This window comes from Acinetobacter sp. CS-2, from assembly GCF_016599715.1.
Classification (GTDB): domain Bacteria; phylum Pseudomonadota; class Gammaproteobacteria; order Pseudomonadales; family Moraxellaceae; genus Acinetobacter.
Window position 1 is genome coordinate 1,374,317 of sequence record NZ_CP067019.1, and the last position, 115,343, is coordinate 1,489,659.

At 41.2% G+C, this 115,343-nt stretch carries 109 protein-coding genes, 1 other RNA gene and 3 pseudogenes (2 of these 113 running past the window's edge); 60 read left to right on the plus strand and 53 right to left on the minus strand.

What is annotated here, in order from left to right:
* From JFY49_RS06855 to JFY49_RS06900, 10 genes and pseudogenes are all read right to left on the minus strand, one after another.
* Window positions 1–47, minus strand: partial view of a methionine ABC transporter permease gene (locus JFY49_RS06855; RefSeq protein ID WP_086195118.1) — the 5' portion only. Its footprint begins 649 nt before the window's first position; the window shows 47 of its 696 coding nt (coding positions 1–47); the start codon lies at window positions 45–47; its stop codon lies beyond the left edge, outside the window.
* Window positions 44–1,069, minus strand: a complete 1,026-nt coding sequence (locus JFY49_RS06860) for a methionine ABC transporter ATP-binding protein (protein WP_180043649.1) — start codon at window positions 1,067–1,069, stop codon at window positions 44–46. Before JFY49_RS06860 ends, JFY49_RS06855 begins: the two co-directional genes overlap by 4 nt.
* Before the next feature lie 73 nt (window positions 1,070–1,142).
* Window positions 1,143–2,015, minus strand: coding sequence for a MetQ/NlpA family ABC transporter substrate-binding protein (locus JFY49_RS06865; RefSeq protein ID WP_200224602.1), 873 nt, complete (start codon window positions 2,013–2,015; stop codon window positions 1,143–1,145).
* A 750-nt stretch (window positions 2,016–2,765) separates the two neighbouring features.
* Window positions 2,766–4,049, minus strand: coding sequence for a phosphoribosylamine--glycine ligase (gene purD, locus JFY49_RS06870; RefSeq protein ID WP_200224603.1), 1,284 nt, complete (start codon window positions 4,047–4,049; stop codon window positions 2,766–2,768).
* 130 nt (window positions 4,050–4,179) lie between these two features.
* The gene (purH, locus tag JFY49_RS06875; RefSeq protein ID WP_200224604.1) at window positions 4,180–5,754 is read right to left on the minus strand and encodes a bifunctional phosphoribosylaminoimidazolecarboxamide formyltransferase/IMP cyclohydrolase; all 1,575 of its coding nucleotides are present in this window, start codon (window positions 5,752–5,754) and stop codon (window positions 4,180–4,182) included.
* Window positions 5,755–5,842: 88 nt separating this feature from the next.
* Window positions 5,843–6,112, minus strand: coding sequence for a DNA-binding transcriptional regulator Fis (gene fis, locus JFY49_RS06880; RefSeq protein ID WP_001086304.1), 270 nt, complete (start codon window positions 6,110–6,112; stop codon window positions 5,843–5,845).
* A gap of 390 nt (window positions 6,113–6,502) precedes the next feature.
* Window positions 6,503–7,378, minus strand: coding sequence for a DUF3426 domain-containing protein (locus tag JFY49_RS06885; RefSeq protein WP_200224605.1), 876 nt, complete (start codon window positions 7,376–7,378; stop codon window positions 6,503–6,505).
* Between the two features lie 3 nt (window positions 7,379–7,381).
* Window positions 7,382–8,299, minus strand: coding sequence for a 50S ribosomal protein L11 methyltransferase (prmA, locus tag JFY49_RS06890; RefSeq protein WP_200224606.1), 918 nt, complete (start codon window positions 8,297–8,299; stop codon window positions 7,382–7,384).
* A 132-nt stretch (window positions 8,300–8,431) separates the two neighbouring features.
* The gene (locus JFY49_RS06895; RefSeq protein WP_200224608.1) at window positions 8,432–9,307 is read right to left on the minus strand and encodes a bile acid:sodium symporter family protein; all 876 of its coding nucleotides are present in this window, start codon (window positions 9,305–9,307) and stop codon (window positions 8,432–8,434) included.
* Between the two features lie 257 nt (window positions 9,308–9,564).
* Window positions 9,565–9,909 (minus strand): annotated as a pseudogene (locus tag JFY49_RS06900) (hypothetical protein); the annotation flags it as partial.
* Between the two features lie 254 nt (window positions 9,910–10,163).
* Here JFY49_RS06900 and mnmG point away from each other — a divergent pair.
* From mnmG to JFY49_RS06915, 3 genes are all read left to right on the plus strand, one after another.
* Window positions 10,164–12,044, plus strand: a complete 1,881-nt coding sequence (gene mnmG / locus JFY49_RS06905; protein ID WP_200224610.1) for a tRNA uridine-5-carboxymethylaminomethyl(34) synthesis enzyme MnmG — start codon at window positions 10,164–10,166, stop codon at window positions 12,042–12,044.
* A 318-nt stretch (window positions 12,045–12,362) separates the two neighbouring features.
* The gene (gene mhpT, locus JFY49_RS06910) at window positions 12,363–13,568 is read left to right on the plus strand and encodes a 3-(3-hydroxy-phenyl)propionate transporter MhpT (RefSeq protein ID WP_200224611.1); all 1,206 of its coding nucleotides are present in this window, start codon (window positions 12,363–12,365) and stop codon (window positions 13,566–13,568) included.
* A 118-nt stretch (window positions 13,569–13,686) separates the two neighbouring features.
* A complete protein-coding gene (locus tag JFY49_RS06915) occupies window positions 13,687–14,013 on the plus strand; it encodes a hypothetical protein (protein ID WP_200224612.1) in 327 nt (108 codons plus the stop codon).
* A 67-nt stretch (window positions 14,014–14,080) separates the two neighbouring features.
* Here JFY49_RS06915 and glnG read toward each other — a convergent pair whose 3' ends face one another.
* Window positions 14,081–15,559, minus strand: a complete 1,479-nt coding sequence (glnG, locus tag JFY49_RS06920) for a nitrogen regulation protein NR(I) (RefSeq protein ID WP_086196400.1) — start codon at window positions 15,557–15,559, stop codon at window positions 14,081–14,083.
* Complete coding sequence (gene glnL, locus JFY49_RS06925) at window positions 15,546–16,655, minus strand: nitrogen regulation protein NR(II) (RefSeq protein ID WP_086196399.1); 1,110 nt, start codon at window positions 16,653–16,655, stop codon at window positions 15,546–15,548. Before glnL ends, glnG begins: the two co-directional genes overlap by 14 nt.
* A gap of 360 nt (window positions 16,656–17,015) precedes the next feature.
* Between glnL and rimO the strand changes: the two genes are divergently transcribed.
* The 12 genes from rimO to lpxA all read left to right on the plus strand — a co-directional run bounded on the left by rimO (window position 17,016) and on the right by lpxA (window position 29,351).
* Window positions 17,016–18,359: a 30S ribosomal protein S12 methylthiotransferase RimO gene (rimO, locus tag JFY49_RS06930; protein ID WP_180043566.1), complete on the plus strand. Its 1,344-nt coding sequence runs from the start codon at window positions 17,016–17,018 to the stop codon at window positions 18,357–18,359.
* A gap of 58 nt (window positions 18,360–18,417) precedes the next feature.
* Window positions 18,418–19,146, plus strand: coding sequence for a UMP kinase (gene pyrH / locus JFY49_RS06935; protein ID WP_086196397.1), 729 nt, complete (start codon window positions 18,418–18,420; stop codon window positions 19,144–19,146).
* A 78-nt stretch (window positions 19,147–19,224) separates the two neighbouring features.
* Complete coding sequence (gene frr / locus JFY49_RS06940) at window positions 19,225–19,779, plus strand: ribosome recycling factor (protein ID WP_092819386.1); 555 nt, start codon at window positions 19,225–19,227, stop codon at window positions 19,777–19,779.
* Between the two features lie 6 nt (window positions 19,780–19,785).
* On the plus strand, window positions 19,786–20,538 hold the full coding sequence (gene uppS / locus JFY49_RS06945) for a polyprenyl diphosphate synthase (RefSeq protein WP_200224614.1): 753 nt from the start codon (window positions 19,786–19,788) through the stop codon (window positions 20,536–20,538).
* Window positions 20,539–20,541: 3 nt separating this feature from the next.
* Window positions 20,542–21,366 carry a phosphatidate cytidylyltransferase gene (locus JFY49_RS06950; RefSeq protein WP_086196394.1) on the plus strand — a complete coding sequence of 275 codons (825 nt, stop codon included), beginning with the start codon at window positions 20,542–20,544 and terminating at the stop codon, window positions 21,364–21,366.
* Window positions 21,367–22,563: a 1-deoxy-D-xylulose-5-phosphate reductoisomerase gene (gene ispC, locus JFY49_RS06955; protein ID WP_180043568.1), complete on the plus strand. Its 1,197-nt coding sequence runs from the start codon at window positions 21,367–21,369 to the stop codon at window positions 22,561–22,563.
* 3 nt (window positions 22,564–22,566) lie between these two features.
* Complete coding sequence (rseP, locus tag JFY49_RS06960; RefSeq protein WP_180043570.1) at window positions 22,567–23,922, plus strand: RIP metalloprotease RseP; 1,356 nt, start codon at window positions 22,567–22,569, stop codon at window positions 23,920–23,922.
* A 41-nt stretch (window positions 23,923–23,963) separates the two neighbouring features.
* Window positions 23,964–26,471, plus strand: coding sequence for an outer membrane protein assembly factor BamA (gene bamA / locus JFY49_RS06965; RefSeq protein WP_200224615.1), 2,508 nt, complete (start codon window positions 23,964–23,966; stop codon window positions 26,469–26,471).
* A 35-nt stretch (window positions 26,472–26,506) separates the two neighbouring features.
* On the plus strand, window positions 26,507–27,004 hold the full coding sequence (locus JFY49_RS06970) for an OmpH family outer membrane protein (RefSeq protein ID WP_086196390.1): 498 nt from the start codon (window positions 26,507–26,509) through the stop codon (window positions 27,002–27,004).
* Between the two features lie 3 nt (window positions 27,005–27,007).
* Entirely contained in the window at window positions 27,008–28,075 is a 1,068-nt protein-coding gene (lpxD, locus tag JFY49_RS06975; protein ID WP_200224616.1) for a UDP-3-O-(3-hydroxymyristoyl)glucosamine N-acyltransferase, read from the plus strand.
* A gap of 5 nt (window positions 28,076–28,080) precedes the next feature.
* Window positions 28,081–28,566, plus strand: a complete 486-nt coding sequence (fabZ, locus tag JFY49_RS06980; RefSeq protein ID WP_171263214.1) for a 3-hydroxyacyl-ACP dehydratase FabZ — start codon at window positions 28,081–28,083, stop codon at window positions 28,564–28,566.
* Window positions 28,563–29,351: an acyl-ACP--UDP-N-acetylglucosamine O-acyltransferase gene (gene lpxA / locus JFY49_RS06985; RefSeq protein ID WP_086196388.1), complete on the plus strand. Its 789-nt coding sequence runs from the start codon at window positions 28,563–28,565 to the stop codon at window positions 29,349–29,351. Before fabZ ends, lpxA begins: the two co-directional genes overlap by 4 nt.
* Window positions 29,352–29,403: 52 nt before the next feature.
* Here lpxA and JFY49_RS06990 read toward each other — a convergent pair whose 3' ends face one another.
* The gene (locus JFY49_RS06990; RefSeq protein WP_200224617.1) at window positions 29,404–30,264 is read right to left on the minus strand and encodes a YbgF trimerization domain-containing protein; all 861 of its coding nucleotides are present in this window, start codon (window positions 30,262–30,264) and stop codon (window positions 29,404–29,406) included.
* A gap of 294 nt (window positions 30,265–30,558) precedes the next feature.
* Between JFY49_RS06990 and ffs the strand changes: the two genes are divergently transcribed.
* An RNA gene (ffs, locus tag JFY49_RS06995) (signal recognition particle sRNA small type) lies at window positions 30,559–30,655 on the plus strand.
* Between the two features lie 39 nt (window positions 30,656–30,694).
* On the opposite strand, the gene JFY49_RS07000 is transcribed toward ffs, so the two are convergent.
* The 4 genes from JFY49_RS07000 to JFY49_RS07015 all read right to left on the minus strand — a co-directional run bounded on the left by JFY49_RS07000 (window position 30,695) and on the right by JFY49_RS07015 (window position 33,683).
* Window positions 30,695–31,294: a regulatory protein RecX gene (locus JFY49_RS07000; protein WP_200224618.1), complete on the minus strand. Its 600-nt coding sequence runs from the start codon at window positions 31,292–31,294 to the stop codon at window positions 30,695–30,697.
* 73 nt (window positions 31,295–31,367) lie between these two features.
* The gene (gene recA / locus JFY49_RS07005) at window positions 31,368–32,411 is read right to left on the minus strand and encodes a recombinase RecA (RefSeq protein ID WP_086196385.1); all 1,044 of its coding nucleotides are present in this window, start codon (window positions 32,409–32,411) and stop codon (window positions 31,368–31,370) included.
* A 155-nt stretch (window positions 32,412–32,566) separates the two neighbouring features.
* The gene (locus tag JFY49_RS07010; RefSeq protein ID WP_180176326.1) at window positions 32,567–33,004 is read right to left on the minus strand and encodes an RNA-binding S4 domain-containing protein; all 438 of its coding nucleotides are present in this window, start codon (window positions 33,002–33,004) and stop codon (window positions 32,567–32,569) included.
* Window positions 32,997–33,683 carry an HAD-IA family hydrolase gene (locus JFY49_RS07015; RefSeq protein ID WP_180176325.1) on the minus strand — a complete coding sequence of 229 codons (687 nt, stop codon included), beginning with the start codon at window positions 33,681–33,683 and terminating at the stop codon, window positions 32,997–32,999. The genes JFY49_RS07010 and JFY49_RS07015 overlap by 8 nt, the downstream gene beginning before the upstream one ends.
* 13 nt (window positions 33,684–33,696) lie before the next feature.
* Between JFY49_RS07015 and JFY49_RS07020 the strand changes: the two genes are divergently transcribed.
* Together JFY49_RS07020 and JFY49_RS07025 are read left to right on the plus strand one after the other, a co-directional pair.
* Window positions 33,697–34,551 (plus strand): 3'(2'),5'-bisphosphate nucleotidase CysQ, encoded by an 855-nt coding sequence (locus JFY49_RS07020; protein WP_180176324.1) that lies wholly within the window; start codon window positions 33,697–33,699, stop codon window positions 34,549–34,551.
* A 58-nt stretch (window positions 34,552–34,609) separates the two neighbouring features.
* Window positions 34,610–35,353, plus strand: a complete 744-nt coding sequence (locus JFY49_RS07025; protein WP_180176323.1) for a histidine phosphatase family protein — start codon at window positions 34,610–34,612, stop codon at window positions 35,351–35,353.
* Window positions 35,354–35,532: 179 nt separating this feature from the next.
* Here JFY49_RS07025 and rpsT read toward each other — a convergent pair whose 3' ends face one another.
* Entirely contained in the window at window positions 35,533–35,799 is a 267-nt protein-coding gene (rpsT, locus tag JFY49_RS07030) for a 30S ribosomal protein S20 (RefSeq protein WP_039622003.1), read from the minus strand.
* A 214-nt stretch (window positions 35,800–36,013) separates the two neighbouring features.
* Between rpsT and JFY49_RS07035 the strand changes: the two genes are divergently transcribed.
* The 4 genes and pseudogenes from JFY49_RS07035 (at window position 36,014) to JFY49_RS07050 (ending at window position 38,998) form a co-directional block, all read left to right on the plus strand.
* A complete protein-coding gene (locus JFY49_RS07035) occupies window positions 36,014–36,688 on the plus strand; it encodes an NAD(P)H-binding protein (RefSeq protein ID WP_200224619.1) in 675 nt (224 codons plus the stop codon).
* 3 nt (window positions 36,689–36,691) lie between these two features.
* On the plus strand, window positions 36,692–37,204 hold the full coding sequence (gene rraA / locus JFY49_RS07040; RefSeq protein WP_086196380.1) for a ribonuclease E activity regulator RraA: 513 nt from the start codon (window positions 36,692–36,694) through the stop codon (window positions 37,202–37,204).
* Window positions 37,205–37,226: 22 nt separating this feature from the next.
* Complete coding sequence (locus JFY49_RS07045) at window positions 37,227–38,006, plus strand: glutathione S-transferase N-terminal domain-containing protein (RefSeq protein WP_200224621.1); 780 nt, start codon at window positions 37,227–37,229, stop codon at window positions 38,004–38,006.
* 309 nt (window positions 38,007–38,315) lie between these two features.
* Window positions 38,316–38,998: pseudogene (locus JFY49_RS07050) on the plus strand (LuxR C-terminal-related transcriptional regulator).
* 138 nt (window positions 38,999–39,136) lie between these two features.
* Here the strand turns inward: JFY49_RS07050 and JFY49_RS17510 are convergent.
* Window positions 39,137–39,292: a hypothetical protein gene (locus tag JFY49_RS17510; RefSeq protein ID WP_227609561.1), complete on the minus strand. Its 156-nt coding sequence runs from the start codon at window positions 39,290–39,292 to the stop codon at window positions 39,137–39,139.
* A gap of 26 nt (window positions 39,293–39,318) precedes the next feature.
* On the opposite strand from JFY49_RS17510, the gene JFY49_RS07055 reads away from it, so the two are divergent.
* The gene (locus JFY49_RS07055) at window positions 39,319–40,878 is read left to right on the plus strand and encodes an ATP-binding protein (RefSeq protein ID WP_227609563.1); all 1,560 of its coding nucleotides are present in this window, start codon (window positions 39,319–39,321) and stop codon (window positions 40,876–40,878) included.
* Window positions 40,879–41,053: 175 nt separating this feature from the next.
* On the opposite strand, the gene JFY49_RS07060 is transcribed toward JFY49_RS07055, so the two are convergent.
* The 3 genes from JFY49_RS07060 to JFY49_RS07070 form a co-directional block, all read right to left on the minus strand.
* Window positions 41,054–42,223 (minus strand): cupin domain-containing protein, encoded by a 1,170-nt coding sequence (locus JFY49_RS07060; protein ID WP_200224623.1) that lies wholly within the window; start codon window positions 42,221–42,223, stop codon window positions 41,054–41,056.
* A gap of 248 nt (window positions 42,224–42,471) precedes the next feature.
* Window positions 42,472–43,065, minus strand: a complete 594-nt coding sequence (locus tag JFY49_RS07065) for a Maf family protein (protein WP_180176802.1) — start codon at window positions 43,063–43,065, stop codon at window positions 42,472–42,474.
* Window positions 43,065–43,448, minus strand: coding sequence for a DUF2237 family protein (locus JFY49_RS07070; protein ID WP_086196374.1), 384 nt, complete (start codon window positions 43,446–43,448; stop codon window positions 43,065–43,067). Before JFY49_RS07070 ends, JFY49_RS07065 begins: the two co-directional genes overlap by 1 nt.
* Before the next feature lie 141 nt (window positions 43,449–43,589).
* Between JFY49_RS07070 and JFY49_RS07075 the strand changes: the two genes are divergently transcribed.
* The 4 genes from JFY49_RS07075 (at window position 43,590) to JFY49_RS07090 (ending at window position 47,318) form a co-directional block, all read left to right on the plus strand.
* A complete protein-coding gene (locus JFY49_RS07075) occupies window positions 43,590–44,777 on the plus strand; it encodes a phosphoglycerate kinase (RefSeq protein WP_200224624.1) in 1,188 nt (395 codons plus the stop codon).
* Window positions 44,778–44,924: 147 nt separating this feature from the next.
* On the plus strand, window positions 44,925–45,197 hold the full coding sequence (locus JFY49_RS07080; protein ID WP_200224625.1) for a hypothetical protein: 273 nt from the start codon (window positions 44,925–44,927) through the stop codon (window positions 45,195–45,197).
* Between the two features lie 122 nt (window positions 45,198–45,319).
* The gene (fba, locus tag JFY49_RS07085) at window positions 45,320–46,357 is read left to right on the plus strand and encodes a class II fructose-bisphosphate aldolase (protein ID WP_200224627.1); all 1,038 of its coding nucleotides are present in this window, start codon (window positions 45,320–45,322) and stop codon (window positions 46,355–46,357) included.
* 97 nt (window positions 46,358–46,454) lie between these two features.
* The gene (locus JFY49_RS07090; RefSeq protein WP_200224628.1) at window positions 46,455–47,318 is read left to right on the plus strand and encodes a DMT family transporter; all 864 of its coding nucleotides are present in this window, start codon (window positions 46,455–46,457) and stop codon (window positions 47,316–47,318) included.
* A 233-nt stretch (window positions 47,319–47,551) separates the two neighbouring features.
* Here JFY49_RS07090 and JFY49_RS07095 read toward each other — a convergent pair whose 3' ends face one another.
* Complete coding sequence (locus JFY49_RS07095) at window positions 47,552–47,722, minus strand: hypothetical protein (protein ID WP_227609565.1); 171 nt, start codon at window positions 47,720–47,722, stop codon at window positions 47,552–47,554.
* 173 nt (window positions 47,723–47,895) lie between these two features.
* A complete protein-coding gene (nfsB, locus tag JFY49_RS07100) occupies window positions 47,896–48,549 on the minus strand; it encodes an oxygen-insensitive NAD(P)H nitroreductase (RefSeq protein ID WP_200224630.1) in 654 nt (217 codons plus the stop codon).
* A 251-nt stretch (window positions 48,550–48,800) separates the two neighbouring features.
* On the opposite strand from nfsB, the gene hpaI reads away from it, so the two are divergent.
* Window positions 48,801–49,598, plus strand: coding sequence for a 4-hydroxy-2-oxoheptanedioate aldolase (hpaI, locus tag JFY49_RS07105; RefSeq protein ID WP_166168252.1), 798 nt, complete (start codon window positions 48,801–48,803; stop codon window positions 49,596–49,598).
* Between the two features lie 261 nt (window positions 49,599–49,859).
* On the opposite strand, the gene JFY49_RS07110 is transcribed toward hpaI, so the two are convergent.
* Both JFY49_RS07110 and JFY49_RS07115 read right to left on the minus strand, forming a co-directional pair.
* Window positions 49,860–50,579, minus strand: coding sequence for a UDP-2,3-diacylglucosamine diphosphatase (locus JFY49_RS07110; RefSeq protein WP_180044606.1), 720 nt, complete (start codon window positions 50,577–50,579; stop codon window positions 49,860–49,862).
* 118 nt (window positions 50,580–50,697) lie between these two features.
* A complete protein-coding gene (locus tag JFY49_RS07115; protein ID WP_166168257.1) occupies window positions 50,698–51,207 on the minus strand; it encodes a peptidylprolyl isomerase in 510 nt (169 codons plus the stop codon).
* Window positions 51,208–51,373: 166 nt separating this feature from the next.
* On the opposite strand from JFY49_RS07115, the gene JFY49_RS07120 reads away from it, so the two are divergent.
* From JFY49_RS07120 to JFY49_RS07130, 3 genes are all read left to right on the plus strand, one after another.
* Window positions 51,374–53,095: a glutamine--tRNA ligase/YqeY domain fusion protein gene (locus JFY49_RS07120; RefSeq protein ID WP_200224631.1), complete on the plus strand. Its 1,722-nt coding sequence runs from the start codon at window positions 51,374–51,376 to the stop codon at window positions 53,093–53,095.
* A gap of 130 nt (window positions 53,096–53,225) precedes the next feature.
* On the plus strand, window positions 53,226–54,137 hold the full coding sequence (locus JFY49_RS07125) for a bestrophin family protein (RefSeq protein ID WP_200224633.1): 912 nt from the start codon (window positions 53,226–53,228) through the stop codon (window positions 54,135–54,137).
* 119 nt (window positions 54,138–54,256) lie between these two features.
* Window positions 54,257–54,718, plus strand: coding sequence for an SRPBCC domain-containing protein (locus JFY49_RS07130; protein WP_200224634.1), 462 nt, complete (start codon window positions 54,257–54,259; stop codon window positions 54,716–54,718).
* Window positions 54,719–54,867: 149 nt separating this feature from the next.
* On the opposite strand, the gene JFY49_RS07135 is transcribed toward JFY49_RS07130, so the two are convergent.
* Window positions 54,868–55,401: a lecithin retinol acyltransferase family protein gene (locus JFY49_RS07135; RefSeq protein WP_200224635.1), complete on the minus strand. Its 534-nt coding sequence runs from the start codon at window positions 55,399–55,401 to the stop codon at window positions 54,868–54,870.
* A gap of 143 nt (window positions 55,402–55,544) precedes the next feature.
* On the opposite strand from JFY49_RS07135, the gene JFY49_RS07140 reads away from it, so the two are divergent.
* Window positions 55,545–56,318 (plus strand): phosphodiester glycosidase family protein, encoded by a 774-nt coding sequence (locus JFY49_RS07140; protein ID WP_227609567.1) that lies wholly within the window; start codon window positions 55,545–55,547, stop codon window positions 56,316–56,318.
* 17 nt (window positions 56,319–56,335) lie between these two features.
* Here JFY49_RS07140 and JFY49_RS07145 read toward each other — a convergent pair whose 3' ends face one another.
* The 3 genes from JFY49_RS07145 to trmA form a co-directional block, all read right to left on the minus strand.
* Entirely contained in the window at window positions 56,336–57,580 is a 1,245-nt protein-coding gene (locus JFY49_RS07145; protein WP_200224636.1) for an OmpP1/FadL family transporter, read from the minus strand.
* Window positions 57,581–57,864: 284 nt separating this feature from the next.
* Complete coding sequence (locus JFY49_RS07150) at window positions 57,865–58,095, minus strand: hypothetical protein (RefSeq protein ID WP_086196359.1); 231 nt, start codon at window positions 58,093–58,095, stop codon at window positions 57,865–57,867.
* A 251-nt stretch (window positions 58,096–58,346) separates the two neighbouring features.
* The gene (gene trmA, locus JFY49_RS07155) at window positions 58,347–59,429 is read right to left on the minus strand and encodes a tRNA (uridine(54)-C5)-methyltransferase TrmA (protein WP_166168278.1); all 1,083 of its coding nucleotides are present in this window, start codon (window positions 59,427–59,429) and stop codon (window positions 58,347–58,349) included.
* Window positions 59,430–59,544: 115 nt separating this feature from the next.
* Between trmA and JFY49_RS07160 the strand changes: the two genes are divergently transcribed.
* Window positions 59,545–59,724 carry a hypothetical protein gene (locus JFY49_RS07160; RefSeq protein ID WP_200224637.1) on the plus strand — a complete coding sequence of 60 codons (180 nt, stop codon included), beginning with the start codon at window positions 59,545–59,547 and terminating at the stop codon, window positions 59,722–59,724.
* A gap of 21 nt (window positions 59,725–59,745) precedes the next feature.
* Here the strand turns inward: JFY49_RS07160 and putA are convergent, their stop codons facing one another.
* On the minus strand, window positions 59,746–63,516 hold the full coding sequence (putA, locus tag JFY49_RS07165; protein ID WP_200224638.1) for a trifunctional transcriptional regulator/proline dehydrogenase/L-glutamate gamma-semialdehyde dehydrogenase: 3,771 nt from the start codon (window positions 63,514–63,516) through the stop codon (window positions 59,746–59,748).
* A 118-nt stretch (window positions 63,517–63,634) separates the two neighbouring features.
* Between putA and JFY49_RS07170 the strand changes: the two genes are divergently transcribed.
* A complete protein-coding gene (locus JFY49_RS07170) occupies window positions 63,635–64,120 on the plus strand; it encodes an Lrp/AsnC ligand binding domain-containing protein (RefSeq protein WP_200224640.1) in 486 nt (161 codons plus the stop codon).
* A 64-nt stretch (window positions 64,121–64,184) separates the two neighbouring features.
* On the opposite strand, the gene putP is transcribed toward JFY49_RS07170, so the two are convergent.
* Window positions 64,185–65,723 carry a sodium/proline symporter PutP gene (gene putP / locus JFY49_RS07175; RefSeq protein WP_200224641.1) on the minus strand — a complete coding sequence of 513 codons (1,539 nt, stop codon included), beginning with the start codon at window positions 65,721–65,723 and terminating at the stop codon, window positions 64,185–64,187.
* Between the two features lie 461 nt (window positions 65,724–66,184).
* Between putP and aspA the strand changes: the two genes are divergently transcribed.
* The 5 genes from aspA (at window position 66,185) to JFY49_RS07200 (ending at window position 73,931) form a co-directional block, all read left to right on the plus strand.
* On the plus strand, window positions 66,185–67,633 hold the full coding sequence (aspA, locus tag JFY49_RS07180) for an aspartate ammonia-lyase (protein ID WP_200224826.1): 1,449 nt from the start codon (window positions 66,185–66,187) through the stop codon (window positions 67,631–67,633).
* A gap of 140 nt (window positions 67,634–67,773) precedes the next feature.
* Entirely contained in the window at window positions 67,774–68,145 is a 372-nt protein-coding gene (locus JFY49_RS07185) for a hypothetical protein (RefSeq protein WP_200224642.1), read from the plus strand.
* Window positions 68,146–68,278: 133 nt separating this feature from the next.
* The gene (gene mfd / locus JFY49_RS07190) at window positions 68,279–71,737 is read left to right on the plus strand and encodes a transcription-repair coupling factor (protein ID WP_200224643.1); all 3,459 of its coding nucleotides are present in this window, start codon (window positions 68,279–68,281) and stop codon (window positions 71,735–71,737) included.
* A gap of 233 nt (window positions 71,738–71,970) precedes the next feature.
* Window positions 71,971–72,405 (plus strand): HIT domain-containing protein, encoded by a 435-nt coding sequence (locus JFY49_RS07195; RefSeq protein ID WP_200224644.1) that lies wholly within the window; start codon window positions 71,971–71,973, stop codon window positions 72,403–72,405.
* Between the two features lie 65 nt (window positions 72,406–72,470).
* Window positions 72,471–73,931: an adenylate/guanylate cyclase domain-containing protein gene (locus JFY49_RS07200; protein WP_180043345.1), complete on the plus strand. Its 1,461-nt coding sequence runs from the start codon at window positions 72,471–72,473 to the stop codon at window positions 73,929–73,931.
* Window positions 73,932–74,002: 71 nt separating this feature from the next.
* Here the strand turns inward: JFY49_RS07200 and fdx are convergent, their stop codons facing one another.
* From fdx to JFY49_RS07240, 8 genes are all read right to left on the minus strand, one after another.
* Window positions 74,003–74,341: an ISC system 2Fe-2S type ferredoxin gene (fdx, locus tag JFY49_RS07205; RefSeq protein ID WP_086174266.1), complete on the minus strand. Its 339-nt coding sequence runs from the start codon at window positions 74,339–74,341 to the stop codon at window positions 74,003–74,005.
* Window positions 74,342–74,354: 13 nt separating this feature from the next.
* Window positions 74,355–76,217 (minus strand): Fe-S protein assembly chaperone HscA, encoded by a 1,863-nt coding sequence (gene hscA / locus JFY49_RS07210; RefSeq protein WP_180043343.1) that lies wholly within the window; start codon window positions 76,215–76,217, stop codon window positions 74,355–74,357.
* Window positions 76,218–76,265: 48 nt separating this feature from the next.
* Window positions 76,266–76,781, minus strand: coding sequence for a Fe-S protein assembly co-chaperone HscB (gene hscB / locus JFY49_RS07215; RefSeq protein WP_180043342.1), 516 nt, complete (start codon window positions 76,779–76,781; stop codon window positions 76,266–76,268).
* 105 nt (window positions 76,782–76,886) lie between these two features.
* Entirely contained in the window at window positions 76,887–77,207 is a 321-nt protein-coding gene (gene iscA / locus JFY49_RS07220) for an iron-sulfur cluster assembly protein IscA (RefSeq protein WP_086196349.1), read from the minus strand.
* A 38-nt stretch (window positions 77,208–77,245) separates the two neighbouring features.
* Window positions 77,246–77,632 (minus strand): Fe-S cluster assembly scaffold IscU, encoded by a 387-nt coding sequence (iscU, locus tag JFY49_RS07225; protein ID WP_086174262.1) that lies wholly within the window; start codon window positions 77,630–77,632, stop codon window positions 77,246–77,248.
* A gap of 105 nt (window positions 77,633–77,737) precedes the next feature.
* Window positions 77,738–78,955 (minus strand): IscS subfamily cysteine desulfurase, encoded by a 1,218-nt coding sequence (locus JFY49_RS07230; RefSeq protein ID WP_086196348.1) that lies wholly within the window; start codon window positions 78,953–78,955, stop codon window positions 77,738–77,740.
* Window position 78,956: 1 nt separating this feature from the next.
* A complete protein-coding gene (locus tag JFY49_RS07235) occupies window positions 78,957–79,430 on the minus strand; it encodes an Rrf2 family transcriptional regulator (RefSeq protein ID WP_086196347.1) in 474 nt (157 codons plus the stop codon).
* A gap of 111 nt (window positions 79,431–79,541) precedes the next feature.
* Window positions 79,542–80,189 carry a hypothetical protein gene (locus JFY49_RS07240; protein WP_200224645.1) on the minus strand — a complete coding sequence of 216 codons (648 nt, stop codon included), beginning with the start codon at window positions 80,187–80,189 and terminating at the stop codon, window positions 79,542–79,544.
* A gap of 190 nt (window positions 80,190–80,379) precedes the next feature.
* On the opposite strand from JFY49_RS07240, the gene JFY49_RS07245 reads away from it, so the two are divergent.
* From JFY49_RS07245 to JFY49_RS07260, 4 genes are all read left to right on the plus strand, one after another.
* The gene (locus JFY49_RS07245) at window positions 80,380–80,847 is read left to right on the plus strand and encodes a phasin family protein (protein WP_200224646.1); all 468 of its coding nucleotides are present in this window, start codon (window positions 80,380–80,382) and stop codon (window positions 80,845–80,847) included.
* A gap of 158 nt (window positions 80,848–81,005) precedes the next feature.
* A complete protein-coding gene (locus JFY49_RS07250; protein WP_004651791.1) occupies window positions 81,006–81,278 on the plus strand; it encodes an HU family DNA-binding protein in 273 nt (90 codons plus the stop codon).
* 132 nt (window positions 81,279–81,410) lie between these two features.
* Window positions 81,411–83,279, plus strand: a complete 1,869-nt coding sequence (locus tag JFY49_RS07255; protein WP_200224647.1) for a SurA N-terminal domain-containing protein — start codon at window positions 81,411–81,413, stop codon at window positions 83,277–83,279.
* Between the two features lie 83 nt (window positions 83,280–83,362).
* Window positions 83,363–84,517 (plus strand): IS4 family transposase, encoded by a 1,155-nt coding sequence (locus JFY49_RS07260; protein ID WP_200224648.1) that lies wholly within the window; start codon window positions 83,363–83,365, stop codon window positions 84,515–84,517.
* A 55-nt stretch (window positions 84,518–84,572) separates the two neighbouring features.
* Here the strand turns inward: JFY49_RS07260 and JFY49_RS07265 are convergent, their stop codons facing one another.
* The gene (locus JFY49_RS07265; RefSeq protein ID WP_086196343.1) at window positions 84,573–85,445 is read right to left on the minus strand and encodes a DUF2797 domain-containing protein; all 873 of its coding nucleotides are present in this window, start codon (window positions 85,443–85,445) and stop codon (window positions 84,573–84,575) included.
* A 34-nt stretch (window positions 85,446–85,479) separates the two neighbouring features.
* Here JFY49_RS07265 and JFY49_RS07270 point away from each other — a divergent pair, with 34 nt between their 5' ends.
* A complete protein-coding gene (locus JFY49_RS07270) occupies window positions 85,480–85,950 on the plus strand; it encodes a DUF6231 family protein (RefSeq protein ID WP_200224649.1) in 471 nt (156 codons plus the stop codon).
* 103 nt (window positions 85,951–86,053) lie between these two features.
* Here JFY49_RS07270 and JFY49_RS07275 read toward each other — a convergent pair whose 3' ends face one another.
* Genes JFY49_RS07275 through JFY49_RS07285 form a run of 3 tightly spaced genes read right to left on the minus strand, consistent with a single transcriptional unit; the run spans window position 86,054 to window position 88,019 of the window.
* Entirely contained in the window at window positions 86,054–86,671 is a 618-nt protein-coding gene (locus JFY49_RS07275; RefSeq protein ID WP_086196458.1) for an OB-fold-containig protein, read from the minus strand.
* A 17-nt stretch (window positions 86,672–86,688) separates the two neighbouring features.
* On the minus strand, window positions 86,689–87,000 hold the full coding sequence (locus JFY49_RS07280) for a Rieske (2Fe-2S) protein (protein ID WP_200224827.1): 312 nt from the start codon (window positions 86,998–87,000) through the stop codon (window positions 86,689–86,691).
* 14 nt (window positions 87,001–87,014) lie between these two features.
* Entirely contained in the window at window positions 87,015–88,019 is a 1,005-nt protein-coding gene (locus JFY49_RS07285; protein WP_200224650.1) for an adenosine kinase, read from the minus strand.
* Window positions 88,020–88,155: 136 nt separating this feature from the next.
* Here JFY49_RS07285 and JFY49_RS07290 point away from each other — a divergent pair, with 136 nt between their 5' ends.
* From JFY49_RS07290 to JFY49_RS07300, 3 genes are all read left to right on the plus strand, one after another.
* A complete protein-coding gene (locus tag JFY49_RS07290) occupies window positions 88,156–88,605 on the plus strand; it encodes a GNAT family N-acetyltransferase (RefSeq protein ID WP_086196340.1) in 450 nt (149 codons plus the stop codon).
* 368 nt (window positions 88,606–88,973) lie between these two features.
* Complete coding sequence (locus tag JFY49_RS07295) at window positions 88,974–91,913, plus strand: insulinase family protein (RefSeq protein WP_200224651.1); 2,940 nt, start codon at window positions 88,974–88,976, stop codon at window positions 91,911–91,913.
* A gap of 24 nt (window positions 91,914–91,937) precedes the next feature.
* A complete protein-coding gene (locus JFY49_RS07300) occupies window positions 91,938–93,092 on the plus strand; it encodes a phospholipase A (protein WP_200224652.1) in 1,155 nt (384 codons plus the stop codon).
* A 61-nt stretch (window positions 93,093–93,153) separates the two neighbouring features.
* On the opposite strand, the gene JFY49_RS07305 is transcribed toward JFY49_RS07300, so the two are convergent.
* The 3 genes from JFY49_RS07305 to ilvA all read right to left on the minus strand — a co-directional run bounded on the left by JFY49_RS07305 (window position 93,154) and on the right by ilvA (window position 96,963).
* On the minus strand, window positions 93,154–94,494 hold the full coding sequence (locus JFY49_RS07305) for a TrkH family potassium uptake protein (protein WP_200224654.1): 1,341 nt from the start codon (window positions 94,492–94,494) through the stop codon (window positions 93,154–93,156).
* A 3-nt stretch (window positions 94,495–94,497) separates the two neighbouring features.
* On the minus strand, window positions 94,498–95,148 hold the full coding sequence (locus tag JFY49_RS07310; protein WP_166168343.1) for a potassium channel family protein: 651 nt from the start codon (window positions 95,146–95,148) through the stop codon (window positions 94,498–94,500).
* Between the two features lie 276 nt (window positions 95,149–95,424).
* Window positions 95,425–96,963, minus strand: coding sequence for a threonine ammonia-lyase, biosynthetic (gene ilvA, locus JFY49_RS07315; RefSeq protein ID WP_200224655.1), 1,539 nt, complete (start codon window positions 96,961–96,963; stop codon window positions 95,425–95,427).
* 107 nt (window positions 96,964–97,070) lie between these two features.
* Here ilvA and rpiA point away from each other — a divergent pair, with 107 nt between their 5' ends.
* The 7 genes from rpiA to JFY49_RS07350 all read left to right on the plus strand — a co-directional run bounded on the left by rpiA (window position 97,071) and on the right by JFY49_RS07350 (window position 104,377).
* A complete protein-coding gene (gene rpiA, locus JFY49_RS07320; protein ID WP_180176311.1) occupies window positions 97,071–97,742 on the plus strand; it encodes a ribose-5-phosphate isomerase RpiA in 672 nt (223 codons plus the stop codon).
* A gap of 159 nt (window positions 97,743–97,901) precedes the next feature.
* Window positions 97,902–98,582: a M48 family metallopeptidase gene (locus tag JFY49_RS07325; RefSeq protein ID WP_200224656.1), complete on the plus strand. Its 681-nt coding sequence runs from the start codon at window positions 97,902–97,904 to the stop codon at window positions 98,580–98,582.
* Window positions 98,583–99,274: 692 nt separating this feature from the next.
* Window positions 99,275–100,330: an N-acetyl-gamma-glutamyl-phosphate reductase gene (argC, locus tag JFY49_RS07330; RefSeq protein ID WP_200224657.1), complete on the plus strand. Its 1,056-nt coding sequence runs from the start codon at window positions 99,275–99,277 to the stop codon at window positions 100,328–100,330.
* A gap of 78 nt (window positions 100,331–100,408) precedes the next feature.
* Window positions 100,409–101,164, plus strand: coding sequence for a DUF6776 family protein (locus JFY49_RS07335; RefSeq protein WP_200224658.1), 756 nt, complete (start codon window positions 100,409–100,411; stop codon window positions 101,162–101,164).
* An 18-nt stretch (window positions 101,165–101,182) separates the two neighbouring features.
* Complete coding sequence (clpS, locus tag JFY49_RS07340) at window positions 101,183–101,605, plus strand: ATP-dependent Clp protease adapter ClpS (RefSeq protein WP_200224659.1); 423 nt, start codon at window positions 101,183–101,185, stop codon at window positions 101,603–101,605.
* A gap of 9 nt (window positions 101,606–101,614) precedes the next feature.
* Window positions 101,615–103,891, plus strand: coding sequence for an ATP-dependent Clp protease ATP-binding subunit ClpA (gene clpA, locus JFY49_RS07345; RefSeq protein ID WP_200224660.1), 2,277 nt, complete (start codon window positions 101,615–101,617; stop codon window positions 103,889–103,891).
* 132 nt (window positions 103,892–104,023) lie between these two features.
* A complete protein-coding gene (locus tag JFY49_RS07350; protein WP_166168362.1) occupies window positions 104,024–104,377 on the plus strand; it encodes a YnfA family protein in 354 nt (117 codons plus the stop codon).
* Window positions 104,378–104,402: 25 nt separating this feature from the next.
* On the opposite strand, the gene JFY49_RS07355 is transcribed toward JFY49_RS07350, so the two are convergent.
* From JFY49_RS07355 to JFY49_RS07365, 3 genes are all read right to left on the minus strand, one after another.
* On the minus strand, window positions 104,403–104,873 hold the full coding sequence (locus JFY49_RS07355) for a hypothetical protein (RefSeq protein WP_200224662.1): 471 nt from the start codon (window positions 104,871–104,873) through the stop codon (window positions 104,403–104,405).
* Window positions 104,874–104,973: 100 nt separating this feature from the next.
* Entirely contained in the window at window positions 104,974–105,894 is a 921-nt protein-coding gene (gene argF / locus JFY49_RS07360; RefSeq protein WP_200224663.1) for an ornithine carbamoyltransferase, read from the minus strand.
* Between the two features lie 114 nt (window positions 105,895–106,008).
* Window positions 106,009–106,659: a TetR/AcrR family transcriptional regulator gene (locus JFY49_RS07365; RefSeq protein ID WP_200224664.1), complete on the minus strand. Its 651-nt coding sequence runs from the start codon at window positions 106,657–106,659 to the stop codon at window positions 106,009–106,011.
* Window positions 106,660–106,994: 335 nt separating this feature from the next.
* Between JFY49_RS07365 and prpB the strand changes: the two genes are divergently transcribed.
* Complete coding sequence (prpB, locus tag JFY49_RS07370) at window positions 106,995–107,870, plus strand: methylisocitrate lyase (RefSeq protein WP_086174234.1); 876 nt, start codon at window positions 106,995–106,997, stop codon at window positions 107,868–107,870.
* A gap of 37 nt (window positions 107,871–107,907) precedes the next feature.
* On the plus strand, window positions 107,908–109,044 hold the full coding sequence (prpC, locus tag JFY49_RS07375) for a 2-methylcitrate synthase (RefSeq protein ID WP_200224665.1): 1,137 nt from the start codon (window positions 107,908–107,910) through the stop codon (window positions 109,042–109,044).
* Between the two features lie 46 nt (window positions 109,045–109,090).
* Here the strand turns inward: prpC and JFY49_RS07380 are convergent.
* The 3 genes and pseudogenes from JFY49_RS07380 to JFY49_RS07390 form a co-directional block, all read right to left on the minus strand.
* Window positions 109,091–109,702 (minus strand): annotated as a pseudogene (locus JFY49_RS07380) (aminotransferase); the annotation flags it as partial.
* A 2-nt stretch (window positions 109,703–109,704) separates the two neighbouring features.
* A complete protein-coding gene (locus JFY49_RS07385; RefSeq protein ID WP_200224666.1) occupies window positions 109,705–110,181 on the minus strand; it encodes a CinA family protein in 477 nt (158 codons plus the stop codon).
* Window positions 110,182–110,438: 257 nt separating this feature from the next.
* Complete coding sequence (locus tag JFY49_RS07390) at window positions 110,439–110,849, minus strand: internalin (RefSeq protein WP_200224667.1); 411 nt, start codon at window positions 110,847–110,849, stop codon at window positions 110,439–110,441.
* Between the two features lie 226 nt (window positions 110,850–111,075).
* On the opposite strand from JFY49_RS07390, the gene JFY49_RS07395 reads away from it, so the two are divergent.
* The 4 genes in view from JFY49_RS07395 to ftsB are tightly spaced (at most 60 nt apart) and all read left to right on the plus strand, a layout consistent with a single transcriptional unit that may run on beyond the window.
* Complete coding sequence (locus tag JFY49_RS07395; RefSeq protein WP_200224669.1) at window positions 111,076–112,716, plus strand: CTP synthase; 1,641 nt, start codon at window positions 111,076–111,078, stop codon at window positions 112,714–112,716.
* 32 nt (window positions 112,717–112,748) lie between these two features.
* Window positions 112,749–113,606, plus strand: a complete 858-nt coding sequence (kdsA, locus tag JFY49_RS07400; protein WP_086196319.1) for a 3-deoxy-8-phosphooctulonate synthase — start codon at window positions 112,749–112,751, stop codon at window positions 113,604–113,606.
* Window positions 113,607–113,666: 60 nt separating this feature from the next.
* Window positions 113,667–114,956 carry a phosphopyruvate hydratase gene (eno, locus tag JFY49_RS07405; RefSeq protein WP_200224670.1) on the plus strand — a complete coding sequence of 430 codons (1,290 nt, stop codon included), beginning with the start codon at window positions 113,667–113,669 and terminating at the stop codon, window positions 114,954–114,956.
* Window positions 114,957–114,965: 9 nt separating this feature from the next.
* A protein-coding gene (gene ftsB, locus JFY49_RS07410) for a cell division protein FtsB (protein ID WP_200224671.1) crosses the window boundary here: on the plus strand, window positions 114,966–115,343 show its 5' portion. Its footprint extends 27 nt past the window's final position; the window shows 378 of its 405 coding nt (coding positions 1–378); the start codon lies at window positions 114,966–114,968; its stop codon lies beyond the right edge, outside the window.

Sequence of the window (115,343 nt, forward strand, 5' to 3'; positions counted from 1 at the left end):
TAAGGCGCCGTGATTTCAGTCAGCCATTGAACAATTAAATCTCTCATGCGCTGACTCCAGACTGTTCAACTTTGACCCCATTTTGCTGGAAAAATGCAACAGCTTGCTCAATCACCACAGGATCACCTAGCAGCTGGACAAACATTTGTCCTATCACTGAACCGTTAATTTCAGTCATATTGGCAAACAGAATATTCAAGCTGATATCAAACTGTTTAATGGCTGCCTGTACTACGGTTTCTTGTGCAGATGTACCCAAAAATTGCAGGCTATAAATGCTGTTATGATTTTGATTTTCCAGGTTTTGTAGAATATTAAAAGGAAGTTGCTGCTGCAAAACGGTCTGAATAAAATTCTTCGTGGTTGGATGCTGTGGCTGACTGAAAATTTCCAGCGTCGAACCAGTTTCGATCACTTTACCCTGTTCCATTACCGCAACATAATCACAAACAGATTCAATCACATCCATTTCATGGGTCACCATAACAATGGTAATGCCTTGTTCTTTATTAATCTTTTTAAGCAAATCTAAAACAGATTTGGTGGTTTGCGGATCCAGTGCCGAAGTCGCTTCATCACAGAGTAAAATTTTAGGATGATTGGCGAGGGCACGGGCAATACCGACACGCTGTTTTTGACCGCCAGACAGTTCATCCGGATAAGCATCTTTCTTATGCTTAAGATCGATAAACTCGAGCAATTCCGCTAAACGTTTTTCACGCTCGGCTTTGCTCCAGCCCAACAGTTTCATTGGCATTTCAATATTGGCTGCGACAGTTTTACTCTGCAACAAATTAAAATGCTGAAAGATCATCCCGATGTTGGCACGTTCCTGACGTAATGAACGTGCATCCAATGCGGTAAAATCTTTTTGATTAATGATGACTTGACCATCATTTGGTCGTTCCAGCAAATTAATCAGGCGGATTAAGGTACTTTTACCCGCACCACTATAGCCAATAATGCCAAAAATACTGCCATCTGGAATCTGTAAATTAATTTGATCCAAGGCACGAATTGTTTGACCTTTAAGCTGATAATGTTTTGAAATATTTTTAAATTCAATCATATGGTCAAAAACTATCTATAAAAAGAAAAACAGGCAAAGAAACTTTGCCTGTTTAGATAAACCAATTATATTACTATTTCGAGTCAGTGAGATAGCTAATCGGTTTATTTACGTCAACTTTGGTACCGCCAAATTTCTGTTGCACAAATTTTTTCACGGCTTCAGAGTGGTAAAGTGCACCTACTTTTTGCAATACTGGGTCATTTTGACGACCTTCTGCAACAGCAAGAATATTGACATTCATTTTGGTGCTTTGGTCGATTGGCTCATAATAAATAGAGTCTTTCAGCACATTTAAGCCACCTTCCATTGCCAAAGTATTACCCAAAACAATGGCATCGACTTCGTCTTTTACACGTACAGCAGTTGCCATCTGAATTGGTTTGATCACAATTTTTTTGTTGTTTTCAACAACATCGGCAGGGGTGCCTTTTACGTTGTCAAAATTAGTTTTTAATTTAACCAAACCGGCAGATTGAAGTAACAATAATGCACGTGATTCATTTGCACCATCGTTAGGAATGGCAATCGTTGCACCTGTTTTGAATTCATCAAGTTTCTTCACTTTACTTGAATAAATACCCATTGGTTCCAGGTAAGTGGTAGAAAGCGGAGCAATCTTGTCTTTATTGGATTCGTTAAAAGCAACCAGGTAGGCATAAGACTGGAAGGCATTCACATCAATTTCTTTATTGGCTACTGCTGTGTTCATAGACACATAGTCAGTGAAGTTTTTCACTTCAAGCTTAATACCAGCAGTTTTGGTTTCCGGAAGTGTGGCAATATAACGCCAAACTTCTGCATCCGAACCTGTAGACGTCATAGTGACCGTTTGCAGACCATTCGCGTCTTTTGTTTGAGCTGCATTATTTGCAGGCGCTTCTTGCTTACCACAGCCAGACAAGCCAACTGAAAGACCTAAAACAAGACCAAGGAGCTTTTTCATGTATATGTCCTAGTAAATTTAATTTGGCTATAAATTTACGAATATGTCATTGGAGAGATTAAATCAAGTGTGAATCAGATCAACTGATTGATGCAGATAACTTTAAAATGTCCCATTCATCAACGCAATTGGATATCGGTAGCATCATGGAGAGATGTTTTTTGTTTGAAAAAAGCAAATTGCTGTAATCAAACAATTTTCATGATGACTTATTCCTAAAAATTGGATACATCATAACAATTTTTTTTTATGCATAATAGTGATTATAAATCTGATATTTAGCTTAATTTTGCATAAAAAAGTGAGACGTTTTTATAAATTAATTCATAAAACAATAGATTAAATTTATTGAAATGAGTAAAACTGATAATTAAAGAATTTTGTTTCTATATAAATTTTTTGAAAATACAAAGCTAAAAAATGGATATTGATAAAAATACTAATTGTTTGGTATTGATTCATTCTCTAAAAGATAAAGTTCATTAATTAGTATAAATTCGCGTATTTGCATTTTGTAGTGTTTATTGATTTCTCCGTGGGCGCATTCATTTCTATATACTGTAAAAATGTGAGTGAACAAGCATCCTATAGTATTTGATACCTCTTCATTATATTGTTTACTCGATAGAAGTAGGGCCTTTTTTATATTCTGTTGTGTTTGAAGTATAAATCCTAAGACTTCTAAACAATATTGAGTACAGCAAGTAAAGAAACCCGCACTAGGCGGGTTTCTTTACTGAATTAAATCAATCAAGCATTTTCACGTGCAATTGCACGGTAACCAATATCCTTACGGTATTGAACACCATCAAAAGTCACTTTTTCACAAAGCTCTAATGCTTTTGCTTGTGCTTCACCGATGGTATTGCCGAGAGCAGTTACGCAAAGCACACGACCACCAGCAGTCACAATTTCACCTTTTTCATTGGCTTTTGTACCTGCATGGAATACTTTTGCATCTGCCATTTCAGTGTTTAAGCCTGAAATTACATCACCATTGCTTGAAGTTTCAGGGTAGCCTTTCGATGCAAGTACGATGCCTACGGTCTTACGTTCATCCCATTCAGCGTCCGCAGGTAAGTTACCTGCAATACCCGCTTCAACCAGATCCACTAAAGATGATTTTAAACGCATCATGATAGGCTGGGTTTCAGGATCACCAAAACGACAGTTGAATTCGATCACTTTAGGTTGACCTTGTTCATCAATCATTAAGCCTGCATACAAGAAACCTGTATAGACATGACCATCAGCTTTCATGCCATCAACGGTTGGACGCATGACTTCTTTCATAACTTTGTCAAAAACGTCAGCAGTCACAACAGGAGCAGGAGAGTAGGCACCCATACCACCAGTGTTTGGACCTTGGTCACCTTCAAAGATACGTTTGTGATCTTGAGATGTTGCCATCGGCAGAATGTTGTTGCCATCAATCATACAAATGAATGACGCTTCTTCACCTGCAAGGAATTCTTCAATGACTACACGCGAGCCAGCATCACCAAATTTGTTGCCTGCAAGCATGTCGTCGATTGCAGCAAATGCTTCTTCGTTGGTCATGGCAACGATTACGCCTTTACCCGCAGCAAGACCATCGGCCTTGATCACGATTGGTGCACCATTTTTTTCAACAAATGCTTTGGCTGCATCTACTTCAGTAAATACGTCATAGAAAGCAGTAGGGATGTTGTGACGTTTTAAGAAGTGCTTGGCAAATGCTTTAGAGCCTTCAAGCTGTGCAGCAAATTGAGTTGGACCCCAGATTTTAAGATCAGCCGCACGGCAAGCATCGACTACACCGTTTACAAGCGGTGCTTCAGGACCAACCACGATCAAATCAACTGCATTGTTTTTCGCAAAGTCAATAATTGCTGCATTGTCTAAAATATTTAAGGCAACATTTTCGCATTTATTTTCTGTTGCAGTACCTGCATTACCCGGTGCTACAAATACTTTTGCGACTTTGTCATCTTGCGCGATTTTCCATGCCAAAGCATGTTCACGACCGCCATTACCCAAAACTAAAATATTCATCGGTTCATACTCCATGAATCGAAAATGACATAAAGTCCTCAACCTAAAAATAGGAGAGGACTTTATGCAAGATTAGAAATCTATTTGTCTAAATGTAGATGACTTTGTCATTACATTAATATCCAATCACTTAGTGACGGAAGTGACGCATGCCAGTGAAGACCATTGCAATACCAGCTTCGTCAGCAGCAGCAATTGTTTCTTCATCACGCATAGAACCACCCGGTTGGATAATGCATTTAATACCTGCTTTCGCAGCATTATCAATACCGTCACGGAATGGGAAGAATGCATCAGACGCCATGACAGCACCTTCAACCACTAAGCCAGCATGTTCAGCTTTGATCGCAGCAATACGAGCAGAGTTTACACGGCTCATTTGACCTGCGCCGACACCAATGGTTTGACGGTTTTTCGCATAAACAATCGCGTTAGATTTTACATATTTCGCAACTTTCCAGGCGAAGATCATGTCATCGATTTCTTGCTCAGTCGGTGCACGTTTAGTCACAACTTTAAGATCATCTTTGGTGATCATACCCAAGTCTTGATCTTGAACCAGTAAACCACCGTTTACACGTTTGTAGTCAAGCTGTGCTTTACGCTCATCAATTGCTGGCAATTCACCACATACAAGAACACGAACGTTTTTCTTCGCACCAGTGATTTCAAGTACGCCTTCAGCTACGCTTGGCGCAATGATCACTTCAACGAATTGACGGTCAACAATCGCTTGCGCAGTTGCAACGTCTAATTCACGGTTGAATGCAATGATGCCACCGAATGCAGATTCAGGGTCAGTTGCATAAGCAAGATCATAAGCAGCTTTAATACCGTCAAGCGATACTGCAACGCCACACGGGTTCGCATGTTTTACAATCACACAAGCAGGCTTCGCAAATGATTTCACACATTCAAGCGCTGCATCCGTATCTGCAATGTTGTTGTAAGAAAGTTCTTTACCTTGTAACTGTTTCGCAGTTGAAACAGAAGCTTCTGTTGCATTAGCTTCTACATAGAAAGCAGCAGCTTGATGTGGGTTTTCACCGTAACGAAGGTCTTGGGCTTTATTCAATTGAGTATTGAAAGTACGTGCAAATTTGTCAGCTTGACCTTCTTCTTTACCTACGCGCGCGCCTAAGTAAGAAGCGATCATGCCGTCATATTGTGCAGTATGTTCAAATGCTTTAACGGCTAAGTCAAAACGAGTTTCGTAAGATAAAGCGCCATTGGCTTTAAGTTCAGCAACAACTGTTGAATAGTCTGATGCGTTTACAACGATACCGACAGATGCATGGTTTTTCGCAGCAGCACGAACCATTGTTGGACCACCGATGTCGATGTTTTCGATTGCATCAGCAAGTGAACAGTTCGGTTTTGCTACAGTTGCAGCGAAAGGATATAGGTTAACCACAACCAGATCGATGGCATCGATGTTGTGTTCAGCCATTACAGCTTCGTCTAGACCACGACGAGCCAGAATACCGCCATGGATTTTCGGGTGAAGTGTTTTTACACGTCCGTCCATCATCTCTGGGAAACCGGTGTGCTCTGAAACTTCAACTACAGCGATATTGTTGTCTTTTAACAGTTTGTAAGTACCGCCAGTAGATAAAATTTCTACCCCAAGAGCAGCAAGGTCTTGTGCAAATTCGACAATGCCGGTTTTGTCAGAAACAGAGATTAAAGCGCGTTTAATAGTCATGATGTCGTCACAGTTATCAAGAATTAAATCAAAAAGCTAAATAGCAGGCCAAAAAAAATGCCTGCGGAAACCGCAAGCATTTTATCACTTATTCACTCATTAAACCGTGAGCTTTTAACTTTTTGCGCAAAGTACCACGGTTAAGGCCTAGAATTTCAGCAGCGCGGGTTTGGTTGCCGCGAGTGTATTCTAAAACAACAGATAAAAGAGGTTTCTCCATTTCTGCCAGCACCATGTCATACACCTGAGAGGGTTGCTCGCCTTGCAATTGTGCAAAGTAATGGCGAACTGCGCGATCTACGTGAATACGAAGAGCGACATCAGATTGTGCAGTAAAAATAGGAGACTTGCTATTCATGCGAATTAATCCGAAAAATCAAATATCACTTGGGTAAAGAGATATATAAAAGTGGTCTATAGAAATTCAATGAACCCCGTTTTAGATCCTAAAACGGAAGTTCTAAAACTTGATCATTTAGCTTGCCACAACTCGACGTTTTTGATCGAAATTTAAGCGTAACAATAGATTAATATTTGTTACCACCCAAAATCAAAACAAAAAAATCTACTCAATACGCTATATTTAATAAAGCGCATTTCAGTTAGACGATTTTGTTGTAAAAATTTTCGAGGAGTTTGCAGCACTAAGCTTTCGTGGCGCGTATGATAGCATTGTCTAAGAAAAAGTGAGCAAGAAAACTACATTTTTTTTACATTTTTTTGTATTTTTTAATAGTTTTTTTCAATGTTACGGGTGAATTATTTCTAAACTATAAGTGTCAAAGCTTTTGCGTGGCATAGGAACGCTAAATTTGAATTTAAAAGGACTATTCTGGGGAATTCGTTGAATTCCTTGCAGACTCGTAATCAGATATTCAGAAGGCTTAAAGGAATAGGTCGAGATGGTTTCTCCATTTGCTTTCAGATCCACCCTGATCATTGGAAGAGCTAGGCTTTGAGTATGATAGTTAATTAGTTCTCCGCTAAACTGGGTTTCTTGTTTGGAAATCTGTTTAACCTTTAACTTGTTGGTAGAGAGTAGTCGATAATTTTCTTCCATAACCGAACATTTAAGTGCCTGACATGCTGTATTAAACAAAGCACTGAATACTGGGCTATTGTTTAAAATTTTCGGATTAAACCAGAAAAACTGAAAAACAAGCAAGCTGACTAAACATAAGTTGATTGTTCCCCATAAAATATAATGCCGCGCACCATATTTTTTCTCTTGTTCAGTTTTTTCTGACCAGTTTAGTATGGGGTAGTTGCCAATCGGTTCTGTACTAAAATAATTCAAGTTATTGAGATAGGTTTTTAAATCGATATTCGAGTTTTCAACTTTACGATCGAAAATATCCAATAAATGTTTTACCGGTTTCTGTTCTGTAATGAACTGTTCTTTAATGAATGTATTGGATAAAGAAGTTTTTTTGGCTGGATCTAAAGAGGGAGTTGTTTGAGGGAGAGAAAAAGCATCTTCTTTCTCTACGACCAGATGGCTCAATGCATTAAAGTTGGTTGAGCATTTGGCACAACAAACCATGCCGCGAGCAACTGTAAGTTGAGCCACAGAGACTTTGTACTTGGTAAAACAGTTAGGGCAGCAGGTTTGTTTTTCGCTCATAGTCTATTCATGATTAGCAGGGGTATTTTTGCGTTTACCCGAAATTCGACACCAATGTTCGTCACGTTTTTCGACTTGCAGTATATCAAAAAATTCAGAATAAACACTAGAAACATCAGCAACTTGCTCTTCTAATATGCCGGCGAGTGCGAACTCTCCCTCAGATTTAACCAAAGTTGCGAATTCAGACGCAAGCTCCATTAAGGGACCTGCCAGAATGTTGGCAACAAACACATCGGCTTTCTGGTTTTTCAGCTCTTTATTGAACTCTTCAGGTAGTCCAACATACAGATTTTCAAGTACACCATTCAATTCTGCATTTTGTTTGGTTGCCAGTACAGCTTGTGGGTCAATATCGGTAGCATAGACTTTTTTCGCGCCCAGTAATAAAGCGGCAACCCCTAAAATGCCTGAACCACAACCATAATCGATGACAATTTTATCTTTGAGATCGACTTTGCCGAGCCATTGCAGGCAAAGGAAAGTTGAGGCATGGTTACCGGTACCAAAAGCTAGACCCGGGTCAAGCTTGATATTTACTGCATCGGCTTCAGGAGCTTCCATCCATTCAGGTACAATCCAGTATTTCTCGCCAATTTGAATAGGCTCATAGGCATCCATCCAGGTACGTTCCCATTCCTGGTCTTCAAGAAACTCGTAACGTAATGGCGCTTCAGGCATCTGTGCAGTAATAAAGGTAATGAGGGCATCTACATCAATTTCTTCATCATCTTCCTGTGCATAGATACCGGTTACAATGACTTTATTCCACAGAGGTGTTTCACCTGGAAGTGGTTCAAGCAAGTCCTGATTTTCAGCATCGTCTAAAGTTACGCTCACTGCACCCAATGAACTTAATAATGTTTCAGTAAAATCGACTTGAGCCTGCTCAACAGTAATATGAATTTGTAACCACTTCACGGAGATAACCTAAATTTGTGTTTTTAAAAATGCCATTGTAACGGAACTCAGGCTGAAACCACTATATATTGATGAAAACTATCTTGAAAAAGCAAAAAAAGCAGTTTGCACTCTTTATTTACAGAAGCGAAATCAGGGCGTTATAACCGTTGGATGAGCTGCGAATTTATTTAATAACATGCCGAATAATGTGGCAAAAATATACATAAAAATAGTGTAAATTCCTGCGGGAATGGCAATGGTGGTATTTGATAAAACGGAAAGTGCAATAGTAAGCGCCATGCCTGTGTTGTGAATTCCTACTTCAAATGTACATGCGCGTGCCTGTTTGTCGGAAATTCCAGATAAATGTGGAACCAGATAACCCACTAAAAAACTGATGAGGCAAAACAGGGCGATGGCAACCCCAATCTCGGAAAAGTATTCGGTGACATTGAATCGTTCTTTATAGAGAGCATACAGGAAAATCGAAAATAAAAAAATTACTGAAAATAATCGCATGGGTTTGTTGAGTTGTAATGCAGTGTTGGGGGCAAGTGAACGAATCAACATACCAAAACAAACCGGAACAAAAATAATTAAAAAGACTTGGGTAATTTTTTCAATAGGCATTGCAACGCTTTGCGACTCACCTAAAAAATAATGCATGGATAAATTGACAATAAACGGCAGGGTAAAGGTACAGATAATAGAATTAAGGGCTGTAAGGGTGAGGTTTAACGCCACATCTCCCTTGAAAATATAGCTAATCAAATTTGCTGTAGGGCCACCAGGAGAAGCAGCAAGCAACATTAAGCCAATCGCTAAAAGTGGAGAAGGCTTAAATAAAATACAGATAAAAAATGCCACGCCAACCAAAATGACTTGTTGCGAAAATAAAGCTAAAAAAATAGTTTTAGGATGATGACGGATACGAAGAAAATCTTTAACTGTGAGTTCAAGCCCTAAACCAATCATCATGAAGGCAAGTATAAGAGGTAAAAAAAGGGTAAAGAGACTTGAATCCATGGAATATCCTTTATTGTTTTTATCCTTTGATATCAGTAGAGTTTAAACAAGATTTTTAAATAAGCAATATATGAAACGGGTAAAACCTAGGTATTTTACCCGTTAATAATTTTAATAAAATTAACATTTTATGGAAATTATTGTGGTTGCATCTCAGGTTGCGGCTGCATTTGAGGCTGGGTTTGCATTTTTGGTTGAGCATGCTGCATGTGCATTTGTGGCTGAGATTGTTGCATCTGCATTTGGGGTTGAGAAGAAGGACGAGGAGCCATAAAACCTAAAGCACATTTACCTTTAACTTCAGTTCCGTTGATGTTTACAGTTGTTGCACCGGTATTTCCGCTACATGCACTGGTTAACTCGGGTTCATCTCCTGCGATGGAGGAATTTTTTGCTGAAGGAAAGAATTGAGGTTCACAGGTACCATTCCAGATAATACCTCGATATGCAAAACTCACCTGTGCACCCTGACTTTTACCTTTACACACCTTTTGGTACCTTTGAGTATCATATACCTTTTCGACCTTATCATTTGCTGAAGCTGCAAATGGCGCGAAACATAAACCACAGAGTATGGATGAGAGGAAAATATTTTTATTCATCTTTTATACCTTTGTTCGTAATGTATCCAATCTATAGATTAAAAAGTAATCAAATTTAAACAATGCTAATCAAGTAAAAAAAATTGCTTAAATGTTTAATTTCTATAGCGAGTTTGAAAAGCAGGATTACATTGCAACATTAAAAGGTTAAAAATCTCTTCAATCTTCATCAAGAAATTCGACTCATTTTGTCAACTTATTTTGCTCAGTTTTGATATAATGCTCTGTCATCATTTTTAATCTCTCAAACCATTATGCATTATCCTAAAGTTTACGATGTCATTGTTATCGGTGGCGGTCACGCAGGTACCGAAGCAGCCCTTGCTGCAGCGCGTATGGGTCGACAGACTCTGCTCTTGACTCACAACATTGAGACTTTAGGGCAGATGAGCTGTAATCCGGCCATTGGTGGTATTGGTAAATCACATCTGGTGCGTGAAATTGATGCTTTGGGCGGTGCAATGGCATTGGCTGCCGATAAAGGTGGTATTCAGTTTCGTATCCTGAATTCACGTAAAGGTGCTGCAGTACGTGCAACACGTGCCCAGGCTGACCGTGTACGTTTTAAAGCGGCAATTCGTCATACTCTGGAAAATCAGGTGAATCTGGATATTTTCCAGCAAGCGGCAGATGACCTGATTGTTGAAGGCGATATTGTTAAAGGTGTTGTGACCCAAATGGGCATCCGCTTTGATGCGAAAACTGTCGTGTTAACAACAGGTACCTTCTTGGGCGGTGTGATTCATATCGGCTTGAATAATGCCTCTGGTGGTCGTGCCGGTGATCCTCCATCTATTGCATTGGCTGCACGCTTACGTGAATTAAACTTGCCTGTAGGTCGTTTAAAAACAGGTACGCCACCGCGTATTGATGCACGTTCAGTAGATTTTTCTGTCATGACTCCGCAACCGGGTGATTTCCCGTCTCCGACCATGTCATTTATGGGTGATGCATCCATGCATCCGGAACAGATCAACTGCTATATTACGCATACCAACGAACGCACGCATGACATCATTCGTGGCGGCCTTGACCGTTCACCAATGTATACCGGTGTGATTGAAGGGGTAGGTCCACGTTACTGCCCATCGATTGAAGATAAAATTCACAAATTTGCCGATAAAGATTCGCACCAGGTATTCCTTGAGCCAGAAGGCCTGGATACCCATGAGCTTTATCCAAACGGTATTTCTACATCTCTTCCATTTGATGTTCAGTTTGAATTAGTGCGCTCAATCCGTGGTATGGAAAATGCACACATTCTGCGTCCAGGCTATGCCATTGAATATGATTACTTCAACCCGCAAGCGTTGAAATTCTCTTTAGAAACTAAAGCCATCAATAACCTGTACTTTGCAGGTCAAATTAATGGTACAACCGGTTATGAAGAAGCAGGTGCGCAAGGTTTATTGGCAGGCTTAAATGCCGCACGCCGTGCTTGGGATCAAGAACAATGGACACCTAAACGTGATGAAGCGTACATGGGTGTATTGGTTGATGACCTGATTACTTTAGGGACTAAAGAGCCGTACCGCATGTTCACTTCACGTGCGGAATATCGTTTAATGTTGCGTGAAGACAATGCCGATCAACGTTTAACTGCCATTGGCCGTGAAATGGGTCTGGTGGATGATGAACGCTGGGCTGCTTACTGTGAAAAAATGGAAGCGGTAGAAACGGAAAAAGGCCGCTTGCAACACCTTTGGGCTGCGCCAAATAACCCGATGGGTAAAAAATTCGTTGAAATGACCGGTGCAGATCTGTCTAAAGAATGTTCTGCTATTGATTTGTTGAAACGTCCTAACATCAGCTTTGCTCAAATTGCGGAACTGACAGGTTCAGAAGTTTCTGCATTTGTCGGTGAGCAAATTGAAATTGCGGTGAAGTACGAAGGTTATATCAACCGTCAGCAAGAAGATGTAGCACAAATGAAGCGTCTGGAAGAAACACGCATTCCAGCCGACTTTGATTATGATGTGGTTTCAGGCTTGTCGCGTGAAATTACGCTTAAACTGAAAGATGTTCGTCCTGAAACGCTTGCTCAAGCAGGTCGTATTCCAGGTGTAACACCTGCAGCGGTTCAACTGGTGATGATTACTATTCGTAAGAACAATCAGGCGAAAAAAACTGCTTAATACAATGTGAGTTAAGTTAATAAAAAGCCCGCTAAACGCGGGCTTTTTATCATTTAATTTTAAACTATTACTTTTGACTATGGTTTGATCATAAATAACTACCAAAATTATAAGTATTTGAAAATATGAAATAATAAATAAAATTAAGATATATTATGTCTATTTGTTTAATCTTTTATGTCTAATTTGAATGATTTTCTTTGAGGTGGCGCACATTAAACCCGACCATTGTAGTGGTATTTATTTCAACAGATTGATCTGAAAATAGTGAAGCAAATTGCTGTGGGCTAATTTGCTTAATATGGACGGAGTTCAATCATGGCACAAATACAAACAGGTAAAATGCAGAAATTCTTAACAGTATTTTTGTGTTTTTGGGTCGCATTTTTTGAAGGTTTTGATCTTCAGGCTCCCGGTATTGCCGCAAAAGGAATTGCTGAAACATTTGCTCTAGACCAGGTGCAAATGGGCTATGTATTTAGTTTGGGTGTTTTTGGTATGTTGTTTGGCGCGTTCTTTGGTGGACGTGTTGCTGACTATTTAGGTCAGAAGAAAGTTTTAATGCTTTCAATTGCAATTTTCGGCCTATTTATGTCGCTTACTGCGATCGCGCCGAGTATTGAAATTTTATATGCAGCGCGCTTTTTTACCGGCTTAGGCTTGGGTGCTGCGATGCCAACCATGATTTCTGTGGTGGGTGATGAGGCGACTGAAGCCAATCGTGGCAAGCTGAACAGCTTGATGTATTGTGGATTACCGGTAGGTGCAATTTTCGTTGCAGCCTTGGCTATCTTATTTAAAGATATTTCTTGGCATACCCTATTTTTGATTGGAGGCTTGGCACCATTAGCGCTGCTCCCATTCATGGCGATTATTCTTAAAGACAAGCCTAAGAAAGTCGCTGTTGAGCAAGCTGCAGATGAAGCTGTTCCGGGTATGGTCGAGGTGCTATTTAAAAACCAGCAATATAAATATACCATGCCGCTTTGGGTGGGTTTCTTCTTTACCCTGATGATCAACTATATTTTGATTAGCTGGTTACCTAATTTGCTTATGGAACAAGGCTTGGAAAAACCACAGGCTTTCATGGTGATGCTGGTATTCCAGGTAGGTGCTGTAATTGGTACTCTGGCTTTGGGTTATTTGCTGGACCGTTTAAAACTGTGGCAAATGGCGGTGATTATCTATAGTGGTTTATTTATTGCCCTTGTACTGTTATTTACATCTAGCTCTATTCCAGTACTTGTTTTGGCAGGCTTTATGGGTGGGATTTTCTCGACAGGCGGACAATCGATTCTGTATGGCATTTCACCGATTTTCTATTCGGGTACAGGTAAAGTCACAGGCGTGGGCAGTGCGATTTCTTTAGGCCGATTAGGTGCAATGACAGGACCATTACTGACAGGAAAAATTTTGGCGATCGGCTTGGGAACAACAGGGATTTTAATGGCCAGTTTACCTGCTGTGGCTATCTCGGCAGTAGCGGTGACTGCACTCTCACGTTATAAAGCAGCACATAAATAAAAGCATAAGGCTATAAAAAGGGAATCTTGAGGATTCCCTTTTTTTATTAAGTATTTTAAGCATTCACTTTACTTGAGTTTGTTAATATAGTTGGATAGAAAACTGAATTTAAAATGTTATGAGCTATCAACTGATCGAACTTAATATTCAAGCTACAGATAATATCCAATGTCCACACTGTCAGCAGCACGTGATCAATTGGGCTGAAGAACAATATATACAACCCTGTGAACATGTCTTGTTTATCGCTATGGATATTGGCTTTGAATATATCACGGATGAATTCGAACACACCATGCTGCGCTCTGTAGATGATCTGCATGCCCATGATGACCAGGTGAATATGTTGGCCGAAATTATCCAAGCGATATATCCCGATTATCTGATTTTTAAATCTGATCTGGGGGCTGAAGGCTATTTTCGTTATGTGGGTTTTACTGCGTAAGTATTTAGCATGTGAAAACACAATAATAAAAAAGCGCCTTTAGGCGCTTTTTTATGGATAGAAAAGTTTAGCTTTCGATTTCTTCTTCTACATCATCATCAGCAGTGTCCATGCCTAGCTCTTTTAATTTGCGGGTTAGGGTATTGCGTCCCCAGCCCAGTAATTCAGCTGCATGGCGTTTACGCCCGCGAGTTTGCTGCAAAGCGGCAGTAATTAGCGTGCGTTCAAACATGGGTGTGGCAATGTCTAGAATCTTCATTTCACCATTTTTCAGTTTCTGGATGGCCCATTGACCCAATAACTCATCCCAATGATGCAGTGAAATACGGTCAAAGGTGTTGTGTGGTTGTGTATCTTCAGCTGAGCGCTGAATTGGAATCTGTTTCAGTTCTGAAGGCAGGTCTTCAGGATAAACTTCACGTCCGGTAATCATGACAGTCAGCCAGCGACAGGTATTTTCTAACTGACGCACGTTGCCTTGCCACGGTAGCTGTTGCATATATTCCTGGGTTTCTGGACGCAAGATTTTAGGATTGACACCCAATTCTTTACCCGCACGAGCCAAGAAGTGCTGCGCCAGCATAGGAATGTCTTCGCGACGATGGGCCAGTTTTGGAATATGAATGCGGATCACATTCAGACGGTGATACAAGTCTTCACGGAAGCGTCCGTCATGCACCAGTTTTTCCAGATCCTGATGGGTTGCTGCAACAATACGTACATCGACCTTCACCGGGATATGTCCACCGACACGATAGAACTCGCCATCTGCCAGAACACGCAGTAAACGGGTTTGGGTTTCAAATGGCATGTCACCAATTTCATCTAGAAACAGGGTGCCACCATTAGCTTGTTCGAAACGGCCTTGGCGCTGCGAGTTGGCACCGGTAAAAGCACCTTTTTCATGTCCGAAAAGTTCGGTTTCAATCAGGTCTTTAGGAATGGCTGCCATATTCAAAGCAATAAAAGGTTTGCTGCTGCGTGGCGAATGGCGGTGTAACGCATGCGCGACCAGCTCTTTACCAGTTCCCGATTCACCATTGATCAATACGGTAATGTGCGATTGGGATAAACGGCCAATCGCGCGAAACACTTCCTGCATGGCAGGAGATTCACCAATAATTTCAGTCGATTGAATGGCTGGGGTGACTTTTGCAGATTCCTGCTGCTGTAATTTGGCAATATGCAGGATGGCACGGTTGACCAGTGCCAGTGCTTCATCAATATCAAAGGGTTTTGGTAGATATTCAAAAGCACCGGTTTGATAGCTGGATACTGCAGATTCCAGATCTGAATGCGCGGTCATGATAATGACCGGTAAATCTGGATGGGTGCCTTTGACTTTGCCCAGGAAAGTCAGACCATCGATGCCAGGCATACGAATGTCAGTTAAAATAACATCAGGTGCATCTATGCTGAGCTGATCCAGTGCAGACTGTGCCTCTTCAAAACTGGTCACGTCAAAGCCTTCTTCTTTGAAGGTTTTTTCCAAAACCCAGCGCATGGCACGATCATCATCAATGACCCATATTTTATTTCGCGACATGGTTAGACTCCCAAGGTAAATATAAGCTAAATACTGTTTTTCCTGGAATAGATTGGCATTCAATCATTCCGTTATGTTGGTGCATAATATTCTGTGCAATGCTCAGGCCCAGTCCGGTGCCTTTAGCACGTCCTGTGACCAGTGGATAAAATACCGATTCTAAAATTTCTTCCGGAACGCCGGGACCGTTGTCTTCAATATCAATACGGACTGCAGAACGTTTTAATACCCCATTAATGGTGACCAGGCGCTGAATCCGGGTTCTTAAAATCAGTTCCGGTTGATGATCAACAAAGAATTCCCTGTTTTCCATCATGGCCTGTACGGCATTGACACTGATATTGAGCATGACCTGAATCAGCTGGTCGCGATCTGCCATTACTTCAGGCAAGGACAGATCGTAGTCGCGGGTAATTTTGATTTTCTTTTTGGTCTGGTTGGTAATCAGTGAACGTACACGTTCCAGAGGCTCATGCACATTGACCAGTTCATAACTTGGTAACTGGCGGGAGCCGAGCATGGTGTCGGCCAGATTGCGCAAACGGTCTACTTCACTAATAATAATGTCGGTAAATTCTTTGTATTGCGGGTCATTCAGGCTGCGCGCCAGTAATTGGGTAGCACCACGAATGCCGCCTAAGGGGTTTTTGATTTCATGGGCGACACCACGAATCAGTTGTCGTGCTACCTGATGCTGCTGAATCAGGTTTTCTTCTTTGGATATTTTCAGCATCCGGTCAATTTGATTCAGCTCAATCAAGAGGAGCGGATGATAGGGTTTCTGTGAATTAATCAGAGATACGGTGTAATCGACATGAATATCTTTAAAATTGACACTAATGGTGGCTTCGCGACGGGTATAGGGTTGGCCGGTTGTAAAGGTATTGAGCAAGGCTTCTTCAGTATTGAACTCATCATCCGGCATATGCAGCAAATTTAACACCGGCTGTCCCGCCGCCCGCAGTAAACTGATGTCGAACAAGGATTCGCAAGAAGAATTCAAATAAAAAATATTCAGGTTACTGTCGACCAATAAAACTGCAGTGGTTAAATTATCCACTAAAAGGCGATAGTCGATAGCGACGGGTTGATCCATTTGCGAAAGCATCCTGTATTAAAATAGCGCAATGGCATCTGCACTTCTTTTCATTTCTCCCTGTTATGGGACATTCAACGAGTTAAACGTGGTCGAAATAAAGCAAAATGCACGCCAACTTTGAGCATGGGGGTAAATATAAATTCTGCCGCTATAAAACTGTGCTTTTTTGTTTTTGATAACAGAATTCTAATTTCATAGTAATAGAAATATAATTATTAGTGAACCAAAATGGTGCGTTTGAATTATTTGCTAAAAATATAGCCGTATTTTGGTGCGTAATACAAAGAGTCGGGATTCCACCTGTTTTTATGATTGGAAAAGACATACAATACGCGCATTATAGTGGAGCGCAGATTCATGAAATCCCCCAAAGTCGGTTTTGTTTCTTTAGGTTGTCCTAAGGCATTGGTAGATTCCGAACGAATTTTAACTCAGTTGAAGACTGAAGGTTATGATGTAGCATCGGATTACGATGGTGCTGATTTAGTAGTTGTTAATACCTGTGGTTTTATTGAATCTGCAGTACAAGAATCTTTAGATGCAATTGGCGAAGCCATGAGTGCAAATGGTCGTGTGATTGTGACTGGCTGCTTGGGTAAAGATGAAGAAAAAATTCGCCAGATGCACCCCAATGTCCTTAAAGTGACGGGTGCTGCAGCATATCAAGAAGTGATGGAAGCCGTACACCAGTACGTGCCTGAACCACCAAAACATAATCCGTTTATTGACCTTGTTCCGGAGCAGGGTATTCGTTTAACCCCTAAACATTATGCCTATCTAAAAATATCAGAAGGCTGTAACCATCGTTGTACCTTCTGCATTATTCCAAGCATGCGCGGTGACCTGGTATCACGTCCGGTCGGTTCTGTACTTGAAGAAGCAGCAGCACTCAAGCGTGCAGGTGTGAAAGAAGTCCTGGTGATTTCTCAGGATACTTCCGCTTATGGTGTAGATACCAAGTACAAACTGGATTTCTGGAATGGCCAGCCGGTTAAAACCAAGTTTTACGATATGTGTGAAGCATTGGGTCAATTAGGCATCTGGGTACGTTTACATTATGTCTATCCATATCCGCATGTGGATGCAGTCATTGATTTGATGGCACAAGGTAAAATCCTACCTTATCTGGATATTCCATTCCAGCATGCCAGCCCTAAAATTCTGAAACTGATGAAACGTCCAGCGCACAGTGAAAATACATTAGAGCGTTTAAAATTGTGGCGTGAAAAATGTCCGGATCTTGTGATTCGTTCAACTTTTGTGGTGGGTTTCCCTGGCGAAACAGAAGAAGACTTCCAAATGCTATTGGAATGGCTCAAAGAAGCTCAGCTTGATCGCGTAGGTTGCTTTACTTACTCACCCGTTGAAGGTGCAACTGCCAACGATTTGCCAGGCCATGTACCGGAAGAAATCAAGCAAGACCGTTATGAACGTTTCATGCAAGTGCAGCAGGAAATTTCTGCAGCCAAACTGCAAAAACGTATTGGCCAAACCATGACTGTGCTGGTCGATGATCTGGAAGATGAATTCCCGGTTGCGGTTGCGCGTTCTTATGCCGATGCGCCTGAAATTGATGGTAATGTCTTTGTAGAAGATATTGATAAAAGTCAGATTAAAGCGGGTGATTTGCTGGAAGTGGAAATTACTGATGCCGATGAATATGACTTATATGCAAAGTTGATTCGCATTAAATCAGCTTGATCTGTCATAAGAATAGACGAATAAAATTTTAGATATTGGAAGATTTGGAGATTTCCTGATGTTGGACTCAAAAAAGCCCCGTTATGCACGTATTTTATTGAAACTTTCTGGTGAAGCACTTGCCGGAAACAAAGATATGGGTATTGACGCCACTGTGCTTGATCAAATGTCCCTGGCGATTGCGCACTTGGTCGGTTTAGGCGTACAAGTGGGTATCGTAGTGGGCGGTGGTAACCTGTACCGCGGTAGCCAATTGCAAAAAGATGGTCTGGTTGGCCGTGTCACTGGTGACCAGATGGGTATGTTGGCTACGGTAATGAATGGTCTGGCATTACGCGATGCTTTAGTGCGCCGTAACATTAAAACCCGCTTAATGTCAGCACTTCCAATTGGTGCTGTGGTTGAATCTTATTCAAGTCGTGATGCGATTCGTCATTTAACTCAAGGCGAAGTCTGTGTATTTGTTGCCGGTACAGGTAATCCGTTCTTTACTACCGATACAGCAGCCTGCTTACGTGGTATCGAAATTGAAGCCAACCTGATCCTAAAAGCAACTAAAGTGGATGGTGTTTATAATAAAGACCCAAGCAAATACGATGATGCTGTGAAATACGAAGCACTGACTTTCGATCAGGTACTTGATGAAAAATTAGGTGTGATGGATTTAACCGCGATTTGCCTATGTCGTGACCATAACGTGCCACTTCAAGTATTCGACATGAACAAAGCTGGTTCATTGCTTTCAGTGGTGATGGGTGAAAAAGAGGGTACTCACGTTACGAATTAATGTACGTGAGCCTGAAAGCTCTTTATACTACACGCTATTTAGTTATTACATCTCTTAGAATTAAGTAAGGAAGATCACATGATTAACGATCTTAAAAAAGACGCTGAAGACCGTATGAACAAGACGCTTGAGTCTTTGGAGCATGGTTTTGCCAAGGTTCGTACAGGACGCGCGCATCCATCCATCCTGAACGGTGTTATGGTTCCTTACTATGGCTCGGATGTGCCATTAAACCAGGTGGCGAACGTGGGGGTTGAAGACTCGCGTACATTGCTTGTTCAGCCATTTGAACGTTCAATGGTCTCTGCAATTGATAAAGCGATCCGTGAATCAGACTTGGGCTTGAACCCAATTACGGCTGACGCGATTCGTGTACCGATGGCGGCACTGACTGAAGAAACACGTCGTGACATGCAGAAAGTTGCACGTAATGAGGCTGAAAATGCCAAAGTTGCCATTCGTAACATTCGTCGTGATGTGTTGGGTGACATCAAGGCATTATTGAAAGAAAAAGAAATTTCTGAAGATGATGAGCGTCGTGCAGGTGATGACATTCAGAAAATCACTGATAAATTTGTTGCTGAAGTTGAAAAACGTCTGGCTGCTAAAGAAGCTGAATTGATGAAGGTCTAAGATTGAATGACCGTATCAGAAGATAATATGCTTCTTCCAAAACATGTTGCCATCATCATGGATGGCAACAATCGTTTTGCAAAAAAAAAGCAAATGCAAAAAGGGGCTGGACATCGTGAAGGGAAAAATATCCTGGATCCGATTGTTGAACATTGTAGAAAAAATCATATTCAAGCGCTAACCGTTTTTGCATTTTCCAGTGAAAACTGGAATCGCCCTCAGTTTGAGGTTGATTTGCTCATGCTACTGTTGGAAGAAACTATTCATGAGCAATTGCCACGGATGGAAAAATTCAATATTGCCTTACGTTTTATTGGTGACCGTTCACGTTTGTCCGACCGTTTGCGCGAGTTAATGTTGCAAGCCGAACAAAGGACTGCTAAGTTCGACAGCATGACTTTAACCATTGCTATCAGTTATGGTGGTATGTGGGATATGGCTCAGGCTGCAAAACAGATTGCAGCAGATGTGCTGGCGAAAAAAGTTGCGGTTGAAGATATTGACGTGGAGCTTTTTGGGCAACATGTCTGCATGGCCGATTTGCCTGCTGTAGATTTACTCATTCGTACAGGGGGTGATTATCGTTTGTCAAATTTTTTACTTTGGCAAGCTGCGTATGCTGAGCTATATTTTACCCCAACCTTGTGGCCTGAATTTACTGTAGAAGAATTAGATGATGCATTCGCGGTCTTTGCTGGACGTGAACGTCGTTTTGGTAAAACTTCAGAGCAAATCCAACAAGAGAAACTTGAGAATTAATAAATGTTAGAGCGGATTATAACCGCATTGGTATTGGTAGCAGTTGTACTGAGTTGTATGTTTGCTACACAGTCTCAGTATCCAATGTTTATGCTGATGATTGTTGCAGCAGGGGTTGCAGGGTATGAGTGGTTTAAGCTTATGCCAAGAAAGAATAAAAATCTTATTAAGCCCTTAGCTTGGGTTTATGGATTTGCTACTGCCGCTTTAGCAACTTTAGCATTATATTTTAATGATATTGCTCTGCTACTTTGGGCAGCTTCCATTATTTGCTGGATCTGCAGTATTTTTTGGGTTAAATCGTATCCAAACTATGATGGATGGTACAATTCCAGCTTAAAGATTATCGGATTTATTTTAGTTTCTGCTGCAGTCACCGCAATTTTCTCTGTATGGCATAGCTCGCCATGGTGGCTCATGTACCTGTTTTTACTGGTATGGGGTGCAGATAGCGGTGCTTATTTTGTTGGGCGTAAACTGGGCAAGAAAAAACTTGCTCCAGATGTTAGTCCAAATAAATCAGTAGAGGGTTTATATGGTGGTATTTTTACTGCCATGCTGATTGTGGTAGCGGTAGAAATCCTTTATTTGGATTTAACTCTGGCACAGCATATCTTGTTTTTAATTTTATCTGTGATTACCGTATTTAGTTCGGTTCTGGGCGACCTGTTTGAATCCATGATTAAACGTCGTGCTGGAATTAAAGACTCGGGTCGTATTCTGCCAGGACATGGTGGGGTGCTTGACCGTATTGATTCATTGCTTGCTGCTGCTCCAATTTTTGCTGCAGGCATGTATGTTTTGAAACTTATTGGTGTAGATTTATAGATGTCACAATCTGTTTGTATATTAGGTGTAACGGGTTCAATTGGTCAAAGTACCTTAAAAATTCTGCAACAGCATCCTGAAAAGTATTCTGTTTTTGCAGTCACGGCGCATAGCAGAATTTTAGAACTCGTTGCAATATGCAAACAATATCGGCCAAAAGTCGTGGTCGTTCCTTCTAGTCGTGTTAAAGAATTACAGCAATATTTTCATGATCATTCTTTAACAGATATTGAAATTCTGACTGATGAAGCGGGTTTGATTGCTGTTGCTGAACATGCAGATGTCGATGTGGTTATGGCAGCTATTGTAGGTGCTGCGGGCTTATTGCCGACCTTGGCTGCAGTTAAAGCCGGTAAGCGTGTCTTGCTGGCCAACAAAGAAGCACTGGTGATGTCGGGTGATCTTATGATGCAGGCAGCACGTGATTATCAGGCTGAATTGCTTCCAGTCGATTCTGAGCATAATGCGATTTTTCAATGTTTGCCTGCCGGTTATTTTCAGGCAGAGCGCAATGGGCAACCTAAACAGGGGGTGTCGCGCATTCTGCTCACCGCATCGGGTGGTCCATTTTTAAACCATAGTCGGGAGCAACTGCTAAATGTGACTCCTGCACAGGCATGCAAGCATCCTAACTGGTCTATGGGTCAGAAAATTTCAGTTGATTCGGCAACTTTAATGAATAAAGGACTGGAGCTGATCGAAGCCTGCCATCTCTTTGCAATTTCAGAACAGTTTGTAACAGTGGTGGTACATCCACAGAGTATCATTCATTCTATGGTTCAATATGTGGATGGGTCGACTTTGGCACAAATGGGCAATCCTGATATGTGTACGCCAATCGCGCATGCACTTGCATGGCCAGAGCGTATTCAAACCCATGTGCCTGCACTCGACCTTTTTGTCAATCAGCAACTCGATTTTCAGGAACCTGATACACTGCGTTTTCCGGCATTAAAGCTTGCACGTCAAGCCATGCAGAGCGGTGGTTTAGCTCCTGCAATTCTAAATGCTGCCAATGAGATTGCTGTTGCTGCCTTTTTGAAAAGTGCCATTGGCTTTACAGAAATTCCTCAGGTAGTCGAACAGACTTTAAATCAGGTTGAAGGGGGCGCTGCAGAGTCGATTGAGCGTATTTTACAAGTCGATCGAATGGCTCGATCTGCTGCCCAGCAAATTGTCATCAATAAAGGAAGCTAAAAAATGAGTGCCTTGTTTATGATTGTGGCAGCAATTTTACTTCTTGGACCGCTCATTGCGATTCATGAGTTTGGACATTATATTGTTGCGCGTAAACTGGGTGTTAAAGTTTTAGTTTATTCGATTGGCTTTGGGCCGACCTTAGTCAAGTGGACCTCTAAAAAATCGGGCATTCAATATCAGCTTTCAGCATTACCGTTAGGTGGCTATGTCAAAATGCTGGATGAACGGGAAGGCAGCGTTGCTGAAGAGGATTTACCTAAGGCATTCAACCGTCAGCATCCCTGGAAACGGATCGCAATTGTTGCTGCCGGGCCGTTAATCAATCTGGTTTTTGCCGTCTTATTGTTCTGGGTTTTGTTTATTCCATCGCAAGAACAATTGAACACCCGTGTGGGTAAAGTGTTGCCAAATACCCCGGCAGCTACAGCTCAAATGCAGGTTGGTGACAAAATTACAACAGTCGATGGAACGCAAGTCACAACTTGGGAAAAGTTAAATTTTGCTTTGGTGGATCGTGTTGGTGAAACCGGTTCTATTGAAATTCAGGCAGACCGTCACGGTCAGTTACAAACCTTTTACTTGCCTATCCAGAACTTCTTAAAAAATCAAGACCAGTCTGCATTGGACAGTTTGGGCTTTATGCCATACCGTCCATATATTGCTCCCGTGGTCAGCAAGCTGAGTGAAGGTGGTGCAGCTATTCGTCAGGGGATGAAAGAAGGCGACAAAATTGTGGCCATTGATGGTGTGAAAATGAATGACTGGTTCGATGTTGTTCAAGTTGTTCAGGCTTCTCCAGAAAAATTATTAAAAATAGATGTATTACGTCAAAATCAACTGCTACATTTACAGGTGATGCCACAAGCCAAGCGTGACAGCATGGGTAATGTTTCAGGTATGCTTGGTGTACAAAGTACCCCTGGAAAAATAACCATTCCCGAAGAATATAAGCAAACCATTCAATATAGTCCGACTGAAGCACTGGTGATGGCTATTGATAAAACGGGCCAAATTTCAGGTATGATTTTGAACTCGATGGTTAAGATGGTTCGTGGTTTAATTGGGCTGGATAATTTATCTGGACCGATCACCATTGCCAAGGTAGCAGGGCAAAGTGCGGAAATGGGTTGGCAAACCTTTATCTCATTTATGGCCTTAATGAGCGTGAGTTTAGGTATTTTAAATTTATTGCCTATACCAATGCTTGATGGTGGACACTTGGTTTACTATGTTATTGAGCTAATTCGTGGTAAACCTGTTTCTGAACAAATACAATTGTTTGGTTTAAAAATTGGTATGGTACTGCTCGGTAGCATGATGCTCCTTGCACTATTCAATGACTTCATGCGTTTATAACAACGTAAATATGTAATAAATTAACATCGGAAAAGACTGGCATGCAGCACACACATTTATTTATGCCTTTGGCACTCGTTAGTGCAATGGCAGCAGTACAACAAGTATATGCAGCAGATGAATTCATTGTTCGCGATATCAAAATTGATGGACTTGTTCGCTTAACGCCAGAAAATGTTTATGGAGTGTTGCCTGTCAATGCTGGCGATCGGGTTAATGATGCGACCATTGCAAATGCGATTCGTGCCTTGTATGCCACTGGCCTGTTTGATGATATCAAGGCATCTCAACAAGCAGATACGCTTGTTTTTAGCGTGGTAGAACGCCCGGTTATTTCCAAGGTTGAGTTCAAGGGGAATAAACTTATTCCTAAAGAAGCCCTGGAAGAAGGGCTGAAAAAAATGGGGATTGCAGAAGGCGAGGTTTTGAAAAAATCTGCTTTGCAAACCATTGAAACTGAACTTGAACAGCAGTATATGCAGCAAGGTCGTTATGATGCCGATGTTAAGGTAATCACGACTGCCAAACCGAATAACCGTGTTGATTTAACCGTTGACTTTGTTGAAGGTAAGGCAGCTAAAGTTGTTGATATCAATATTATTGGCAATACCGTTTTTAAAGAAAGCGATATCAAGCAGGCTTTTGCTGTTAAAGAAAGTACATGGAGTTCGATTGTTACCCGTAACGATCGCTATGCACGTGAAAAGATGGCTGCCAGCCTTGAAGCTTTACGTGCTTTATATTTAAACAAGGGTTATATCAATTTCAATATCACCAACTCAAGTTTGAACTTGAGTGAAGATAAAAAAAATATCTTTGTCGAAGTTGCGGTAGAAGAAGGCGAACAATTTAAATTTGGTCAAAGCAAGTTTTTGGGTGATGCACTTTATAAACCTGAAGAATTAAAAGCACTGCAAATTTATAAAGATGGCGACATTTATTCTCAAGAAAAAGTCAATGCGGTCAAGCAGCTTTTACTGCGTAAGTATGGTAATGCCGGTTATTACTATGCGGAAGTGAATATTGTTCCTGAAATCAATAAAGAAACCAAACAGGTTGATTTGAATTATTATATTAATCCGGGTCAGCAAGTCACTGTGCGTCGTATCAACTTTACTGGTAATAGCAAAACAGCCGATGAAGTATTACGTCGTGAAATGCGCCAGATGGAAGGTGCATTAGCCAGCAATGAAAAAATTGATTTATCTAAAGTTCGTCTAGAACGTACAGGTTTCTTTAAAACAGTTGAGATTAAACCGACACGTATTCCAAATGTACCTGACCAGGTTGATTTGAACGTCAATGTTGAAGAGCAGCATTCAGGTACCAGTACACTGGCAGTCGGTTTCTCGCAAAGTGGTGGTGTAACCTTCCAGGCGGGCTTAAGTCAAACCAACTTCTTGGGTACAGGTAATGCGGTATCAATTGACTTGTCGCGTTCAGAAACACAAGATTATTATAATTTAAGCGTGACTGATCCATACTTCACCATTGATGGTGTACGTCGCGGTTATAACATGTATTACCGTAAAACCAAGTTGGATAATAACTATAACGTCAATAACTATGTAACCGACAGCTTTGGTGGTGGTATCAACTTCGGTTATCCAATTGATGAGAATCAGAGTATCAGTGCAGGTCTAAATATTGACCAAACAGAAGTGACTACCGGTCCGTATGTATCTACTTATGTTCGTGACTATTTGCTAGCGAATGGTGGTAAAGCCACTGGTTCGGATACAAAGTGTAATGTAGATACTGTTCTTGATCCGTCTACAGGCCTATATAATTGCCCAACAGGGCAGGAAGTAACTTTTGATAATAAGTTTAATGGTGATTTCCTAACCTATAACCTTAATTTAGGTTGGTCTTATAATACTTTGAACCGTCCTGTTTTCCCGACATCAGGTATGTCACATCGTGTGAATGGTGAAATTGCATTACCAGGCAGTGATGTGGAATATCAAAAAATTACTTATGATGCCCAAGCCTTCCAGCCTTTAGGTAAGGGCTTTGTATTACGTGGTTATGGTAAGTTGGGTTATGGTAACGACTTGCCATTCTATAAAAATTTCTATGCCGGTGGTTTTGGTTCAGTACGTGGTTATGACAACAGTACATTAGGTCCTAGATATCCTGGTGTTACTTATAATGAGTCAGGAACTAAAGATTATAATCCGGAAGAAGTCGGTGGTAATGCTTTAGTACAATTTGGTACCGAACTGGCACTACCTTTACCATTTAAAGGGGATTGGACCCGTCAGGTTCGTCCAGTGCTGTTTGCTGAAGGTGCACAAGTATTTGATACTCAGTGTGATATTCCAAAAGGAAACTTATATCTGGATTCGACTAATACTCAAGTCAATGCGAAACAATATTGCGAAGATAACTTCGGCTTTGATGCAGGTAATATGCGTTATAGCGTAGGTGCAGGTTTTACCTGGATTACCATGATTGGGCCACTATCTCTCAGCTATGCTTATCCGTTAAATGAAAAAGACGGTGATAATACTAAAAATATCCAATTTGAAATTGGTCGTACTTTCTAAGTGCGACCCTCAATGGGTTTAAAGAGGATATGTGTATGAAGAAAATATTAATGAGCCTTGTTTTTGCTGGTTTGGCGAGTACGTCGATAGTACATGCCGCTGGTTATGGGGTGGTTGATCTGGAAAAAGTGGTAGAAAATAGCACTTATTTAAAACAGCAGAATGTTTCTTTGCAGCAAAAAGTCAAGCCGCAAACCACTAAACTGGAACAGTTAGCTAAAGAACTCGAAGCTCTACAGCAACGTGCTCAGCAAACGCCTAATTTATCTGATGCTGAAAAGCAAAAAATGTCTGTGCAATTTCAGACTCAGCTAAAAGAATTTAATACGCTGCAGCAAAGTGTACAGTCAACCGTTCAGTCTACGATTCAGATGATGAACAAGACTTTAGGGGCTCGAGTCAAGCAAGTGGCAGAACAATTGCGTAAAGAAAATAACTTGGATGTTGTTTTGAATAAAAATTCCGCACTTGCTTATGACCCTAAATATGATTTAACTGATAAAATGATTCAAAAGGTTAACGTTATTAAGTAATCAATGAATCCTAGACAATTTCGCTTAGAAGATCTTGCCCGTCTGGTACAGGGCGAGCACGTAGGTCAATCTGATTTAATATTAGAAGGATTGGCTAGCTTGGATGCAGCTCAAGCGAAACATATTGCATTTGTAAATGCTGATAAATATCTGGATCAGGCACGCGCTTCAAAAGCGGGTGCATTGATCGTTACTTCCTCTCTAAAAAATCAGTTAGATACGCACAATAATTTTATTGTAGTTGACAATCCTTATCTGGCTTTTGCCATTCTGACGCATGTATTTGAAAAGAAAAATCAGCATCAGGGCATAGAATGTACAGCTCAAATTCACCCTTCTGCCATAATTGCCGATAGTGCCTATATTGGACATTATGTTGTTATTGGTGAGCATTGTGTGGTGGGTGATGATACCGTCATTCAGTCACACGTTAAAATTGATGATGATGTCGAAATTGGTCAGCAATGCTTTATCGATTCACATGTCACATTAACTGGTGACACAAAAATTGGGGATCGTGTCCGTATTCATGCCAATACCGTCATTGGGGGAGAAGGCTTTGGTTTTGCTCCTTACCAAGGTAAATGGCATCGTATTGCACAATTAGGTTCAGTTAAAATCGGGAATGACGTCAGAATTGGATCAAATTGCAGCATTGACCGTGGTGCACTCGATGATACTATTCTGGAAGATGGTGTCATTATTGATAATCTTGTGCAAATTGCCCATAACGTAAAAATTGGTGCAAATACAGCACTTGCTGCGAAATGTGGTATAGCAGGTAGCACAACAATTGGCAAAAACTGTGTACTGGCTGGAGCCGTGGGGGTGGTAGGTCACATTAATATTGCCGACAGTGTCACAATTACCGGTATGTCAATGGTCACAAAAAGTATTTCTGAGGCAGGGAGCTATTCTTCTGGGACACCAATGCTGGAAAGTTTGCACTGGAAACGGGCTGCAGTACGCTTTAAACAATTAGCAGATGTGCCATTGACCCAGTTACTTAAACGGCTTGATCATATACAGGCTCAAATCGAGTCCCTTGAATCAACTTTTAAGCGTAAATAGATATGATGACTGAGTCGAATACTCCTGCATTTACGAAACCTGAATTGCCAATGCACATTCAACAAATTCGTGAATATTTACCTCACCGCTATCCATTCTTATTGGTCGATCGCATTGTAGATGTGACTGACAATGGCATTGTGGGCTATAAGAATGTTTCAATCAATGAAGAGTTTTTACAGGGGCACTTCCCGGGCTACCCGATTATGCCAGGCGTTTTGATTGTTGAGGCATTAGCTCAAGTCTCTGGTATACTTGGTTTTATCATGAATAATGAAAAACCTGGTCCAGGATCATTGTTCCTTTTTGCGGGTGTTGAAAAAGTCCGTTTTAAAAAACAGGTCGTTGCTGGTGACCAATTGGTATTAAAATCAGAATTGGTTATGCACAAACGTGGAATTTACAAATATAATTGTATCGCCACAGTGGATGGCGTTGTAGCAACAACCGCGGAAATTACGGTTTCGCATCAGAAAATAGAGCAGGCATGAGTAATAACGATTTAATTCACCCAACCGCCATTATAGACTCATCTGCAGTCATTGCTGCAGATGTACAAATTGGCCCTTATTGTATTATTGGGCCACAGGTCACCATTGGTGAGGGCACCAAGCTACATGCACATGTAGTGGTTGGTGGTTATACTCGTATTGGGAAAAACAACGAAATATTCCAGTTCGCGAGTGTGGGTGAAGTTTGTCAGGATTTAAAATATGCTGGCGAAGAGACCTGGCTTGAAATTGGCGATCATAACTCTATTCGTGAGCATTGCAGCTTGCATCGTGGTACGGTTCAAGATCAAGGTCTTACCAAAATCGGTAGTCATAATTTATTGATGGTCAATACACATATTGCACATGACTGTGTGGTGGGCGATCATAATATTTTTGCCAATAATGTTGGTGTTGCCGGACATGTTCAGGTTGGAGATTATGTGGTCGTGGGTGGAAACTCAGGTATTCATCAATTCTGCAAAATTGATTCTTACAGCATGATTGGTGGTGCTTCGTTAATCTTAAAAGATGTACCTGCTTATGTCATGGTTTCAGGTAATCCAGCGCATGCCTTTGCCATGAATGTTGAAGGTATGCGTCGTAAGGGTTGGTCTAAAGATGTGATCCAGGCCTTACGTCAAGCCTTTAAATTGATTTATAAAGAAGCTTTAACCACTGAGCAGGCCATACAGCAGATTCGCACCGACCTGTTGCCTGAGGCTCCTGAAGTACAGTTATTGATTGATTCATTAGAGCAATCCAAGCGTGGTATTGTTCGTTAATCGAATATACTGCTATAAAAAAGACACCTATTAAGGTGTCTTTTTTTGTCTTTTATTTCTTCAGATATCCAGCTTCTTCAGATTTGGGATAATTTTTTTGTAATTTTATTTTTAACTGATTGGCAAGAGTTGTATTGTAATCGACATTTTTGGCTATATTGTAGAGTTGATATAGGGAACGTGATGCCTTGGCAGAATTGGGGTATTGATTGACCACGACATTATAGTTCTTTTTAGCTTCTGCATAATTGGTCGGTTCCACGGCCAGATTAAATTCAGCGAGCCAGAAATAGGCATTACTAATGTAGATACTATTGGGATTGTTCTTGATAAAGTTTTGCATAGGAGCAATAGCTTTTTTTGCACCGCCTTGTTTATAAGCATCCAGCGCTACAGTATAGGCTGCTTTATCAAGTTCAGTTGAAGAGGGCTGAGCATTGGCGGGAACTGCTTGCTTGGCTGTTGCTGGAGCCACTTCTTTAGCGGATGTATGAGATGCTACTGTGGCTTGGCTGTTTGAGCTGCTGGGAGAAGTATCCTGTTGGTTATCCTCCTCTGGAGCTGCACTTTCTGGGTCTACTTTCTGTTGCAGAAGTTCCAGACGTTGGTCCAAGTCGGTATAGCGATTGGTCAATTCGTGTTTAAGCTGTTCAATTTCGTTGTCCTGTTCTTCAATTTTGCCGCGTAATACGCGAATGTCATTTTCTAATTGCTGGTTTTTTTGCATGATTTGCCAATTTAAATTGGTTGGCACATTGGCAACTGTTGCACCTGGGTTCATAGCCACATTGTTGGCACTGAGGTCAATACTGTTGTTTTGACTCAAGCCGCGTGATTCAATCGGGACATTGGCGTAAAGTGAAGCCGAACCCAAGAAGGTGAGTACGCATAAGGCATGCTGTTTGAGCATCATAAAAAACATCCATTTTGTATTTTTCGGTCCGTTCTAAATACAAGATTTTAGAGTGTGACCATTTAAAAGACATGACGACATTAAAAACGTCCGGCCCATGAAATGCAATATGCGTTTACAATCTTGTCATAGTTTTAAAGTAATTGATTGTGCAGATAAAAACATTCAAGAATGCTGTTTTTAATCAAGATTGTTTTTTTAATAAGCAAACAAAAGCAATGTTGCTAGAAAACAGGTTAGAGTACTTGCAAGTTAATTAAAAATCTCTATACTCTGTTCTTGCAATGGTAGCCCTGCCGGTTACTTCGCAATTGTACTCTACGAACCCCGCCAGGACCGGAAGGTAGCAACGGTAGTAGAACTATGATGTGCCGAAGGTTTGCTGGTAGGGTTGCCACCAATTTTTATAATAATTCATATTTCCCTATATTTATATTTCATCTGCTTTTTTGCTAATTGCTTTCATAATTGCATCCATTTCAAATCCACGATACATCAAAAAGCGTATTTGTTTAGCTTTCAGTTTGGGCTCTTTTTCAACATCAAGACCGAATTTTTTTACTTTCAGTTGATAGGCCTGTTCATTCCAGTCAGTTTCTTTTAATTCATCCTGAATTAAACTGCTATCAATTTTTTTTGATTTTAATGCTATCTTGATGCGGTTTGGACCTTTACCTTTACGTTTCTGGCTCGACAGCATCATTTCAGCTACACGCTGATCACTCTGATAATTTTCACTCGCCAGTTCATCCACCAGTTTAATGACTTCATCACGATCCACGGCATAAAGTGCAAGTTTCTCGATCAGATCCGCTTTTGAGTATTCCTTACGTGTCAATACTGCAAAAGCGTAGGAACGTAAGCGTGTGCCAGTCAAGCCTTGAGCTTTTGGTTCAGATGGATTTTCAAAGTGTAAAGCATCGGATTCTTTAGGCGGAATTGAACAGGTGGACAATTCTCCAGGCGACTCATTAAATTGTTGCTTGAGTGCTGCGTAATCCAGCATATTGGGAAATTTGGGATTGTTCATAAGGGTCTATATCACATCAAATATAAAACGCCCCGTAGGGCGTTTTACAGTTTAACTTTTATTATGCCGGAAATTAAGCATCTAAAAAGTCTGGTTCAGCTTCATCCTTGTCTTCTACCGGTGCTGTACCTGTAGTAAGGAGTTGTTCACGAATCAGTTTTTCCACTTCTACTGCAATTTGTGGATTTTCTTCCAGATGGCGAATCACGTTGTTTTTACCTTGGCCAATTTTATCGCCCTGATAAGAATACCATGCGCCAGCTTTTTGGATGATCTCTTGCTGTACGGCGAGGTCAATCAATTCGCCTAAATGGTTGACACCTTTACCATACAGAATTTGGAATACCGCTTCTTTAAATGGAGGCGCCATCTTGTTCTTCACGACTTTTACGCGGGTTTCCGAACCGATGATTTCATCACCTTCTTTTACCTGACCGATACGGCGGATATCGAGACGTACAGAAGCGTAGAATTTAAGCGCATTACCACCCGTTGTGGTTTCAGGGCTACCAAACATCACGCCAATCTTCATACGGATCTGGTTAATGAAGATCACCATACAGTTAGAGCGCTTTGCATTACCGGTGATTTTACGCAATGCTTGGCTCATTAAACGGGCTTGCAGACCCATATGCGAGTCACCCATTTCACCTTCAATTTCCGCGCGTGGGGTTAGGGCTGCTACGGAGTCGACCACGATCAGGTCAATCGCGCCAGAGCGTACCAGCATGTCGGCAATTTCAAGTGCCTGTTCACCATTGTCAGGCTGTGACACCAGAAGATTGTCGATATCTACGCCTAACTTGCGGGCATATTGCGGATCAAGCGCATGTTCGGCATCAATGAACGCACATGTACCACCCGCTTTTTGACATTCTGCAATAGCTTGCAAAGTCATGGTGGTTTTACCTGAAGATTCAGGGCCGTAAATTTCAACGATACGGCCTTTAGGTAAACCACCAATACCCAGAGCAATATCCAGGGTTAAAGAGCCTGTAGAGACCGCTTCAACGGCCTGTACAGTATTGTCACCAAGGCGCATTACTGTATTTTTACCAAACTGTTTTTCAATCTGGCTTAGGGCAGCATTTAGCGCCTTGCTTTTATTATCATCCATCTCACAACCTCAAACGATGTCACAAAAATATTCACTTAAGTGGATGTGTTGCTTTCAAACGTGTTCCACCCAAGTATAGTGACAGATTCATTCCTTATGTACTATATCAATTCAGTCGAATGCGACAGAATGTGACGCTTAAATATCAACAGCTTCTAATCGTGATATGACCAGTGCTGATCGAACTGCTGATCATTATCTTGTTTGAATTTACTGATTTGTCTTCGATCTTTTTTACTCGGCCGATGTTCAGGTCGGGCTAGATTATGCAACTTTCTTTGGGTGGCAATCAACTCTCGTCTTGCAACACTCACTTCGGTTTCTTCATAAAGTTGCTGGGCAATCGGTGCTGCACCGCGCACAGCGGATAAGGCATTGATGACGACAGTTTTACGGTCAAAACCCTGCTGGATGGTGAGCTCCATCCCGACACGAATTTCTTTGGAAACTTTAACCCGTTCACCGTTATGATGAACTTTACCGCCTTCAATGGCAGCTTTGGATATTGAACGTGTTTTAAAAAAACGTGCTGCCCACAACCATTTGTCAACACGCATACTTTCAACATTGTTCTGTTGAGAAGAATTAGGCATATTTTTTCAGATCCTCAGCTTGTTCTAAGATCACCATTAAATCGGTCAGCTCTTGTAAAATTGGATAGGAACTTTCAGTCCTAATTTCTTTTTGAGATGAGGGCTGGGCAATGGTAATTAAATGCTGGATACCAAATTTTTCTGCACCTTTGAGTACTTTTTCAGTGTCATCAATAAAATAGGTATGTTCGACCTGAAAGGGGTGCAGTGAATGGAGTTTCTGCCAAAATTCGATGTTTTCTTTGGCGTGACCAATCGTTTCACTGCTGACAATTACATCAAAATAATGCGCGATTTGGGTTTGTTCAAGTTTGAATTTCAGGCCTTCACAATCGGCATTGGTTGCAATCCAGCAGGCATAGCCCTGAGCTTTAAGATATTCCAGCAGTTCAATACATCCTGGACGTAAAGTTACCTTGTGTTGAAATTCCTGTTGCAGCGCCAATGTATCAACCCCTACTTTTGCACTCCAGAAGCGTGTGGAATACCAATTTAAGGTATGATTGTATTGCTGGTAAAACTGAAATAGCGCTCGGGTACTTTGTTCGAGTGTACAGTTATGCTTTTCTGCATAGCGAATAGGGAGTTGATGATTCCAGATGAAATCATCATAAGCAAGATCAAGAAGCGTACCATCCATGTCAAAGATGATGGTGGGTTTTTCTGAGGAATTCGGCATATGAAGGTAATCTATGTTTAATGCAACTACGGCACCGCAAGATGCTCTGATTTTACAGTTAGTTCCCATTGTGACACAGGCATGTGAAATTTTGCGAGCAGAATATCAAGCCTATTGTGCAGGTGAAACTTTTGATGTCGAGCATAAAAATGATCAATCACCCGTAACCCAGGCAGATTATCGGGTCAATGCGTTTATCACGACCGCATTACACAAAATTTTTCCGAACATCTCGTTGTTGTCTGAAGAAGGTGACTATACCGAGCGTGAGCAATGGCAAAAATTCTGGTTGCTTGACCCTTTGGATGGTACCAAGGAATTTCTGCATAAACGTCCTGAATTTACCATTAATTTGAGTCTGGTTGAGGGGGCGCATACCACCTTCGCTGTATTAGCCATCCCTGGTGAACAAACGATATATTTTTGTCCCAAACATGGCCTGCCTTTAAAATTAGAAATTGCAACGGGGCAATGGCTGCAATATGTTGATGATCTGCCATCTGAAACTGTTCAGGTCGGTTTAAGTCAAAGTAGTCAGAACAAACCTAAATATGCTGAATATCTGGACATCCTGAAACAGCAGGTGGATATTGTAGAGTTTAGGGCGGGCAGTGCCTATAAGTTCTGCATGATGCTGGAAGGTAAAGTGGATATTTACCCACGCTTTCATCCGACCAGTGAGTGGGATACCAGTGCAGGGCAATGCCTGATTGAACGCATCGGTGGCGGGCTGGTAGATTTTAAAGGCAGACCCTTTGTATATAATCAGCGCGAGAGTTTACTGAATGGTGGTTTTATCGCATTTCGTAATATCGAGATGAAAAATTTGGCATTCCAGGCCCTAGGACTTATGGCGAACATACATTGAGCTGATGCATTAACATGCTATAGTATGCTATGTACCCATGTTTAATTTTGGCTGCTTCATGGCGTTAGATTTACTCCCTATAAGTATGCTGAAGGCGATTGATTTATTGCCTGATGCTAAAACACCTGTCACTCTGTTTACCCGCCATTCTATTCGCGAGGTCGTTACAGGGCAGGGTTTGGCAGGCTATGATTTGCAGTTAACTGAACAAGGCCGTGAGCTTGCCCAGGCATGGGGTAACTATTTAATTGATAATACGGATCGTAGCATCCAGCACTGTATTTCAAGTCCGATTCAACGCTGTGTCGATACTGCTGCTTTAATGATACAGGGTGCCGATTCGAGTATGCTGGCACAAAATACCCATCATATTGAAATTGTCCAGCAAGGCTTACTGGTTGAGCCGGGAAGTTTTGTGCTCGATATTAAACAGGCGGGGCCTTATTTTCAGAAACAAGGTGCTTTGGGTTTTATTAACAGTTTTGTCAATAATGCCTTGCCTGGAATGAAACATCCGATTACTGGTGTAGTCGATGTGCTGGAGCTGATTTATAACACTCATCCGCAAGATCATTTTGGTTTAAGTCTGGCTGTAAGTCACGATACTATTTTGGCAGCCATTATTGCGGTGATTTCTGGGCGTAATACCGTTAGCCATGAAGACTGGCCAAAAATGATGGAAGGCCTGTTTGTCTGGTTTGAAGGTGATGTGTTTTTAGAATCCAAACTGAAATGGATTTGGCGTGGTCAAGTGAACGAGTTGTCGATTCGCGAGTTTCAGAACCTGGAAAAAATAAAATAAAACAGCATTGCTTTTAAAAAACGCCCTCTTGATATTCTTCCTGAATAAAGTAATCCTAAAAAAAATTTTTAATAGAAGTTTTGAAGTGCTTTATGTTTTTATAAGGTGCTATTTTTAGACCTAATAATTTTTTATAGACGTAAAAAAAGCCCTAAAAGGGCTTTTTTTAATGCAACAACTTAGTTAGCTAAAGCTTTAACTTGTGCATTTAAACGGCTCTTATGACGAGCAGCTTTGTTTTTATGGATGATACCTTTATCAGCCATACGGTCAATTACAGGAACCGCAGTTTTGTATGCTTCTGTAGCAGCAGCATAATCACCAGCAGCGATTGCAGCTACTGTACGTTTAAGATAAGTACGAACCATAGAACGTAAGCTTGCGTTGTGTTTACGTGCTTTAACGTTTTGACGAGCACGTTTTTTAGCTTGAGCAGAGTTTGCCACTCGTGCACTCCTTGAATTAGATTGGTCTGGGCGGGCTGAAATTACAACTGAAAACCTTCATCAGAAGAATTATCACCAGCCCGTAAACAAGTGCCATATTGTGATTAAACTATGGCGTTAAGTCAAGTCTTGACTTGATTCGGCAACATTTTAGATGCATAAAAAGTATAAAAAAACCGTTACATTAGTAAAACCTATAGAGATTGATTAAAAAATGACTAAATCAATTAAAAGTGTAATTGTGATTGGTGCAACAGGTCTAGTGGGACGTGAATTGCTGAAACAGCTCAACGAGCTTGAAAGCTGTGAGAAAATAACGGCTGTGGTTCGGCATGAAGATCTAAAACTTAAAAGTCTGGAAAAAGTACAACAATTTATTTTGCAGGATTTTCTGTTACTGAACGATGAAGATGTAAATGGTTATAGTCATGCCTTCAGCTGTTTAGGCACGACACTAAAACAGGCCGGTTCAAAACAGAATTTTTATAATATTGATTATGAAATCAATGCACATTTTGCCGATTTATTTGAATCGACTCAGACCCACTATTTATTAATTAGTGCCATGGGCGCAAATGCACAATCCAGAATTTTTTACAATAAAGTCAAAGGTGAACTGGAACAGCATATCCAAGGCTTAAATCTGGAATATGTATCTGTTCTGCGCCCGTCACTATTAATCGGTGAACGACCAGAACAACGCACCTTAGAAGATATGGCACAAAAATTGTATCAAAAATTCTCGCATTGGGTTCCTGATACATTTAAATATAAGCCCGTGACAGCAGTACAAGTAGCTCATACTATGGTCGAGGCTGCACAAACTCAGACTGAAAAGTTTGAAATTTATGATAATTTACGCATACAAAATTCCAAACGAGGGAAATAAAAAGTGTCTAATCCAGCATTCGTAACCTGTGACTTACTTGATGACAATCCAGAAAAAGAAATTCAGGTGGTCACCCCATCAATGGATGGAAAATTCTTTAAAAGCTATGGTGCACGTAAAAGTTTTGGTGGTCAGGCAGTCACTGTAAAGTGTTTTGAAGATAATTCACGTGTCAAAGAACTGCTCGCAACCGATGGTACTGGTAAAGTGCTTGTGGTGGATGGTGGAGCATCTATGCGCTGTGCCTTGATGGGCGATATGATTGCTGAATCAGCGGTGAAAAATCACTGGAATGGGGTAATTATTTACGGGTGTGTACGTGATGTCGATGCCATTGCCGAACTGGACCTGGGTGTACATGCATTGGCTGCAATTCCGCAAAAAAGCAATCGTAAAGGCATAGGCGAAGTGGATTTAACTTTGTATTTTGGTGGTGTAAGCGTCAGTTCTGGCGATTATATCTATGCCGATAACAACGGCATTGTGGTGGCAAAAGAAAAATTAGTCGATTTATAAAGACAGAGATACAAGGATAAAAATGGTGAATCATCAAATTAAAGTGATACAAGCGCTGGCTTCATCTTTGACTGAAGGTGGACGAGGTGTGAGCGGTACAGCTTTTCCCAAGCAGCCTGAAAAATCACTGAAACTTTATGAGTTTGAGGGTTCGCCATTTTGTCGCCGTGTGCGTGAAGTTTTAACTTTGTTAAATCTGGATTATGAGGTTTATCCTTGCCCTAAGGGTGGCCAGAAATACCGGAAAATTGTCAAAGAAAAAGGTGGCAAAAAACAGTTTCCATTTTTCGTAGATGAAAATACCGGTACAGAAATATATGAATCACAAGCCATTATTAATCATTTATTTAAACATTATGGCCGAACGGGAACCACACCGAAAAAATTTGCCCATTATCCTAAAATCCCTGCTGTAGCTTTAGCTGGCACCATCGTGAATGGTGCACGCGGCGTCTGGATTAACCGGAAAATTAAAGATCGTGCAGCACCTGAGCAACTTTTGGAGTTATGGGGTTTTGAAGCCAGTCCTTTTACCCGTGTGGTACGAGCGATGTTAACCGAGCTTGAGCTACCTTATATTTATCATAACGTGGCTAAAGAGCGCTGGCAGGATATGGGGCCGGCAATATTGCGTTTAAAACCTGGAAAATATCAACCCTTAGCGGGTGGTAAACGTGAAAAGACCGTTGAAATTATGGGGCGAGATATTCAGGTTCCTTATTTGATTGATCCGAATACCGGAGTGAAAATGTTTGAGTCTGCACAGATTGTGAAATACTTAAACCAGCAATATGGTCACTAATCTCATCCGAAGTAAGAAACTGCTAAAACAGCGGTTTTTTTTTGGCCTATATCTGATTAATTTAAGTAAAAACTAAAGTAAGTTATACCCTGTATGATAGTCAGAATATTGAATGGATAACTGATGGCTAAATCATCGATTGAAACTTTAAAATTTGTATTTTATGGTCTTAACGCTGGCTGATTACAATGCAATAGTAAATAAAATTGATCGTTTATTAATATAAAAGTTATTAAATTACCTGATTTTAGGGATATTGTTTAGCTTGTATTTTTCGCTATAGTAGGCGGTTATAATAGGGGGTGCTGTGTGTCAGAATTAGCAACGATTTTACCCGTTCCAGTTTTAATTGTTGAAGATGAAGGGCTGATTCAAGAACGATTAAAAAAAATATTGGCAGAACTGGGCTATAGTGAAGATATGCTTATTTTTGCTAAAAACTTGCAACAGGCTTTTGTAGAAATAGAGCAGCAACCTGTTTCCTTAGCTTTGGTTGATTTGGGACTGCCTGACGGTAACGGCATAGAGCTGATTGAAAAGCTTCGTGCACAGGATAGCAATCCATGATCTTGGTGATTTCAGCCTGGAGTACTCAGGAAAGTTTATTTTCAGCAATCAAGGCAGGTGCGACAGGTTATGTTCTGAAAGAACGTGATGATGTTGAAGTTAAGTTATCCATTCGCAGCATTTTACGTGGCGGTGCGCCGATAGACCCTTTTATTGCTCAAGAAATTTTGAAACAGATATCAGCTGCGGTTATACCGGCAGTGGCTGATCAGAAAATCATAGATGCAGATATGGAGCTGTTAACCAGCCGGGAAACTGAGATTCTAAATCTGGTCGCTCAAGGCATGAGTAACCGGGAAATCGCCGAACAACTCTTTGTTTCTAAATATACGGTTGAAAGTCATATTAAGCATATTTACCGGAAATTGTCGGTAAGCAAAAGAACAAAGGCCGTGAGTGCAGCACGATCCTTAGGGCTTTTATGAAGCAGTTGATTGGGCATTATTTTTTTATTTTTGTTCTTAGCCTGCTGAGTCAATTTAGTTATGCTGAAATAATTGAAAATATCAATGCACAATGTGCAGTGCACATTCATTCTGTTGATACCGTTAAAACCAGTTCATTTACAGTTTTACCCCGACAGGGCTGGCAATCTGTAAATTTGCCGGATCAGTGGCAAAAGCGCTGGAAAAATTATAATGGAGCAGCATGGTATAAAATTCAGTGGAGCTGGTCATGTCAGAATCAGGCCAGACTTGCAGAACCGATTGCTTTTGCAATTGATTATATTAATTCTGCTGGCGCAGTGTTTTTAAATGGCGATTTACTCTGGAGAGACAAGCATTTACAGGAGCCGCTGTCAAAAAGCTGGAATATGCCGCGTTACTGGATTTTACCGATATCGGGATTAAACAGCGGCAAAAATGAAATTTTAATTTATGTGAAGGGCTTTGCTTACCAGTCTCCGGGTATTGGTCAAATTTCTTTTAATAATATACAAAACAATTATGAGTCATATCAAAGTCAGGTATGGAATCGCCGGACTTTATTTCAAATTAATCTTATTGTATCCCTTACCTTTGGAGTGGTCTGTTCTGTTATATGGCTATCGCGGCGAAAAGAAAGCACTTTTGGATGGTTTGCCTTAAGTTCCTTGTTATGGGTGCTATTTATTTCCAATATGTTGACTACAGAAACATTTCCCTATCCAAATACACTAATTGCAGCACAGGCCAATTTGGCTTTTTTTATTCTTTATGTTGTAAGTTTCTGTATTTATTCATTCAGGTTTATCCAAAAGCGCTTTATTAAAGTTGAGACAGTTGTTTGGGGAATTACGGGACTGATTATTGCAGGTGTTTTTCTAATCCCGCAGCAGTCTGCTTATTGGGTTTTTGCGCTGATATTTTTAATTTATGTTGGACTGTTTATTATTGGTTATCTATATGCCTGTTATTACGCAATTCAATCTAAAAGAACAGATTATATCTTTTTAGCCATTTGCCTAAGCGCTATTGTCATTTTTATGATATTCGACCTTTTATTATTATCGGGAGGGATGGTTGTAAAGGATGTTCGACCATTATCTCCCTATACCGGACCGATTATCACCTTTTTTATGGTGATTATATTAGGTTCAAGATTGGCCCGTAATGTTAAAAAAATTGAAACATTTAATGCCCAGCTAGAAATGAAAGTTCAGCAGGTCAGTAATGATTTAAGCTCCAGTTTGAATGAAAAACATCAATTAGAGCTTAAAAATGTCAAGCTGCAAGAAAGAATCAATTTATCTCATGATTTGCATGATGGTTTGGGCGCATCATTGGTTCGCTCGATGATTTTAGTAGATCAAAGCATGCATGATATTTCCAACAAGCAATTTTTATCGATGCTTAAATTACTAAGAGATGACCTTAGGCAAATTATCGATAGTGGTTCATCTGCGGATAATAAAATTCCAGTCAATCCCATACTGTGGGTGGCACCCGTTAGGCATCGTTTTAGTCAGCTTATGGATGAGCTGGACATTCGTTCTAAATGGATTTTTCCGCAGGAATGGCAAGCCGTGCCGAGTGCTTTGCAGTGTCTCACCTTGATTCGGGTATTGGAAGAAAGCCTGACCAATATTATTAAACATAGTCAGGCCAAGCAGGTAAAAATAGCCATGGTCTATATTCGAGAAAACCAGTTTATTTTGAGTATAGAAGATGACGGTGTCGGTTTTGACGCAGATAGTGTAGTGCAACAGGGATTAAGTATTGGCATGCGCAGTATGAAAATGCGTTTGGAGCGTATGGGCGGCGAGTTTAAATTATCTTCTGAACCGGGTTGCACCATCATTCAGGCGATTGTTCAGCTGAAATAAGCAATTAAATTTTTTTTGCTTTTTAAATGTCGGTTGCTATTTCATCATTTTATAAAATTGGAAGAAATTAAAATGAGTGAATTATTTTTTCTGCTGATCTTGAGAAGAAATAAATATAAATTTTTTAAAATATAAAAATGGGGAAAATATTATTTTCCCCATTTTGTAGCTTTATTTATTCTTCATCTTCTGCAGGCAACAGCATCAGAATAGATTCATTGAGCAAATTCATAATGTCTTCGAAAATATCTGGATCATATAAATTGTCATCGAGTAATACCGAACCGCCGTCAGCCAACTGTTTTAAAATTGGGGCAAAAACTTCGGAAATACAAATGCCTTCACCATTTGCCCAAAATAGCAACTCACCTTCAGCTTCAGTATAAAGCAGGCGAGATGCCGGCTCGAGCATGAGTGAATAGCCCTGATCCAAAGCTTCTTCCAGATCACCTGTACCAATGGCTTCTGCCTCTGGAATATTTTCCGGATATTTCGCTTCTGACATCAGGCTCATCAGGGCATCCTCAAGCACAGCCGGATTTTGCAATTGTGCCAAAAGTTCAGTTTTTAAATACTCCAGCTCATTTTGGGTAATTTGACCAATCGGGCTGATTTTGTCACGTAGAATGTCTTTTAATGGATTTTTAAGCAACTGATCGTCTGCGAATTTGTCACTGACGCGATCCATCATTTCTGCCACGTTCGGCATGCGGAAACCGAAAGAGAAAGTCAGGCAATCATCTTCCGCTACGCCGTAGTGTGATAAACCAGGCGGTACATATAGTAGATCACCGGGAGCAAGCACCTCATCAAAATTGACTTCCATGTCAGGCAGTAATTTTAAAGGTTGCCCTGCAACGAAGTCAGTGTTGGCATCACACATTTGTCCCAATTGCCAGCGGCGATGACCATAGCCTTGGAGCAAAAATACATCATAAAAGTCGAAGTGCTTACCAACAGAGCCACCTTTAGGCGCATAAGACACCATGATGTCATCACGACGCCACAGCGGAATGAAGGGAAATTTCTTCCATAGTTCAGCCAGATCAAATGAATAATGGTCTACCGCCTGAACCAGTAGAGTCCAAAGCTTAGGCATCTTCTGAAAGTCTGCTTTAATCAAAGGTGAAGACTTCACTGACCATTGATTTGGGTCTTTATCTTTTTGCTTGATTAAGCGAGCAGTGACATTTTCATCTAGCGCCAGTTCCATAACATCATGAGGTTCTAAAAGACCTGCAATTTCAGGGAGAGCGTTACGAACCAGTAATGGCTTTTTTTGCCAGTATTCGGCAAGGAATTGTTCGGCGGTAATTCCGCCAAGCACGTCTAGAGGCTGGGACATAAGATAAAGCACCTATAAATTTATGCTTATTGTCTATGGAGTTGCAGGTGAGAGCAAGTTGTAAATCAGTTGGGGAAGATTCCTTAGTCTGCATTATGGGAGTGAAGTAGTGTGGGAAGTTTTGAAATTGATAATAGCGCAATGCTAGCCATGAATCATGGACAGAAAAAACTTGAACAAAGGGGGCGGAACCCTCAAATAAGCCAACCATTCAAGTCATGGAAGGATTGGCTTAAGCAGAATTTGAGCTAAGGCACTAACACATTCAACTGACGCAGAATATGACAAAGTTGAATCATCGGCATACCCATCAAAGTGGTTTGATCTTGCCCGGTCATCTGTTCAAACAGACTAATGCCGAGGCTTTCACACTTAAAACTGCCTGCACACATTAAAGGTTGATCGACTTCAATATAACGTTCAATTTCGGCCAAACCCAGTTTGCGGAATTTCACTTTATAATGTTCAACCAGAGTCTGTTCAAATCCCGTCGATTTTTGCTGTACGCTGAGGGCGGTACTGAAATAAACGATTTTGTCCGAATTGGCCTGTAACTGTTTGATGGCTTTTTCCACAGTCAAAGGTTTGCCAATAAAAATATCGGGTGCCCCTTCACGCCACGCCACCTGATCGGAACCAATCACAATAGCATCGGGATATTGTTCGGCAATAATGTTGGCCTTTTCAAAAGCTAGCCGTTTCGCCAGTTCATCTGCATGGTCTTCGCCCCGTGGGGATTCATCGATATCTGGTACCAAGCTCTGATAGTCGATACGGAGACGATTCATCAGCTCTTTACGGGTTTGACTGCTTGAAGCCAAAATAATGTTGGGAGTATTCATTACACTGCATATTCCATGAGCACATCAAGCGGAACATATGAGAGCACAGCTTGATGGCAAGCTTGTATTTTAATAGGCGGAGCAATACCAGCCTGATATGCTTCAACCCAACGGGTCACACAAATGCACCAGAAATCACCCGGTTCTAGACCTGGGAAATCGACTTCTGGAAGAGGTGTGATCAGGTCATTACCTACTTTTTGCGAGAAATTCAGAAACTCAGCGGTCATTTGTGCACACATCGTATGCTGACCTAGATCTGTGGTCGCCGTATGACAAAAGCCGTTACGAAAATAACCGGTAATAGGAGAGTAGCAACAGCTTGCCAAGGGTTCGCCTAAAACATTTAAACGATTGATATTTGGATCTGGGTGAATAGACATAAGCTCTAAATCATGAGGTGGCTTTTGACTATGATAATCAAAACTTTGTCTTTCGACAGCTTTTCTGCAAAAGATGCTAACCTTTTTCTACATAATCATTTAAAATCGGGGCGTTTTTTATATCTATAAAGTGAGCTCTACATGAACTTTCAGCGTATGACTGACCTGGATTTGGCAGGTAAGCGTGTACTAATTCGTGAAGATTTAAACGTTCCTGTTAAAAACGGTGTAATTACCAGTGATGCACGTTTACGCGCAGCATTGCCAACCATTAAAGCGGCTTTGGAAAAAGGTGCAGCAGTCATGGTTTATTCACACCTTGGTCGTCCAGTTGAAGGTGAGCCAAAACCTGAACAATCTTTGGCGCCAGTTGCAGCGTACTTAACTGAAGCTTTGGGCCAGGAAGTAAAACTTTTCACTGATTATTTAGATGGTGTTGAAGTTGCAGCTGGTCAAGTGGTACTTCTTGAAAACTGCCGTTTCAATGTTGGGGAAAAGAAAAACAACCCTGAACTTGCACAAAAATATGCTGCGCTTTGCGACGTATTTGTGATGGATGCATTTGGTACTGCACACCGTGCAGAAGCGTCAACTGAAGGCGTGGCGCGTTTTGCAAAAGTAGCGGCTGCGGGTCCTTTACTTGCAGCAGAACTGGATGCTTTGGGTCGTGCACTTAAAACCCCTGAAAAACCAATGGTTGCCATTGTTGCGGGTTCTAAAGTATCAACTAAGCTTGATGTACTCACTTCACTTTCAGATATTTGCGATCAAATTATCGTAGGTGGCGGTATTGCCAATACCTTCCTGTCTGCGGCTGGTTTTAATGTTGGTAAATCACTGTGCGAAAATGACTTGATCGATACTGCAAAAGCGATTGCAGCAAAAGTTTCTGTACCGCTTCCAACTGACGTTGTGGTTGCAGATGCTGCTGAAATTAACTTTGATGATTTCCTCGGTTCATTGGCTGCGGCTAAAGCTGTAGTGAAAAAAGTTGAAGATGTTGCAGACAACGACATGATTTTGGATGTGGGTCCAGAAACTGCGAAAGCATTTGCTGAAATCCTGAAAACATCAAAAACGATTCTCTGGAATGGTCCTGTTGGCGTATTTGAAGTAGATCAGTTCGGTGAAGGCACTAAAGCACTCTCTTTAGCAATTGCGGAATCTGATGGTTTCTCTATTGCCGGTGGTGGTGATACTTTAGCTGCGATTGATAAATACGACGTTGCAGACAAGATCGGTTATATCTCTACTGGTGGTGGTGCATTCCTTGAATTTGTTGAGGGCAAAACCCTTCCAGCGGTTGCTGTGCTTTTAGAACGTGCTTAATATATTCTTTTAAAAGTATCAAAGGTTGACTTCGGTCAGCCTTTTTTCATTGCTTTTTCATTTGAGTGATTCATTTTTTGGTCATAAAAATGCAATATATCTGCAATAAAATTCCGGTCATTAAATCTCCTGTCGTAGGAAAATGTGATGAACCTGAAATTAACACTTGCAGCACTTGTGATTTTACCTTTGGCTTTGACTGCCTGTGCCAAGAAAGATGAAGCACCTAAAACTGAAACTGCCGCTTCAGCAGCAGTAGAGGAGCAAACGACTCCAGAACAGCAAAAAGCGATTGATGCACTGGATAAGCCTGTCCTGGATGAAAAAAATACTGATGTACCTGCTGAAGTGGCAAATGCACCAGCAGATGAAGCGACTGCCGCTACCGATGATGCTGCCTCTATAGCAACTGCTCAATAAGTTTGTAGTTTTTTATTTAAAAGTCCCTGCATAAGCAGGGATTTTTTTTGAAATAGTGTGTTTTGTTGCTGAATTGAAATGATTCAGCATGTAGAATATGGCGCATCACCTGGGAGGATATTATGGCTCTAATCTCGATGCGCCAGCTCTTGGATCACGCTGCAGAACACAACTACGGCGTACCAGCGTTCAATGTAAACAACTTAGAACAAATGCGTGCAATTATGTTGGCCGCAGACGAAACAAATTCACCTGTCATTGTGCAGGCATCTGCCGGTGCTCGTAAATATGCAGGTGCTCCATTCTTACGTCACCTGATTTTAGCTGCAATTGAAGAATGGCCACACATTCCAGTGGTAATGCATCAAGACCACGGTACCAGCCCTGACGTATGTCAGCGTTCTATCCAGTTGGGCTTCTCATCAGTAATGATGGATGGTTCTTTGGGTGAAGATGGTAAAACACCAACTTCATATGAATACAACGTAGACGTGACTCGCCGTACTGTTCAAATGGCACATGCCTGTGGCGTTTCAGTTGAAGGTGAAATTGGTTGCCTGGGTAGCCTTGAAACAGGTATGGCGGGTGAAGAAGATGGCGTAGGTGCAGAAGGTGTGCTTGACCATTCTCAACTGCTTACTTCAGTTGAAGAAGCACGTTCGTTTGTTGCTGATACCGATGTAGATGCCTTGGCGATTGCCGTAGGTACTTCACATGGTGCATACAAATTCACGCGTCCACCTACAGGCGACATCCTGGCAATTGACCGTATTAAAGAAATTCATGCGGCATTACCAAATACCCATCTTGTCATGCACGGTTCAAGTTCTGTACCTCAAGAATGGTTGGCTGTAATCAATGAATTTGGCGGCGACATCAAGGAAACTTATGGTGTGCCTGTTGAACAACTGGTTGAAGCAATCAAACACGGTGTTCGTAAAATCAATATCGACACGGACTTGCGTTTGGCATCGACTGGTGCAATGCGCCGCATGATGGCGGAAAAACCAAGCGAATTCGATCCACGTAAATTCTTTGCAGAAACTATTGTTGCAATGAAACAAATTTGTGTAGATCGTTATACAGCATTTGGTACTGCAGGTCATGCAGACAAGATTCGTCCAATTTCTTTAGAGAAAATGGTGAATCATTATAAATAATCGTTAAAGATTATCTATAATCAAAAGCCCACATCTATTGTGGGCTTTTCTGTATCTCATTCCTAAAGCATGATAAATAGGGAAAATAAGGCAAAAGATGGAACTTATATTGGCTGCAGCATGCTGTAGTGTCGTCATCTCAATGTTGTTGAAATTATGCAAGGCTAATGGTTTTGATGCCTTGCAGATGATTGTCTGGAACTATGCCTCTGCAAGTGTACTCTGTTTTTTATGGTTTAAGCCCGATTTACAGCACATATCAGTTATCGATACGCCGTGGTGGCTGATTGTGGCGCTGGGTGTATTACTACCGAGTATTTTCCTGTGCTTGGCGAAATCACTGCAATATGCCGGTATTATCAAAACGGAAATTGCCCAGCGTTTATCGGTGGTTTTGTCTCTGTTGGCAGCATTCTTTATTTTTCAGGAACAGTTTAATACCTTAAAAATAATCGGAATCGGATTAGGGATTTCCGCCGTACTCAGTATTTTATTTTCACATCAAGCAGCAGCGCAAGGGCAGCCATTTTCAAAGCAAGGCTTGCTTTATCTGGCATTGGTCTGGTGTGGCTATGCGCTGATTGATGTATTGCTCAAGTACACCACTGGCTTGGGAGTGCAGTTTGCTGTAGCACTAAACTTGATGTTTATCTGTGCCTTCATCTTGTCGTTGGCTTATATTGGCATGACCACGAAAACAGCAGGCAGTAGTCGAAATATTCTGGCTGGATTGGGGCTGGGAGTTTTAAATTTTGCCAATATAGCCCTGTATGTCAAGGCACACATATTATTAAAAGACACACCTGCAATTGTGTTTGCAGGCATGAACATTCTTGTGGTGCTGCTGGGAGCTTTAAGTGGCTTAATTCTGTTTAAAGAAAAATTAAAACCTGCAACTGCATGCGGTCTTGCTTTAGGTTTGGCCAGTGTTATTTGCTTAGCCTATGCAATGTCTGTCTGATATAGCTCGATACAAAAATGAAAGGATGTTGCAGAAAATCTTCCTTTTCTGCCAAACCCAATAATAAGCCATTTTGATGGCAGACAGGGCGGGCAGAATAGTGATGATTTTCTTGTTGATAAAGCTGAAGATAATATTGCTGGCAATGCAAGAATTGCAATTAAAAATACAGCGCATTTAAATGCGCTGTATTTTTAGTGTTCAAGCCTTATAGTATAAGGACATTTGCTCAATTATGAGCGTTGAAAGCGTTGTAATGTATCTTTCCAATAGTAGTTAGCCATAATAATAGGATGTTTGAATAGATCCTGCATTTCAATCGTGCCCTGAAGTTGACCGGGTTGCTGACAATGTGGACATTTAGGATAAGACGTCAAAATAGCATCTGCGCTATATTTCTGCATGTAAACCGTTTGGCAAGAGCGACATTCAAATTTTATCGGCATTTTGATAGCTGGAAGCATAGTAGGGACTACCGTTTATTTTTTTGCCAATATACCTGAGTCCTGTTACAAAAATAAGTCCTGAAATGACATGAAAGGGGCATATTCGCCCCTTTTATTGTAATTTTTTTTAATCACAGCTTGGTGAAAATTTCTTCACGACTCAGGCGTGACTTGGGTAACTGAGCATTGAAATCATTTTCGCTGCGGAAACCTAGCGTCATAATCACTGATGGAATTAACCCTTTTTCATCTAATTCCAATTCCTTGCGAATAATCTGTTCATCAAATCCGCCAATAGGGGTGGCATCAACTCCTTCAATAGCTGCGGCCAGTAACATTTGACCGAGCGCAATAAAAGTCTGATTTTCTGCCCAGCGCTGAATATCCCCTTTTTCATTACGGTAATAATCCACATAACCGCTACGGCTGTCTTTTTGGCCCTGTTTGGCTTTTTCATCTTTAAAACGGCCACTAAGATCATCTTGCTTGAGCAGGGTATCAAGGTGCTGTTCTGAAATATCCGCTTTGGTACAGAACAGAATGGTATGAGAAGAATCTAGAACTTTAGGTGCATTGTAGGCATATTTCCCAACCAAGGCTTTGGCGATACGCTCTTTGGCGCCTTGATCATCGGCAATAAAAAAATGCCAGGGCTGAATATTGATGGAGGATGGCGTGAGACGCAGGATTTCTAATAAACGTTCAAACTGCTCTTGATGAATTTTTTTACTGGGATCATATGCTTTCGTTGTGTAGCGTGATTTTGAAACGTTTAATAAATCCATGAGTGACATTTCCACTATTAAATTTTTAATGATTTTACCTGATTCCTTGCTGAAATGGCTTGGAAGAATTCTGGGATAGCTTATATTTTGGCATCAAGCGTGTGAATTTTTATGGTGAATAAAAGTAAAAAACTTAATAAAATGTATAATTAATAGCAATATACAATGACGAAATACGAAATCTATATTGGTACTTTTTGTTAAATCACGTTTAATCGAATAATTACATCGCCTGTAGACCGAGTCAGACAATGATAGATGATACAAACCATTTTAAAAGACGATTAAAAACCCAACAGCAGATTGGGTTATGGGTGGGGCTGGCAGATGCTTACGGCACTGAAATTGCGGCCAATGCAGGCTATGACTGGTTACTCATTGATGGGGAACATGCACCGAGCGATTTAAGAACCACACTCTCTCAATTGCAAAGTATCGCAGCGTATCCATCACAAGCTGTGGTTCGTCCACCTATTGGCAGTGTGCAGCTGATTAAGCAACTTTTGGATATTGGGGCGCAAACTTTATTGATTCCCATGGTGGAAACGGTTGAGCAGGCTGAGCTGATGGTGAAAGCGGTACGTTATCCGCCAGAAGGAATTCGTGGCGTAGGTGCCGCATTGGCCCGTGCAACACGCTGGAACAGTATCCCGGATTATTATGCAACAGCACATGAAAATATTTGTCTGCTGATTCAGATTGAATCTGTGACAGGGCTGGAAAATCTGGATGATATTTTAAAAGTGGAGGGAATTGACGGTGTATTTATTGGCGCTGTAGATTTGTCTGCGACCATGGGATATCAGGGTAATCCGAATCATCCGGAAGTACAAAAAGCGGTTGTTGATGCCATTCAACGCATTCGGGCATCGGGTAAAGCAGCGGGGATTTTATCAACGGTGCATGAAGTAACGCAAAAATATATTGATTTGGGTACCGAGTTTGTTGCGGTAGGGGTGGATACCAGCGTATTGATGAATTCACTGCGCGAGCTTTTAGCCAAATATAAAAATGATGCGGAAGTGATAAAATCTGAAGGTGGGTATTAATTTTTAATATTTTATATCAGCTTTTAAATTGTACCTGATGGACTCCTACCAGCTGTAATTGTGAGGTCAGGAGTTCTATGTGCTGCTTTATTTTGCCTTGAAAAGCATTGCTTGGTAAGACCAAAGGCATTTGTCATTCACAAAGCCTGTTTTATTTTTGGTCAGCTAAATTTTTTTCATCGCAGAAACATTACAGCCTAGTTCTCGACAGATTGTGAATGACATAGTCAAGTTATAAAAGTTAATTATGAAAATTTATATTTAATAAGCCCAAGTCTTTAATTCTAATTTTACATTTTTATGTGCAGGATTGATCTCTAAAATCTGTGCCGAATGTTCGCGCCAGTCACCTAGCACAATCCGTTTCTTACCCTGAATATCATGTATTGCAGAACGATGAGTATGGCCATGAATCAGTACGTCAATATGTTCTAAGGCAACTTTCACCGCGAACTGATTTACATCCATGATGTCATAAGACTTCATCTGTTTGGTTTCAGCACTTTTTTTACGGAAACCATTAGCCAGTTGTTGCCGAAAACTTAAAGGCATGCGTTTTAAAAAACCTAAAAGTAATGGATTACGAATGATCTTGCGGAATTTTTGGTAGGACACATCGTCTGTGCAGAGCAGATCACCATGTTCTAAACGGTATGTGGTGTCGGATATTTTTAAAATGGCCGGTTCGGACAGCAATGTGCCATTGAATTGTTTTAAGAATTTTTTGCCTAAAGCAAAATCGCGGTTGCCAGCCAGAAAATATATCTGATTGCCGGCATGATGAAACTTTTGCAGGGCATGGACAATGTCATCTAGCCAGGGGGCTGTATAGTCATCACCAATCCAAGCATTAAACCAGTCACCCAAAATATAAAGCTGGGTATTTTTATCTTTATAACTGTCTAATAAATCCAAAAACCCCCGAACGAGTCGAGGGTGTTCAGGTGACAAATGTAAATCAGAGATAAACAGATAGGTCACGTATTTTCCTTAATACTTCCTCTCAAAGTCCATCTATTGGATAGAGGAACTATATCCTTAACATTATCCCGTTTTAAAGCACTGCTTTAAAACTCATTAAAGACGGAGAGGACGTTCTTTATTCAGAAATGATTTTTGCAGATTCAATCACAACGTTCTCTAGAGGAACGTCAGCGTGGTAGCCACGGTTACCTGTGCGAACGCCTTTGATATCAGCAACGACATCCATACCTTCAACTACTTTACCAAATACGGCATAACCCCAACCTTGAGCTGTTTTACCAGTGTGGTTAAGGAAAGAGTTGTTTTTCACGTTAATGAAGAACTGAGCAGAAGCTGAATGAGGAGCTTGGGTACGCGCCATTGCGATGGTACCTTCATCATTGCTTAAACCGTTGTCTGCTTCGTTTTCAATTGAATCACGCGTTGCTTTTTCTTTGAAATTTTCATCCATGCCACCGCCCTGGATCATGAAACCGTCAATTACACGGTGGAAAATTACGCCATCATAAAAACCATCACGAACATATTCCAGGAAGTTAGCCACAGTTTTAGGTGCTTTTTCTGAATTAAGTTCAAGAACAATACGTCCTTTATTGGTGTTTAATTCGACTTGAGGAAAACTCATTCTATAATCTCCTGATCATGGACAAAAAAGCCATGGGTTTTTGGTTGAGAGAAGCATAAGCAAACTGTAAACTACAAGGCAAGCGAAAACGTTATTTTCTTTGTTAAAAAAACCAGAAAAGCGTTTTAATTATCCTATTTTATCTTATAGAAGTGATTTATCAACTATGAAGCCGAATGATGTTGTTTCATCCCTGCCAAATAACCCGACAACAAGTAATCAACCTGTCGATGCTGCGCAGCAAGAACAACAGCCGGGCTTAGACTTTGTACGTCAGGTCATTACTGACGATTTGGCAGCAGGCCTTACACAGCAAGTGATCACGCGTTTTCCACCAGAACCGAATGGTTATTTACACATTGGTCACGTGAAAGCGATTTGTTTGAACTTTGGTATTGCACAAGAATTTGATGGCGTATGTAACCTGCGTTTTGACGATACCAATCCGGACGCAGAAGAACAAGAATATGTGGATGGGATTGCCAACGACGTAAAATGGCTCGGTTTTAACTGGAACGGTGAACCTCGCTATGCATCTAGCTATTTTGATCAACTGTACACATGGGCAGTACAACTGATTGAACAGGGCGATGCTTATGTAGATTTACAAACACCTGAAGAAATCAAGTTAAACCGTGGTTCATTTGTAGAACCAGGTAAAAACTCTCCATTCCGTGACGCGACTGTAGAAGAAAACCTGGTGCGTTTTGAACAAATGCGTAATGGCGAGCTGGGTGAAGGTCAGGCTGTATTGCGTGCCAAGATTGATATGGCTTCTCCAAACGTGCATATGCGTGATCCAATCTTGTATCGAATTCTGCATTCTGCTCATCACCAGACTGGCGATAAATGGAAAATCTATCCAATGTACGACTATGCGCATCCATTATCTGATGCCATTGAAGGTGTGACTCACTCTTTATGTACTTTGGAATTCCAGGATCACCGTCCGTTTTATGACTGGGTTGTCGAGAAAGTTAAATCTCCAGCTGTTCCACGTCAGTATGAATCAAGCCGTCTAAATGTCGATTACACCATTACCTCTAAACGTAAACTGCGTAAACTGGTAGAAGGTGGCTTTGTACAAGGGTGGGATGATCCACGTATGCCAACCGTTGTAGGGATGCGCCGCCGTGGTTTCACGCCTGAAGGTTTGCGTGATTTCTGTAAACGCGTGGGTGTGTCCAAATCTGACGGTATTGTCGATGTTGCTATGCTGGAATACTGTATCCGTCAGTCTTTGGAAAATACTGCTGCACGTGGCATGGCGGTGTTGAATCCATTGAAAGTGACTTTGACCAACCTACCTGAAGCAATGAACCTGAGTCATGCACGTCATCCGAACGTTGAGATGGGTGATCGTATCATTCCATTAACGTCTGAAATTTACATCGACCGTAAAGACTTTGAAGAAGTACCGCCTAAAGGCTTTAAACGCTTAATTCCAGAAGGCGAAGTACGTTTACGCCATGCTTATGTGATCAAGTGTGATGAAGTGATTAAAGATGCCAATGGTGAAGTGGTTGAACTGAAATGTTCAATTGACCCTGAAACTTTAGGCAAAAATCCGGAAGGTCGTAAAGTGAAAGGCGTTATTCATTGGGTATCTGCAACCCAAGGTGTGCCTGCAGAAGTGCGTATCTACGACCGTTTATTCACTGAATCTGATCCGGAAGTGGGTGATGACTTCCTTGCCAACTTAAATCCTGAATCACTCAAAGTGGTTCAAGCGGTGATTGAACCGGCTTTAGCTGAAGCGAAGCCTGAAGACCGCTTCCAGTTTGAACGTGAAGGTTATTTCGTTGCAGATCAATATGATCACACGGCAGAAAAACCAGTGTTTAACCGTATTCTGGACTTAAAAGACAGCTTTAAGCCTGGAAAATAACATTGTTTATGCTCTAGGATGATTCACTGTTGAGTCAAAAATGTTTAGATCAAGCTCAACTTCGGTTGGGCTTTTTCATGACAGCTATTTTATAAATATTGAAGCGACTAGGTTTCATGAGGGGAAATTTGTGATTATTCGAGATAAAAATAATAGCTTTATGCTGTTATTTGCATGGCATGGCACAATTTTACCTAAAGTGATGCCAGCTCTAGCGGTTGTAGTCAGTTTATCGGCACTGTTGGTGTATTTAAGTGCAGCACATTTCTTGACTATGCCAGAAGTTCCTGCCATTGGCTTTACCATCTTCGGTGTGATTCTTTCGATTTTCTTAAGTTTTAGGAATACGGCCTGTTATGATCGCTGGTGGGAAGGGCGCAAGCTTTGGGGCGCACTGATTGCCAATACACGGCATATTATTCGTGATAGTCATGTGCTGGAAGACTCTCAACGTCAGATTTTGATGTATCGGGTTATGTTATTTTGTTACCTGCTACGCGACCGCTTACGTCATCAAGCAACAGATATTCAACATTTCCGAAATGCTGTCAATTTAAGCGATGGGCAATCGCAGCAATGTGCTGAACATATCAATGCGCCGCAGTATTTACTTGAGATCATACAAAAAGATTTGGTGCTGTTTTATAAGCAAGGTCAAATCAGCGACATTATCTATAGCACCTTGACTCGACATACGGTTGCCATGGGTGATATTCATGCAGGCTGTGATCGTATTATGACTACGCCATTGCCATTTTCTTATTCAGTTTTATTACATCGGGCAGTTTATTCATTCTGTTTAATTTTGCCGTTCAGTATTGAAGCGAGTTTCGGTATTTGGACACCTGTAATTGTGGCATTAATTGCCTATTTATTTTTAGGTTTAGATGCGCTCAGCGCAGAGTTGGAAGAACCATTTGGACTTCAGGAAAATGATTTACCCCTCAATTCGATTGTGCGAAATATTGAACGGGAAATGTTAAGTTCATTAGGGGCTGAAATTCCGCCAGTACTTTCAAGCTATAAAGGTAATTTAAGTTAAGTTTAGAAAAATCATTTTTGCCTCTACACGCCACCGTTTAAGTCTTTAACAATTCAGTGATAGCCATGAATTTCGGATGTGTGCTATCACTGAGAAGAAGAATAAAAAGGAAGACCTCAATGAGCGTAGTCATAGAAACCCAGATGTTAATTCGCAAACCGGTTGCAGAGGTGTTTAATGCCTTTATTGACCCCGAAATCACCAGCAAGTTTTGGTTTACTTCATCTACCGGACACTTGATAGAAAACAGAACGGTAGACTGGTATTGGGAAAAATATGAAGTGACCCGCAGTGTTTATGTCGAACAGCTGATTCATAATGAACTGATCCAGTTTACTTGGGGAGAACCCAAGAGCACAGTAGACTTCATTTTTGAGAAGTTAACAGAACAAGAGACTTATCTTCGCATTCGCAATTATGATATTTCTCTGCAAGGCTCAGACTTAATTGCTTTTGTGATTGAGCAAACAGGTGGTTTCACCACTGTGCTGGATGGCTGTAAGGCTTATCTGGAATATGGAGCGCAGTTAAATCTGGTCAATGACAAGTTTCCGCCATTTGTCGAAATGGGGGTGATTTAAACCTGAATATAAACTGTCATGGATCAGGAGGTAAACCTAGGACTTGCAGATAGAAAAAGCGTCATCCTGCAGCTCACTAAAACATCTCCTGTTCTGGTTGAGGCCACTTGAAATTTTATGGCTGGAATGGAAAAGACAGACCGGTTTGATCACTGCTTGTGATTCTGTTCTTTTAACCATAAATAATGCGGAATCTGTTTTTTTGCTTTATCACGTAACTTTTTCTTGATGTACAACACCAATGCAAAACAGGTGGTGGTGAGGGTCAGCAGCATGCTGTTCATAAAACTCATGAGAGAGCTGACATAACCAATAGTGGTTAAACGGTTCATCATGCGGATGACTTGAGGACTGCTTTCCACACCAGTAATGGCCCAGGTACACAAGTGTTCGCAATTGTTAATAATCAGATGATACTGGTTTTCGTTCATTCGTGAACGCATACGCCGTACCACTTTGCGGCCGCGAAATTTAGGATTGTTATATTGCTGGATAATAATGGTTTTACCAAAGCTGAATTTTTCCAGTGAGGTAATCTCAATGGGACGTTTCTTAAATAAATGGGCAAAACCTGAATAATGAATAACCCGGCCACGTCCTGCATAAATGCCGTGATGAGAATATCCAAAATGTTTAACGATAAGATGCGTCCCTAAAGGAAATCGTATTTTCTGCTGTTGCATGTAGACGTTTAACCAATAAAGTTACAAATATATTTTAGTGACTTAGTTTACTGCTTCTTTATAAAAGAATCGACTATTTCACTGAGTTGACTAGCTTTTATGACACTACAGCGCATTAAAAATGTCAGGATTCAGCATACCTCATGAGCCATAGCAGCATGAAGAAAATATTGTTAATAAAATGTGCAGTTATCACCTTACTCAGTTTGACCAGTATCACCTATGCAGAGCTTTATACCCGGCGCTGGCAGACTGATATTGTAGATGTTGATATTGTAAAAATAGATCAGCCACAAAACTTGCGCCTGTTTTTAAATGATCGCCAGACCCATCAACCCTTAGGTAAATTTAAAGCTGTGGCAAAACAGCTGAAAGCATGTGAAAAGCTGCTCTTTGCCATGAATGCCGGGATGTATCATGCAGACTATTCTCCGGTCGGGTTATATATTGAAGCAGCTCGGCAACAGAAAAAACTGAACACGGTCAAACAGGCATATGGCAATTTTTATCTGCAACCCAATGGCGTATTGGCCTGGAATCGGCATCACAGCCTGATCGAAAAGACAGAAAGTTATCAAAAGCTCAAGTTTAATGCCGAATACGCGACGCAATCGGGGCCTATGCTGGTGATTGATGGGCAGATTAATCCCCAATTTTTAAAAGATTCAGATTCCTTTAAGATCAGAAATGCTGTCGGGATTAAAGATCAAAGCTTATATTTTGTGATCAGTCGAAATGCGTTGAGTTTTTATCAATTTGCACAATTTTTTCAACAACAGCTTAAAGTGCAAAATGCCTTGTATCTGGACGGCTCAATCTCTAGTGCCTATATTCCGCAGTTAAAACGTTCAGATTCATTGTTTAATCTGGGACCGATGGTGGCCTATATTGATCAACAGAACTGTGCTACTCAATAAATGAAGTTCGCCAGCCATTAAAACCTGTAGCCAATTTTTAAACCATAGCCTATCGCATGGTTGTTGTTAAATTCACCGACCTGTGAAGCTTCAGATACCCCGGGAAGAGGAAGATAATAAGTGCCATCTTGTGCGGTGGCATCACCAAGCCAATAGTATTTGATCCCCCCTGAAATAAAATAGTTGGATTCAGGATTAAACTGAAATCCCAAGCCTATATTTTTGTAACCCTTGGTAGGATTTAAAATTGATCTAGGATTACCCGTGCCTGAATCCCAGCCGAGATCAAAAGCAGCGGACCATTTCGTGGTTAATTGTCGTGCCATGCCTAAGGTCACACTCCATTGGTCTTTTTGATAATCATCCAGATTAAATCCTGCGCTATAACTGCCATTACTAAGGGTCGTGGTGGCAAGTGCCGATAATGCGCCGAACTGGGTAGGACGTATCACAAAATCTTTCCAGTTGACCCATCGTATGTTCGAGTACAGTAAAGTTCCGCTCATGATACTGGTCTGGAAATTCAGATTGACCGATTGTGGGGTAGAAATTTTGGTTTTGGCATTGTCTGTTAGGAGTAGAGGTGTGCCCAAAATGTTTTCTTCTACATTGATTTTATGATTTATTTTCGAGTGATAAGTCAAGGCAGCCTTTAGTGCGAGCTCGGGAACCTGATAGGCAAGACCCGCTTTCCAGCCGAGGCCAGCATCCTGTTTAAATTTGGCGTTATAACCATTAAATTGGGCATATACCAGCCCACGTAGCGCGACATGACCTTCCACGGTTTGATAGGCAGGACCGGCATACAGGTTAATATTTTTGACAGGTTGATAACCTAAAATAAAACTCAGGTTTTGGCTGTCGACATTGACCTGAGTACCTTGCTGGCTCAGTGCGGTATCGGAGAAACTGCCATTGTCTTTTAATGGATAGTGTAAATCTGAACCAAATGGCTGATCATAGAGAATGCCAAAAGAGAAATTTGGAACGAATTGCAGTTTCAGTGCGGCACTCTGGTACTGGAAAGTCTGGGCAATATTATCGGTTGTATTATCAGCACTGTCAGGATTAACCAGATCTGGACGTGAACCTAAGGTATGCCCGGACACTTCAGGATCGGCAGCAGTAATGGAGGCTTCAAAATAATGCCCTGATTCTAGAAAAGGCAACACGGATTGTCCTGATTGATCCATGGTTGCCGCCAGACTATGACTTGAGATTAGGCTGCATAATATTGCCAGTCCAGGATAATACCGTTTCATATATTTTCCTTTTTAGGCTTATTTTTATTTTTTGCTCTTGTTGTTTTTTATCTTGTATTCTTGCTTGCTTTTATTCTTACTTGCTTGGCTGTTCTATCGGTTTGTTAAAATTCTTATTCTAGTAGAGCACTTTTACATTGTGTGGCATAGCAGATTCTGGAAAAATGATGGGAACTATGTTTCGAAGTATTAAAATTTGGCCATAATGGGCTATATAACAATTTTCGGGGGCAAATAAAAAGGCATTTAGTTGACTAAATGCCTTCATATAGAGGGTTTAGACTCTATTGTCGCAGTGGTAGATGCTGTAATTCATTTAACTCTTTTCGGCTATAACCTCTTGAAATTAAAACTTTCTTAATTCCAATGATGACTTTTTCATCTGTTGTTTGAGTTAAAGCCTGGATCAATTGTTCATTTGATTTGCAAGAGCAATCATTTTCAACACACGAGATTTGATTCTTGTGTTCGTTTTGCTGTTGATGAGCAGAAAACAGCTTTTGCCAAAAACTCATAGAGCCTTCATACACAACCTAACATAGATCGAAATATATCCAGTTTTTTGAGGAATACAAGTCTACCAAAGCTATAAAAGAATCAATTGAACCTTTAATTTTCCGATAGTAATTGAACACTTTAACGATATTATGAGATTTTCTATTCAGAATTATTTATAAATGATTTATTTTCAATGAAATATAAATGAAGCTCAATTGAGCTTCATTGATGTAAATATATTTACAAACTTAACAAAGAAATAAATTGTTTAAATTTTTTCCAGTAACACACCCGACTCGACGTGATGGGTATAAGGGAACTGATCAAACAAGGCAAATTTGGTCACTTTATGCGTACTCGATAAAGTCTTTAAATTGTCCTGTAAAGTGTCCGGATTACATGAGATATAAATGATCCGTTCAAAACGCTGTAGCAGTTTTAATGTTTCATCATCAATACCTGCACGCGGTGGATCAACAAATACCGTATCGAAGTCATAGCTGGTGATGTCGATTTCTGCTTCCTGCAAGCGACGGAATTCACGTTCGCCATTATAGGCCTCGGTAAATTCTTCAGCCGATAAACGTGCCACCTGAATATTATCAATCTGGTTTTGTTCAATATTCCACTGCGCCGCGTAGACCGATGATTTGGCCAATTCGGTTGCCAGTACGCGATTGAACTTGGTGGACAGTGGCAGGGTAAAGTTGCCATTGCCACAGTACAATTCCAGTAAGTCTTTATCTGACTGTTTGGCCGCATTGCATGCCCATTCCAGCATTTTTTGGCAGACTTGTGCATTCGGCTGGGTAAAGCTGCTTTCGATTTGCTTATATTGATAAGTACGATCGAATACTTTTAACTCTTCCACCACATAATCATCTGTCAAAATGACACGTTGACCACGGCTACGACCATAAATTTTAATGTTGAGCTTATCAGACAGTGCTTTTGCTGCAACTTCCCATTCTGCATTGAGTGGGCAACGGTAAACCAGTGAAACCAGCATTTCACCTTTTAATGTTGCTAGAAAATGAACTTCAAATAAACGCTTAGATAGAATTTCTGTCGCTTTCAGTTCTTTTAACAGAACAGGCATTAAATCGTTAATGCTTTTATCGGCTATCGGGAATTCGTCAATGCGAATCACCTGTTTTTGATTATCTTCACTGCGTTCAAACATCGCATAAAACATATCGTCGTCAGTATGCCAAATCCGAAATTCTGCGCGCATACGGAAGTTTTGTTCAGGCGACTGAAATACTTCTAAAGAAGGGGGATTAAACTCGGCAAATTGAGCAGAAATACGTGCAATCTTGGCATCAAGTTGTAACTGATAAGCTGAAGTCATATGCAGTAAAAATCACAAACACATTGAAAACAGGGATGGTAACAAAGTTTGCCTAAGATGACTAAACTTATTCCCCAATCAGCAGCAGAAATATAGTGATTGAACTCAAATTCAAATGCGCTTTTTTGATATTAAGAATGATAAAGGCAGATTTTTATTCAAAGGAAAAAATCAGGATGGTTTAAATGATTTCAAAACCAAAAAGAAACCAAGTCAACCAGACCAGGGAGAAGTTGACTTGGCAAAGAGGAAACGATACGTCGTTATAGGGTTAAGCGCTGACGTATATTTTTAAGTTTGGGTTGAGGTTAAGGTTTTAATTTAAGGTCATCAGGCTGGCATTACCTCCTGCGGCTGCGGTATTGATACTGATGGCATGCTCAATCACCAATCGTTCTAAAGGAATATTATGATCCAGCGGTTTTAAATGCGTGATGCCAATAATCGCCCCGGAACGGGCAGCAATTTGAGTTTGCAAGTATTGCAGTTGTGCTTTACTGCCGTGATGCAGTACGGCATCAAAATCAGCGCTTTCAATGTTCTGGATTACGGCAAAACGCTGTTCAATTTCTTTGGGCATTTTAGAAAGATATTTGAGCACAAAGGTATTTTCAGCCAGAACCACAGGCTGGCTGCCAACCGCAAAAATTGCCGCCAATTGCTGAATCTGATCCTGTTCCTGATCCGCTAAAGACAGCACGCGTTTTCTTGGCAACACTACATATTGATTGCTTTCACCGGTCGGACCTCGCAATTCATAATGATGGCCAGCACAGAATGCAGGGCACGGTTGCAATTGATATTGAGGGAAGGTTTTTTCTGCCCATTGATAAAACACTTCATATAAAGGCTGATGCGCTGGCTGTGTGGCTTGTGCCTGAGTTGCAAATGGTCGAGCCAGTTTTTTCGCAGAGCAGTGCTGCATCAAACGGTACAGATAAATCGGGCCGCCAGCTTTAGGGCCTGTACCGGACAAGCCTTCACCACCAAAAGGCTGAACACCGACCACCGCACCGACAATATTACGGTTGATATACAAATTGCCGACTTCTGCATGTGCAATGACAGTCTGAATGGTCTCATCAATACGGGTATGCAGTCCCATGGTCAGACCATAACCTTTGGCATTGATCTGCTCAAGCAGCTGTTCTAATTGACCATATTTGTAGCGGATCATATGTAAAACTGGACCAAATACTTCACGCTGCAAATCGTCCAGATTCGGCAATTCAATTAAAGTCGGCGGAATAAAAGTCCCTTGTGCTAGGCTTTGATCCTGTTCAGGATTTAACATCAGTTGATGTACGGAATGACCTTTACCACGCATCTGATCAATATGTTTCTGAATATTGTTTTGTGCTTCAAGATCAATTACCGGGCCGATATCGGTTTTTAATAGCGCGGGATTGCCAACACGCAGTTGTTGCATGGCACCTTTCAGCATATGGATAACACTATCGGCATTGTCTTCTTGCACGCAGAGCACACGCAGGGCAGAACAGCGTTGGCCGGCACTATCATAAGCCGAGCTCACCACATCCAGAATCACCTGTTCGGTCAATGCCGACGAGTCAACAATCATGGCATTTTGCCCACCTGTTTCCGCAATCAGTGGAATAGGATGACCTGATGGACTCAGTCTTTGCGCCAGGGTCTTTTGCAAAATTTTGGCGACTTCGGTTGACCCGGTAAACATGATGCCTTGAATACGCGCATCACTGCTTAATTGTGCACCGACTGTTTCACCTTGCCCCGGCAGTAGCTGTAGCACATCTTGAGGAATGCCGGCTTCCCACAAAATCTGAATCGCTTGCGCTGCAATCAGTGGCGTTTGTTCAGCCGGTTTGGCAATGACAGTATTTCCAGTAACCAGTGCCGCTGAGATTTGTCCGGTAAAAATCGCCAAAGGGAAATTCCATGGACTGATACATAGCACCGTACCCAAGGGTTGAATCACAGCATCTTGATCCATATCGATCATTTGTGTTGCGTAATAACGCAGGAAGTCGACTGCTTCGCGAACTTCGGCAATGGCATTGGCATAGGTTTTGCCACTTTCACGGCATAACAGAATCATCAGTTCCTGCATGCGTGATTGCATGATATCCGCTGCACGCTGTAAGCAAGCGGCACGCGTGTCTTTAGTGGTATTGTTCCATTCAGCTTGAGCATTAACGGCATTTTCTAGGGCCTGATTGACCTGATCAGCACTTGCTTCCTGTACATGACCCACGACATCTAGATGATCGGCAGGATTGACAATAAGAAGTGACTGTGAACTTGCATCCGTTGAGTCATTTTCAACACCGAGGTTTTTACCCAAGACTTGAGCCTGCCATTGATGCTGACTCAGGTTGTGTGCAGTCTGGTTGAGGTCGGTCAGGTCATGATCATTGGCTAAATCCAGACCTGCTGAGTTTGGACGGTTATCGCCGTACAAATCAGGTGCTAGTGGAATAGCCGGGTGTTTCTGACCCACCTGTGATTCTGTGGCTGCATTTTTCAAAATCTCTGCATGCGGATTTTCAATCAGATCTTCAATTTTTAGGCTTTTATCTGCAATGCGGTTGACGAAAGAGGTATTGGCGCCATTTTCCAGTAAACGTCTTACCAGATAAGCCAGTAAGGTTTCATGATTCCCTACAGGGGCATAGATACGGCACGGCACCCCCAGTTTGTTATCCGTTTTATTGCCCACTACCTGTTCATACAGTGGTTCACCCATGCCATGCAGGCACTGGAATTCATATTGGCCACTGTAGTATTGGTTCGGATCGGCCAGATGATAAATGGTTGCAAGAGTCTGGGCATTATGTGTCGCGAACTGCGGGTAAATCTGCTCTGGTGCAGCCAACAGTTTTTTCGCACAGGCAATATAAGACAGGTCGGTATGCACTTTATGGGTAAACACCGGGTAGTCCGTCATGCCTTCAATTTGGGCCTTCTTGATTTCACTATCCCAGTAAGCGCCTTTAACCAGACGAATCATCAGGCGTTTTTGACTGCGTTTGGCTAAGTCCACCACATAGTCCACCACGTAGAAGCAGCGTTTCTGATAGGCCTGAATCACAAACCCAATGCCTTTCCAGTCGGCAAGGCCCGGCTCAAAACACAGTCGCTCTAATAGTTCTAAAGAAATTTCTAGACGCTCAGATTCTTCGGCATCAATGTTCAGGCCAATATTGTAGCGTTTTGCCAGTTCTGCCAATTGCAGTACTTTGGGATACAGCTCCTCATGCACACGGTCAATCTGCGCACGCTGATAACGTGGGTGCAGGGCGGAAAGCTTGATGGAAATACCCGGACCGTCATAGACATCTTTGTCTTTGGAGGCCTGACCAATGGCATGGATAGCATTGCTATAATCCTGGAAATAGCGTTCAGCATCATGTTCGGTCAGCGCGGCTTCACCGAGCATGTCATAAGAATAACGGAAACCTTTATCTTCCAAAGGTTCTGCATGTTCTAGCGCTTCCTGAATGGTTTCACCCGTAACAAACTGCTCGCCCATCATCCGCATGGCGACATCCACAGCTTTACGGATAATCCCGCGACCACTACGGGCTAAAAGCCCTGTGAGCACGCTGGATAAAGTTTTTTGTTTTGGGGTTTCCATCAGTTTTCCGGTCAGCATGAGCCCCCAGGCAGCGGCATTGACAAACATGAGGCTGCTTTGCCCCACATGTTCTTTCCAGTTACCCTGATTGATTTTGTCGCGAATTAGCAAGTCCCGTGTCGCGCTGTCCGGAATCCGTAGCAAGGCTTCAGCCAGACACATCAGGGTAATACCTTCCTGCGAGGAAAGTGAAAACTCTTGCAATAATCCCTGTACGATACCGGCTTTACCGTTCGAGCTTTTACGTTCCCGCAAGCTATGGGCAAGATCGAATGCCAGATCATAAATACGCTGGTTCAGCTGTTCAGAAATCTGGCTATGTTCCAGTAAATGTTCAACACAGTCAGGTTCAGCACGGCGCCAGGCAGTATTTACCTCAACTTCATAATCATTTTTTTCTTTGAATTCGGTAATATATCCAAAGTGAGGTTTTGTCTGGTCAAAGCGGGTTTCAGTGTCCATTATATTCATGCCAACATCCTGTGACTGCCAAATTTTTGTTGAGTAAAATGCTTTATATAATTTATGATTACAGAAATAATGCCGAATAACTCACTATAATTTTGGTTCATTTTAGAGAATAATTCTGATGCACAGCCCGATTTTTACCCTGGACCGAACAGATATCAAAATTTTAGATATTCTGCAAAATGATGGCCGGATTTCGAATATTAAACTGGCCGAAGCGGTAAATTTATCCCCGACCGCAGCTTTGGCAAGGGTACAGAAACTGACCAAAGATGGGTTTATTTTGGGCTATGAAGCCAAGCTGAATCCTGACATGCTTAATGCCAGTTTCGTAGTGTTTGTCGAGATTTTACTGGATAAAACTACCCCCAATGTTTTGGAGGAATTTTCTGATGCAATCATGCAATATCCTGAAATTGTGGAATGTCACATGATCAGTGGCGGATTTGATTTTGTTGTGAAAATCCGCTGTGCCAATATGGAAGAATTTCGGAAAATTTCAGGGCAGGTCCTGTGGCGTCTTCCCGGAATTAAAGAGACACGAAGTTATCCGGTGATGGAAGTGATTAAGGAAAGTTCTAAAATTTATCTGAAAAACAAAGGATAAAAATAAAACAAGGGGCTTAATGCCCCTTGAAGTTTATCTGGTGAAAGAAAATATCCTCAAAGCTTTATCCTGCGTTCTCAGATTGGGCGGGTAGCCCATTTTGCAGTTCTGCCATTTCTTTCTTGTACAATTTGTCTGCTTGCTCGAAACGCTGAAGTACTTCGTGTGACGGAGCTTTTTCTAATAGGCTGACCACGACAATGCTCACAAATGACAGAATAAAACCGGGAATAATTTCATATAATCCGGTGCTGGCCATGGTATTTTTCCACACAATTACCGTAATTGCACCGACAATAATCCCCATGATTGCGCCGTTTAAGGTCATGCGTTTCCAGAACAAGGACAGGATAATCAGCGGGCCAAATGCAGCACCGAAACCGGCCCAGGCATAGGCAACCAGACCTAGAACCTTACTGTTTGGATTGCTTGCCAGAATAATGGCAAGCACTGCAATTGCCAGTACCATCAAGCGTCCAACCCAGACCAGTTCTTTTTGCGAAGCATTTTTGCGCAGGAAGGCTTTGTATAAATCTTCCGTCAGGGTGCTTGAGCAGACCAAAAGCTGACAGCTCAGGGTACTCATTACCGCAGCTAAAATTGCTGCCAAAATTATGCCTGCAATCCAGGGATTAAACAGGATTTTGGTCAGTTCCATAAAAATGGTTTCAGGATTCTGGGAAACCACGCCGGCAAGTTCTGCATGCTGCTGGAAGTAAGCAATGCCAATGAAACCGGCACCGACTGCACCCCCTAAACATAGAATCATCCAGCTCATGCCAATTCGACGTGCCGCCGGAATTGTCTTGACCGAATCTGCTGCCATAAAACGCACCAGAATATGTGGCTGTCCAAAATAGCCTAAGCCCCAAGCCATAGATGATAAAATGGCGACTGTACTTAATCCTGAAAGCATATTGGTGGCATGTGGACGAGCTGTTTCAATCACTGTGGCCAACTGCTGGCTATGATCACCGATGGCCATATAAGCCATAATAGGAGTAAGCAGCAGCGCGAAAATCATCAGTCCTGCTTGAAAGGTATCGGTCCAGCTAATTGCTAGGAAACCACCAATGCATACATAGCTGATGGTGGCGATTGCACTGATCCAGAGCGCTGTCGTGTAAGACATGCCAAAAATACTTTCGAATAATCGTGCACCTGCCACCATGCCTGATGCACAGTAAATGGAGAAAAATACCAGGATTACCAGAGCCGAGATCATCCGTAGCACACGTTTGCGGTCACCAAAACGACTGGTGAAATAGTCCGGCAGGGTTAAAGCATTGTTCTGCACTTCGGTATGGACACGTAAGCGACCGGCGACTAACAGCCAGTTCAGCCATGCGCCAATAATCAGGCCAATCGCAATCCAGGCTTCCGACAAACCTGAAAGATAGATCGCACCGGGTAAACCCATGAGCAACCAGCCACTCATATCGGAAGCTCCTGCAGAAAGGGCGGTGACCACGCTGCCCAGACTGCGTCCTCCGAGAATGTAATCTGAAAAGTCGGAGGTGGCTTTATAGGCATACAGTCCTATACCAACCATGGCAATAATATAAAAAATAAATGTGATGAGGGTGGGGTTAAGTTCACTCATGGGCGCATCCTTATGTCCTTATGAATAACATCTTTCCAAGATGATTTTTTGTGCAGGTTCAGTCAGGCGCTGATTCAACCATAAAATTGAAATTACCTTCTGTAACATTTCTAAGGGATTTAATCGCGTGTTATGTAGCGGAATGTATTTTCAGATACAATTGATAAAAAATTAATAAAATAAATAACTTATAAGTGTGTAACTTAATGTCATTCATCTTGTGCGAATAATTGTCTACTTTAAATTAGAAATAACGCTCAAAAATTTTTGCGCCTGATTTTTTAGTGATGAAAATTGGAAGCGCTAAGGTAGTTACAAATGCTTACATTTGCTACAGAGTCCATGTATTTGGTTAAAGAGCATTGCCAAATAAATATCTTTTTACAATATTTAAAATAGCGTAAAGCCTTAATATTTTTTCAATTGCACAATTCTAGTGCATACATGTGAGTATATATAAAGTGACAACAGTTCAACCCGACAATACAAGAATAGAGCGTGATTTATTGGGAGCAAAAGAAGTTCCCGCCGAGTGTTATTATGGCATTCATACTGTAAGGGCTCTGGAGAATTTCCAGATTTCTAATCAGAAGGTGGGAAGTCAGCTTCACTTTATCCGTGCTTTGGCACAAGTCAAAAAAGCCTCTGCCCAAGCCAATTTAGAATTTGGCAAAATTTCAGAACAGGTTAGTCAGGCCATACAATTTGCCTGTAATGCATTAATCGAATCGCCTGAACAATGGAGTGAAGCTTTTCCTTTAGATATTTATCAGGGGGGCGCAGGAACCTCCATTAATATGAACACCAATGAAGTCTTGGCCAATATTGCCTTGGAGCATTTGGGTTTTCATAAGGGGCAATATGAACATATTCATCCGAATGATCATGTCAATAAATCGCAATCCACCAATGATGTCTATCCGACGGCACTGCGTTTAGCCACTTATTATAGTCTGGACAATTTGTTGCTTCAGATTCAAAAAATAGTTGATAGCTTATATATCAAGGCGACAGAGTTTCAATTTGTGGTAAAAATGGGACGTACCCAGCTGCAAGATGCGGTTCCGATGACTTTGGGACAAGAGTTCCGTGCATTTGCTACCTTATTAAAGGAAGATATACATCTGATTCAACGTACCCGTGAGCTTTTACTGGAAGTGAATCTGGGGGCCACAGCCATTGGAACAGGAGTGAATACACCCCAAGGTTATGCCCATGCAGCGATTCAATCCTTAAACAAAATTACCGGCTTGAATCTGGTGGGTGCAGAAGACTATGTCGAAGCCACCAGCGATTGCGGGGTATTTATTATTTTATCCAGTACGCTTAAACGTCTGGCGGTAAAACTTTCAAAAATTTGTAATGATTTACGCCTATTAAGTTCGGGACCGCGTGCCGGACTGGGTGAAATTCGTTTACCCGAATTACAGGCGGGTTCATCCATTATGCCAGCCAAGATTAACCCTGTGATTCCTGAAGTGGTGAACCAAATTGCCTATAAAGTGATTGGTAATGATTTAACTGTGACTCTGGCAGCAGAAGCCGGGCAATTACAACTCAATGTCATGGAACCGGTGATTGCTGTTGCAATTAATGAGTCGATTGAACTTCTCACCCAAGCGGTGGTCAGCCTTGACCGTAAATGTATTCAAGGTATTCAGGCCAATGAGCAGGTCTGTTATGACGCTGTAATGCGCAGTGTCGGCATTGTCACTTTGCTGGATCCGATTTTAGGACATGCCAAATGTGATGAAATTGGGAAACAGTGCATTGCTGAAAATAAAACTATTCAGCAGGTGGTTTTGGAAAGGGAATTACTGACTCAAGCACAGCTGGATGAAATTTTTGCTTTTAGTAATCTGGTTTCAGAAGTAAGCTTACAGCATGAACCTTTGGCACAGGTTGGCTAATTGCTGGCTACAAAAATTTAATCATGATCTGAATAAAAAAGGTCGCAATTTAAACAGCGATCTTTTTTATGAAAAAATAGGGGTGAAGATGATGCAGCTCAGGGTTAAAATAGCTGGGATTTTTTCTATATGCCATGCTCATGCTGAATAAACTTGCCGGACTATTTACAGGTTCAGGACTGCTTAAAAGTTCAAAACCTTCTCCTGAACAGCTGTATCTTCAAGAAAATAATATCCAGTTTGATCCGGAACAGGGCTATATTGTGGATGGAATCGTGGTCAATCAGCTGTCTGAACGTTTGGCTTATTTTTCCAATCGCAAATTGAACAGCTTTGATGATTTAAAAACTTTATATTTTACTGCCATTCTGATTAATGAAAAAATTGATCTGGAAATTGCCAGTCAGCGTTTTGTTGCACGTTTGGGTAATACTGAAGAAAACCTGTTACAGTTCAAGCAGATCATTCAGAAACTAAATGATTACTATCGTAATTTCCTGCGCGAAAAATAATTGGACAAAGACTTATGTGCTCGGCATCTAAAAGGATTTAGATGCGATCATTTGCTGTATATAAAAATAACTCAACCAAGAAAAAACCCATGCTAATATACGGTCCATGTCATTTAGACCAAAAGCTATATACATGTTCCAACAAGAAATTTCTCAACTCCATCTGCAACAGTTAAAAGCAGGCGAAAAACGCTGGGTCGGTAATTTACAAGGCTCATCTGCCGCTTTACTCTTCAAAGAAATTGCCACACAAAGCAAGCAATTATTCATTTTGGTGGCCAAAAATAATCAGCATTTGGGACAGTTGGAAAGTGAACTGGAATTTTACGGGATTAAACCGACGATTTTCCCGGATTGGGAAATTTTGCCTTATGACCGTTTGTCTCCCCATCAGGATATTGTGTCAGAGCGGCTTTCCATTTTATCCAATATGCCGAAGCAGGGCGTGCTGCTTTTATCTGCATCAACTTTGGCACAGCGTGTTGCACCGGCTTCATGGGTATTGGGCGAACATTTTGATATTCAAGTGGGACAGAAATTTGAACTTGAACAACAGAAACTGCGTTTAATCCAGGCCGGTTATCATCTGGTCGATACCGTTTATGATCATGGTGAATTTGCTGTGCGTGGCAGCATTATGGATATTTACGCGTCCGGTCAAAGTGCACCCATTCGTATTGATCTGTTTGATGATGAAATTGAAAGCTTAAAGTTTTTTGATCCTGAAACTCAAAGAACAACCCAAACGCTACAACAGTTTTCTGTATTACCTGCCAAGGAGTTTCCGCTTAAAGAAGGACGCGCCACTTTCCGTGACCGTTATGCGGAAAAATTTCCCACAACAAATCCGAAGAAAAATCCAATCTATCAAGATGCATTAGAAGGTATTGCCTCACCAGGACTGGAGTTTTATTTTCCCTTATTCTTTAGTAAAGAGGCGATGCAAACGCAAAGTACCCTCATGGCGTACTTACCTAAGAATGGCATTGTCATTACAGATAAGCATCTGGAGGAAGGGTTAACCAGTTTCTGGAAAGATGTGCTGCATCGTTATGAAGACCGCCGTCATAATGTCGAGCAGCCTATTTTGCCGCCAGAAGACATCTTTTTGCAGCCGAATCAGGTGTTGGAGCAGTTGAATCAGTTCGCCAGAATTATTGCCTCAACAGAAACATTCGCTGAAAAAAGCGGTGTGATTAATTTCAATATGGAAACTCCACCGCGCTTACCGGTAGATCCAAAACAGGAAAAACCGTTTTCTGCGGTTAAAAAATATATTGATGCTGCCAATCATCCGGTCCTGCTGGTGGCTGAAAGTGCCGGACGCCGTGAAACACTCAAAGATGCCTTGCGTCCAGCGCTGGGAGATATTCCCAATGTTGAAAATTATGCACAATTCACAAGCTCTTTACATGCTATAGCCATTACCAGTGCACCGCTGGATCGGGGTCTGGTCATTCCAGATCAGCTCACCATCATCTCGGAAAACCAGCTCTATGAACATCGGGTGGTGCAGCGCCGCCGCAAGCGTCAGCAAGAAGTATCCGAAGAATTCCTGATTCGCAGTTTAACTGAACTGAGTATTGGTGCCCCTGTGGTGCATATCGATCATGGGGTCGGACGTTATGCCGGCCTGGTCACTTTAAGCATTGACGACCAGGAACATGAATTTTTACAGCTGGATTATGCTGATGCTGCCAAGGTCTATGTTCCGGTCACCAATCTGCATTTAATCAGCCGTTATAGCGGCGGCGATCCGGACTTGGCACCTTTGCATAAACTGGGAACCGATGCCTGGAGCAAGGCAAAACGTAAAGCGCTGGAGCAAATCCATGATGTTGCTGCTGAACTGCTGCATATTCAGGCACGCCGTCACTCTAAACCCGGTTTTAGCTTTGAACTGGAACAAAGTCCATATATGCAGTTTGCCAGCGGCTTTGCCTATGAAGAAACCTTGGATCAGGCCAATGCCATTGAAGCAACTTTGCACGACATGCAGCTGGCCAAACCGATGGATCGTCTGGTATGTGGTGATGTTGGTTTTGGTAAGACTGAAGTGGCGATGCGTGCAGCATTTGTTGCAGTGCAAAACAACAAGCAGGTGGCGGTTCTGGTTCCGACGACCTTGCTGGCACAGCAGCATTATGAATCGTTTAAAGACCGTTTTGCCGACTGGCCGATCCGTATTGAAGTACTGTCACGGTTTGGTTCGAGCAAATCCCATAGCAAAACCATTGAAGACCTGGCTGATGGTAAAGTCGATATTGTGATTGGTACACATAAAATTTTGCAGCAGAATATCCAGTTTAAAAATCTGGGCCTGATGATTGTCGATGAAGAGCATCGTTTTGGGGTACGTGATAAAGAACGTATTAAAGCTATGCGTGCAGATGTCGATATGCTGACTCTCACCGCGACGCCAATTCCACGAACTTTAAATATGGCCTTTAGCGGGATGCGCGACCTTTCGATTATCGCTACACCGCCTGCACGTCGTCTGGCTGTGAAAACCTTTGTACAGGAACAGACCAGTGAATCCATTAAAGAGGCGATTCTGCGTGAATTGCTGCGCGGTGGACAGGTATATTTCCTGCATAATGAAGTGGATACCATTGAGCGTACTGCTGAAAATATTCGTGAACTGGTGCCTGAGGCCCGGGTGGCGGTTGCTCATGGCCAAATGCGGGAACGTGAACTGGAGCAGGTGATGCAGCAGTTCTATCATAAAGAATACAATGTGCTGGTCTGTTCAACCATTATTGAAACCGGGATTGACGTTCCCAATGCCAATACCATTTTAATTGAACGCGCTGATAAGCTGGGACTTGCCCAGTTGCACCAATTACGGGGCCGTGTCGGACGTTCACACCATCAAGCTTATGCCTACTTGCTGGTACCTTCAATCAAGGGGTTAAAGGGAGATGCAGAGAAACGTCTGGATGCGATTCAGCGCGCATCGAATTTAGGGGCCGGTTTCATGCTGGCGACGGAAGATCTGGAAATTCGTGGTGCCGGTGAACTGTTGGGCGAACAGCAAAGTGGCTCCATGCAGGCGATTGGTTATAGCCTGTATATGGAAATGCTGGAAAAAGCCACCAAAGCCATCCAAAAAGGCAAAACCCCGAATTTCGATGCACCATTGTCCCTGATTGCGGAAATCAATCTACATATGCCAGCCTTGATTCCAGATGAATATCTGGGAGATGTGCATCAGCGCCTATTGTTCTATAAACGCATCAGTAATACCGATACCCAGGAAAAACTCGATAATATCCGCATGGAGCTGATTGACCGGTTTGGTGTGCCACCGCAGCCAGTGAAGCAGTTATTTGCTGTGCATCAGATTCGTTTGAAAGCGGAGCAGCTGGGCATTACCAAAATTGATATCAGTGCTAACGGTGGTCATATTGAATTTTCACCAGAAACACCAGTACAGGCCATCAGTATTATTCAAATGATGCAAAAACATCCGACCTTTTTCCGCATGGATGGCGGGCAACGCCTGAAAGTCATGGTCATGCTGGAAGATTATCAAAAGCGTATCCAGTTTATTATCGATTTATTGGACAGTTTATTGAAAGAAATTCATTGATTTGACAGGGAGTGTATAAGATTTATGCACTCGCTTTGCAATTTGTGCAGATTTTTAAAAATCGTGAGATGAAGCGCTTGATTTTTTAAAGAAATTTATTAAATTCGTGAATGTTCATGCGTTCATTGCAAATAGTGGTTTATTTGTAATGAAACACATTGCATAGAATATTCACGCCCCATTGGATGTGATAGTATTAGCCATCATTCTAATTTTGCATAATTTATAAAGATATGTTTAGTTTGCATCCACAACTTGCTCAAGATACTTTTTTTGTAGGCGACTTTCCACTGTCAACATGTCGTTTAATGAATGATATGCAATTTCCGTGGCTCATATTAATTCCACGCGTGCCGGGCGTGAGCGAATTATATGAATTAAGTCAGGCTGACCAGGAACAGTTCCTGCGTGAATCGAGCTGGTTATCGAGTCAGCTTGCACGCGTATTCCGCGCAGACAAAATGAATGTGGCCGCTCTTGGGAATATGGTTCCACAATTGCATTTTCATCATGTCGTGCGCTATAAAAATGACGTGGCTTGGCCAAAACCAGTATGGGGTACTCCAGCTATTCCTTATACCAATGAAGTTCTTGCACATATGCGTCAAACCTTGATGCTCGCATTGCGTGGTCAGGGTGATATGCCATTTGACTGGCGTATGGATTAATTCCAAGCCATTGAAAGCCATAGTATGGAATTTATGGTGTCAAGACTCGAATCAGGAGTGATTGAGTGTCATTAGACGACTGGATTAGAAAAGAACCCAGACAATTTGAGTATTTCCATCGTTTGATGGGATATATGATGTTGTCTTTACTCGTTACTGTCTACCATTACACGGCTTCTGACACCCAATACCAGATTTATATTCCTTTTTTCCTGTTGTTCATTTTTCTGATTACGCCAAGATTATCGACCTGGCTGCAGTATCGTTATAATTCCAATATAAAACGCAGTGTCTTGTTTATTACCGATGTAGTTGTTATTTCGGTTATTTTATCTGCTATTCATTTAAACCTGGTTCTGACTTTCATTTCACTGTTTGTCATTTTATATACCGCAATCACCAACAAGATTTCTTTTTTAGCTGTGTCATTGGCAAGCCTGATTGGAATCGCAAATTTTTATCTGTGTAATATTCTGATTTTTGGTTTTGGTGAGTATTTTGAACAAACCACTGGTGAGTTAACCGTTTTAGGTTTTATCTGTTTAATTACTTTTTTTGGTGTGGGTAGTTTTTATCAAAGCAGCCAGATTCAACATATCAGTAATCGTCGAACCTATTATTACGATCAAATGAATCGTTATATGGAGTTCGCAAATCAGCTGAGCCGATATGCACCTGTGCAGTTGTGGCAATCGATCATGAAAGGTGAGTCGGAAGCCAAAATTGAATACAAACGTAAGAAAATGACCATTTTCTTTTCAGATATTCAAGGTTTTACCGAACTTTCAGAAACGCTTATTCCAGATGATTTGGCATTCCTGCTCAATGACTATTTAAGTCATATGACTGAAATTGCCAAGCAGTATGAAGCGACTGTCGACAAGTTTATGGGTGATGCGATCCTGATTTTCTTTGGTGATCCAATCTCGCAAGGGGTGGAGCAAGATGCCAAAACTTGTCTAGACATGGCAATTGATATGCGTCAACAAATGAAACTGCTGCGTGAACGCTGGATCAAGATGGGCTATCCGGCTTTGCATATCCGTATGGGGATTAGTACTGGTTATTGTCACGTAGGGAACTATGGCGCAGCACATCGTATGGCATATACCATTGTTGGACGTGATGCCAATCTGGCAGCACGGCTGCAAAGTGCGGCAGCAGTCGATGAAATCCTGATTTCAGATGAAACCTATAATTTAATTAAAAATGACTATTTATGTGCGCCGAAAAAACCTATTACGCTTAAAGGGATTCACGGTCCGGTAAAGACCTGGCAAGTTATGGAAAAATATACCTCGCGTAAATTGGATTATCAGCGCTGGTTTGATTATGAGTACAAGGGTTTCCATTTGTTGCTGAATCTGGATGAGGTTCAAAATTATGAATATCCAGAGTTGATCCAAGTTTTGGAAAAGATGATTAAGCGGATTCAAAAACAGCAAAAATTGACCAACTCAGAAGGTATTGTTCGACTCAATCTGGAAGATGTGATTGAAGATGAGAAGGACGAGCAATACCACTAAAAATCATGATTGAGATGATGTTTACAGATAAAAAAACCACGCGATTGCGTGGTTTTTTATGAGCGAAAATCTTAATGATTTTCTGAGGCGTGATTGATGGTATATTTGGGAATTTCGACTTCCAAATCTTCATCGACAATTTTCACTTGGCATGAAAGGCGTGAATCCGGTTCCAGACCCCAGGCACGATCTAGTAAATCTGCTTCTACATCTGTCATTTCTTCGAGGCTGTCAAAACCTTTGCGAACTACGACATGACAGGTGGTACAAGCACAAGACATATCACATGCATGTTCAATCTTGATACCATTTTTTAACAGGCTTTCGCACAGGTTGGCATCCTGTTCAACTTCGAACTCGGCACCATTAGGGCAAATTTGCGCATGTGGAAGAACTTTAATACGTGGCATAATTTTTTCCTGTTTATTGGTCCGAGTTTGACCAGTCATCAAGTTTAGTGCCTTTCAAAGCTGCATCAATATGTTGGTTCATGCGTGCAGCAGCAAAAGCATCACTGTGTATTTTAAGCTGTTCTACAGCTTGTTCAATCGCTTTAATATCGGTGGTTTCGAGTTGAGCCTCAAGTTGAGCTTTGGCTTGATTTAACGATACTAACTGTTCAGCAGTTAATAGCTGGGCATCCACTTTTAGGGCTTGTTCCAGTGCTTCCAGCTCACGTTTTGCTTCAACCTTGGTTTCTTGCAAATGACGAAGATGTTTATCTTCTTCCGCATATTTGAAGCCATCAATCAGTAAGCGTTCGGTATCGGCATCAGATAAACCATAAGAAGGTTTAATGTCGATTTGAGCATGTACACCAGACGTGGTTTCCTTGGCAGCAACAGTTAACAGGCCATCGGCATCAACCTGAAAAGTGACTTCAATACGTGCCTGACCGGCAGTCATTGGCGGAATGCCATGCAAGACAAAGCGACCCAAACTACGGCAGTGTTCCACCAGATCACGTTCACCTTGTACCACATGAATCAACATGGCAGTCTGGCCATCCTGATAAGTAGTGAATTCCTGACGACGCGCCACAGGAATGGCCGTATTGCGTGAGATTAAACGCTCCACCAGACCACCCATGGTTTCCAGACCGAGTGATAAAGGGGTAACGTCTAATAACAATGAACCATCTTTGGAGTTGCCAATGAGCTGATTCGCTGTAATAGAGGCACCAATTGCGACCACCTCGTCCGGGTTGATGGTGCATAGCGGTTCCTGATTGAAGACTTCACGAACAGCCTTTTGCACCGCATAAGAGCGAGTAGAACCACCTACAAGCACGACATTTTTAATGTCATCCAGTTCAAGTTTGGCATCACGCATCACGCGTTTACATACGCTGATGGTTTTGTCTAAAGCAACTTTAATGATGTCTTCAAATGTAGCACGGTCTAAAGTCAGAGCCTGATCTAAAACTTTCAGTTCAACTGACTCGGCATCTGACAAGGCTTCTTTTGCTTTACGTGCAGAAACAATAAAATGTGCATATTCGGCATCATCTAAGGTTTCAATATTCAGTTGTTTTTTAGCCCATTTCACAATTAGGCGATCCAGGTCATCACCACCTAAAGCAGTATGTCCGCCAGTCGCTAAAACTTCGAATACACCTTGGGAAAAACGCAGGATAGATACGTCAAAAGTACCGCCACCCAGGTCATAAATCACATAATTTTGATCGTGAGCGAGATTGGTTTCCTGGTCTAGGCCATAAGCCACAGCCGCAGCAGTAGGCTCATTCAGTAGACGTAAAACATTTAAACCGGCCAGTTGGGCAGCATCACGTGTTGCCTGACGTTGTGCCTCATCAAAATAGGCTGGAACAGTGATTACCGCACCATTCACTTCATTTTTTAAACTGTCTTCAGCACGGTCTTTCAGCTGTTTTAGAATTTCTGCAGAAATCTCGACAGGAGTTTTACGGCCTTGTGCAGTTTCAAAAGCAGGCATCTGATTGTCTTCACCCACCAAAGTGTAAGGGTGCTGGAATTTGATGTCTGTTTTCGAGCGTCCCATAAAACGTTTCACGGAGACAATGGTGTTTTTAGGATCTGTAGTAGTAAACGGCTTGGCTTCATCACCATAATGGGTGGTGTTATGGCTGTAGTGAACAATAGAGGGAAGTAACACTCGGCCTTGTTCGTCGTTCAGAACTTTAGCTTTACCGGAAAGTACTGTGGCAACCAATGAATGCGTAGTACCCAAGTCGATACCAATTGCAATGCGGTGTTCATGCGGTGCACTTGATTGACCGGGTTCTGCAATTTGCAAGAGAGCCATTGTGTTACATCCTTAGAACTAAAAATTAAAAAATAAAATTAAAGCGAATTAAAAATCATCATCTAAATCAAAGCTGTCATCATCCAGAAAACGATCTTCAGCCTTGTCGATGTCAGCCATGACTTTAACAAAGAAACGCAATTTACGAACGGTATCGCGAGCTTCGCCCCAGTCTTCATCTTCATAGTCGATTTTGAATTCACGGACCAAACCGTCAATCCATTGCTGAACTTCATGCTTTAATGAAGTCAGTTCCTCAGCTGATGCAGCTTCATCCAGCTGTTCACGAATTTCCAGTGCAGACTGTAAAAACTCGAAATCTCCAATCGATTGATCCAGATGATAATCTTGTTTTTTAAGACTCAAGAGATAAGCAGCGCGGCTATCAACATTGGATAAAGCCTTAAATGCTTGGTTGATCTCGCTCGATTTAATCAGCGCTTGATCTTTGTCTTCGGCTTTATCTGGATGATATTGTTGCTGCAACTTTAAAAATTCAGTTTTTAACGCTGCCAAATCAATATCGAGTGCTACAGGGAGGTTGAACAGCTCAAAATGATTCATGGGAGATTGGATCCGCGATAGATATGCAAAAGTGACTGCTGTAAATGCAATTAAAACAGTGCATTTTACACTGTTTTAATCACCAAAAGAGAGAGCGTGGAGTGGTTAAACGGTGAAAGATTCACCACAGCCACATTCACCTTTTTTATTCGGGTTGTTAAATTCGAAGCCTTCATTAAGACCGTTTTTCACGTAGTCCATCTCCATACCTTCAAGATAAACCAGGCTTTTAGGATCAACAAAAACTTTAACACCAAACTGCTCGAACATCTGGTCATGGGTATCGACTTCATCGACAAATTCGAGTACATAAGCCAAACCAGAGCAGCCTGAAGTTTTCACACCAACGCGAATGCCTTCACCCTTACCACGATTCTTTAGGTAATTGCTGATATGAGTTGCAGCATTTTCAGTTAAATGGATCATGAAAACTCCGTTAATCTTTGATCAAAAACTCGAAACACTTAAGCTTTTGTTTTTTTGCTGCGATAGTCTTCAACAGCAGCTTTAATCGCATCTTCAGCCAGTACAGAACAGTGTACTTTTACTGGAGGTAAAGCCAGTTCAGTTGCAATGTCAATGTTCTTGATTGCTTGAGCTTCGTCCAGAGTTTTACCTTTTAGCCATTCAGTTACAAGCGAGCTAGATGCAATCGCAGAACCACAACCATAAGTTTTAAAGCGTGCTTCTTCAATCACACCTTCATCATTCACCTGAATCTGAAGACGCATGACATCACCACAAGCCGGTGCACCCACCATACCTGTACCAACATTTTCAGCATTTTTGTCTAAAACGCCAACATTACGAGGGTTTTCGTAATGATCAATTACTTTTTCGCTATAAGCCATGATGCTTCTCCAAACCTCGGGGTCAGCCTTAAGATTAATATGGGGGTGAAATTACGTTTATCAATGAGATAGCTTTAAATTTTAAAGCTATCTCCATGTCATGAATCAGTGTTCAGCCCATTCAACAGTGGAAAGGTCGATACCTTCTTTATACATATCCCAAAGCGGAGAAAGTTCACGTAATTTCTCAACAGCAGCTTTAGTGATTTCAAGAACGTGATCGATATCCTCTTCAGTGGTATATTTACCGAAGCTGAAACGGATTGAACTGTGAGCAAGTTCGTCAGAAAGACCGAGCGCACGAAGTACGTAAGATGGCTCAAGTGTTGCAGAAGTACATGCTGAACCAGAAGATACAGCTGCATCTTTCAATGCCATCATCAATGATTCGCCTTCAACAAAGTTAAAGCTGACATTCAGATAGTTTGCAACGTTGTAAGTAGGATGACCGTTTAAGAATACTTGTTCCAGACCTTGTAAACCGTTCCATAATTTATCACGGAGGATACGTAAACGGGCTTGTTCAGCTTCCAGATTTTTGCCTGCAAGTTCAAACGCTTCACCCATACCTACGATTTGGTGGGTTGCAAGTGTACCTGAGCGCATACCGCGTTCATGACCGCCACCATGCATTTGTGCTTTAAGGCGTACACGTGGTGAGCGACGAACGAATAACGCACCAATACCTTTAGGGCCATAAATTTTGTGCGCAGAGAAACTCATTAAATCAACTTTTAAAGTTGAAAGATCAATCTCTACTTTACCTGCAGCTTGAGCCGCATCAACGTGGAAGAAAATTTTCTTGGCACGGGTAATTTCACCGATAGCTGCAATGTCAGTGATGGTACCAATTTCGTTGTTGACCATCATCAGGGAAACAAGAATGGTATCTGGACGAATAGCTGCTTCAACCATCTCAGGCGTAATTAAACCTGTTTGTGGTTGTGGCTCAAGATAGGTGATTTCAAAACCTTCTTCTTCTAATTCACGGCAAGTATCTAAAATTGCTTTGTGTTCAATTTTACTGGTGATGATGTGTTTGCCTTTAGATGCGTAAAACTGAGCCACACCTTTGAGTGCCAGGTTATCAGATTCTGTGGCACCTGAAGTCCAAACAATCTCGCGTGGATCTGCTTTGACCAAGTTCGCAACTTGTTCACGTGCATATTCTACTTTTTCTTCAGCCTGCCAACCGTAAGCATGAGAACGAGATGCAGCATTACCGAAAGTACCGTCGAAAGTTAAGCACTCCATCATGCGTTCTGCAACTTGAGGGTCTACAGGAGTGGTTGCTGCATAATCAAGATAAATCGGACGTTTCATGTCAAATACCTGTAACCGATAAAAGGGCTGAATCAAATGATGCTGTATTTTGGCGAATGGAAACGGTTTGAACGTTATCTCGTGCGACCAGATCAGCAAGGGTGATTTTTGCTAAATAATCGGCAATGTGGTGGGAGAGTTCTTGCCATAAATCATGAGTCAAGCACATTGCACCATTCTGGCAATTACCTTTATGATCACAACGTGTTGCATCAACTGCTTCGTTTACAGCTTCAATAATTTCTAATACTGTGATTTCTTCAGCGCTACGAGCCAGGTGATAACCACCGTTGGCCCCACGAACACTAGAAACTAAGCCGTGGCGCTTTAATTTCGCAAATAACTGCTCAAGATAAGCAACAGAAATACTTTGACGAGCTGCAATTTCAGCAAGCGTAATCGTTTGTTCAGTTGGCTGCAAAGCTAAATCAAGTAGAGCAGTCACTGCGTAACGACCGCGAGTAGTAAGACGCATGATTCGATACACATGTTAAGACTAGATGAATTGATTTTATGAATCCTGACTAAAATAGTCAAGTTTTTTATTGCTCTTTAAATTATTTTGTTTTATAGGAAAATTATATGTTTATACAATCCAGTAATTATATACTAATAACGCAACTAATAGCACGATAATTAGACTAAAAGAGACATTCACTCTTTTTTGTTTTTGTTGCATACGTCGAATGCGATTCTTATATTGTTTGACTTCTACCTCTAAGGTATTAATCTTTGAACGTTGCTGGTCAATTTTTTCCAATAGGGGAGCAATACGCTTTTTGGAAGAAATAACTTCCTGTCCATCAGCGGGTTGGCTGAGCCACTGTTTCCAGTCGGATAAAACTTTTGGAAAGCTGAACAGCAAGCTTAAATCTCGAAACTCATCTTTTAAGGTGCTGTCACCATCAATACGCATTTTTTTAATACTGCGGCGATTGGCAAAGACAAATACTTTAATTAAATCCATGAGGGTAGTGCGGATATCCAGATCGACTACTTTCTCGGGAGCTTTGCTGTCAAAGAGTATGCCTTGTTCAGTGAAAACAACATAAAAATCGAAATAAGGCAAATAGCTGTTAATTTTAATGGTGATTTTTTGGTCTATAAATTTTTTAGCCTGCAAGCCAACGACCCGATCATGTTTTAAGATGAAGGTAAAGATTGTTTCTAAAACAATCATGGTCATTGTGAGCAACAAATGCGGTTGATTCTGACCTTGTTGCGATTCACTCATAAAACTTAATCCTTACCTGAAAGGAGCATCCTATGCTCGAAAATGTGTTTCAGGACTTATAACAAATATATTAATCTTGCTTTGTAGAACAGTTTAGCAAATCGATCAAGTATTTAATTTGCTATTATAGCTGTATTTTTTGAGTAATTATATTCAAGTTGTATAGAAAATAGGCTAGGAGATGGCGGGTATGGATAAATCAAAAACAGATCAAGAGATTGATCAACTAAAAAATGAAAATCCTGATAAAACAAAGAATAAATTACGTTCAGGTCGTAAGTCGGGTCTGGATTTTCGTAAATATACTCAACAAATATGGCTTGCGGGTTTGGGTGCTTTTTCACGTGCAGAAGAGGAAGGAAACAAACTCTTTGACTCTTTAGTCAAGGTGGGGGAGGAACTGGAATCTAAGACCACTGAAATTGCCGATCAAACCGTAGAAAAAGTCTCAGAAAAAGCCAAAGAATCGGTCAATGATACCAAAGATAAGGTGGAAAAATTGCTCGACCATAGTGTTAACCATTCTTTAAACAGAATTGGTTTGGTCACGGTAAAAGATATTCAACATTTAGAAAGTCTCATATTACAATTACATAACAAGGTCGATTGTCTTATTGAAGAAAATAAAACACTCAAGGCACAAATATTAAAAAAATGAAACTTTTTGGCTTTTTCTGCATTTTTCAACAATTTTTTTCGCAATTATTTTGTAGAAAAGCCTATTCAGAGTATTGCGTTTTGCCCCAAAGCATTGATATAAAGGTGTTATGGAATCCTTAGACCTTAAATAAACGATATTAAGAGGACGTAATCTTCATGAATAAATCAGAATTAATCGATGCAATTGCAGAGAAAGGGGGATTGTCTAAGACTGATGCAGGTAAAGCCTTAGATGCAACTATTGCTTCAATTACTGAAGCACTTAAATCTGGTGATACTGTTACACTTGTTGGTTTTGGTACATTTAACGTTAAAGAACGTGCGGCACGTACAGGTCGTAACCCGCAAACTGGTGCAGCTTTAGAAATTAAAGCAAGCAAAGTACCAAGCTTTAAAGCAGGTAAAGGTTTAAAAGATTCTGTAGCTTAATCTTTTTGAAAGCCTATCAACGCGCCCTATATGGCGCGTTTTTTATTAATAATGCCGATTTACAGTCTGAACGCATTCATTCAAAGCAGGTTTTCGGGTAAAATCGCCCACAAATAAAATATTGGAATACTTATGGAATCTTTTCGTAAAGTTATTAAAGGTTGGTTGGGCAAAGCTTTGCTCATTTTGTTTTTGACCCCTTTAGCACTTGTAGGTATTGAAGGATATTTTAGCGGTGGAAAATCTGAAGACACGGCAAAATTGGTCAATGGCCAAGAAATTTCTAAAAAAGAATTAGAATCGCTGAGCAAAACATTTAAAGAACAATACCTGGCTTATGCCAATGGCGACGAAACTTTACTGAATCAATCTTTTATCGAAAATAAGGCGATGGAGAGTCTGGTTGCTCGTACCTTGTTATTACAACAAGCGGAAGAGTTGGGTATTTCTTTGAGTGATGCACAAATTGAACAAATGATTGCCCAGCAACCGAGCTTTCAGGAAAGCGGTAAGTTTTCTGAAGCCTTATATTCAAATTATTTACGTTCAGTGGGTATGACCAGTCAGGCTCTGATTGCAAACTTGCGTAAAGACCATGCCTTAAAAATGGTGACGTCAACATTTATGGATTATGCATTGGTGAGCAAGCTGGATATTCAACAAATTGCCAATTTGCAAACTGAACAACGCACCTTGCATCTTGCCAGCATTAAACTGGATGAATACAAGAAAAATATCAAAGTCACACCTCAAGATATTGCTGCTTACTACAACAAGCATCAAAATGCATTTAAGCAGATAGCCAGTGTGGACGTTGATTATGTTGTGCTCACACCAGCCAATGTTGCACCAGCGAATACTCAAGTAACAGATGCTGAATTGCAGCAAGCTTATAGTGCATTTGTTGATGCGCAAAAGAAAAATGCTCAGCCATTGGTAAAACATATTTTAATTACCGTAGATACCCGTTCAGATGCTGAAGCGAAAAAATTGGCCACTGAAGTCGCTGCGAAAATTAAAGCAGGTATGTCTTTTGCCCAAGCAGCCGCACAGTATTCGGATGATACTGAATCGAAGACCAAGGGTGGTGTGGTAGAAGCTTATGCCAAAGGTGTGTTTGGTGATGCATTCGATCTAACGGTTGCTTCTTTAAAACCAGCCCAAGTTTCAGCGCCGGTTAAAACCCAGTATGGTTATCATTTAATTGAAACAGAAGCAGCTGCTGTGAAGTTGCCTTCATTTGAAACTGAAAAACCACGCCTGTTAGCAGAGTTGCAAAAGAACAAAACAGCGAATTCATTTTCAGATGCTGTAAATAGCCTGAATGAGTTGGTTGTAGGTAGCGATGCGCTGGATGTGGTGGCTCAGGAAGTTAAGGGTGTGACAGTTCAATCTGTGAAAGGTATGACCCTCTCTACACAGCATCCTATACTGAGTGATGCCAATGTCAAAGTTAAGCTGTTTAATGATGATGTGAAAAATGGTGATCGCAATGCTTCTAGCAGCATTCAAATGGTAAATGGTAATACCGTTTGGGTTAAAGTGCGTAACTATCATGCAGCTGGAGTACAGACTTTGGCTGAAGCAACGCCACGTGTAAAAGCCAAACTGATTGAACAAAAAGCAGTTGATGCAGCTAAAGCGAAAATCCAGACAGCATTGAATAACTTCAAATCGCAACCGGCTGCTAGCGCTTTGGCACAAAGTCAGATTGCTTTTGAAAGTGCTGGTGTATTTACGCGTTCACAAGGCCTAAAACGTGAGATTGAACGTGCGGCATTCAGTGTTCCTACACCGAAAGCAGGCATGTGGTCGGTCACCACAGCTGTATTGCCTAATGAATTGGTGGTAGTGGCTGTGTCAAATGTGAATAAGGCTACTTCGAATGCCTTAACCAATGAACAATTGGGTGAATTGTCCAAGCTGTATCAGCAGCTTCGTGGTCAGCAGGAACTGGATGATTACACGCAATATCTAAAATCACATGCGAAGATTAAGTAATCTTAAGTGAAATAAAAAAACCTGAGTCTAAATAGTTAAAATATGAGTGCAAACAAACACTTTAACTATAAAGGACTCAGGTTTTGTCACATCAGAATACCGTATTTCATCAATTACTCAAACCCATTTTAAGACAAGATTTTGAACGTCTGGCTAAACTGCATCACTCTGGGCAAAAATTAAGATCAGCCACCCGCTGGGATCAGTTTGTTGCCATATTGATGTCCCAACTTTCTTGTCGGCAAAGCTTAAGAGACATTCAATCCAATCTCGAATCCCAGCAGGAAACGCTCTATCATCTTGGTGCGAAAAGAATTGTGCGAAGCACCTTAGCAAGACTCAATGAAGAACAGCCCGCCAGCCTGTATCAACAATTGTTCACACAGCTGCTTGAGCACTGTGAAAACTCTAAAACTGCACATAAATTTAGATTCAAGAATCCGCTGTATTCACTAGATGCCAGTCATATTGATCTTTCACTGTCATTGTGCGCATGGGCAAAAGTGCATGAATCCAAAGCCAGTATTAAACTCAGTGTTGGCTTAAATCACAGCAATACCATTCCTGAATTTGTAGCGCTTGGGGATGGTATTGAAAATGATATGGTGCAAGGCAGAGCATTTAAATTTCCTGCTGGCAGCATTATCGTCTTTGATAAAGGATATGTTGATTATCAATGGTTTGCTCAGTTGACACATCAGAAAGTCAGCTTCGTAACTCGGCTACGCCCAAAGACAGTTTATCAAGTTAAATCAAGCCGCAGCGTATTAGCGACTAAAGGGATTATTGCGGATGAATGTATTGAATTGAGCAGTGCGCATGCCAAGAAAAGAGGCGCACCTAAATTATTAAGACGTATAGAGTTTTATGATACAGATAAGAAAAGAACATTCGAATTTCTGAGCAACAACTTTCATCTGGCAGCATCCATCATTGCTGCAATTTATAAAGACCGTTGGAAGATTGAGTTATTCTTTAAAGCCATCAAGCAGAATTTAAAACTGAAGTCATTTCTAGGTCGAAGCCGCAATGCGATACAAACGCAAATATGGATTGCATTAATCGCCTATTTGCTGGTGAACTTCGTTAAACACATGGCACAAGAAGAATGGAGTGTTCAGCGTTTACTGCGAATTATTCAGGTCAATTTATTTGAAAGGAAACTTTTAAGGTCACTCTTTGTGCCTGATAAAAAATGGCGAAAACAAGAAGAACCTCAATTGAGGTTCTTCTTGTGATATTTGTGGGACAGCAGTGGCATGAACGCAGGTTTTTTTATGGTTGAATTTAAAGTTATTCAGCACGGATTTTTAGTTCATAGCCTGAATATTTGCGGATATTAATGACACCGGTATCCAAGATTAGATATTGTCCTTTAATGCCCAGTAATTTGCCACGAATAATCGGTGTTTTATCCAGATTATGCGACTTGATTTTTTCAGGATATTGCTCGACTGGATAGACAAACTCGCGTGGCAGCTCATCTTCCATGACTTCAATCGTTTCATTAAACTCGAGATTCTGATTAAATTCATCACGAATGGTCTGAATTTTTGGTGCAAATTCTTCCAGTAGCTGTTCACGTACTTCAATTAAATTGAGCGGTTCAGCTTCGCCTTTGAGCAGTTTACGCCAATCGGTTTTGTCCGCCACCTGTGTTCCAAACATAATTTCTAGTTGGCCTGAGAGACGGCGTGAACCCACTTTCATAATGGGTAATGCCTGTGTTGCACCCTGATCCAGCCAGCGCGTTGGCATTTGTCCAAGACGGGTAATGCCGACTTTTAATGCGCTTGAATTGGCCAGATAAACAATATGGGGCTGGAAACAGACCTCTTTGGCAAAGCTGTCTTCACGGCAAGTCCCGAGGTGATAATGACAGGTTTCCGGTTTCATAATACACATGTCACAAGACGCTTTGGTTTTGAAACATTTAAAGCAATGACCCTGCGAAAAGGATTTGCTGGTTTTACTACCACAAGATACACAATAGATATTACCTGTCCATTCAATCTCAATTTCTTGGCCTAAATTGAATGGTAGATCAACTTCTGAACGATCTAGAATAAATTTATATTCAACATTTGCCTTGTGTGTATGTCGATCAGTTACACTAAGGTCCTTAAGACCTGCATGCATTTTATGGCAAATGCCTTGTAGTTCCATACAAAATACTCTCTTCAATAATAAGGATGCAGTTATGGCTGAACAAAATGTCATCACTTCAATGCTAGACGATTTATCCAACGAACAGCCTATCCAAACTGCATTATGTATTGGTCAAAATCTTGCGCAATACGACAATAATCAATCAATTCAATGGCACTATTTTAACGTAACTGAGTTTTTAAATCTGCCTTTTACCCGGCGATATGATCTGGGTTTTGTAGTGATGGATTCACAAGAGCTGGCTGTACTTTCTGGTGTGCAGAAGTCTCAGTTGTTAGTGAGATTGCGAGACCTGATGGCAAAACGAATTGTTGTGGTGAGCCGGTTGCAAGATGAAAAATTATTGCGCGCTTTGGGCTTTACCCAGCTCATTGATAAAACCCGTCATGACAGTGATTTTGCATTGTGGCAATTCAATATTTTAACGTATAAGCATGTGCCTGACTGGTTTAACTCCAAATTCTGGGCAAACCCTGAAAACTGGAATAAATTTCGCTGGTAATGTATGGGCTTTTTGCAAATTTTAACAGCAGGAGGAGAGAGTCAGTCGTTATGAGTGAATTATAATGATTTAATGTTCAATTTGACGGTAGGGTAAGGCAAGATTATTGTGAATTTTCCATGCTAAATAAATTATTGGATTTGGAAATTTTTTTAGCAATATAATGCGACTTTTTTAGGCGGATTAAAATAATCTGCGATTGGAATTCCAGTTCGCCAAATTCAGGCTCGACCTGGACATAATGTAACTGACCAAAACTGTCCCGTACCCGTGCCTGTGCGGAAAATCCCGGACGCGCATTGCCACTGGAAATGGTCGCCAAACGTCCCAGCAGACTGACCTGTTGTTTAGTAAGCGTTGGCTTGATGACCTGGTCAAGACAATGAATCATAAATACAGTGAAAAACACCGCAATGATCAGTGCCGGGATCATCAGATAATAAGCAGGCAAGAATGCCTTCTGCTGTGCAAATACACAAAGTTGCAGAAAATAGCCTGCGAAACTGAAGTTCATCAGTAAAAACACCACAATCAGTGTTTTGGAGAATTTGACATTGAGTAGAGGGGAGTCGGTAAGTTTCTTTGGATAAAGGGTTTTTAGAAACTCAGTCGGACGAATATTAAAGTAATAGCCAATGGTTTCTGCCATGCTGAGTAAAATTAAAGCCAGTAAACTTAAATGAAACGGGATTAAGTTATAGTTTTGTAGAAACTCTAGCATGGCAAATTCCATAAGTTTTATTCTTCTTTCAGGTAAATTCCACCATCAGAATGCACATTAATCTTTACTTTTTCAAGTGATTGCCCTAAGCAGGGACCAGAAATACATTCACCGGTTTCAACCAGAAACAGGGCTCCATGAGTGGAGCATTCAATATATTCCTGATCACGGTCTAAAAACTGGTTTTCCAGAAATTCCAGTTCGACCTGTAAGTGAGGGCAGATATTCTGATAGGCAAAGAATGAACCATCACGCTGGGTAATGAAAATATTGTCACCATTTGGCGTTTCGTATGAACGTGCTTCACGTTCAGGGATTTCTTCCATCATGGCAATTTTAATCATTATGCACATTCCTTGTGGAAGTTATTTAATAATTCTGCATAACTTTCTACACTCAGGCGTGGTCCAAATTGTGAAACCACTTCACTTGAAATCAAGATTGATAATTCAGCAGCCACTTTAAGGCTTAAACCTGCATTTAGTGCATACAGAAACGCACCTGCAAAGGCATCACCGGCGCCATTGGCATCTACCGCAGTCACCTTACGACCAGGAACTTTCAATGTTTGCTCAGAATCCGAAATCAAAGCACCTTCAGCTGATAATGTAATGACAGTGTATTTGCTTTTTAATTGCAATTTAGCCAATGCTGCTTCAATTGATTCAGTTTCCGTATACATTAAAGCTTCATGATAATTACAAAGCAATAAATCGACACCATCATCCAAAAGCTCATCCAGCCCTTGACGTGCATATTGCACCATTGCTGGATCAGAAAGGGTCAAAGCAATTTTTACCCCATGTGCTTTTGCAATTTCACGGGCTTGTTTAACCGCTTGTCTTGCAGTGTCGCTAGTGGATAAATAGCCTTCAATATACAGCCATTTTGCAGTTTTTAAGGGTTCAAAATTGATTTGTGCTTCACTCAGTTCAGCGGTAATACCAAGGTAAGTTTGCATGGTACGTTCAGAATCCGGACTCACCAGAACCATACATGTTCCGGTCACACCTTCACTGACGGATTGTTCTGCAGTTTGAATGCCGGCATCATTTAAGCCTTTCAGGTAAATCTGACCAAGTTCGTCGTTACCCACGCGGCAAGCATAAAAGGCTGTGCTGCCTAAAGCACTAAATGCAACGGTGGTATTTGCAGCAGATCCACCTGATGCTTGACCTTTGTATACTTGCGTTTCTTTTAAATTATTATATAAATTTGCTTGCGTTTCACCATCAGTCAACTGCATAGTGCCTTTTTGCAAATTTTGTTGAATCAGGAAATCGTCAGAGACTTTAAATTCTTGGTCGATTAATGCATTACCAATTGCAAAAAGATCAACAGTTGTCATGTCTTTCATTCACATTTAAATTAAAACGCTAAGTTTACACCAATGCTCATGATTGCTGTAGATTGATGAATAAAATTCAATATAGAGTCAATTTATTCGTTCAAAATACTATATAGGACAGAATAAGGAAGGTTAGATGAATATCACGATTGATAAAGCTGAGCAATTACCTGAACAAATCAAGGAATTAGCCAAGCAGGCACAGAAAGAAGGATTTCAGTTTGTTGATCGATTGATTGAAGAGTTCGAAAGTGGCAAGAACCGGTTTGATCAACCGGGTGAATTTCTGCTGTTGGGCTATGATGATGACAAGCTTGTGGCTTGTGGCGGTTTAAACCAGCAGTGGAATGAAAATGAAATTGATGCGCGTATTGGGCGGGTGCGTCGTTTTTATGTATTACCGAAATACCGCAAGCATGGTGTGGGCAAGCAACTGTTACAACAGCTGGAAAAAGAGGCACGTGCCAACTTTTCAGCATTGTGCCTGAATACAGATACTAAAAATGCAGCGCATTTCTATCAAAAGCAAAACTATGTGTTTGTAGAAAATCATCCTAACTATAGTTATTTCAAATATTTGATCTAGTTTTTATTTTCACTTGTGACACCGTTAAGTCCGTGTAGGTTTGATGGTGTCATAATGAAGTTATTTTTTAAATGCTATTCATTATTCAGATATCAGTCTAAATTGATAATTAAAAATTATTTCAACACAATCTCTTATTTATTGCATTCATCGCTTTGTTTTCCACTATTTTTTGAATACCTGTCTGACCCTCATCTTGAATTCACTTTTGATAAAGTTACATTAAAAAATTCCGAAATCTGATTGAAATATTCCGTGATTTAAAATGGACCAAAATGCTTGGAATTTGGTAACTGTACAAATCCAAATAGTGCAATATTCAGGTATAATCAAAACCATCTTATAAATATTTAAATGTTGGAGATCACATGACTGTAGATGTCACTGAAACCATTTCTCAAACTGTTCATCCTGCGTTTCAGTTGATACGTCAACACCATGTTGAAGCCCTAGATATTCGGGTGTCTGAATATAAGCATAAAGCCACTGGTGCTATACATTATCATCTGGCCAGTGATCTGGATGAAAATGTCTTTCTTGTTGCGTTTCGTACCCAGCCCATGGATTCAAAAGGTGAGGCGCATATTTTAGAACATACTGCGCTTTGTGGTTCGGAAAAATTTCCGGTCCGTGACCCATTCTTTCTGATGATTCGTCGTTCGCTCAATACCTTTATGAATGCGTTTACTTCAGCAGACTGGACCGCCTATCCTTTTGCCACGCAAAATAAAAAAGACTTCCAGAACCTGCTGGAAGTGTATCTGGATGCTGCTTTTGCTGCCAATTTAAACGAACTTGATTTTGCTCAGGAAGGTATTCGCATTGAGCTGGAAAATGGCGAACCGGTTTATAAAGGCGTGGTCTTTAATGAAATGAAAGGGGCAATGAGTTCTCCTTCAGATCAGCTTTATCATCAATTGGCGCATCATTTATTCCCGCATACTACCTATCATTACAATTCCGGTGGCGATCCTAAAAATATTCCGGATTTAACTTACCCTGAGTTGGTTGATTTCTATAAGTCACATTACCATCCAAGTAATGCGGTATTTATGACTTTTGGCAATGAATCGGCTTATTACTTGCAGGAACAATTTGAAACTTTAGCCTTGTCTAAATTTGAAAAAGGTCAAACCTTACATTCAACACCCGAAACCCGTTTAACTGCACCGCTTGAAGTCACAGAAAGTTATGCTGTAGATGCAGAAGACCTGAAGGATAAAACCTATCACGTGATTTCATGGCTGTTGCCGCAAGCCAGTGATATTAAATTACGCTTGGGGATGCGTCTGGTTGAAGGTATTTTGCTGGAAGATTCAGCTTCGCCATTACGTCATTATCTGGAAACCTGTGGTTATGCCCAGTCTACCGGTCCAATTATGGGTGTGGATGATTCCAACTTTGAAATGACCTTCTTTTGTGGCGTACAGGGTTCAAATCCTGAACATGCCCAGGAATTTAAAGACGGTGTGTTTAAGGTTCTTGAAGAAGTTGCTTCGAAACCGGTTGATGCCGAAATGGTGGATGCGATTTTGCATCAAATCGAATTACATCAGCGTGAAATCAATGGCGATGGCATGCCTTACGGTTTAAGCCTGATTTTAAACGGTTTAAGCAGCGTCATTCATCACAGCGATCCGATTCAGGTCTGGGATGTAGACACGGCGATTGAACAGGTCAAAGAAGAACTTAAAGACCCAATGTGGTTGTCCAACCTGATTAAAGAATATCTGCTGGATAATCCGCATCGTGTACAGATGACTTTGCTGCCTGATGCAACCAAGTCGGCAAGAGAAGCTGAAGCGGAAAAAGCGCGTCTGGCTGAAATTGGTGCCCAACTGACGGATGAGCAAAAAGCAGAAATTCTCAAGCAAACCGAAGCATTAAAAGTCCGTCAGGATACGCCGGATGATTTGAACCTATTACCGAAAGTCGGTCTGGAAGACGTTCTTGCGGACTTGCACATCGTACAAGGTCAATTGCGTGAAATTATCAGCAATAATTTAGACACGCCTTTGAATCTGTATCATGCCGGAACCAATGGCATTTACTATCAACAGGTGTTGGTAAAAATTCCAGATCAGGTGGTTCAGTCGCCATATTTCAATTTACTTTCAATTTTGCTGGGTGAAGTCGGTGCGGGTGAATACGACTATCTGGAACTGCAACAACTGCAAACTGCAGTGAGTGGTGGCGTGGGGATGGGGGCATCTCTACGTTCAAAATATGATGATAAAAACAAGATTAGCGCATGGCTTACGTTGACCACCAAATCATTGGTGAATAATTTTGAAGCCATCCGCCTGTTGAAACTGGCATTTGAACAACTGCGTTTTAATGAAAAAGACCGTATTATTGAATTATTGCAACAACGTAAAACACGCTGGAATTCACGTATTTCCGGTTCTGGTCATAGTTATGCCATGCAAATTGCAGGGCGTAACCACAGTGCTTTGGCACAGCGTGACTATCAAAATACCGGTCTGGGTGCGCTGAACTGGTTAGGCGATTTGGTAAGTAAAATTGAAAGTGATGAAACTGCTTATAATGCATTAATTGCAGAATTAAAAGCCATTCATCGTTTACTTTTACAGGCACCAAAACAATTCTTGCTGGTGTGTGAAGAACATCAGTCCGATCGTTTGATTGAAGAAGTGCAAGACGTTTGGGACAAGTTAGCTGTTGATAAAAGTCCGGTAGAATTAACTCAAATCATCACAGAAAATAGCAATAATGACGAAGCCTGGCTGATTCAAGCCAATGTTCAATTCTGTGCTGCTGCTTATGCTGCAGTAGAAGTTTCTCATCCAGATGCTGCACCTCTCATGGTATTGGCTGCTTATTTGCGTAATGGTTTCCTGCACAGTGCGATTCGTGAAAAAGGCGGGGCGTACGGTGGTGGAGCAAGCTATGACGGCAATGCCTGTTCATTCCGTTTTTATAGCTATCGTGATCCGCGTCTGGCAGAAACTTTTAAAGATTTTGATGCCAGTATTAACTGGTTGCTGAATAGTGAACACAAACCGCATCAATTGGAAGAAGCAATTTTGGGCTTAATTGCCAGTATGGATAAACCGGGTTCTCCTGCCGGGGAAGCCATTACTGCCTGCTATGCACTATTGCATGCACGTACGCCTGCGGTGCGCAAGCAATTACGTGCACGTTTACTTGCTGTAACTCTGGATGATCTAAAACGGGTTGCAGAACAATATCTGGTTCAGCAAAAACCGGTCAAGGCTGTGGTTGCACCCGTAGCTAAGCGTGAAGCGCTGCTTGAACTTGGTTTTGATATTAAGCAAGTGAACTAAAGATATCATTTGAGGTAAAACCCTATGGCGTTCAAAACGCTTGAACGCACTACATTGCAACTGAGCATGATCATGCTCAGTTCTTTGTATGCGGCGAATATTCATGCACAAAAACCAGAATCTCTCATTACACCCGCAAGTCCGGAAGCATGCGTGGCATTAGAGTCCAATGCGGATCGTCTGGCCTGTTATGACACTTTGTTTAAGGTTCCTGAAACAGAAAAAACTGCACTGGTGTCTGAACGTCAGGCAGCCAATCAAATTGCACCTGCACCGACTGAGCCAGAAACGATCAAAGAAAAAATCAGTCATGGGATGAGTAACATATTTGCTGTTGAGGGACCAAAAATTGATCCCAATACGTCTTTGCTGGACAAGCGTTGGGAGCTGTCTTCTGAAAGTAAGCTTGGAACCTGGAATATTCGTGCGCACCAGCCGGTTTATCTGCTTCCAGGATTCTGGACTTCGGATAAAAACGAACGTCCTTTCAGTCCGAATGAAAATAACACGGTACAGGTGGGTGATGAGCAAAACCTGAAATCGATGGAAGCGAAATTCCAGTTGTCTTTGAAAACCAAAGCAGTTGAAAACCTGTTTGGTGATAATGGAGATATCTGGCTGGGTTATACCCAGTCATCACACTGGCAGGTTTATAATGCAGATGCCTCGCGTCCTTTCCGTGAAACCAACTATGAGCCTGAAGCCAGTCTGGTTTTTCGGACCAATTATGAAATTTTGGGCTTAAATGCACGTTTACTAGGCGTGACCTTTAACCATCAGTCGAATGGCCGTGCCGATCCTTTATCACGTAGCTGGAACCGTATTATTTTTAATGTCGGTTTAGAACGCGACAACTTTGCATTGATGCTACGTCCTTGGTATCGCATTGAAGAAGATGCAAAAGATGATAACAACCCGGATATTAAAAACTATATTGGTCGTGGTGATTTAACCGCCTTCTACCGCAAGAATGATCATGAATTTTCCCTGATGCTGCGTCACTCGCTAAAAGGTGGCGATGATGCGCATGGGGCTATGCAGTTTGACTGGGCATTCCCGATCAGCGGTAAATTGCGTGGCCATTTTCAATTGTTTGATGGCTATGGTGAAAGCCTGATTGATTATAACCATCGAGCCACTTATGTCGGTTTAGGTGTGTCCTTAATGAATTGGTATTAAAATTTATATCCATGAATGATAAAAAACCACTCTGTATGAGTGGTTTTTTATTGAATCGGGTTTAACCAATTTGAATATCTGCCGGTGGATGTTTTAAACGGCTTTTTTTCGGGGTGGCAATCAGGTAGGCCAGAGTCAGTGGCCCCAAACGACCCGCAAACATCAGTAAGATTAACGCAAACAGACTTGCAGGCTGTAATTCACTGGTAATGCCACGTGATAATCCTACCGTACAGGTGGCAGAAACTGCTTCGAAGAGTAAATCCAGGAAGTTTTTGCTGGGCTCCAGAATAAGAAGCGTAAATAATCCTAAAAATATCAGTATGGCAGTAATGGAAACCACGGCTAATGCTTTAAATGAGGTGGTTTTAGAAACGGAGTGATTGAATACGGTTAATTCTTCCGAGCGTCGTAAAAAAGTGATCACACTTAAGACCACAATAATAAAAGTACCAACCTTAATACCTCCAGCCGTGCTGAGTGAACCGCCACCAATAAACATCAGGATCATGGTGACTAAGGTGGAAGCATCGGTCATGTTCGCCATTTCCAGGCTGTTAAAACCGGATGAGCGCGGAACGGTGGCATGGAACCAGGCGTTTAGGGCTTGATCACCCAGGCTCATATTCGCCAGGGTTAGGGGATTGTTGGCTTCCAGTGCCCAAATTACGATAAAGGCAAATAAGTTTAAACCTGCAATTGTAGAGAGTATTAATTTGCTATTGGCACTTAATTTTTTCCAGCGACGAGTGCGCTGGATATCCATCAGCACTACAAAGCCAATTCCACCAATAATATAGAGCATACTAATGGTAAAGGTAATAAAGTAATGGTCTGCAAAACTCATCAAACTATTGGGAAATAGGGAAAAACCGCCGTTATTAAAAGCGGAAACGCTATAAAAAGCCGCGTAAAAAAAGGCGCGGGAAAACTCATATTCTGGCATCCAGGCAATGGTTAAAATCAATGTGCCAATCGTCTCAAAAAACAGGGAATATAACAGCACCCCTTTAATGGTGAATGACACTTTAGCCAGGCTGGTTTGACCAATGGTTTCCTGCGCCATCATTTGCTGTTTGAGCCTGATATTGGAAGAAAGGCTCAGTGCAGCCAGTATGGCAAAGGTCATAAAACCCAGGCCGCCGCTTTGCAATAACAGCATAATGACGACCTTGCCAAAGGTGGTATAGGCGTCTCCGACATTGACCACAGACAGCCCGGTAATGGTCACGGCAGACGTTGAAGTAAACAGGGCATTCAGCCAGCTTAATTCACCATGATGTGAAATCGGGAGTTTGAGCAATAAAGTTCCGACAACGATAAAGCTCAAGAAACCCAATGCCAGTAAACTGGGTGGGCTTAGATTGACCGTATTGGGATTTTTATTTTGCGCTTGATTCATATTTTATTTAAACCGGGCAGACAGTTTTCTTAAGGGTTCAATTTCACCTTCCACGACTAAGATATCACCTTCTTGCATAATTAAATTAGGATCAATGCTATATGAAACCTCTTTGCCGCGTTTGTGCAGAATCGTTTTAATTTCAGGAACATGACTCATAAGCTGGTGAAAACGTTCGCCCTGCTGACTCTTTTTAATTTCAATTTTAACGATGAAATGATTGTCTTCTAAACCCATATAACGACTGACCATCGGGTAGCTTAATGACTGGGCAACCCGGTTACCCATATCTTCTTCAGGATGAATGATTTTATTCACGCCAAGATGAGTCAAAATCATGTGATGGGCTTGTGATTTGGCCTTAGCCCAAATTTTTTTAATACCCATATTTTTTAGATGCAAAACACATAAGATGCTGGCTTCTATATCTTCGCCAATAGCCACCACCACGGCTTCACAGTTTTGAATATTCAGTTCTTTGAGTACATGTTCATCTGTGGCATCGGCAATGACTGCATGAGTCAGCTGATCAGAAAAGGTTTCTACATATTTTTTATTGCTGTCTATACCAATCACATCATGGTTTAACATGGCTAATTTGGTTGCGACAGTTGCACCAAAACTACCCAAACCAATCACTGCAAACTGTGCCATGTGTTTTTAATCCTAATTCGTTTTCAATTTTTACATCATATTTCAACGACTATGATGCCACTAAATTTTAGAGTTTGCGTGTTAAACTTTAGCTTAAGTATTAAATAACGTCATTCAACTGAATTCTAAACAGGAAATGATTAGCTCAAAATTATAAAACAGCCCATATATAGCTTTCGATTGATGTGATTTGTCTAACTATTTTTTTAATAACGAGAGTTAAATGCAAAAAAATAGCCTGTATTCATACAGGCTATTTCAGTGAATGCTAAAAAATTATTTCAAGAATCGTTGATAACCCAAATTGTTGGTAATTTCTGCATATGGATAAGTAATATTTTCCAATGTTTCAATCAAACCATCTGGATTCTGCTTCGCGTCACTTGCTTCTAAGCCAACCAGTACACGACCTTCCGCTGCGCCGTGGTTGCGGTAGTGGAATAGGGTAATGTTGTGCGTTGGACCCAGACGTTCCAGGAAAGTCAGTAATGCACCTGGACGTTCCGGGAACTCGACACGGAACAGACGCTCATTTTCAATATCTGCATGACCACCGACCAGATAACGGATATGCAGTTTTGCCACTTCATCATCAGACAAATCATCAACATCATATTGCGTCGTCAAGGTGCCATAAATGTCGTGACGTTCTTTTTCGCCACCTTTCAAGCTAATGCCGACAAATACTTGAGCAGCACTAGAAGAGCTGGCACGGTAGTTGAATTCCGTAATATTACGGCCTTGCAGGGCACGGCAGAAATTCAGGAATGAACCTTTCTCTTCTGGAATGGTCACTGCAAAAATGGCTTCTTTGCGTTCACCGAGCTCTGTACGTTCGGCAATATAGCGCAGACGGTCGAAGTTCATGTTGGCACCACAAACAATCGACACCATATTTTTATTTTTCAGACCATGTTCTGCCACATATTTCTTGATTCCGGCAAGTGCCATGGCACCGGAAGGTTCTACAATGCTGCGACATTCGTCATAGGTATCTTTAATTGCTGCACAGATTTCATCGGTATTGACCAGTACAACATCCGGTTCAACAATTGGACCCGAGTTGTCTGATTTTTGCAGGCGAATCACATCAAACGGTTTTTCACCAATTTGTGCAACCGCAGTACCGTCAGCAAATAAGCCTACAGAGGGTAGAATTACACGTTCATTGGCTTCAAAAGCAGCTTTTAAACATGCAGATTCATCATATTCCACCGGAATGACTTTGACATGCGGTGCAACATCGCCAAGGTAAGCGGCAACACCGGCAATTAAACCGCCACCGCCAACAGCAACAAATACATATTCCACATCACGCCATTGACGTAAAATTTCATTGGCAATAGTACCTTGACCGGCCATCACCAGTTCATCATCATAAGGCGGAATAAAGGTCATACCATCTTCGGTAGCACGTTGAATGGCATATTTGTTGGCAACATCGAAAGAATCGCCATGCAAGACGACCTCTCCACCCAAACGTTTTACTGCCTGAACTTTAATGTCAGGCGTGGTTTTCGGCATGACAATAATGGCGCGAATTCCCAGTTTTTTACCAGATAGGGCCACACCTTGTGCATGGTTACCTGCTGAAGCCGTAATAACGCCACGTTCCAACTGAGATTTCGGTAATTGACTAATACGGTTATAAGCACCGCGTAGTTTAAAGGAAAAGACAGGTTGTAAATCTTCGCGTTTAAAGCGAATGTTGTTGTTTAGCTTTTCACTAATTCGTGGCGCTGCTTCGAGTGGAGTTTCGATTGCAACGTCATACACCGTTGCTTGTAATATTTGTCGAACCAAACGAGACAGCATGTTAATTTTCCATCTAACAGTTTAAAATAGGTCTTTATTGTAACAAACCCCCGTACATTTGGGCTGTTAAATCAGCAACAAATGTCAAAAAATAGTTGAGCCAAGTTATGAGTCTGTATGCTACCCAAGATGAAAAGAAACAAGCTGCTGCAAAAGCTGCTTTAAAACACTTGCCTAAAGGCGGGATTTTGGGGGTAGGTACAGGAAGTACTGTGAACTTCCTCATTGAATTATTGCCAGAATTGCAATTGGAAGCTGCAGTTGCCAGTTCTGAAGCCACTGCGCAGCGTCTGAAAAAATTAGGCATAGAAGTGGTGGATATGAACAGTGTTGGTGGTTTGGATGCTTATGTCGATGGTGCAGATGAAATTGACCGTCATATGCACATGATCAAAGGGGGCGGTGCTGCACTGACTCGTGAAAAAATTGTCGCTTCAATTGCGAAAAAATTCGTTTGTATTGTCGATGATTCTAAATGGGTAGAACAATTGGGCCGTGAATTCCCGCTTCCAGTTGAAGTCATTCCAATGGCGCGTTCTGCGGTAGCCCGTAAAATTGTAAGCTTGGGTGGCGATCCGGTTTATCGTGAAGGTGTAGTGACAGATAATGGCAATGTGATTTTAGATGTACATAATTTGAATATCTTAAATGCGCTGGAACTTGAAAAAACCATTAACAACATTCCGGGTGTGGTGTGTAATGGTATTTTTGCTTTGAATAAAGCTGATATTGCTGTAGTTGCAACAGACAATGGTATTGAAGAGCGTACTGCAGTTTAAGAAATCCTCCCTGACCCTCCTTTTTCAAAGGAGGGGAAGTTTGTAATTTAATAAGGCTCCTCGAAACTTTTAAAAGTTTGAACTTCCCCCTTTATCAAAGGGAGACTTTAAAGCCCCTCTTTGTAAAAGAGGGGTTTGGGGAGATTTTAAAAGAACAAAATGACCCTAAACGACCTACCTGAAATCCAGATTGTTCGTCATGCGCGAGCGAAGAATTTACGTTTACGTGTTGAGCCGACTCAGATTCGTTTAACTGCGCCGGTACTTTGCAGCAAACGACAAATTCAAAATTTTATAGATCAGTCTGAGCAATGGCTCATTCAAACTTGGCAGAAACAACAAGAAAAAATTGTTCAAATAGACAAAACTTTACCGAATGAATTACAGCTGTTTAATTTAGATCAGCCTTTACAGATTATTTATCAAAGCCAAAAGCATTGTTTTATTTTTGATGATGAAAATTTAAAACTTTTGATCAGTGATCGTCAGCCTGAACAATATTTAAAAGCGTTTGTAATCTCCTATGCAAAGCAGCATCTTCCGCTTTATTTGGGGGATGTGAGCCAAGAAAGTAATTTGAGTTTTGGTAAATGTGCGATTCGGCAGCCTAAAACACGATGGGGAAGTTGTACATCAAAGCATGACATTATGTTGAATAGCGGCTTGGTTCTATTTCCTGAAAAGATTACTCGTTATGTCTGTGTGCATGAATTAGCACATACCAAGCATTTTGATCATAGTCCGCATTTTTGGGCAGAAGTACAAAAACATGATGCCAATTATCAGCAGCATCGGAAAATTTTAAAAACTAATCCAATGCCGTATTGGTGGTGCAATTAAACTAATTGGGTTGATATACAGCATCACTTAAACATTACTCGGGTCATATTTGTAAGACTGTTTTAAATAGATGATTTTGAATTTCTAAACTGCTGTGAATAGCGGAATAGAGAAGAGTCTTTGAGAATTCATTTCAACATTTAGATAAAACTGAAGTTAAATATTTTTATCATTCTTACTTGGGAAATAGCCTAAGAAAATTAAATATTGCATATCTGTAAATTCAGTTAAAACAAACTATAAAAATTAGAATTTTGCTTAAACTAAATTGGAATAGATTTGTGCTAAGTTTGCTGATTTTTTATGTGTATTCCAGCATTATTCCTCTATTTAATTTTTATGCTGAGCATTCTCTATCCCATTTTACTGGATCATTCTATTTGTTATTGCATTGTTTTGGAGTATGGAAGAACCTGTTTCAAAATTCTGGCGACCACACGAATAGTACTTGGGGTAACTAGGCTATTTACCTATTAGAGATGTGATTGTATTCTTGGCTTTTCCGGGATTTTTATTTGCTGTCTACCTGTGTTGCTGAAGCTGGAAAGAGCTAAGTTCACAAACTGGAAACAGGACTGAGGAACAAATTCAAAATTTATAAAAAAACGTCAATCCTTTGAGAAATGGTTTAGAAAACCAAAACTTCCTGTCATACTACGCAGTTACGAAATGGACACTTTAGGTTTGAGGTAGTGATCGTGATTACTGTTGGTATTGTCGGTGGTACAGGTTATACAGGCGTTGAATTGTTGCGTCTTTTACTACGACACCCAAATGTACAGGTTAATGTACTGACATCACGTACCGAAAAAGGTCGCCGTGTCGATGACATGTTCCCAAGCTTGCGCGGTCATACCGATCTTGAATATTCAGATTTAAACATTGATGAACTGAAAAAATGCGATGTGGTTTTCTTTGCAACCCCTCATGGTGTAGCAATGAAACATGCAGCAGAACTTGTTGCAGCAAATACTAAAGTCATCGACTTGGCGGCGGATTTCCGTTTGCAAGACTTGGAACAATTTGAAAAATGGTATGGTCTTGAACATGCCTGCCCAGATATTTTAAAAGATTCAGTTTATGGTTTGTCAGAACTGAATCGTGACAAAATTAAACAAGCCAATGTAGTGGGTAACCCTGGGTGTTATCCAACTACAGTTCAGTTAGGCTTGGCACCATTATTTAAACAAACTGAAGCATTGGTGAAACCGGAAAGTATTATTATTGATGCAAAATCCGGCGTATCTGGTGCAGGGCGTAAAGCCAGCCTAGGTATGATTTATTCTGAAAATGCCGATAACTTTAAGGCTTATGGCGTGGCTGGTCACCGTCATCATCCTGAAATTGTGGAAGCACTGGAAAATATTTCCGGTCTTAAAGATGTATTTAATCACATTTTATTTGTACCGCATTTAGTTCCTATGATCCGCGGTATGCTGAGTACCATGTATGTGGACTTAACTGATGCAGGTGATGCTACCGATTTGCAAAGCTTGTATGAACAATTCTACGCCAATGAACAGTTTGTAGATGTAATGCCTGCCAACAGCTCACCTGAAACACGTTCGGTACGCGGTGCCAACCAGCTTCGAATTGCCTTGTATAAACCACAGCCTAAAAAACTGGTTGTGCTCTCTGTACAAGACAATTTGGTGAAAGGTGCGGCAGGACAGGCGGTACAAAATATGAACCTGATGTTTGGCTTTGCTGAGAATGCAGGTCTTGCAGGTATTGGCTTATTACCATAAAAAACGTTTTTCGACTTCACACACATTTGGATTTGGATTTAAATGTGTGTTTTGAATGAATCAAAATAAGAGATGACGATGCCGAATTCTGACTCAAATACTCCGTCACAACTGAATTTCCTCAGTAAAAAACCTTTTCTAAAGGGTAATTTACCGCTGGCAATTGGTGCGGCCATTCTTGTTCTGGGAAGTGGTTTACTGGGCTATTCAGTTGGACATCGGCAAGGTTTGACTGTGGTTGGCTATGAGGCGGATGCCGAACAGCTGGTCGAAGTAGTGCAAAAGCAAAAAGCCAGCTTGGAAATGCTGAATAAAAATTTGAATCTGGCAGTACAGGAGCGTGATGTTGCGGTCAGTAATTCAAATGATTTGTTTGCTGCTTTGAATCAGACACGTGAAGATAAAAGTCAGGCTGAAGGTTTGAGTGCAATTTACCGTGAAGTGTTGCGTCAGCGTGGTGGTTTAAGCCTGACCATACAAAATATCGGCATTAAACCCTTACCAGAAAATGCCTATGAATATCAACTTGATCTGGTTCAAATCAGTCCGAATAGACGGGGTGTTTCAGGAACTGTGGAGTTACGTTTAATTCAGGGTACTGAAGTTTTGGTGGTTCCTATGGAAGACAAAAACTTTAACTTTGAAGATTATGAACGTTTAACCGGACGCTGGACCATGCCTAACGGCTTTACACCACAATTCATTGAGGTGCGTTTAACCGGAGCAACAAGTACACCGTTAATTAAGCGTTTTAGTTGGGGACGTGGTAAACCTATAGAGAGTCAATCGGCATTTATTTCTGAAATTCCTCAAGCAGAAGCAAATGCACAATAAATGTGAATTAAAAATCCTATGCGAATGAATAAGCGTCATTATTGTTTAAACACCATCAAAAATTCTTTTCATCAATCGGGATATGTCGACTGGCATATTAGTCCACGCTTAAGTAATGATTCGCAGGATGACGCTGAAGGGACTGACGGGGATGTTGCAGTACAAACGGCTCCCCCTGAATTAAAGCGTCCCCCCTTATATGCTGTTGTTTTGATGAATGACGATTACACCCCTATGGATTTTGTAATTGAAATTTTACAACAATACTTTGCTTTGAATCTTGACCAAGCGACCCAAGTAATGCTAACTGTACATTATGAAGGGAAAGGTGTTGCAGGCGTTTATCCACGAGACATTGCGGAAACGAAAGCGAACCAAGTCAATAATTATGCTCGGTCTCAAGGTCATCCATTACTTTGTCAGATTGAGCCAAAAGATTAAGGGGATTACATGCTCAGTCGTCAATTAGAAGTATCATTACGTTTGGCTGTAAGCATGGCTCGTCAAAAGAGACATGAGTTTCTCACGGTTGAACATTTATTGTTGGCTTTACTTGATAATGACTCTGCAGTAAATGCATTAAAAGCATGTGGTGCAGACATTATCGTTCTTCGCAAGGAACTGGAAGAATATGTTGAGCAACACACCCCTAAATTAAGCGAACATAGTGATCAGGCACCACATCCGACGGAAAGCTTTGATCGTATTCTGCAACGTGCAATTTTCCATGTGCAATCAAGTGGTGGAGATCGAACTGTTGAAGGTGCAGACATTCTTGTTGCGATGTATTCTGAACGTGATTCTTTTGCGGTTTACTTGCTTAAACGTCATCAAATTAATCGTTTAACATTAACTCAATATTTATCGCATGGTACACGTAAAGAAGACGTACCTGCTGAAGAGGAAGTGGAAGAGCTGGATGGAGAAACATCGAGTTCTTCAAATGCCGGCCCACTCGATCTATATACCACTAACTTGAATGCAGAAGCACAAAAAGGTAAAACAGATCCTTTGATCGGGCGTGAAAAAGAAATTGAACGTGCAGCACAGATTTTATGTCGTCGCCGTAAAAATAATCCTTTGCTGGTTGGTGATCCGGGGGTTGGTAAAACCTCGATTGCAGAAGGACTGGCTTGGCTGATTGTTAATGGTAAAGCACCGAAGCCATTAGCCCATGCAGAAATATATAGTCTGGATATTGGAGCTCTGGTTGCAGGAACCAAGTACCGTGGTGACTTTGAAAAACGCTTGAAACAACTATTGAATGCGTTGAAAAAGAAACCGGAAGCTGTGCTGTTTATTGATGAAATTCACATGATTATTGGGGCTGGTTCAAGCATGGGCAGTACCATGGATGCATCAAACTTAATTAAACCGGCTTTATCGAATGGTTCGTTACGTTGTATCGGTTCAACCACGTTCCAAGAGTATCGCCAAGTTTTTGAAAAAGATCATGCCTTGTCACGTCGTTTTCAAAAAATTGATGTCAATGAGCCTTCAATTTCTGAAACCATTGATATTTTACGTGGCTTGAAATCGAAATTTGAAGATTTTCATCATGTCAAATATGATGATAAAGCACTGGTTTCAGCGGTAGAGCTATCAGCCAAGTTTATTAATGACCGTTTCTTGCCAGATAAAGCAATTGATGTAATTGATGAAGCAGGTGCTCAGCGCCATTTGAAAGCCGAGCAAGACGATACGTTAATCACGGTTGAAAATATTGAAGATATCATCTCCAAGATTGCCCGTATTCCACCGAAAACAGTATCGAAAGATGATAAAACGGTGCTTTCAAATCTGGAGCGTGATCTTAAACGTGTGGTCTTTGGTCAGGATGAAGCCATTGAAGCACTTGGTTCTGCAATTAAATTGTCGCGTGCGGGCTTGAAATCACCGGAGAAGCCTGTGGGTAGCTTTGTTTTTGCAGGCCCAACCGGGGTAGGTAAAACCGAAGTCACCAAACAGTTGGCAAAATTACTGGGTGTGGAACTGGTCCGTTTCGATATGTCGGAATACATGGAACGTCATGCAGTTTCACGTTTAATTGGTGCACCTCCGGGTTATGTGGGTTTTGATCAGGGCGGTTTGCTCACCGATGCTATTCATAAAAATCCACATTGCGTATTGTTGTTGGATGAAATTGAGAAAGCGCATCCTGATGTGTTTAATTTATTATTGCAGATTATGGATCATGGCTCGTTAACAGATAATAATGGTCGCAAGTCAGATTTCCGTAATGTGATTCTGGTTCTTACCACCAATATTGGTGCAGAAAGTATTTCACGTGCCAGCATTGGTTTTAGAGAACAAGATAATAGCAATGACAATCAGGAAGCAATGAAACGCGCATTCTCTCCAGAATTCCGTAACCGTCTGGATGGGGTGATTCAATTCAAGGCATTGCCAACCACAATTATTGAAAATGTCGTGGATAAATTCCTGACTGAACTTCAGGCGCAGCTGGATGATAAAAAAGTCATTCTTGAAGTGGATCAAAGTGCACGTGAATGGATGGCTGAAAATGGCTATGACCGTTTGATGGGTGCTCGTCCAATGCAGCGTCTGATTCAGGAACACCTGAAAAAACCGCTTGCCGAGATGATTCTCTTTGGTGAATTGGCAGAACATGGCGGCAATGTTGCAGTTTCAGTGAAGAAAGAGAATGGCAAAGCAGTCGGCCTTAAACTGGAAGTGTTTGAAGATCAGACTGCGGAACCTGCGTAATTAAAAATAACTCATAAAAAACCCGTGTTCGCACGGGTTTTTTATTTGCTTCAATCTAAATTTTTTGTGTTTGACCTCAAGTATGATTTTTAAAATCTTTAGAAAAATGAAATCGGATGTGACCTTTAATTTATGGATATTCAAATTACCAAAGTTTTAAACACGGTCTTTTTATTTCTTGTCACTGCTGTGATGGAAATTCTGGGGTGTTATTTTCCCTATCTTATTTTAAATCAGGGAAAAACTCAGTGGTTTTGGATTCCAGCGGTCCTGGCATTGGCTGCATTCGTCTGGTTACTCACTCTACATCCTGCTGCATCGGGACGAATTTACGCAGCCTATGGCGGAATTTATATTTTTACCGCACTGATGTGGTTAAGATTTGTTGATCAGGTGGCATTAAGTCGCTGGGATTTACTGGGCGGAATTGTAGTGATGATTGGGGCAATCATTATTATTTTACAACCACAAGGTTTGATACGTTAGTTAGCCTAACGTATCAGACGGCTTTTTAAAAAGAACATTCACTGTTCTTAATCTTAAAGTCATAGTTTTTACTTTCGGATGACAGCTTTAATTCAACATGATAGGGATTTACACGTTGAAATTCATTTTCAAACAACAAGTTGCAGTTCTGCAAAATATTTTTTCTCAGCAGTTTTTTGACTTCCTTTTCACCAACATCTTGGGCAAACTGGGTAAAATCAGGCGTGGTGATAATGCCTTCAATTTTTACCCCATTCGCGCTCATTTGGTATTTTTCCATCAGCATGTTTTGATCGATATGGAAAGGCAATGTGCGCGAATCTTCATCACTGATGACATCTAAAATCTCATTCAGCGCTTTATGGTCTTTAATTTTATAAGATGAATCTAGAATCTGCTTTTTAACAAAATATTGATCGAGCTCGGTGGCTTTGGCATGTGCGGTATTAAATATAAGAAAAGTGCTTAAACATAAAAATATTGTTTTAAATGGCATGATCATCATCACTGAGAATACTTATGATTTAAATTAAACAATTTATAGGCATAAAAAAAGCACCCGAAGGTACTTTTTTAGAAAACTTGAGGCTGAAAATTTAATCTTTCTTTAAATTTTCATTAATTAAGAATTCAATCAGTGCTTTTTGTGCATGCAGGCGGTTTTCAGCTTCATCCCAAACCACAGCATTTTTGTGATCGAGCATGTTTTCTGAGATTTCTTCGCCACGGTGAGCTGGCAAGCAGTGCATGAATAAGCAATCTGGGTGAGCAAGGTCCATTAAGCGTTCATTGACCTGATAATCAGCAAAGGCTTTTTCACGGATTTTTTGCTCTTCTTCCTGTCCCATGCTTGCCCAGACATCAGTCACAATCAGATCTGCATTTACCGCAGCATCTTCAGCTGAATCGACAAGTTCTACACAGTGGGCAAATTCAGTCAGGAATTTTTCTTGTGGTTCATAGCCTTTAGGCGCAGCAATTTTTAATTTAAAGCCCCACATGTGTGCAGCTTCAATATAAGAGTTGCACATGTTGTTGCCATCACCAATCCAGGCAACGGTTTTACCTTCAATTGAACCACGGTGTTCAAGGTAAGTTTGCATGTCAGCCAATAGTTGGCAAGGGTGGTGATCATCTGTTAATGCATTGATTACAGGTACTTTTGAGTAAGAAGCAAAACGCTCAACGATATCATGGCCGAAAGTACGGATCATTACGATATCCAGCATGCTTGATATTACGCGTGCCGAATCTTCAACTGGCTCACCGCGACCAAGTTGGGAGTCACGTGAAGAAAGAAAGATTGCGCTACCACCGAATTGACTCATGCCAGCTTCAAACGAAACACGTGTACGAGTACTCGATTTTTCAAAAATCATACCCATGACTTTACCAACGAAAGGTTGGAAAACTTCATTGTTATGCTGCTTACGCTTGAGTTCGATCCCGCGTTGCAAAATTTGGTTAAGTTCTAAAGTCGATAAATCACGTAAAGTTAGAAAGTGACGGAGAGCCATCATTTACTCCACAATAACCGCTGAAAATAAATTATCAGTAATTAGTTGCTGGTTGGTTAAGAAAAAAATACGGAATCGGCTAATATACTATATGCGAGGCAAATTGCAAAAAATCTAACGGGGTTGATGGCCTTCCAGAAAGCGATCTACACAATAAGTAATGTAATTGATGGTTTCTTGATCATTTTCACGAATTGGTACACCCATGAGCACGCACCATTCAATATTGCGGATAATGCCAAAATATAGTTGAGCAGAATAAATCGGTTGTTTACAGTGAATAATCCCGATTTCATCGGCTTTGGTTAGCGCATTGGCTATGGCGATTTGAATATGCTTTGGACCCTGTTCGTGAATGTAAAGAGCAAGCTGTGGGCTGCGCTGTGTCTGTTCAATAATTAAACGAAGGAAAGCTACATTTTCTGGAAGCATCAAGTGTTGCTTAACATTTATCAGGGTTTGGATTAAATAGACACGAAGATCATCTTTACCGTGTTCAAAAGGGATACAGATATCTTTAAAAAACTGTTCCCGACGATAATCACAAATTGCTTTGAATAAGCCTTCTTTATTGCCAAAGTATTTATAGATTGAAGCTTTAGATCCGCCTGCGTGTTGCACAATATCATCCAGTGATACTGCATCGTAACCACGTTCTAAAAACAGGTCGATTGCACTGACTAATAATGCCACACATCGCTCATGACCACGCTTGGTTGGTGGTATATCTTTACCTAAAGGAGCTAAATGGGCGATTTTATGCATATTGGATAAAAAACTAACAATTAAATAGGAGGGAGATTGTTATTATAACAAATATATGTACAGCGTGCTGTGTAGAAGTGTACTCGCGTACGGCATGATTTGAACTGAAAAAGTCATTTTTCAGAAAATAGCTCAAATTTAGCTTATTTAGCGTACAAAAAAGCTGTGTTTATCAAAAATAAATAATATCTAATATCACGAAAATTTATTGTGCAATAAATTTGAGAATTATTTGACTAAAGTTATAGAGTAAAAATTCTAAAGAGTCATGGCCAAACAGGGGTTTATGGATATACTCAAACTTCGATAAATAAAGTGAAACTGTGGAAAGGAAGATGACACAACAAATGTCTGCAGGCTTAAGATTTAGACAAGCACTGGAAGTTGAAAAGCCATTACAAATTATCGGCACAGTGAATGCCTATGCAGCCATGATGGCGAAAGAAGTGGGTTATAAAGCCATTTATGTATCGGGCGCAGGAGTTGCCAACTATTCTTACGGATTGCCTGACTTGGGTATGACCAGTTTGGACAATGTTCTGGAAGATGTACGTCGTATCACTGAGCGTGTCGATACGCCTTTACTTGTAGATATTGATACGGGATGGGGCGGAGCATTTAATATCGCCCGTACTGTTAAACAGATGATTGCAGCTGGTGCTGCAGCCGTTCATATTGAAGATCAGGTTGCACAAAAGCGTTGTGGTCACCGTCCAAACAAGGAAATTGTGACCCAGCAGGAAATGGTTGACCGTATTAAAGCAGCGGTGGATGCCAAGACTGATTCAAACTTTGTGGTGATGGCGCGTACCGATGCCTTGCAAAAAGAAGGTTTACAAGCGGTGATTGACCGTGCATGTGCATGTGTTGAAGCTGGTGCGGATGCGATCTTTGCTGAAGCGATGACTGACATTACTATGTATCGTACAGTGTGTGATGCTGTAGGTGTGCCTGTATTGGCAAATATTACCGAATTTGGTGATACGCCTTATTACACCGTAGACGAGTTGGGTGAACAAGGTATTCGTATGGTGCTTTATCCACTGTCTGCGACACGTGCAATGCAGAAAGCGGCATTGGAAGTGATGCGTTCTATCCGTGAAAACGGTACGCAAGTGAATGTATTAGACAAGATGCAACAGCGTAAAGAGCTTTACGAGTTTCTTGATTATCATACGTTTGAGAACACTTTAGATAAATTGTTTAAATAAATTTTTTAAATAAATAATTCAAAATGGAGAATTAAAAATGGCTGAAGGAAAAGTACTGACAGGTGCAGGATTACGTGGACAGGTTGCAGGTAAAACCGCACTTTCTACTGTTGGTAAGAGTGGTGCAGGCTTAACCTATCGTGGTTATGATGTGCAGGATCTGGCGGAAAATTGCCAATTTGAAGAAGTGGCTTATCTTATCTTCTTTGGTGAATTGCCAACGACTGAACAGCTTGCGGCTTATAAGGCCAAATTGAAATCTTTACGTCAGCTTCCACAAGCATTGAAAGAAGTGTTGGAGCGCATTCCGGCAGATTCACATCCAATGGATGTGATGCGTACCGGTGTGTCCATGCTGGGCAACTTGGAAACTGAAAAATCTTTTGCTGAGCAGCAAGATGTTGCTGACCGTATTTTGGCGACTTTACCTGCAATCATCTGCTATTGGTATCGTTATAGCCATGATGGTGTGCGCATTGAAGAAAATACTGATGATGATTCAATCGGTGCACAATTCCTGCATTTACTTCGTGGTGAAAAACCGAATGAGTTGCATGAACAGGTAATGAATGTATCGTTGATTCTTTATGCAGAGCATGAATTCAACGCATCTACATTTACTGCGCGTGTGTGTGCATCTACCTTGTCTGATATGCACTCTTGTATTACTGGTGCTATTGGTTCACTTCGTGGTCCATTACACGGTGGTGCCAACGAAGCAGCGATGGAAATGATTGAAAACTGGACCTCTCCAGAAGAAGCTGAACGCGAAATGCTGGGCAAGCTGGAGCGTAAAGAAAAGATTATGGGCTTTGGTCATGCCATCTATAAAGACAATGATCCGCGTAATGGTATCATCAAGATCTGGTCTGAGCGTTTAGCTCAAGATGTCGGTGATACCGTGCTTTATCCAGTATCAGTACGCTGTGAAGAGGTGATGTGGCGCGAGAAGAAACTGTTCTGTAATGCAGACTTCTTCCATGCCTCTGCTTACCACTTCATGGGGATTGCAACCAAACTGTTCACGCCAATCTTTGTGATGAGCCGTGTAACAGGCTGGGCAGCACATGTAATGGAACAGCGTGCAGACAACCGTATTATCCGTCCAAGTGCGGATTATACCGGCCCTGAACTGCGTAAAGTGGTTCCAATTGCAGAGCGTACTGCAGCTTAAGATAAAAGCATGAATAAAGCCTCTTCGGAGGCTTTATTTTTTTTGCAGTCAGTAAAACAGGATCTTCAATGGTGTAACCTGTTTCAAAAGGAATGCCCAGGTATTTAACCACCGCTAGAATTTTCTGTTGCCGGGGAATTTTGTAGACTTGAGAAATGTTTAATCCGTGGCGATAATCGATTGCCTGATGGATCTGGCTTTTCAAGCTTTTACTGCTGAGTTGGTAGGTATAAGTATATTTCGGAATATATTCTTTCGGGTCATACCAGGATTTCTCTTTAGAGGTGATTTTCTTTAACACCTGAATTTTGATGCTTGATTTAGGTAGTGGTGCAAGGGGGTTAAGCCGCTTTTTAATTTTTGCTATTTCCTTATCGAATTGCCGACTATCTTGGTCATAATCAATCTTCTTGGTTTTAGGATTAATATATAGCGAATTCACCTGAATCAGTTTTTGCGGCTGTTTGGTATTTTTTAACTGATAATAATAAAGTTGCGGCAGGCGACCACGACCATCAAGATAATGTCTCATTACATAAACTTTTTGCTCTTTGCCTTCATATCCCAAAACTTCGATATTTTGAGGACCACCTACGGTTGCAAAACTGCTGCATGGCAGCAGGATTAATCCGAATGTGAACATTTTGAGTTTAAACATCACTAAACACTCTGAATAAGTTTGATGATTTCATCTGCAATATATTGAGTTAAAACATCAAGGCGTTTTAATGGTGTGCCCTCAATAAAATATTGAAAATTGTGTATTTTATTTAAATATAAAATTGAGGTGAAAAATGTGCCTTCAGGTTTATTTTCTGTTGCACTACCACCGGGTTTCAGTAAGCCGGTACAGGCCACCACAAAATCCGCATGGGTAAATAACTTTTTGCCCTGTATCGCCATCGCTTCTGTAACTTCAGCAGACTCGGCGGTATATTTTTCTATAAGCTCAGCATCAATATGCAGGATATTGATCTTGATTGAGGGATCATAACTGACCAGCCCGCCCAGCAGAATCTCTGCACCACTATTCTTGCAAATAGAAAACTGACTGGAAAGATAGCCAGAACTGGCACTTTCAATAAAAGCAATTTTTAACTGATGTGTTTCGAGCAAATCACAACATTGTTTTAGCATGGGTTTGTGTCTCAAAATCTACACTATTTAGTTCAAATTTTTTTGTCTTAGGTGGACTTCACTCAAATATGTTGAAAGACAAAAATCAGTTTTTCATTTTTCGGCTCGTGCTTTTTAAATTGATGTTCTTTGTGCTTAACTTTATCTCGATCGTTTTTAAATAAAAAGTTTATTTAGAATCTATAAATTATTTTCGATCCCTGGTAAACCACAATAAAAAACCCGCCATAAAGACGGGTGTTTGAAACTGACTGAATTTATTGATCCAATGCAGGTGTTGCCGCAGCAATTGCCGCAGCTACTGCATCATCTTCAGACTGAGCTTCATTATTTGATTTGGCGGGGGCTTCTGAAGCAGGTTTCTGTTGAGCTTTTGGTGCTTCAGCTTGAGCAGTTTCAGTTGTAGTCTGTTGAGGAGCTTCACGCACTTCACGACGAATGACTGTAGTTGTATTTGGCGTTTCTTCACGTTCAACTTCTACCTGGGCTGGAGCTTGAGCGTTGTTATCTTCCATAGCTTCCAAAGGTACGGCTTCTGCAGGTTGATTTACTTGTTCCGTTGTTTCAACCTGTTCTTGCTCATCTTCTTTTGGAGTTTCTTTTTTTACACATGCTGTTAAAAGTAAACTTGCTGCAATAGCACCACAAAGTAAAAGTTTGTTATTCATAATCGCACAAAATAAAGCATTAATTGGATGTTGCTATTATAACAGCAAATACAAATATAAAAATCCTATCAGCTTACCCTAATTTTTTATCGGAAATGCTGATAGAATAACCAATTGTTTATTGTTCTATGAATTGATGCGGAATGACTTTGCTTTATTGGTATAGAGTAAAGTAAAATCGCACAACATTGTAGGCCAATTTAGGCTCCATTGTACGAGAAACTTAATGACCCATTTTATTTTCGTTACTGGTGGTGTTGTATCATCACTAGGTAAAGGTATTTCAGCTGCATCTGTGGCTGCGCTTTTAGAAGCCCGTGGTTTAAAAGTGACCATGGTCAAAATGGATCCATACATTAATGTCGATCCAGGAACGATGAGTCCGTTCCAACACGGTGAAGTTTTTGTCACAGAGGATGGTGCTGAAACTGACTTAGACTTGGGTTATTACGAACGTTTCTTACGTCGTGCGAAAATGACCAAACTGAACAACTTCACATCAGGTCGTGTTTATCAGGATGTTTTAAATAAAGAACGTCGTGGTGACTATCTGGGTGGTACTGTTCAGGTTATTCCTCATATTACCGATAATATTAAAGAACGTGTTCTTCGCGCTGGCGAAGGCTATGATGTCGCAATTGTAGAAATTGGCGGAACAGTAGGTGACATCGAATCTCTCCCGTTCATGGAATCTGTACGTCAGTTAATGGTAGAACTTGGTCATAAACGTACCATGTTGATGCACTTGACTTTACTTCCATACATCAAATCAGCAGCAGAACTGAAAACCAAACCGACTCAGCACTCTGTGAAAGAGTTGTTATCGATTGGTATTCAACCAGATATTTTAATCTGCCGTACCGAGCATGATGTTGATGCAGATACAACCCGTAAAATTGCATTATTCACTAACGTGGAAGCGCGTGCGGTTGTGGTCTGTAAAGATGCACGTACTATTTATCAAATCCCGCGTACGTTCTATGAACAGGATGTTGACGATTTAATTTGTGAACGTTTTGGTTATAACGACCTGCCTGAAGCGGATCTTTCAGACTGGGACAACGTCGTAGAAGCCTTATTAAACCCTGAATACACAGTTCATGTTGCCATGGTGGGTAAATATGTTGAGCTTCCAGATGCATATAAATCTGTAAACGAAGCACTTCTTCATGCGGGCATTAAAAACCGCGTTAAAGTCCAAATTGACTATGTCAATGCTGAAGATCTTGAAAGCCAAGATGTGAATGAAGCGCTTAAAGATGCGGATGCCATTCTGGTTCCGGGCGGTTTTGGTGAGCGTGGCACTGAAGGCAAAATGCTGGCAATCAAATATGCACGTGAAAACGGTGTGCCATTCCTTGGTATCTGTTTAGGTATGCAGTTGGCAGTGATCGAATACGCGCGTAACGTAGCGGGTATCACTGATGCGTCTTCCACAGAATTTAACCGTTCAACTAAATCACCATTGATTGGTCTGATCACTGAATGGCTGGATGAGCGTGGTGAAGTTCAACAGCGTTCTGTAGATTCTGATCTTGGCGGAACCATGCGTCTAGGTGCGCAAAAATCTGAGCTGGTTGCAGGTACAAAAACTGCAGAAGTTTATGGTTCTACAGAAATTATCGAACGTCACCGTCACCGTTACGAAATGAACAACCGTTTCATTCCTGCCCTAGAAGAGAAAGGTCTGAAGATTTCAGGTTATTCACCAGTACAACATTTGGTAGAAACAGTTGAAATTCCTCAACATCCTTGGTTTATTGCTGTACAATTCCACCCGGAATTTACAAGTTCACCACGTGATGGGCACCCATTATTTGCCAGCTTTATTGATGCTGCGAAAAAACAGTACCGAAAAACCAAATAATGGCTGGGCAAGACTAAACTAGGAAAGTTTAAATGTCGCAATTAAAACCACAAGAAATTGTACGTTTAGGCGATATACAAATGGCAAATCATTTGCCATTTGTATTATTCGGCGGAATGAATGTACTTGAGTCAAAAGACCTTGCTTTTGAAATTGCAGAAACTTATGTTGATATCTGCAAACGTCTGGAAATTCCTTACGTGTTTAAAGCAAGTTTTGATAAAGCCAACCGTTCAAGCTTGAACTCTTTCCGTGGCCCAGGCTTGGAAAAAGGGATCGAGTGGTTAGCAGACATTAAAAAACACTTCAATGTACCCATCATTACTGATGTACATGAACCTTATCAGGCTGCACCTGTTGCTGAAGTGGCGGATATTATCCAGCTTCCAGCATTCTTGAGTCGTCAGACTGATCTGGTTGAAGCCATGGCAAAAACCGATGCCATCATCAACATCAAAAAAGCCCAGTTCCTTGCGCCACATGAAATGCGTCATATTCTGCATAAGTGTCTGGAAGCCGGAAATGACAAGCTGATTCTTTGTGAACGTGGTTCGGCATTTGGCTATAACAACCTGGTTGTAGACATGCTGGGCTTCGACATCATGAAAGAAATGAATGTGCCTGTATTCTTTGATGTCACCCACGCGCTGCAAACTCCAGGTGGGCGTGCAGATTCTGCGGGTGGTCGCCGTGCGCAAATTACCACTTTGGCTCGTGCGGGTATGGCCACTGGTCTGGCGGGTTTATTTTTGGAAGCTCATCCAGATCCTGAACATGCTAAATGTGATGGTCCTTGTGCACTTCGTATGTCGCAACTGGAGCCATTCTTGGCGCAGCTGAAAGAATTGGATACCTTGGTTAAAGGTTTCAAAAAGTTAGATACACACTAAATCATATACACCTTGATGCCTTCTAAAGCATCGCGTTATTCATCAACTGAGGAATTGTTCATGAGTCAAATCGTTGACATTCGTGCACGTGAAATTTTGGACTCTCGTGGTAACCCAACCATCGAAGCAGACGTAATCTTGGCATCTGGCGTAGTTGGCCGTGCATGTGCACCATCTGGTGCTTCAACTGGTTCTCGTGAAGCTTTAGAACTTCGTGACGGCGATAAAGCGCGTTACTTGGGTAAAGGCGTTAAAACAGCAGTTAACAACGTTAACACAGTAATTCGTGACGCATTGTTGGGTAAATCAGTCTTTGAACAAAAAGATATTGATAACACAATGATCGCGCTTGACGGTACAGAAAACAAAGAAAAACTAGGTGCGAACGCAACTCTAGCGGTATCTTTGGCTGCTGCACGTGCTGCTGCTGACGAAAAGAAAATTCCCCTTTTCCAATACATCGCAGATCTTCGTAATAACAGCATTTTAACTATGCCTGTTCCAATGATGAACATCTTGAATGGTGGTTCACACGCAGACAACAATGTTGACATTCAAGAGTTTATGATTGAGCCAGTCGGCTTTACTTCATTCTCTGAAGCGTTACGTGCGGGTGCTGAAATCTTCCATTCTTTAAAATCAGTTTTAAAGAAACAAGGTTTAAATACAGCAGTGGGTGATGAAGGTGGTTTTGCACCAAACTTACGTTCAAATGAAGAAGCGATTACTGTAATCCTTTCTGCAATTGAGCAAACGGGTTATAAAGCGGGTTCTGACATCATGCTTGCACTTGACTGCGCATCTTCAGAATTTTACAAAAATGGCCAGTACATTCTTGCTGGCGAAGGTAACAAAGCATTCACAAGCAACCAGTTCTCTGACTACCTTGCGGGTCTTGTAAACCAATATCCAATTATCTCGATTGAAGATGGTCTGGATGAGTCTGATTGGGAAGGCTGGTCTTACTTGACTTCTATCCTTGGCGACAAGATCCAGTTGGTAGGCGATGATTTATTCGTAACCAATCCTAAGATTTTACAACGCGGTATCAACGAGAAAGTTGCTAACTCTATCTTGATCAAATACAACCAGATCGGTACCTTGACTGAAACTCTAGATGCTATCTATCTTGCGAAAGCAAATGGTTACTCTACAGTAATTTCTCACCGTTCAGGCGAAACTGAAGATTCGACTATTGCTGATCTTGCAGTAGGTACAGCAGCGGGTCAAATCAAGACAGGTTCACTTTGCCGTTCTGACCGTGTAGCAAAATATAACCAATTACTTCGTATCGAAGAATTGACTAAAGCTGCATATCGCGGTAAAGCTGAGTTCAAAGGTTTGAACTAAGCACATATCATGCTATCTCTATTCAATGTATTTGACTCCAAAGTGAGTAAAGCATTATTGTGCCTTGCGATCATTTTGATCGCAGGGTTTCAGTACTTATTCTGGTTTGGTGAAGGTGGTTACCATGACCATCAAAAACTGGCTGAAAAAATTCAACAACAAACAGAATTAAATACGGAACTTAAAGAACGTAACCGAGTTCTCGCTGCTGAAGTTTATGACTTGAAAAATGGTATTGAAGCCATTGAAGAGCATGCGCGTTTAGACTTGGGCTTAATCAAGCCGCATGAAACTTTTGTGCAAATGAGTACTATTAGTACAAACTATAAGCCTATTTATATTGATCCAAATGCCAAAGCAGATTTAAGAACCAATGAAAATGAAACT

Excerpts from the sequence above, each read along its gene's own strand:
- JFY49_RS06860 (WP_180043649.1), bottom strand. The coding sequence starts at position 1,069 with ATGATTGAATTTAAAAATATTTCAAAACATTATCAGCTTAAAGGTCAA.
- JFY49_RS06865 (WP_200224602.1), bottom strand. The coding sequence starts at position 2,015 with ATGAAAAAGCTCCTTGGTCTTGTTTTAGGTCTTTCAGTTGGCTTGTCT.
- purD (WP_200224603.1), bottom strand. The coding sequence starts at position 4,049 with ATGAATATTTTAGTTTTGGGTAATGGCGGTCGTGAACATGCTTTGGCA.
- purH (WP_200224604.1), bottom strand. The coding sequence starts at position 5,754 with ATGACTATTAAACGCGCTTTAATCTCTGTTTCTGACAAAACCGGCATT.
- fis (WP_001086304.1), bottom strand. The coding sequence starts at position 6,112 with ATGAATAGCAAGTCTCCTATTTTTACTGCACAATCTGATGTCGCTCTT.
- JFY49_RS06885 (WP_200224605.1), bottom strand. The coding sequence starts at position 7,378 with ATGAGCGAAAAACAAACCTGCTGCCCTAACTGTTTTACCAAGTACAAA.
- JFY49_RS06895 (WP_200224608.1), bottom strand. The coding sequence starts at position 9,307 with ATGGATTCAAGTCTCTTTACCCTTTTTTTACCTCTTATACTTGCCTTC.
- mnmG (WP_200224610.1), top strand. The coding sequence starts at position 10,164 with ATGCATTATCCTAAAGTTTACGATGTCATTGTTATCGGTGGCGGTCAC.
- mhpT (WP_200224611.1), top strand. The coding sequence starts at position 12,363 with ATGGCACAAATACAAACAGGTAAAATGCAGAAATTCTTAACAGTATTT.
- JFY49_RS06915 (WP_200224612.1), top strand. The coding sequence starts at position 13,687 with ATGAGCTATCAACTGATCGAACTTAATATTCAAGCTACAGATAATATC.
- glnG (WP_086196400.1), bottom strand. The coding sequence starts at position 15,559 with ATGTCGCGAAATAAAATATGGGTCATTGATGATGATCGTGCCATGCGC.
- glnL (WP_086196399.1), bottom strand. The coding sequence starts at position 16,655 with ATGGATCAACCCGTCGCTATCGACTATCGCCTTTTAGTGGATAATTTA.
- rimO (WP_180043566.1), top strand. The coding sequence starts at position 17,016 with ATGAAATCCCCCAAAGTCGGTTTTGTTTCTTTAGGTTGTCCTAAGGCA.
- pyrH (WP_086196397.1), top strand. The coding sequence starts at position 18,418 with ATGTTGGACTCAAAAAAGCCCCGTTATGCACGTATTTTATTGAAACTT.
- frr (WP_092819386.1), top strand. The coding sequence starts at position 19,225 with ATGATTAACGATCTTAAAAAAGACGCTGAAGACCGTATGAACAAGACG.
- uppS (WP_200224614.1), top strand. The coding sequence starts at position 19,786 with ATGACCGTATCAGAAGATAATATGCTTCTTCCAAAACATGTTGCCATC.
- JFY49_RS06950 (WP_086196394.1), top strand. The coding sequence starts at position 20,542 with ATGTTAGAGCGGATTATAACCGCATTGGTATTGGTAGCAGTTGTACTG.
- ispC (WP_180043568.1), top strand. The coding sequence starts at position 21,367 with ATGTCACAATCTGTTTGTATATTAGGTGTAACGGGTTCAATTGGTCAA.
- rseP (WP_180043570.1), top strand. The coding sequence starts at position 22,567 with ATGAGTGCCTTGTTTATGATTGTGGCAGCAATTTTACTTCTTGGACCG.
- bamA (WP_200224615.1), top strand. The coding sequence starts at position 23,964 with ATGCAGCACACACATTTATTTATGCCTTTGGCACTCGTTAGTGCAATG.
- JFY49_RS06970 (WP_086196390.1), top strand. The coding sequence starts at position 26,507 with ATGAAGAAAATATTAATGAGCCTTGTTTTTGCTGGTTTGGCGAGTACG.
- lpxD (WP_200224616.1), top strand. The coding sequence starts at position 27,008 with ATGAATCCTAGACAATTTCGCTTAGAAGATCTTGCCCGTCTGGTACAG.
- fabZ (WP_171263214.1), top strand. The coding sequence starts at position 28,081 with ATGACTGAGTCGAATACTCCTGCATTTACGAAACCTGAATTGCCAATG.
- lpxA (WP_086196388.1), top strand. The coding sequence starts at position 28,563 with ATGAGTAATAACGATTTAATTCACCCAACCGCCATTATAGACTCATCT.
- JFY49_RS06990 (WP_200224617.1), bottom strand. The coding sequence starts at position 30,264 with ATGATGCTCAAACAGCATGCCTTATGCGTACTCACCTTCTTGGGTTCG.
- JFY49_RS07000 (WP_200224618.1), bottom strand. The coding sequence starts at position 31,294 with ATGAACAATCCCAAATTTCCCAATATGCTGGATTACGCAGCACTCAAG.
- recA (WP_086196385.1), bottom strand. The coding sequence starts at position 32,411 with ATGGATGATAATAAAAGCAAGGCGCTAAATGCTGCCCTAAGCCAGATT.
- JFY49_RS07010 (WP_180176326.1), bottom strand. The coding sequence starts at position 33,004 with ATGCCTAATTCTTCTCAACAGAACAATGTTGAAAGTATGCGTGTTGAC.
- JFY49_RS07015 (WP_180176325.1), bottom strand. The coding sequence starts at position 33,683 with ATGCCGAATTCCTCAGAAAAACCCACCATCATCTTTGACATGGATGGT.
- JFY49_RS07020 (WP_180176324.1), top strand. The coding sequence starts at position 33,697 with ATGTTTAATGCAACTACGGCACCGCAAGATGCTCTGATTTTACAGTTA.
- JFY49_RS07025 (WP_180176323.1), top strand. The coding sequence starts at position 34,610 with ATGGCGTTAGATTTACTCCCTATAAGTATGCTGAAGGCGATTGATTTA.
- JFY49_RS07035 (WP_200224619.1), top strand. The coding sequence starts at position 36,014 with ATGACTAAATCAATTAAAAGTGTAATTGTGATTGGTGCAACAGGTCTA.
- JFY49_RS07045 (WP_200224621.1), top strand. The coding sequence starts at position 37,227 with ATGGTGAATCATCAAATTAAAGTGATACAAGCGCTGGCTTCATCTTTG.
- JFY49_RS07060 (WP_200224623.1), bottom strand. The coding sequence starts at position 42,223 with ATGTCCCAGCCTCTAGACGTGCTTGGCGGAATTACCGCCGAACAATTC.
- JFY49_RS07065 (WP_180176802.1), bottom strand. The coding sequence starts at position 43,065 with ATGAATACTCCCAACATTATTTTGGCTTCAAGCAGTCAAACCCGTAAA.
- JFY49_RS07070 (WP_086196374.1), bottom strand. The coding sequence starts at position 43,448 with ATGTCTATTCACCCAGATCCAAATATCAATCGTTTAAATGTTTTAGGC.
- JFY49_RS07075 (WP_200224624.1), top strand. The coding sequence starts at position 43,590 with ATGAACTTTCAGCGTATGACTGACCTGGATTTGGCAGGTAAGCGTGTA.
- JFY49_RS07080 (WP_200224625.1), top strand. The coding sequence starts at position 44,925 with ATGAACCTGAAATTAACACTTGCAGCACTTGTGATTTTACCTTTGGCT.
- fba (WP_200224627.1), top strand. The coding sequence starts at position 45,320 with ATGGCTCTAATCTCGATGCGCCAGCTCTTGGATCACGCTGCAGAACAC.
- JFY49_RS07090 (WP_200224628.1), top strand. The coding sequence starts at position 46,455 with ATGGAACTTATATTGGCTGCAGCATGCTGTAGTGTCGTCATCTCAATG.
- JFY49_RS07095 (WP_227609565.1), bottom strand. The coding sequence starts at position 47,722 with ATGCAGAAATATAGCGCAGATGCTATTTTGACGTCTTATCCTAAATGT.
- nfsB (WP_200224630.1), bottom strand. The coding sequence starts at position 48,549 with ATGGATTTATTAAACGTTTCAAAATCACGCTACACAACGAAAGCATAT.
- hpaI (WP_166168252.1), top strand. The coding sequence starts at position 48,801 with ATGATAGATGATACAAACCATTTTAAAAGACGATTAAAAACCCAACAG.
- JFY49_RS07115 (WP_166168257.1), bottom strand. The coding sequence starts at position 51,207 with ATGAGTTTTCCTCAAGTCGAATTAAACACCAATAAAGGACGTATTGTT.
- JFY49_RS07120 (WP_200224631.1), top strand. The coding sequence starts at position 51,374 with ATGAAGCCGAATGATGTTGTTTCATCCCTGCCAAATAACCCGACAACA.
- JFY49_RS07130 (WP_200224634.1), top strand. The coding sequence starts at position 54,257 with ATGAGCGTAGTCATAGAAACCCAGATGTTAATTCGCAAACCGGTTGCA.
- JFY49_RS07135 (WP_200224635.1), bottom strand. The coding sequence starts at position 55,401 with ATGCAACAGCAGAAAATACGATTTCCTTTAGGGACGCATCTTATCGTT.
- JFY49_RS07140 (WP_227609567.1), top strand. The coding sequence starts at position 55,545 with ATGAGCCATAGCAGCATGAAGAAAATATTGTTAATAAAATGTGCAGTT.
- JFY49_RS07145 (WP_200224636.1), bottom strand. The coding sequence starts at position 57,580 with ATGAAACGGTATTATCCTGGACTGGCAATATTATGCAGCCTAATCTCA.
- JFY49_RS07150 (WP_086196359.1), bottom strand. The coding sequence starts at position 58,095 with ATGAGTTTTTGGCAAAAGCTGTTTTCTGCTCATCAACAGCAAAACGAA.
- trmA (WP_166168278.1), bottom strand. The coding sequence starts at position 59,429 with ATGACTTCAGCTTATCAGTTACAACTTGATGCCAAGATTGCACGTATT.
- JFY49_RS07160 (WP_200224637.1), top strand. The coding sequence starts at position 59,545 with ATGCGCTTTTTTGATATTAAGAATGATAAAGGCAGATTTTTATTCAAA.
- putA (WP_200224638.1), bottom strand. The coding sequence starts at position 63,516 with ATGAATATAATGGACACTGAAACCCGCTTTGACCAGACAAAACCTCAC.
- JFY49_RS07170 (WP_200224640.1), top strand. The coding sequence starts at position 63,635 with ATGCACAGCCCGATTTTTACCCTGGACCGAACAGATATCAAAATTTTA.
- putP (WP_200224641.1), bottom strand. The coding sequence starts at position 65,723 with ATGAGTGAACTTAACCCCACCCTCATCACATTTATTTTTTATATTATT.
- JFY49_RS07185 (WP_200224642.1), top strand. The coding sequence starts at position 67,774 with ATGCTGAATAAACTTGCCGGACTATTTACAGGTTCAGGACTGCTTAAA.
- mfd (WP_200224643.1), top strand. The coding sequence starts at position 68,279 with ATGTTCCAACAAGAAATTTCTCAACTCCATCTGCAACAGTTAAAAGCA.
- JFY49_RS07195 (WP_200224644.1), top strand. The coding sequence starts at position 71,971 with ATGTTTAGTTTGCATCCACAACTTGCTCAAGATACTTTTTTTGTAGGC.
- fdx (WP_086174266.1), bottom strand. The coding sequence starts at position 74,341 with ATGCCACGTATTAAAGTTCTTCCACATGCGCAAATTTGCCCTAATGGT.
- hscA (WP_180043343.1), bottom strand. The coding sequence starts at position 76,217 with ATGGCTCTCTTGCAAATTGCAGAACCCGGTCAATCAAGTGCACCGCAT.
- hscB (WP_180043342.1), bottom strand. The coding sequence starts at position 76,781 with ATGAATCATTTTGAGCTGTTCAACCTCCCTGTAGCACTCGATATTGAT.
- iscA (WP_086196349.1), bottom strand. The coding sequence starts at position 77,207 with ATGATCCATTTAACTGAAAATGCTGCAACTCATATCAGCAATTACCTA.
- iscU (WP_086174262.1), bottom strand. The coding sequence starts at position 77,632 with ATGGCTTATAGCGAAAAAGTAATTGATCATTACGAAAACCCTCGTAAT.
- JFY49_RS07230 (WP_086196348.1), bottom strand. The coding sequence starts at position 78,955 with ATGAAACGTCCGATTTATCTTGATTATGCAGCAACCACTCCTGTAGAC.
- JFY49_RS07235 (WP_086196347.1), bottom strand. The coding sequence starts at position 79,430 with ATGCGTCTTACTACTCGCGGTCGTTACGCAGTGACTGCTCTACTTGAT.
- JFY49_RS07240 (WP_200224645.1), bottom strand. The coding sequence starts at position 80,189 with ATGAGTGAATCGCAACAAGGTCAGAATCAACCGCATTTGTTGCTCACA.
- JFY49_RS07245 (WP_200224646.1), top strand. The coding sequence starts at position 80,380 with ATGGATAAATCAAAAACAGATCAAGAGATTGATCAACTAAAAAATGAA.
- JFY49_RS07250 (WP_004651791.1), top strand. The coding sequence starts at position 81,006 with ATGAATAAATCAGAATTAATCGATGCAATTGCAGAGAAAGGGGGATTG.
- JFY49_RS07255 (WP_200224647.1), top strand. The coding sequence starts at position 81,411 with ATGGAATCTTTTCGTAAAGTTATTAAAGGTTGGTTGGGCAAAGCTTTG.
- JFY49_RS07265 (WP_086196343.1), bottom strand. The coding sequence starts at position 85,445 with ATGGAACTACAAGGCATTTGCCATAAAATGCATGCAGGTCTTAAGGAC.
- JFY49_RS07270 (WP_200224649.1), top strand. The coding sequence starts at position 85,480 with ATGGCTGAACAAAATGTCATCACTTCAATGCTAGACGATTTATCCAAC.
- JFY49_RS07275 (WP_086196458.1), bottom strand. The coding sequence starts at position 86,671 with ATGCTAGAGTTTCTACAAAACTATAACTTAATCCCGTTTCATTTAAGT.
- JFY49_RS07280 (WP_200224827.1), bottom strand. The coding sequence starts at position 87,000 with ATGATGGAAGAAATCCCTGAACGTGAAGCACGTTCATACGAAACGCCA.
- JFY49_RS07285 (WP_200224650.1), bottom strand. The coding sequence starts at position 88,019 with ATGACAACTGTTGATCTTTTTGCAATTGGTAATGCATTAATCGACCAA.
- JFY49_RS07290 (WP_086196340.1), top strand. The coding sequence starts at position 88,156 with ATGAATATCACGATTGATAAAGCTGAGCAATTACCTGAACAAATCAAG.
- JFY49_RS07295 (WP_200224651.1), top strand. The coding sequence starts at position 88,974 with ATGACTGTAGATGTCACTGAAACCATTTCTCAAACTGTTCATCCTGCG.
- JFY49_RS07300 (WP_200224652.1), top strand. The coding sequence starts at position 91,938 with ATGGCGTTCAAAACGCTTGAACGCACTACATTGCAACTGAGCATGATC.
- JFY49_RS07305 (WP_200224654.1), bottom strand. The coding sequence starts at position 94,494 with ATGAATCAAGCGCAAAATAAAAATCCCAATACGGTCAATCTAAGCCCA.
- JFY49_RS07310 (WP_166168343.1), bottom strand. The coding sequence starts at position 95,148 with ATGGCACAGTTTGCAGTGATTGGTTTGGGTAGTTTTGGTGCAACTGTC.
- ilvA (WP_200224655.1), bottom strand. The coding sequence starts at position 96,963 with ATGCTGTCTCGTTTGGTTCGACAAATATTACAAGCAACGGTGTATGAC.
- rpiA (WP_180176311.1), top strand. The coding sequence starts at position 97,071 with ATGAGTCTGTATGCTACCCAAGATGAAAAGAAACAAGCTGCTGCAAAA.
- JFY49_RS07325 (WP_200224656.1), top strand. The coding sequence starts at position 97,902 with ATGACCCTAAACGACCTACCTGAAATCCAGATTGTTCGTCATGCGCGA.
- JFY49_RS07335 (WP_200224658.1), top strand. The coding sequence starts at position 100,409 with ATGCCGAATTCTGACTCAAATACTCCGTCACAACTGAATTTCCTCAGT.
- clpS (WP_200224659.1), top strand. The coding sequence starts at position 101,183 with ATGCGAATGAATAAGCGTCATTATTGTTTAAACACCATCAAAAATTCT.
- clpA (WP_200224660.1), top strand. The coding sequence starts at position 101,615 with ATGCTCAGTCGTCAATTAGAAGTATCATTACGTTTGGCTGTAAGCATG.
- JFY49_RS07350 (WP_166168362.1), top strand. The coding sequence starts at position 104,024 with ATGGATATTCAAATTACCAAAGTTTTAAACACGGTCTTTTTATTTCTT.
- JFY49_RS07355 (WP_200224662.1), bottom strand. The coding sequence starts at position 104,873 with ATGCCATTTAAAACAATATTTTTATGTTTAAGCACTTTTCTTATATTT.
- argF (WP_200224663.1), bottom strand. The coding sequence starts at position 105,894 with ATGGCTCTCCGTCACTTTCTAACTTTACGTGATTTATCGACTTTAGAA.
- JFY49_RS07365 (WP_200224664.1), bottom strand. The coding sequence starts at position 106,659 with ATGCATAAAATCGCCCATTTAGCTCCTTTAGGTAAAGATATACCACCA.
- prpB (WP_086174234.1), top strand. The coding sequence starts at position 106,995 with ATGACACAACAAATGTCTGCAGGCTTAAGATTTAGACAAGCACTGGAA.
- prpC (WP_200224665.1), top strand. The coding sequence starts at position 107,908 with ATGGCTGAAGGAAAAGTACTGACAGGTGCAGGATTACGTGGACAGGTT.
- JFY49_RS07385 (WP_200224666.1), bottom strand. The coding sequence starts at position 110,181 with ATGCTAAAACAATGTTGTGATTTGCTCGAAACACATCAGTTAAAAATT.
- JFY49_RS07390 (WP_200224667.1), bottom strand. The coding sequence starts at position 110,849 with ATGAATAACAAACTTTTACTTTGTGGTGCTATTGCAGCAAGTTTACTT.
- JFY49_RS07395 (WP_200224669.1), top strand. The coding sequence starts at position 111,076 with ATGACCCATTTTATTTTCGTTACTGGTGGTGTTGTATCATCACTAGGT.
- kdsA (WP_086196319.1), top strand. The coding sequence starts at position 112,749 with ATGTCGCAATTAAAACCACAAGAAATTGTACGTTTAGGCGATATACAA.
- eno (WP_200224670.1), top strand. The coding sequence starts at position 113,667 with ATGAGTCAAATCGTTGACATTCGTGCACGTGAAATTTTGGACTCTCGT.